We start from the raw sequence: 114,020 nt of genomic DNA, 5'->3' as shown, positions 1-114,020 counted from the left end.
AGCTCTTATCTATCGTGATAATACTGATGCACACGAATTGGCAACACTCCTTGAGCGCACAACTATTCCGTTCGTTATTAAATCAAATGTTAATGTGCTCGAAAATACACACATTCATACTCTCATTCAACTTTTTAATCTTATACATCATGTTACCGATAGTATGTTGTTGGGCGAGATACTCTTCGCGCCATTTTTAGAGATTCATTCTCTTGATGCATATAAAGCACTGACGTACGCAAGCATAAAACGCATTCCGCTTTCAACAGTTCTTTCGTCAAAAAAATATCTCACAGATGCTGGTATTGAAGAGAGTGCACACATACTCAATAGTTTTTCAAAGATACTTTCGTGGTCACAACGCGGACGGACACGTCCATTTATTGAGGTGTTTGATAGTGTGGTGCGTGAATCGAATTTTATTGCATCGGTTATTCGTGCGCCAGGATCTGCAGATACTTTGAAGGCCCTGGAGGTTTTGTTTCAGGAGGTTAAAACACTTTCGACAGGTGTTGGGATGTACAAACTTTCCGACTTTCTTGAACATATTGCTATTATGGAAGAGCACGGTAGTACGCTCAAAATGCTTCCTGATACAGGCCTTGTATCAGCGGTAACGCTCATGACGGCACATCGAGCAAAGGGGCTTGAGTTTGAACATGTCTATATCACAGACGTGGTTGATGGGCATTGGGGAAATCGTAAAAAACGCTCGTTGTTTACCGTCCCGTCACTTATTGAAACAAGTGATGATGATGAGCGACGGTTGTTGTACGTTGCTTTGACACGCGCAAAAAAGGAAGTGGTTCTCACATTTCCAAAAACAGACATGAGCGGCTCACCAAAAACTCCGTCGCAGTTTATTGAGGAGCTTGATGCGCGTGTTGTTGTGCGAGAAACAACAGACACCACGGCGCGTATTCTTCAGGATATTACAAAAAAACTTTCTTTTGCTGAACCGATTGCTGTAGGGCTCGATATTGCAGAAAAAGAATTTCTCAATCGGCTTTTTTCTGAGCAGGGATTTTCTGTTTCTGCGCTTAATAATTATCTTTCGTGTCCGTGGAAATATTTTTTTGTAAATCTTCTCCGTATTCCAACAGCTCCGAGTTCACCACAACGGTTTGGTACCATGCTCCACATGACACTTCGGTTGCTCGGTGAACGAGAAGCTTCAGGAAAGAAAGTGACACACATGTATCTACAAAAAAGTATTCACAAAGCTGCACTTCAAAGTGCGATTTCAGAACGCGAGGAAGAATTGTTTGTACATAAGGGGATGCATGTTATCGAAAAATTCTGGAATACTCATAAGCCAACACATCCACGGCTTTCATTGTGGGAACATTCCGTACGTGCCGTGCTTCCATTACCTCAAGCCCACCATGTCGAGCTACGGGGAGTTATTGATCGTGTGGATATGCACACAGGTGGGGATTCGGTCGTTTCTGTTGTTGATTACAAAACAGGCAAACCAAAAAGTCGAAATGAGATTGAGGGTAAAACAAAAAATAGTAACGGAGATTATTTTCGACAGCTTGTTTTTTATCGCCTCATTCTTTCTCTTGAGGGACTTTATACGGCACGTCAGGGGGCACTCATTTTTGTAGAACCTGATACAAAAGGTGTTTTCCGAAATGAACTATTTGAGCTTACCGATGCCCATGTTCAGGAACTTACGCAGACCATTGCACGAGTTGCCGAAGAGATTCGTGAACTTTCATTTTGGAACTCAACGTGTACGGAACGTAGCTGTCAGTACTGTACCCTCGGAAAAATGATTACACACAAAAAACACCCTGCATAACAGGGTGTTTTTGTTTTTAGGTAGGTTCTTCCGACTAGTTTGCGGGCGTTGTTGTTGCTTGTGTGCTTGTGCCAACCGAGAGAAGAAGTGTTTGTATTGTTTGCTTCATAACGTCAAACGATTCAGCTCCTCTAATAGGAAGTGCTGTTCCGTCGGGAGAGAGAATTACACTGAATGGTGTTCCCAATTTTCCGTTGGTTGCCTTAATGGCAGCGTCGACACTTTTTTGTACTTTCTCTGTGTATTTTCCACTTTCCAAACATGTGTTGAACGTAGCCATGTTGAGACCAAATTCTTGTGCAATTTTTGGAAGTTCTGCAGGATCGAGGTCGTTATTTGAAGGAGTTATTTCGTATACTTTGTCCAAATACTTCCAGAACATGGTGTTGCCACCTTGTTCCCCGGCACATTCAACTGCCTCAGCTTCTTTGAATGCCTTTGGGTGTAATTGTACGATTGGTGCATGTCGGTATACCCACGCTACTTGTCCAAGGGGGCCGTACGTATCCATGATGCGGTGCATTGTTTGTTGGAATGTCTTACAGAATGGGCACTCAGTATCTGAGTACTCTACGACAATAATTGGCGCATTTGGATTTCCAATAATGCGATCACTTGCAGTAACTGGTTCAACAACAACAGGATCTTCTGTTGGTGTTGCTGTTTTTGGTGTTTTATCACGAAACATGACAGCACCAGCTACAAGCGCACCGGCAACGACAACTGCTAGCGGGATGAGAAATTTGTTTTCTTGCATATAGTATAAATCTTCTAATTATTATGTCTGTAATACGGGAAAGTATACCTCATGAGATACTCGTTTACCACGTATGTGGTATGGCGAACCGTGTGGTGGCTAGAAACCAAGAGAATAGGTAAGTGCGTGATCACCACCCTTATCCCACTCGGATGTGTCAAGGGTAAGTTCTTTAAGATCTTGACCGTCACGATATTTTATTTTTTTATGTGCAACGATGTGTTCGTACAAATCCTTGGTTACTTTTACATCTTGAAGACAGTAGTCGCGAATTTCTTGTACCCTGCCTTCTTTCCACCACTGATATGCTTGAAGTCCATCTGCACTTTTTTTAAGTCCAAGTGTTGCACCTGCAACGTTGTTGAGTGACAGTCGTCTTCCGAGAGCATCTTTTATAGACGTCATGATATCAATACTTTTAAGTGCAGTGAGTTCTCCTGGAAAATATTTATTGAGAAGTGGAATATCAAAGTGGTCTGAGTTAAAACCAATGAGCACATCAGCTCGTTCGAGAAGCGCCCAAAGTGCTGGAAATTCTTCTTGAGCGTACGATGTGTACGTGTCTGTTTCGTAATCATATACACCAACAATTGAAATATCTAAAAGTGCTGGATCATTTTTTCCAACATCATCAAAAATGTTCCTTGTTTCTATATCAAAGACAACTTTTTTCATGGGTATTATATTTTAAAACCACAACGTCTTAAGGGTCCTACAATATCTCGATTTTGAACAAGTTCTTCTCGCCCAGTTTTAAGTTCTTTTAGAGTAAATTCATTACGCTCTTTTTCTTCTAAGCCCACAGCAACAACAAAAGGAATTTTCTTTTTGTTGGCGAGTGAAATTTGATCTCCAATTTTCTTTGTACCAAGATATACAGCAACACTAACACCTTGTTTTCTAAACTCATCAGCGAGTTCACTGGCTAGTTCAACACTCTCTTCATTTACTGGACAAATCAGAATATCTGTCTCTGAAATATGTGCTGGCAACAATTTGTGTGTCTCAAGAAAATCACGCATGGTGACATCGCCTAACCCGAAACCGACGGCAGGGACAACTTCATCACCAAACAATTCAAGTAATCTGTCATATCGTCCGCCACCAAAGATGGAGCGGTTATTTTCAGGGTTTGTATCAAAAACCTCAAATACCATTCCTGTGTAGTAATCAAAACCACGTGCTAAGAGTTCATCCAAAACAACGTTTCGTATTCCTCGCGACTCTAAGCGTGTTATAACCTCTGCTTTTTTTTGTGTTTCAAACACAAAAGGCACGTTGGAGAGCGTAGCCCACGCCTCCGCAAAAGTTTCTGAAGACATTTTTTGCTTCTTATCTATCAAACGTATTGCTTGAGGCAGAGACGACTGATCACGGAGCATGTGTAGAATTCTTTCTTGTAGTAAATCTCTGTGATTTATTCTAATTTGAAAATCTTCATCGTTTGCCCCAAACGCTTTCATAATGTGGTATGCAAGCGAAATAATTTCCACATCAGCATCAATACTATTTACGCCAAACATATCGGCGTTTAATTGCCAAAACTCGCGAACACGACCACGTTGTGGGCGCTCGTATCGAAAAAAGTTTTGTATTGAATACCAACGAAGTGGGAACGCAAGTTCTCGTTTTCGTGCGGCCACCATACGTGCCACACTCGGTGTCATTTCTGGACGAAGCGTTACACTTCGTTCGCCGCGGTCAGTAAATGTGTATGTTTGTTCGTTTACAATCTCATCACTTGTTTTTGAAGCATACAACTCTGTGGGCTCTAAAATCGATGCAGCATATTCTTCATACCCAAACTGCTCACTTACTTTGCGCCATACCCCAAAAATATATTTTTGTACCGCCATGTCTTCAGGATAAAAATCCCGAACACCCTTGTACGGCTCTGTAGAAACTTTTTTACTTTTCTCGGTCATGTGGTCGTATTGTATCACGAGCATGGCGACCTAGAGAAGTGAGTCGGGATCAACATTCACGGCGTATTGTGGAGGGAGCGCTTGTAGAGCTGTAACGAGTTTCGTGTCAGACCAAGACTCGCGTGGGAGTGTCAAAAGGAGATGTGCAAAAAATGAATTTCGAATTCTGGACACAAATGCAGGATACACAACAGGCGAGTAGTCTGCGAATCGTTCTTTGAGTGCGTTCAATTCTTTAAGAACAGTTTCTTTGTCTCCATGTCTTGAAATTTTTATGAATAGAGTAAATGGTGGATAGCCGAATTTTTTTCGAGAAGCTTCCTCGTATCGGTACATTCCCATTCCATCTCCTGCTTTTGCATATACTAGAGATGTGTATTCAGGAGTGCGTGTTTGAATATACAGTCGTTGCGAAACAAGTGAAGCAAGAGTTGTTACAAGATGGAACACGCGTTCGCCCATATGAAAATCAGGTAAAAAGGTGAGTGTGTCGAGGGACGCAACGATACCACTATGTGCAGATTTTGGACGTATGTGTGGAAGTGACATTTCTGTTCCCAATAAAATACCGGAGGAAGTTTTTTCCCACGCATCTACCACTTTTTGTGCACTTTGCGGAGTCGTTGTTGTGTCTCTACTTACCACAAATGTGAGTGCTGTAGGATGATGAGTCTTTAAGAAATCGAGAATACGTTCGATACCAACACCGTATGCTTCTAGTCGCCAACTCGAGCATACCGGACACACCGTTCGTGCATTTTTTGATTTTCCACAGCGGTTACATTTAAATGAACGGGATTCTTGAACATCTTTTAAGCCGTACAACACCATAGGCGCATCGCATGCGTCACATGAAAGGATGTGGCCACAATCTCTGCACACCGTGAATGGCGCAAACCCTTTTCGAACACAGAAAATAAAGAGACGGCGTTTTTCTTCTAGTGCGCCAGCAATTGCGAGGCGGGATTCTTTTGAGAAAAGTGGTAGTGGAGGGGCACTTTCTCCAGAACGCTGTGTGCGCATATCAACAATGTGTATGACGTTTGCACTTTCTTGCCGGAGAGATGGGCGGGCAACTTCTGAGAGTGTATGTTGATAGTATCGATAGAGTGTTTCAATTCGCAAGAAAGAATCTCCGAGTATTGCGTCGCACTTTTGATGCCGTGCGAATGATTCAATGCAGAATCGGTAATCAAGATATGGACGTTCGCGTTGTTTGTAATTGAGGGATGATTCATGTTCTACAACATAGAGTCCCATGTCGTGTCGTGGAAAAAAGGCAAGTGAAGGTGTGGTGATGACGAGGATCGAGTGTTGTGCTTCAAGTATACTTGTATAGGTCTCAAATATTTTTTTGGGAGTGAGCCGTCCGGTAAGTACAAAACATCTTCCCTCAATTCCTTTTATAAGATGTTGTCCTAAACGTTCCGCTTCAGCAATTGTTGGGCACACGATGCATACAGACAGTGCGTGTGCAAATGATTCTCGCGTTAATGCTTTGTATCTGCTAATACGAGAGTCGTCTGTATCTTCGAAAATTTTTACTTCAGGTGCTTCTGCGTGCGTTATGAGTGTTGTGGTACTTCGATTTGTTTCTCGAAGTGCTCGCACAAGTGGATGAGAAACAAGTGTTGAGAGAACCGTACCGAGTGTTGTTGCATGATGACGTGCAATGTCGGTGCAAGTTTCAATGTACTCTTTTGAAAAAGCAGTTTCTGATTCAACACTCACAATTTTTTTCATTGAAAAGTCTGCTCGACGAATAGATGCTTTTTCAAGGTGTGCACTTTTTGATTCAATAACGAGACCTACTATGCGCTGTGCACCAAAAGGAATAGTCACGAGTGTGCCACTTGAAAGTTCCCTTTGAAAATAATACGAAAGGGGTGCGAGGACAGATTTTGATGTGAATGGGACAACTGAGATGATGAACATACTGTACATGCTATGATACCACTGGTAACTCTTTGTGGGGTACTATATCTCTATGGCTGAAACACAAGATGTTTTTAATGTAACAGGGCTTAATGGCAAAAAAACGTTGTCTGGCCGTATAGCTGTTGCTGGAGCGAAAAACCATATTCTTCCACTATTGGCAAGTGCGGTACTTTTTAAAACGCCGGTATCTTTTTCTAATGTGCCAGATATAACCGATATTGAACACATGACAACATTGTTGACGCACGCTGGTGCGCGCGTTGTCCGAAATGGAGATATGGTTGTTGTTCATCCTGAAAAAATTACAAATGGTAGTTTTGATACGGACACTGCACACAAACTACGTGCATCAATTATTCTTACAGGCCCACTGTTGTCGCGTTTGGGAGCTATTTCATTTCCATCACCCGGAGGATGTGTTATTGGTAAGCGCCCCATCGATTTGTTTCTTGATGGATACACAAGCATGGGTGCACGCGTTGCAGATCATAATGGGGATTCATTTACCATAACAACAGAAAAAGGTCTCATTGGTACTGAAATATTTTTTAAGGTACAGAGTGTGACCGCTACAGAGACACTTCTCATGTCTGCGATTTTGGCGCACGGTACAACTTTTCTTAAGAATGTGGCTCTTGAACCTGAGGTGACAGAACTCGCACATTTTTTGAAATCATGTGGAGCTCGTATTGAAGGAATTGGTACCATGACACTCACGATTCGAGGAACAGGTGGAGAATTACTTTCATATACTGCATCAGAACCATATCGGGTGATTCCCGACAGGATTGAAGCGGGAAGTTACATGGTGCTTGGCGCGCTTTGCGCAGAGCGTTTGGAAATTACAAATTGTAATCCCGCACACCTCGAATTACCCATTCGTATTTTACAGAGCTGTGGTGTACCAATCGAAACAACTGATTCTACAATCCGTATTGTCAACAACACAAAAGAAAATAAAGAGTTTATTTGTAGTTCACTTCGTACGCACGAGTACCCAGGGTTTCCGACAGACCTGCAGGCACCATTCACTGTCTTCTTTACCCAAACAAACGGTGAAAGTATTGTTGAGGAAATGATATTTGAAGGGCGGTTGGGGTATACAAAAGATCTTGTGTATATGGGTGCCACAATCGATATTGCTCATCCGCACCGTGCGGTCGTGCGAGGCCCATGTAAGTTGACTGGTCGTGAGTTGTATACGCCAGACTTACGTGCTGGTTTGGCATACATTATTGCCGCGTGTGTTGCAAAGGGAACGTCGCGTGTTCATAATGTACACTTTATAGATCGTGGATACGAACAGTGCGAAGAAAAACTTCGTGCGATTGGTGTATCAATAGAACGGATGGCACAATAAAAAACATGGCATTCTTTTCAAAAAAAATTGGTATCGATTTAGGAACAACAAATGTGCTCGTATTTGTTCCTGGAAAAGGAATTGTACTCAATGAACCATCCGTTGTTGTTGTATCTCAAGATGACAACAGAATTCTTGCTATTGGTATTGATGCGAAAGAAATGATTGGCAAAACGCCAGACAATATTATTGCGTACCGACCGATGAAGGATGGAGTGATTGCTGACTACCGTGTGACTGAGGCGATGTTACGCTACTTCATCAACAAGGCATTAGGTAAATGGAATGTGTGGAAACCTGACGTTCTCATTTCAGTTCCTGCGGGAGTAACATCAACAGAACGACGTGCGGTGGTAGAAGCTGCAATACGTGCTGGGGCAAAGCAGGCATATGTTATCAAGGAACCGATTTTGGCAGCTATTGGTGCACAAATTCCTATTCAAGATCCTGAAGGACGTATGGTGGTTGATATTGGGGGAGGAACGACAGACGTTGCGGTTATTTCCCTAGGAGGAATTGTGACATGTGCATCAGTTAAGACGGCCGGCAATAAGCTTGATCAAGCAATTGTTGATTATATAAAGAAAAATTACAATCTTTCAATTGGAGAAAAAACAGCAGAGCGTATCAAAATAAAAATTGGTTCAGCGGTATCTGTTGAAGAAGAGTTGGCGTTACGTATTCGTGGGCGTGACGTTGTAACGGGATTGCCGCGTGAAATGGAAATTCGTACAAATGAAATTGTAAAATCAACACGACGAGAGTTGCGCGAAATGGTGAAAGCGATAAAAGATGTGTTTCAAGAAACACCACCGGAACTTTCCGCAGACATTATTGAAAAAGGTATTGTTATGACGGGTGGAACATCGCAACTACGTAATTTTCCCGAGCTCATTTATCGCACAACAGGTGTTCGGGCAATTGTTGCAGACGATGCGCTCTTGTGTGTTGCAAAGGGAACGGGTATTGCGCTCGAACATCTTGATACGTACAAGAAATCGATTATCGCTAAGAGATAAGCTCGAAATTCGAATAATGTTTAAAACTTTTGAAAATTTGAATTTTAAATTTGTTTCGTATTTCGAATTTAGTGCTTCGTATTTATGAATATATTCGACCATCACGCCTATCGTATACATGGGGATTCGGACGGTATTCGCTCGCGTGTGTATGCTCTTGTACATGACGCGCTATCTCAAAAAGAATCTGTGCAGGTGACGTATATTGAGGAGTCTGAAGATACGCTTAGTATTGATACTGTGCGAAAACTTCACGAACGATTACGTACTCGAGTTGCTCCTACCGAAAAGCGAATCGTGCTCATTCGTTTTTCGTTGGGTACACACGAAGCACAGAATGCACTTCTCAAGGTGTGCGAAGAACCTGGAGATAATACAATTTTGTTTTTGAGTACACCTTCGGCGTATGCACTTTTGCCAACACTTCACTCGCGAACACAGGAGATTGAACACGTGGCAAGTATGCAGAAAAGTAGTATTGATATAGGTGTGTTTGTTGCATCACCATACACGGAGCGGTTTGAAATGGTACAACCACTTATTGAAGAGAAAAATAAAGAACAGATGGTGCGTTTTATCAATGATTTGGAAGAGTACACGCTACAATCTCTGCCTGGTGCTAAAAAAATATCTTTTTTGCACACGCTCGAGCTGGTTCGCTCGTATGTCCTTGAGCGTGGGTGCTCCCCAAAACTACTCTTGGATCTTTGTGCTGTGTATATGCCACGTACCATGTAATATGAAGCATGTACCACGTATGACGCTTCAGGAAAAAAAGAAACGTGCTCGAGTAATTAATGCTCGACTCAAGAAACTATTTCCTAACGCGTCTATGGCGCTTTGGTACAGTACTCATTGGGAACTGTTGGTTGCCGTTATTCTTTCTGCGCAATGTACAGATAAAAAGGTAAACGAGGTCACAGAAAAACTTTTTAAGAAATATAAAACGCTGGATGACTATGTGCATGCAGACCCAAAAGAATTTGCACAGGATATCCATCAGACAGGATTTTTTAATGCTAAAACAAAAAATATTCTTGGTGCCGCACAAAAAATAACGAATGATTTTGGTGGAAAAATACCACGCACCATGGAAGAAATGCTCACCATTCCGGGTGTTGCACGTAAAACAGCAAATGTGGTTCTCGGGAATGCTTATGGAATTGTTGAAGGAATTGCAGTGGACACACACGTCAAACGTTTTGCTCAAAAGTTTGGTCTCACAACACACGCTGATCCAAAAAAGATTGAACAAGATTTAATGATACTTTTTCCTAAGAAAGAGTGGTTTGTTCTTACGTATCGTCTTATTGAATATGGTCGCCAAATCTGTCCTGGACGAGTACACGATTGCACGCAACATCCTATTTCAAAAGTATATCCCGATGTTGCAAAACGTTGGCCAAAAGCTCGCAAGTGAATGCTACAATGATATATATGTCTGGTTCTGAAATTTCAAAAATAGAACGTATGAGGGAGGTTTGTGACGCTTTGCTGCATTTTACACAGTCACCTTTGTATGAATATCGAACACACAACAATTATTTTCCTGTGATAGGAGAGGGAAGTCATGACGCACATATTATGTTTATTGGAGAGGCTCCTGGAAAAAACGAAGCGAAAACAGGTAAACCTTTTTGTGGAGCTGCAGGAAAAATTCTTGATGAACTCCTTGCACATATTGGACTCGATCGCTCGACGGTGTACGTTACCAATATTGTAAAAGATCGTCCGCCAGAAAATCGAGATCCAACACCGCAAGAAATAGAACTCTACGGTCCGTTTCTCGATAGACAAATTGAAATACTTCAACCAAAAGTTATTGCTACACTAGGACGCTTTTCCATGGCGTATGTAATGGGGCGTCTTGGTCTCCAAAATCAAATTGAGCCAATTAGCAAAGCGCATGGAAAAAGGTATACTGCGTCAGTGCCGTATGGGCCTGTGGACATTGTTCCTTTATATCACCCCGCATCGGCGCTTTATTCTCGAGCATTACTTCCAACCCATAAGACGGATATAGAAATTCTAAAAACATATTTATGAAGTATCACAAAAAAGTTCTTCCCAATGGTATGCGTACCATTGTCGCTCCAATGAAAGATAATCCAACGGTTACCGTTATGGTGCTTGTTGAGGCTGGCTCACGATATGAAGATAAGCGCATGAATGGTATTTCACACTTTCTTGAGCACATGTGTTTTAAAGGGACACCTAAGCGACCTCATTCAGGAGATATTTCGCACGAGCTGGATTCTATGGGTGCAGAAAGTAACGCATTTACGGGAGATGAAGTAACTGGCTACTGGGCAAAGGCACGCGCACATCAATTTGATCACATTCTTGAGATTGTGTCTGATTTGTATTTGAACCCACTTCTTCCAGAACATGACATTGCCACAGAACGAGGCGTCATCATTGAAGAACTTAATATGTATGAAGATCTTCCACAACGTATTGTGCACGACGTACTTGAAGAGTGTTTGTATAAAGGTCAGAGTGCAGGACGTCCTATTATCGGCTCAAAAGAAAATCTCATTCGCTTTACACGTCCTGATTTTATCAAGTACCGTACGACACACTATGTAGCTCCAAAGACAACGCTTGTTGTTGCGGGAAATGTATCAGTTGCTGATGCAGAGAAAAAAATCGCAAAGTACTTCTCGCATCTTCCAAAGGCGAAGTACGTTCAACGCGCCAAGACAAAAGAAAATCAGAAAACCCCTCAAATATTGATAAAACCTAAAAAAACAGACCAAACTCACTTTCTTCTTGGTTTCCGTTCATTTGATTTGTTTGACAAACGAAATCCTGCCGTTGAGGTACTTACAACGATTCTTGGTCGGGGTATGAGTTCGCGTCTTTTTAGAAAACTTCGCGATGAAATGGGTGTGTGTTATTACGTTCGTGCGGGAAGTCAAACATCAACAGATACAGGGGTATTTAAAATTGCATCTGGTGTTGATACAAAACGTTTTGAGGAAGTGTTGAGTGAAATCCTTGCTCAGGTTCGCCGACTCAAAAATGAGCTCGTTGAACCTACTGAGTTGGCAAAAGCAAAAGAAATGATTTTGGGTCATACACAAATGGGACTTGAATCATCTGATGATGTTGCTAATTGGTTTGGTGAACAAGAAATTCTCCATAAAAAGATTCAAACACCAGAAGAAGCGCTCAAAGAAATCTCCGAGGTCACGGCAAAAGATGTACAAAAAGTCGCACGAGAGATTTTCAAAAATGCCACACTTAATCTTGCGGCAGTTGGTCCTGTCAAAAAAACACCGAAATTAAATCGTATTCTCAATGTCTAACTATGCCTTCACACGATGTTCGTAAAAAATTTCTAGAATTCTTTGCCAAGCGCGGTCATGCAATTATTCCGTCTGCGTCACTTATTCCTGAAAATGATGCGTCTGTGCTGTTTACCACTGCTGGAATGCATCCGCTTGTTCCGTACTTGTTAGGCGAAAAACATCCTTTGGGCACACGTCTGGTGAATGTACAGAAATGTGTGCGCACTGGTGATATTGATGACGTGGGAGATAGCACGCACGCAACATTTTTTGAAATGATGGGGAACTGGTCACTCGGCGATTACTTTAAAAAAGAAGCAATTTCATGGAGTTTTGAACTCCTCACCTCAAAAGAGGAAGGATTTGGGCTCGACCCACAGCGCCTGTACGTTACCTGTTTTGAAGGGAATGATGATGCTCCCCGTGATGAAGAATCTGCAGAAATATGGCGTGACTTGTTTGCTCGACATGGTGTTTCTGGTGAACGAATCTACTTTATGCCTGCAAAAAATAACTGGTGGCAAGCTGGTCCAAATGGTCCGTGTGGTCCCGATACGGAAATGTTCTATGATCTTACAGGCACATTGGCATCCGGAATGACTAAAGAGGCATATCTTAAAGCAGACACGGAGCAAAAAATTGTAGAGATCTGGAATGATGTATTCATGGAGTATGTAAAGAAGGACGACACCGTTGTTGGTAAACTCGAACGTAAAAATATTGATACGGGTTCTGGATTTGAACGAATATGCGCAGTGTTGCAAGGAAAGGATAATATTTTTGATACGGATATTTTTGAAAAAGTGATGGCTGAAGCACGTGAGCTTTCACGTGTGCTCCGAAGTCAACGTATTATTTCTGATCACATACGAAGTGCGGTGTTTATGATCGGTGACGGTGTTCTTCCGTCAAACACAGATCGCGGATACGTTCTCCGCCGTCTCATTCGTCGTGCTGTGTTTAATACTGATACCAAAAAACTTTCACACGAAGCAATTGAGGCACTCGTGGAAGCTATTGTAGATACGTATGGTGATACCTATGAGGTGTTACCAGAGAAAAAAGATTCAATCATCGCCACTATTTTTAAGGAGAGTGAAAAATTTGCAGAAACATTAACTGATGGAACTCGAGAAATAGAAAAAGTTTTTCAAAGAATGAATAGCGAGGGAAATACACATCTTTCTGGGGCAGAGTGTGCTCGTTTATACCAATCGTATGGATTTCCTATAGAACTGACGCGGGAAGTAGCACAAGAACATAATTTTACTGTTGATACAGAAGGTTTTTTTGAAGAAATGAAAAAACACCAAGAGCTGTCCCGTGCAGGTAGTGAGCAAAAATTTAAGGGCGGACTTGCGGATGCGTCTCCTGAAGTAACTCGCCTTCATACAGCAACACACCTTCTCAATGCGGCTCTTCGTGAAGTGTTGGGAGCACATGTGAAGCAGCGAGGAAGCAACATCACATCAGAACGTCTCCGTTTTGATTTTGCACATCCTACAAAAATGACTGATGAGGAAAAGAAACGTGTTCAAGATATCGTTAATACGTATATCCAGAATCAGTTAGAAGTGAAACGTTTGGAAATGCCAAAGAGTGAAGCGGAAACACTTGGTGCGGAAATGGAATTTGGTGCAAAGTATCCAGATGTTGTTTCGGTGTATGTCGTACATGATGCGCAGGGAACTGTGGTGAGTCGAGAATTCTGTGGAGGTCCTCATGTGACAAATACACGCGAGCTCGGTCATTTCAAAATTGTAAAAGAAGAAGCGGTCGCTGCTGGTATACGACGTATCAAGGCAGTACTTTCGTAGTTCTGCACAGACACATGTGTGTTTTGTGAGGTTGAAGATGGTACACTATACACGTCATGTCCTTTGTATTTGGATCACAAAAACAAAAAGAACATAGTTTTCTTCTTTGTTGTATTGAAAGTGGTGCCGTTCATGTAGCTCTTGTTTTGGCGTACCCACAGAAAAAACCCTTTATTGCGTACAGTGTTTCAAAAGCGGTTCCATTTCAAGAAACACTTGATCATGCACGACTTTCTACAGTAACACTGCAGGCTCTTGTTGATGCGTGCACCGAAATTGTGGCAAAGGGTATTCCACTTGTTTCGTCTCGTCGAGTCCAACGTGGTCATATAGATCACATCTATTGCGTATACGGATCTCCATGGTTTATTTCACAAACACAAACACTCACAATTGAAAAAGATAGCCCGGTACTGGTAACACAAAAGATGTTGGCTGAATTACTCGCTCAGCATATATCATTTGACGCATTTCAAACAATACGCACCGATGAAACAGATTCTGTGTATCTATTAGAGCAGCACATCGTTGGAACGCACCTCAATGGCTATGCAATCGAAACACCTCTCGGAAAAGTGGGGAAGCATATTTCGTTTTCAGTGGTGTCTGGCGCACTTTCAAAAAAATTCCATTCGTACGTTGAAGAAAGTGTGTCTCGTTTTTTCTCACATACGCCTTGTACGCACCGATGTGCACCAACAATGGAATTTGTGGGTATACAAGATACGCTTGTTACAGAAAACTCCTTCCTTATTGTTGATATCTCTTCAGAAGTAACAGATGTGTCGTTTGTTCGAAATGGTGTATTGGTTGAAACGGCAACATTTCCGTATGGTACATCATCTGCAATGCGTTCATTTGCACAGTATGCAGGTATTCTTCCAGAAGAAGTGCTTGGTACGGTACGGTCGCTTCAGGCGGGTAAATTAGACGCTACTGTCGCCCAACGATATACTGAGGCGCAAGAAAAAACACAAAAAGAGTGGGCGACACACTGTGGAAACATTCTTTTTCAACTCGAACAAGAAGGAGGTATTCCTACGTCGGTGTTTATTCTCGGTGAATCAGTAGATTTTGTTTCTCTACAAACATTTTTTATGCCCACAGAGCGCATTGTGAGTTCGCACACAGGTTCACCACTGAGTAGTGTGGTGCTGACAAGCGATACGTTGAAGCCTTTTTACACTGCCAACGAGGACGTGACGTCGGTGCACCCGCTCCTCATCTTCTCAATGCTCTATGTGCATAAGTCTCTTGCTATGAGAGATGAGAAAAAAGGAGTACAATAGCAACACATTATTATAACGTAGTATCTACTCGTATGCAGGACTTTGTACCATCAGAAAAAAAATCAATTCGTAATATTTCTATTGAGCGCCCCCAAACGTTTTCATCTCGTCCAGAAGAAAGTGGTGATGCGTCGCCAGAAACTATTGGCGTAACACTTCCTCCACGAAATGCGTCTCCTCTTGTTTCAACAGGTCGAGGTTCAAAAAAATATCTAGTGTGGGGTGGTGTTGTTGCTGCCATTCTCGTTATCTTTTTTAGTTCAAGTGCACTTTTTGCGGGTGGAAAAGTGACGGTGCATCCAAAATCAGTACTTGTTAATCTCGACCACACTTTCACTGCGTCACTTGCTCCTGTAGCTGATGGTATTGGATTTGAAATGGTTACTCTTGATAAAGAAATGAGCAAAGAAGTTGCCGCAACTGGACAAGAGCGTGTTGAGCGCCCTGCATCGGGAACTATCATTGTGTACAACAATTTTGACGACCAAATACAAAAACTCATCACAAATACTCGATTTGAAACGCCAGATGGTCTTATTTACCGCATTAAAGAGTCAATTAATGTTCCTGGTAAGCACAAAAACGAAAAAGGGGATATGGTACCGGGAAGTGTAGAGGCTGAAGTGTTTGCAGATAGCGCGGGGGAGAAATACAACATCGGTCTTTCTGATTTCACTATTCCGGGATTTAAAGATAAAGACGCACCGCGATTTGCTGGTTTCTATGCCCGCTCAAAGACACCCATGACTGGTGGGTTTGCGGGAACGGTTAAAACAGCTTCTGCGGCTGATACAAAAGCAGCATACGATAGTTTGAATGCTGAGCTCAAGACAGCTCTTGAAAATGAAGTCCTCGGCGCAGTGCCTGAAGGATTTATTCCTGTCCCTTCAACAGTTCAAACAAGTTATCAAACGTTACCAAATGCAGATGGAGCAACGGATACGTCGGTTTCAGTTCGTGTAAAGGGAACTGCATCCTTGGTGGCCGTTGATGAAACAAAATTGGGAGCCATGGTTGCTCGCGTAATGGTTGCAGGATATGACGGAAGTGATGTGTACTTCAAGGATCCGAAGGCTCTTGTCATCGAACCAACAGCTTCATCAACAAAGTTCTCAACATTGTCAGATATTGAATTTAAGATTCAGGGTTCAACCAATTTGTTGTGGAAATTTGACGCAGAACAACTCGCAAGCGATATCGCAGGAAAGAGTCGATCGGCTGCAAGTGAGGTTATTGCTACGTACACAGGCATTGAAAATGCAGACTTGGTTATACGTCCTGTGTGGCGATTATCATTCCCGTCAAACCCAGAAAAAATTGACGTTCTCATCGCAACAGAATAGAGTATTGTCATGACACGTCAACCAGAAGGATCAGAAGTACTCCAAGGGACAGTCGTTGAGGCACTCGCGAATGCGCATTTTCGTGTCCAATTTGATAAGCCCTCAAGTAACCTTCCAGCTATCGAAGGTGAGGAAAAACCAATCGTTATATGCTATTTGGCTGGAAAAATGCGTCTCCACCGCATCAGAATCATCGTTGGGGACAAAGTTGAGCTTCTTGTTGATAGTTATGGCGGCAAACCACGTATTATTCGACGACTGTAGCCGTGGGGATAGGGAAGGTGTTGCGCCCTGAAAATGATTGTGTTATTCTGTTCGGGTCTTTCTGTTTTGGGCGAATGCGTCCTACGAAGACGTCTGGACTAGACGCCTTTTTGTATCTCTACAAAGAACGTCAAAAGAAAACAGTTTTTTATGAAAGTCAAGTCATCCATTAAAAAGCGTTGTATCAAATGTAAACTTGTCCGCCGCAACGGACATCTTCGTGTTGTGTGTGAAAATCCTCGACACAAACAGCGTCAAGGATAGCGTTTTTTGCTTCATTGTTTGAAACACATAACTAATTTAACGTTCAATTTCTAATATCATTTATGCGTATCGCTGGTATCACACTTCCTGATAAGAAACAGATGGAATTCGCACTCACTGCAGTGTACGGTATCGGTCGTGCGCGCGCGCTCAAGATTCTCGCGGTTGCCAAGGTTCCTGCAGATAAAAAGGCGGCAGATCTTACCGAAGCAGAAGAAAATACAATTCGAAAGGCACTCGAAGGATACGTGCTCGAGGGAGATTTAAAACGAGAAGTGTCTGGTAACATTAAGCGATTGAAAGATGCTGGTTCATACCGTGGTATGCGCCACAGTCGCCGTCTACCTGTTCGTGGTCAACGCACAAAAACAAATTCACGAACAGTTCGTGGAAACGTACGTAAGACTATGGGTTCAGGAAAACGTAAGGTTGAACTCAAGTAATCCATTTCAATATTTATATGGGTAAAAAACGCGTTGCAACAAAAGCAGGAGGAGCAGAAGGATCGGCACAAGGGGCTGCATCTAAACTTGCACGTAAGAAGCTCGACAAAGGTGTTGTGCACATTGAGGCAACGTACAACAATACAAAATTAACATTGACATCAATTGATGGAAAAGTGGTGACATGGTCATCAAGTGGTTCTCTCGGTTTCAAGGGAGCAAAGAAAGGAACGCCATTTGCTGCCGCAAAAGTTGGAGAACTTATCGGTGATCGCGCAAAGCTTATTGGTATTCGTGAAGTTGGTGTCATTGTGAAAGGAGTTGGTTCTGGACGAGAATCTGCTATCCGTTCATTTGTGGCAAAAAGCGGAGCATTGATTTCATTTATTCAAGACAAGACGCCAGTTCCATTCAATGGTCCACGTCCTAAAAAGCCTCGTCGTGTATAGTCTTTCCTTTATATGTTGAAACCAAAAAAATTTAAAATCGCACGTCGTCTCGGTCCTTCTGTGTATGAGCAAACTCAAACAGAGCGTTTTGCTCTTTCTGAAGCACGAAAGAAGAAGGCAATGGTGAAGGATAAACACCGCAAGAATATTTCAGCATTTAACATTGCCCTTAAAGAGAAACAGCGCGTTCGTTTTTATTACGGTATTTCAGAACGACAATTTTCACGTTACGTGAAAGAATCAATGGCGCTCAAAGGCAATCCTGTTGCACACCTTTTCGCACGACTCGAACAGCGCCTTGATAACGTTGTTGCACGTATTGGTCTTGCGCCAACACACCGCGCAGCTCGCCAGATGGTATCGCACGGTCACATCACTATTGGTGGAAAGAAAATGCGCGTACCATCCCACAGCGTATCTGAAGGAGAAGTTGTTTCAATTCGCGAAGGTAGTCAGGGATCAAGGTTGTTTGTACAAGAAGAGGGAAAGACTCCAACAGCAACGCTTCCAAATTGGATTTCATTTGATGAAAAAAAGAAGGAGTGGAAAATAGTCGGAGTTCCACATCTCGAATTAGTACAGTCGGGTTTTAATTTAAACGCGGTTATCGAGTTTTACTCTCGATAAACATTTAGTATTAACGATTGAGTTATGGACTACACAATACATTTGCCATCGCAACCAAAAGTTATCACCGAGAAAGGTAACGCCGGTATGTACCAAATTGACGGATTGTATCCGGGATATGGCCACACGCTTGGTAACTCTCTCCGCCGTATCATTTTGTCATCTATTCCAGGTGCTGCTATTACCGCAGTTAAAATTGATGGTGTTCCTCATGAATTTTCAACGATTGAGGGTGTGAAAGAAGATGTGGTTAACATTTTGCTTAACCTCAAACAAATTCGTTTTGAAATGACAACAGATGAGCCACAAATGGTCACATTGACCGCAAAGGGCCCAGCACACATTACTGCAAAAGATATTACCGTTCCTGGACAACTCACAGTACTCAACCCAGACGCATACATTTGCGAGCTTACAGGAAAAAACACACTTACGATTGAAATGCACGTTGAAAAAGGTCTCGGATACGTTCCAAAGGAAAACCTTCATCGTGACCGTGTTGAAATCGGTACCATCGTACTTGATGCAGCGTTCACACCTATTCGCCGAGCAACCTACGAAGTTGAAAACATGCGCGTTGGTGATCGAACAGATTTCAACCGCATCAAAATGTTTATTGAAACAGATGGTACAATTGCTCCACGTACGGTACTTGAACGATCAATCAGTACTATGATTCAACAGCTCCGTTCAATCGTTGGCTTCCAAGAAGAAAACTTTGAAGAAGCTGTGGTGCACGAAGTTAAAGGAGGCGAAACAACAGAAACATCGCAAGCAGAAAACGCAGATGAAGATGCAAAGGAATTCCTCAAAACACGTATTGAATCACTTGACCTTTCAACACGAACAGAGAATGCGCTTACGAGTGCAAACATCCGCACTGTAGGAGGTCTCGTACGAAAGAAAGAAGCTGATTTGTTAGAAGTTGAAGGTCTTGGAGACAAGGGATTGCAGGAAATTCGCCGAGCCCTTGCAAACTATGGTATTATCCTCCGACAGTAATTATTTTTTATGCGACACGGTAACGTACAACGAAAATTCGGACGAGAAAAAGACCAGCGACTAGCGCTTATGCGTTCTTTGGCGTCCTCTCTCATCGTGCATGGTTCAATGCAGACGACTCTTCCACGTGCGAAAGAAATTCGCCCATTTGTTGAAAAGCTCGTTACGAAGGCAAAGAATCCGACAGTTGCTGTACGTCGAGATCTCATTGCAACACTTGGTACGACAGATCATACCGTTACCGACAAGCTTATTGAACGAGCAAAAGCATACGTTGAGCGCGCTGGTGGCTACACACGCATCACCAAAGTTGAAACTCGTGCAAGCGACGCCGCACCACAAGGAGTAATCTCATTTGTATAATTCTATGAAAACGCTTGACGCACAAAACAAAAAAATGGGTCGCCTCGCTTCTGAAATTGCTCGCATTTTGCAGGGTAAAGACGCAGCTGACTACGCACGAAATACGTATCCAAAACATGAAGTGAAGGTTATCAACGTATCAAAGATGGATATTTCTGCTACAAAGTTGCGCACAAAGGATTACACACATCACACACAGTATCCAGGTGGATTTCGACGTCAAACACTCGAAAATCTTGTAACAAAGAAAGGATATGGTGAAGCACTTCGCAAAGCGGTCTACGGCATGCTTCCCGACAACAAACTTCGTGCCAAAATGTTAAAGCAGCTCACTCTTGAAGAATAATATGACTACTGAAACAAAAACAACAAAAAAGAAAGACGGACACTATATTGAGACCGTTGGACGTCGAAAAGAAGCGCAAGCACGCGTTCGTCTTATTCCAAATCAGAAGGGTTCTGTCACGGTAAACGATCGACCCTACAAAGAATTTTTCCCAGTTCCAGATCTATATCACTCTGTGACTGATCCGCTTACTCTCGTTGATATGAAAGAGTCGACCGTTACTGCAGTTGTGAAGGGTGGAGGTATTCGCGCACAAGCTGAGGCGATTCGACTTGGAATTGCTCGTGCGCTTGTTCTCTTCAACCCAGAATTTCGAGGTGTTCTCAAGGGGGCCGGATACCTCAAGCGTGATGCTCGTAAGGTAGAACGAAAGAAACCAGGACTTCGCAAGGCACGACGTGCTCCTCAGTGGAGTAAACGCTAGAGTACTAGCGTTTACTCAGGTGTTCGCTCTCTAGTGAACAGCAACCGTCCGTGTACTAACACCTACGTCTTTTCTATGACACACCACAAAAAAGATACTCCTGAGACAGAGCTTGATACAGAAGAAACCACCTTTGAAACCATTGAATCAGAGGGGGCTTCATCATTTCACGCAAAAGATATACAAACGCTCCGTGAAGAGCTTAAAGCGTGCCAGAAAGAGCGCCAAGAGTACCTTGAGGGTTGGCAGAGAGCAAAAGCAGACCTCATTAACTTCAAGAAAGAAACAGACGCCAACCGTCGCAAAATGGTGTCTCTTGCCACCGAAGACGTTATCACTGAGCTCATTCCGGCCTTGGACAGTTTTGATATGGCATTTCAAAACGTCGACGCATGGAACCAGGCACCAGAAAACTGGCGTCGTGGTGTTGAGTATATTTACAATCAACTCCTCTCAATTCTCACCAATCACGGCGTGACACAACTCAACCCTCTCGGTGAGCAGTTCAATCCGCACATGCACGATTCTGCAGAGACCGTTTCTGTTGACAGCGAAAAAGAGGAGGGTAAAATTCTCTCCGTCATACAAAAAGGGTACCAACTGCACGATAAACTTATTCGTGCACCAAAAGTCCGCGTTGGTCATTTTGAATAATTCATTATCAAGCAATTAAATTTACTACACACATATGGCAAAAGTACTTGGTATTGACCTAGGAACAACAAACAGCGCAATGGCAGTTATGGAAGGAGGTGAGCCTCGTATTGTTGAAAACAACGAAGGAGGACGCACCACACCATCTGTCGTAGCTATTTCAAAGACAGGCGAGCGACTCGCAGGTCTGATTGCACGTCGACAAGCTGTCACCAATCCTCGCAACACCATTTACGGCATCAAGCGTCTCATGGGACACCGTTTTGATGAAGATACCGTCAAGAAAGAAAAGACAGCGGTGCCATTTGAAATTGTACAAACAGAGGATGGAGGAGCGGGTGTCAAAATGAATGACAGCGTCTACCGTCCAGAAGAGGTGTCAGCAATGATTCTTTCAAAGCTCAAAGCTGATGCTGAAGCAAAGCTTGGTGAGACCATCACACAAGCAGTTATTACCGTTCCTGCATATTTCAACGACTCACAACGAAAGGCAACCAAAGACGCTGGTAAAATCGCAGGTCTTGAGGTATTGCGCATCATCAACGAACCAACGGCCGCAGCACTTGCCTACGGTTTGAATAAGAAAGCTAACGAAAAGATTGTCGTCTTCGACTTCGGAGGAGGAACATTTGATATTTCAGTACTCGAAGTAGGTGATGGCGTTGTGGAAGTAAAGGCAACAGGAGGAGACAGTCACCTCGGTGGACGCGACATCGACCAAAAAATTGTTCGCTACATCGTCGATGAGTTCAAGAAGGAAAGTGGTATTGATATTTCAAAGGACCCACTCGCACTCCAGCGTCTCGACGAAGCTGCAGAAAAGGCAAAACACGAGCTCTCAACAACCACAGACACTGAAATCAACATTCCTTTCATTACCTCAGACAGTTCAGGTCCTCGTCACCTCTTGCTCAAAATCACTCGTTCAAAACTTGAAGAAATTGCTCAAGAATTTGTTGATCGCGCTATCACCATTACCAAACAAGTGATGGGAGATTCTCCATTCAAAATTGCTGAAATTGATGAAGTCGTGCTCGTTGGAGGACAGACACGCATGCCAGCAATTCAAAACGCTGTTAAAGAGTTCTTTGGCAAGGAACCAAACCGAAACATCAACCCTGATGAAGTGGTGGCTGTTGGTGCAGCAATTCAAGCTGGAATCTTGCAAGGAGACGTTCGTGACGTGCTCTTGCTCGACGTGACACCACTCTCACTTGGTATTGAAACACTCGGTGGAGTTGCCACAAAATTGATTGATAAGAACACAACCATTCCCGCAAGTAAGTCACAGGTATTCTCAACAGCATCCGACAACCAAACATCTGTTGAAATTCACGTGGTGCAAGGTGAGCGACCAATGGCAACAGACAACCGCACACTCGGACGATTTATCTTGGACGGTATTCCACCATCACGCCGAGGTATGCCTCAAATTGAAGTATCTTTTGATATTGATGCAAACGGTATCTTCACAGTGAAGGCAAAGGACAAAACATCAGGCAAAGAGCAATCCATCAAAATTGAAGGAAGTGGAGCTCTCTCAGAAGACGATATCAAGCGCATGCAGGCAGACGCAGAGAAGCATGCTGACGAAGACAAGAAAAAGAAAGAGCTTGCAGACGCACGCAACAATGCTGATCACTTTATTGCACTCGCAGACAAGGCACTTGTAGATGCAGGTGACAAGGTTCCAGCCGATGTTGCAAGTGGTGTCCGAGTTAAAATAGACGCTCTCAAAAAGGCACTCGAAGGAACAGATATCGCTCTCATCACAGGAGTTACAACTGAGCTTTCAAATGAGATGCAAAAGATTGGTGAGGCAATGAGTAAGGCGCAACCTGAGCAAGGTGCACCTGCTGAAGGCGGTGCTGAAAAGAAAGAAGAACCTACAGACGTAAATTCAGAAGAAAGCAACGATAAATCGTAATGTCCAATGTCAAATATCCAATAGCAAAAAGTACATTCCTTTGTTATTTGAAATTTGATATTTGTTATTGTATTCATGAAGGTTCACTCTAAAGTTGGTTCAAAGAAAGGACGACCGACGTATCGTACGCCATCCACCTTTATTGCGCGCACTGTTGATACCGTATCTCGCACACGAATGCTAGGACTACGCCAGAAACGCCGTCAAAACCCATACTAAAAGAAAAACTCCGACCTCGGGATATACCCTTAGTCGGAATTCGCTGGGGGCCAGGCGCCCAGCCTGACGGCGGTTTTCAGCATTTCCTTCGTACAGTGAAACCAGAACTTCTCGAAACACTGTGGACACTCGATGATGAGCGCACCGACAACAATGTCGGGCCACACAGAAGGTGGTGCATCGAGCGTAAAGCCGACGACGTATGTCCAATACCCCTTAGGGAGTTGGGTCCCGTCTTGGGCCCACCCGCTCAACTCCCAAAGGCAGGATGGACATGCATCGCCGCCTGAGTGGCGAAAGCTTGGATTGAATACCTGTCCCCATGACCGATATGTTGGCATGCCATTTCTCCATTCTTCCTATGTTCAACCTGTTTCTATTATGTTATAATTGCCAACAAAGTCAATAACTGCAGTTTTGTGTCTCATATTACAATCTACACACTATGTCTAAAGACTACTACAACGTACTCGGGGTAGAACGAAACGCCTCACAGGACGAGATTAAAAAGGCGTTCCGCAAACTTGCCCACGAACACCACCCTGACAAAAAGGGAGGCAACGAAGCAAAGTTCAAAGAAATCAACGAAGCATACTCCGTGCTCTCCGATAGCACCAAGCGCATGCAGTACGATCAGTACGGCAGTGGCTTTGCAAACAATGCAGGAGGAGCACAAGGATTCTCTGGATTTGACGGCTTTGATTTCTCTCAGTTCACCCAAGGACAAGGTGGCGCGGGTAACTTTGAATTTGATATTGGAGATATTTTTGGCGACATCTTTGGTGCAGGAAGTATGCGCAACCGTGTTCGTCGAGGGCGAGACGTGTCCATTGATATAGAGCTCACCTTCAAAGAATCTATTTTTGGCACTGAAAGAAAGGTGCTCGTTACGAAGAACAACATTTGTAGTGTCTGCACAGGCACCGGAGGCGAACCAGGAAGTGAAAAAGACGTCTGCAAAACATGTGACGGCAAAGGGAAGCTTCACGAAACACGCACATCACTCTTCGGCACCTTCCAAACAACTACGACGTGTAGCACCTGCCACGGCAAAGGGGAGAAGTACAAAACACCATGTCACAAGTGTAAGGGAACAGGTATTGTGAAAGAGCAAGAAGAAGTACGCATTGCTGTGCCTGCAGGTATTGAAGATGGAGAAATGATTCGTCTCACAGGCCGAGGTGAAGCAATTCAAAACGGTTCTGCGGGCGATTTGTACGTCAAAATACACGTTGAGTCACACAAAGTATTCAGCAAACAGGGAAGTGATTTGCTCATGGATTTAAACATTAAGCTCACCGATGCGCTCACGGGTGTGGTACAGACCATTGAAACACTCGACGGCAGTATTGATGTCACCATTCCTGCAGGCGTAAAACCAAACCAAGTACTTCGCGTAAAAGGTAAAGGTGTACCCCATGGCGACAACAAACGAGGTTCACTACTCATTACGGTCCACTTCATCGTGCCGGAGAAGCTTTCAAAACATGCTAAGGAGCTCATTGAGGAATTGAAGAAGGAGGGGGTGTAATGTTGCCAATTTTTTGGATTTGCACCAAATCAGAGATATAATTAGTATGTTAAATAACTATGACCAAAGAGGAGATTTGTGCATATGCTGAAGATCTAGCTGCTAAGTATAATCCACTAGGATTATCGCCTTTTCCATATGAAAGAATTACTGGTGACAAAGGTGACTTGGAAATTGTTCTGGCTGAATTTGACCATGGAATTTCTGGTGCAATCATCTTTTTAACAACTGAAGAAAAGTTCAGGATTATCGTCAACAAAAACAAACCAGCAACAAGACAAAATTTCACCATAGCTCATGAAATAGGGCACTACTTTTTGCATAAAGATGAAATTAAAACCAATGATAATTTATTGGTAGATATTGGAGAAAACTCTTTGGACGGATCCAATGCGCTATTTCGCTTGGATGCAGCTGCAACTACAAAAATTGAAACTGAGGCAAATAACTTTGCGGCTGCATTAATAATGCCAACAAAATTGGTTCAAGATGCATGGACAACCCTCAAAGATGTAGAGGAGTGTGCAAAAATTTTTAATGTTTCTATCTCTGCAATGAGTATCAGACTGGAAAGGTTGAAATTAATATAATGTTATGGATAAAGATTTAAGACAAATAGTTTTTGACCTGAAAGATTTTGAGCCATTCCAAGGAGGTAAGCGAACAAAAATTAATGAGGATGTCCGGAAGAAAAAATTAGAGAATGACGCACTTGAACAAGATATTGCATTAAAAAGGCTAACACTGAGTGTCTTGTTTGGTTTTTTAGCACTTGAAACGGCAGCCGTATTTATCTTTTCATATTTTCAAGCAGTGTTTTTTAAAGGTTTTGCGTTAGAAGAGTGGAGCTTCAAATTGCTGGTAGCGGCAACCTTAAGTCAAATTACTTATATGATACAGGTTGCTGTAAAACACCTATTTCCAAGTAAATAGACAATCAACTTCCGAGTGGAAGTAGTAAAAAAAACCTTTTGTTGACAAAAATTATACCCTTTTCAAGGTATGTTTTTGCATGTGGTTCAAAAAGGGGTTAAATAGTGATATTGTTTAGAAACATATATGAACACAACACAACAAATCCTAAATAAAATCTTCAAAAATCCTGAACAAGACCTATTGATGTTTGATGATTTGTCCAAGATAGACATTTACGAAAAAGACGAGGGTAAGTTCTACATCAAAGCTATTTCAAAGCTGGATGAAGAGAAGCTTGTCTACAATGCCAAGACAGGAAAATGTGCACCTGAAGAAATCGTCCGACAACTCTATCTTGTAAAGCTCACAAAACACTACAAATACCCTAAAGACCTCATTGAACTTGAAAAGCACGTCAATTTTGGACGTGAGATAAAACGTGCTGACATTGTTGTGTACCGACCAGACGGCATTACCCCAAAAATCATTATTGAGGTAAAAGCTCCCAATGAAGAGAATGATGTTCAACAATTGAAGTCGTATCTCAATGCTGAAGGTGCTCCTGTAGGCGTTGCAGTAAACGGTAAGACACGCCTCATCCTCTATCGTCCCTACCCGAAGGATTTTGATGACACGCTGGATGACATCCCTGCTTCAGATGAAGAGGTTGAAGATGTGCTCGCAAAGCGTAAGACCCTGAAGGACCTACGAGAAGATGACTTGAAGGAAACAATCAAGACCCTTGAAGAGCTCGTGCTTGCAAACTCAGGAAACGACAGTTTTGACGAAATCTTCAAACTCATCTACGTCAAGCTTTATGATGAGAAGGAAGCGTTGAGCCGACCGAATGAAGAGCTACATTTCCGAAAGAGTCCGACAGGAAAACCTGAAGAAACAAAACGTATCATTGATGGACTCTTTGAAGAAGCAAAAGCAGAGTGGTCTGATGTTTTTGAAAAAAACACAGAAATAAAACTCAGTCCTGAGCATCTTTCTGTGTGCGTTGGCGAACTTCAAGATGTCCGCTTGTTCGGTGCAAATCTACGCATTATTGATGAAGCGTTTGAGTACCTACTCCCTGATGTAGCCAAAGGAAAGAAAGGTCAATACTTCACACCTCGTGTTGTGATTGATATGTGTGTGCAGATGCTCAACCCACAAAAGAAAGAGTATGTAATAGATACAGCGTGCGGTAGTGCAGGGTTTTTGGTCCACGCCATGCAGTACGTTTGGAAAAACCTACCTACCATGGAAGCACGCAAAGAATACGCAAGCAGGTATCTTTGGGGCATAGATTTTGACGAGAAATCAACCAAAATCAGCCGTGCCATTATGCTCATCGCAGGCGATGGTAAAAGCCACATCTTCAAGTCATCATCGCTTGACACACGAGAATGGTCCGACCGTTTCAAGAGCGAACTTTCAGACCTCAAACTGGTCCGTGAGTTTGCCGACTTTGAAACGAACCGACATAACCAAAGCACACTTCAACATCTCGGCTTTGACATACTTCTTGCCAACCCGCCTTTTGCAGGTGAAATCAAAGAGAAGCATCTCTTGGCTCAGTATGTGCTTGGAAAGAACGCTAAAGGCAAACTTCAAAACAAGGTTGAGCGACACCTGCTCTTCATTGAACGCAACCTTGATTTCGTAAAGGCAGGCGGTCGCTTGGCGGTTGTTTTACCTCAAGGCATCTTCAACAACACGAGCCAAGAATATGTGCGTAAACACATAATGCAGAAGGCACGCATCCTTGCGGTCGTAGGACTTCACGGAAACTCGTTCAAGCCACACACAGGAACAAAGACCTCAATCATCTTCTTGCAAAAATGGACCGAGGAAGAACTTGATAAGAGCGGTAGCCCGAAGGTAGCCGACTATCCGATTTTCTTTGCTACTCAAAAGCAATCCTTCAAAAACAACAGTGGCGATTATATTTTTGAGAAGGACAAAGAAGGTCAAATTGTGAAAGATGCAGACGGTAATCCTAAATATCTAAGCGACCTTGACGAAATAGCTGAAGCGTTTGTCGCTTGGGGTAAAGAGCAAGGTCTTGGCTTTCTGAAATAACCATGCAACCAAACTTACAAACAGCATCGTTTTCAATCATTAATCTAAGCAGGGCTCAGGCTGATAGGCGTTTGGATGCCGAGTATTACGACCCCGTCTATCTGAACAAGATTGAAACTCTCGTAAAGAAGAAAGCACGGACAATCAAAGGTGTTTACGATGTAAGGGTTTTCAGTGGACCGTTTGGGTCTTTCTTCAAGAGTGAGAGTTATCTTACCGAAGGATACCCCTTTGTTCGTATTTCAGACATCAAAGACATCTTTCTTGATAAAGAACAAATGGTATTTGTTAGCGATGACAATTTTACAAAACTCAAAAAGTACCAGCTTTCAGTTGGCGACATCGTTTTTTCAAAAATCGGCACCGTAGGTCGTCTAAGTATCATCACTAAGGAAATCGGAAAAGTTGCGATAAGCGAGAACAATATAGGTCTAGCGTTTTCTGCAAAGACCGATGAAATAGACAAGGCATACATCGCTTTCTTTTTGTTGTCAGATTTTGGACAGAAGCAAATCTTTCGTATGGCAAGTGGAAATGTTCAACTAAAGTTGAATGTTTCTGATATTGAGAGTGTGCTTATGCCAGAAGCTGCTGAGGGGCTAAAAAATAAGCTCCGAGATGCATTAGATACCCTACATACGAAGCTTCTTCTCTCAAAAGAAAGGTACGATGAGGCCGAGCAGATGCTTCTCAAAGAAATAAACCTTAAAGGATACAAAGGAACTGAAGAAGCAATCTCGGTCCGAAACTTCAGTGATTGTCTTGTAGATAACCGATTTGATGCCGAGTATTGGCAACCAAAATACGATGAGATAGTGAAAAAGGTGTCATCTATCCCACAAGAAAAACTTGGCGATATTGTGTCAATAAAGAAAGGTGTTGAAGTTGGAAGCGAAGCATACGCAGAAGAAGGAAAAGATTTTGTGCGTGTTTCCGATTTCACTATCTACGGCATTGAAGATGTTGAAAGAAAAATCTCAGAAGAACTTTACGAAGGGTTGAAGAATAACTACAAACCGAAGAAGGGCGACGTGTTGTTCACAAAAGACGGTACAATCGGCATCTCGTTTGCTCTCAGTGAGGACGTTGATGCGATTGTAAGCGGTGCATTTCTACGCCTCAAGCCGAAGGTAAAGATAAACAATAACTATCTTGCATTAGTCCTCAACTCTTTTTATTGCAAAGCCCAGATTGAACGTATGTCAGGTGGTGCAGTTATCGCCCATTTGAAGCCAGAAAGTGCTTTGCAAGTCAAAATCCCGATGTTGTCAGAAAAGAAGCAAGAAGAACTTGCAGACAAAGTACTGGAAGCTTTGCGACTACGAAAAGAAGCAAAGAACCTACTTAAAAAGGCAAAGCGAGCCGTTGAAATCTTTGTTGAAAAAGACGAGCAGTCTGCCCTCAAATACTTGTCCTAGGGGGAAATGTGGTCAGGCATCTTTTCTATAGTTTCAAAAACCACCCATTGGGTGGTTTTTGATAAGCGAGGTGTGCTTTTCATGCCCCATTGGAGAGTGGCTACAACTCAATCAATTCTCCTTCTCCTCAAGTACTCACTAAACCAGCACGTTTGCTCAGTGACCTACTTTTTTTTGGTTTTATCCACAACCACCCCATTTGGAACCGCTTTCTTTATGGCTGCGAGAGATACCTTGACTGCCTGGTCACTTTTCAGTGTCTCGCTCGTCAAAAGTTTTTCACCGTTTCCACCCACAACACTAATCACCCTTTGATTGTTTTTTGAAGGTTTGATGATAATTTTTGGTCTACCCATATAACTTTCTATGTTCAATAGCTTTTTAGTGAGTCGACGACCCTCTGCTATATACCTATATTATACTCCTTTTCTTTTGTGAAAATGCTAAAATATTCATATGGAAGAAACTGCAGAAAAGACATTAAAAATAATAAAAAAATATCGAGCTCCAACAAAAGAGGCGAAAGATTTGAAGGAAGCCCTCGAAAAGCATGGAGTAAGGGTTTTAGTTGAACCCTATGACGGTCACAAACACATTGACCTTGGAATCCCTGACGCAAAAATAAACGTTGAAGTTGACGGAATCCAACACCTTACAAACCCCCATCAAATCTTGAAGGATCTGGGCAGAGGGTATTTCTCTCACAAAAAAGGTTACAATACCATGCACATTCCAAATGAAATGATACGCCTACACTTAAAAGAAATCTCTGAGGCGTTGGCAGAAGCATCAAAAATAAAAGAAAAGAAACTCCACATTCATGTAGATTAAAAAACGGCACGGTCAAACACCTTTTTATGTTTGTTAGGGATTAAAAATTAGATTCAAAAAATACTTTTTTGTCCTTAAACCATTGCGGTATCAAGGTGTGGAGTTCTTTTGGAAGTAGAGGTGTTCCTGATACATCTTTTTGCTCTACCCAATGAAACTCAATGTGGTCTTCTTGCGAAACAACATCAGTCTTCGAAAGTGTTGCCAAAAATATCATATTGAATTCGTGGTGAACCTCTTCGTCAATGGTAAATGTATTTTCTAAAACCCCGATTAGTTCTTGGACTACTCCTGAAACACCAAGTTCTTCATTCATTTCTCTCGTAAGGGCGTCTGATACACCTTCTCCAAATTCTACATGTCCACCCGGTAAAAAGTAGTGACCTCTTTTCTTGTTTTCACAAAGTAACATTTTATCTTTGTCGATAATAACCGCCCGAGCAATAAGCTCTATTTGATTATTTTTCATATGCGATTAAGAGTACTCCTACCCTCATACTCCTCAAAGTGGACAACAAAAATGGCATAGCCAGAGGCTTTTTAAGCGTTGTTATTTATGGTATCGTATAGCCACAACTAAATAGTTGTATGAAGAGACGGCGAGAGAATTGGCTCTATGACCCGTCAGCAACCTGCAAAAGCAAGGTGCTCCGTCCAACCGACAGTGGAAGCTGTCAGGAAAGATATGTTTGCGCCTCGTCCCCGCAAAAAATCTTTCCTCTTATTAGAGGAATTTTTTTATGAAAAAACTTATTGCACTTATTTCCACACAAGGGAAATCAAAGGAACAAATTGTTGAAGAAATGACCGGGCACTTAGTTGATAAAGGAGTGTTAGAAAAACCAACCCTTTCCATGCAAACAGCAGAAGCGGTGACACTCGCGCATCCTGACAAAGTGTGCGACCAAATATCAGACGCCATTTTAGACGCATGTCTTGAACAAGACCCTCATGCACGTGTTGCCGTTGAAACAGTTGGCGGACATGGGCTCATTACCGTTACAGGAGAAGTAACCACAACCGCACACGTTAACTTCCGCAAAATAGCGCAGGATGTGTACCGCGACTGCGGATATGACACACCTATTGGTATCACGGTGAACATTGTGGCGCAGAGTCCTGAAATTGGTCGGGGTGTTGACCATGACGGCGCAGGTGATCAAGGAATCATGGTGGGCTACGCAACCGCTGAAACACCCGAACTCATGCCGTTGCCTGTCGTGCTCTCACGAACATTAGTGCGTGCGATGGGGAAGCATGATGGCAAAGCACAAGTGACTGTTGAAAATGGGAAAGTCTCGTGCGTCCTCACGTCCTTGTGCGAGAGCGGAGATATGAGTGACGTGGTGCTTGAAGAAGTTGTGGCGCAAGAAGTAACGCCGTTTCTACCCGAGGGAAAAACAATTGAGGACGTCTGGATGCGCAATCCAAACGGCGCGTGGACCATCGGCGGATTTGATGCCGACACAGGACTCACAGGACGCAAAATTGCTGTGGATACCTACGGACCTTCTATTCCTGTGGGTGGTGGAGCGTTCTCAGGAAAAGATGCAACAAAAGTAGACCGGAGTGGAGCATACATTGCACGCAAAATTGCCTGTGACTATCTGCGAGAGCGTGGTGCGCAGGAAGTATTTGTGCACATTGCGTATGCGATAGGAGTTGCTGAACCTTTGATGGCAGTTGCGATGATTGACGGCGTGCAAGAAAAAATTACTGGATACGATTTGCGACCTCGTGCGATTATTGAGGCACTTGATTTGAGGAAGCCCCAATTCCGCGAGACAGCCAAGTACGGCCACTTCGGCAATAACTTTCTGTGGGATAGATAAGTGTGCAAATGGTATACTTAATGCTTTAGAAGTAAATACATTTTGCTAAATCGGCCTCACGGCATGATTGTACTCAATCACATATGAAACCAAATCCTGTTGTACATTTTGAATTACCCGCAGAAGACCGAGAGCGTATGCGCTCCTTTTATGAGAAAACGTTCGGTTGGCAAACACACCAACTCGGAGCTGAGATGGGGGATTACATCACCGTTACCACAACGGAGACTGATGAGAACCGCATGGTCAAAACGCCAGGCACCATCAATGGTGGCTTCTATCAAAAGCACGTCGTTGAACCTGAAGCACAACATCCCTCAGTCGTTATAGCAGTTCCCAATATTGAAGAGGGTATGGAGCGTGTGAAAGCAAACGGTGGAGTAATTCACGGATTTCCAGTCGACATTCCCGGCGTTGGAAAATTTGTTGCGTTTACCGACACCGAAGGCAACCGCCTCAGCATCCTCCAACCCAACGAGAGGGTGTAGAGAGAACAGGATTGACAAAACATAAATAAACGGTTATTATTTTTTCCAGACATACCTCCATATCGTGGTGATGTGGAGACGCACAAGAGAGGAGAGCAGGAAAGATGGAATCGACAGTGTGGAACCGCAGTGGTGGAGACACGATGACGCGCGGCGCGTTCTACTTCGTTCTCGGCGCCATCTTGGCGTGGGGGTTTACCTTCACGACCTTGATCGCCAAGACGACGGCTGGATGGACGCCGAACATCGTCACCCTACTCCTCGTCGGTCTGGGGATTCCGATCGTCGGGATTTTCATGTCGGCGAAGAGCGACAACCCGCTCATCTCGTTCGTCGGGTTCAACCTCGTGGTCGGCGGTATCTCCGCCATCATCGGGCCACTGCTCGCGATGTACACCAAGTTACATCCGGGTCTGGTGGAACGAGCGGCGACGATGACCGGATTGGTGACCATCGTGATGGCCATCACCGGCTTGTTGTTTCCGAACTTCTACCGCTCCATCGGCGGCGCGTTGTTCGGGGCACTGCTAGCCCTGGTGGTCGTGTCGTTCGCTCGAATCTTCATCCCTGCGATTCAGGGCGTCGGCATCATCGACTACATCAGCGCCGGCATCTTCTCGCTCTACATCGGCTACGACATGTACCGAGCAAGCGAGATTCCGGCAACACTCGACAACGCCGTCGACGTCGCGGTGTCGCTCTACCTCGACATCATCAACTTGTTCCTCGACCTGCTGCGCATCATGAGCGAAGCCGACGACTAAGCAACACCACAACGTCGGTAACTGCTCTCAAGGGACGCCAAACACTTCGGTGTGCGGCGCCCCTTTTCAATTCCTGAAGAGATACTAAAATAAATCTTCGGCAACAACTTTCTGTGGGATAGGTAGACAAGCAAAATACAATGCCCGCCGGTGAGATGCCGGCGGGCGAGAGTGGGTTGGAAGAACGGACGGGGACGGACTAGTTGGCGGCTTTCAAATATAAAGTGAAACGGCCAGCCATCAGAGACGGCTGGCCGAAACGTTACAACACGAGCGGGAATGAATTGCTACGCCTCCTTAGAGGCTGCGACCCGAGCAAAACGCATAAGGCACTCGGACAGTGCCTCGAAGAGCGGATTGGTTTGCTCCATCCCACGCTCGATGATCTTATCGAGCGTGGGAGTACACGATTCCTCTTCGAAAGAATCATCTTGAGAAAGGAAATCAAATCTTTCTGCTGCCAATTCCTCTTCCGTGGGAGGGAAGAGACGTTCTTCTTCCTCGAGGTGCATATAAAACTCAACATCGGCGAAGTGTTCCCCCATAGCCCTGAGGAGATTCTCCATCTGATTGGAATCAAGGCCATGGTGGTTTCCAACTTGTCTTATAAGGCCCCTTGTGGTTGAATCCATATGATTTCTCCTTTGTTGACAAGAACGGTTCTTTTATAAATATACTTTGAATATATACTTTTGTCAAAAATGATAAAAAATTCTTGAGGTCACACTTTTTTCTATTAAAAACCTACTTCTGACGCATTCGGACACCAAAACCTCAGCACAGTTGCTGGGGCTCTTTACATTTTTGAAATTAAAAACTTTTCCTACAAAAAGTGCTAGAATGAGGTCACGTAACAATCTAATTTTGTTACATCGGCCTCACGGCATGATTGTGCTCAATCACATGAAACTCTTACTAACTTCAGGTGGATTTACAAACAAAACGATTATTGACACTCTACGTAAACTCGTCGGGAAAGATTTTATTGACGCAACACTGGCCTTTATACCAACCGCTGCAAATGTTGAAGAAGGAGATAAAGAGTGGCTCATCAGTGACTTGGCAAAATGCACAGAACTTGGTTTTAAGGAAGTTGATATTGTAGATATCGCAGCCGTGTCAAAAGAAGTCTGGCTTCCACGATTGCAACACGCCGACGTGTTGTTGTTTGGTGGAGGTAATACCTCGTACTTGATGGCTCAAATAAAAAAATCTGGCTTAATTGAAGCTCTACCTGAATTATTAAAGAGCCGTGTATATGTAGGTATCAGTGCCGGTAGCATGGTTACTTCTCCGAATCTACTAGAGAAAGAAATGCAACGACTCTACAATGAACCTATTCTTGATGGTGCAAGTAATGAAGGTCTTGGGTTCGTTGATTTTCTTGTGGTGCCACATATGAACTCTCCTTACTTTCCAAGAGCATCTGAATTGATAGACGAGGTAGCACAAGGTGTTGATGTACCTCTGTATGCGCTTGATGATCAGTCAGCGGTGCAAGTTGTTGGCGACAACGTAGAAGTTGTTACCCAGGGAATATGGAAAAGGTTTAACTAAAATCAGGTGAATAAAGACACACAACACAACGCAGGTCAGTACGACGAACACGCGCTTGAGTGGGAAGATGCACTCAAAACAAACGTCGCACATAAATACATGGAAAAACCTGCCATGGAAGCACTCCTTCCAGCAGATCTCTCGGGCATGTCGGTGCTGTGTATTGGTGTTGGAAGTGGGGAGGAAATAGACGAAATACAGAAAAGGGGAGCGGCAAAGATTGTGGGTATTGATATCTCGGAGCAGTTACTTGCATCCGCTCGTGCAAAATTTCCTCAAGTAGAGTTTTTCATATTGGACATGATTGATATTGGCACCTCGTTTGAGAAAGAATCTTTTAATGTTGTATATTCAAGCCTCGCATTTCACTACGCATCTGATTGGGATGTACTCCTTGCAGGTATTCACACCGTCCTAAAACCACAGGGAATGCTTGTGTTTTCAACCCACCACCCGGCATACTGGGGTACGAAAGAGTCTGCAGGTGATCCTGTAACAAACACGCGTGGAGTAACACTCACGAAACACACGGCGATGCTAGGAAACATCAAGATTGTCTACTACAACCACCCGAATGAAGAATCCATTATTGAAAGTGTAGAACATGCTCATTTCAAAAATATTTCGTATCACGTTCCAAAAGTTGTTGAACTCTCTGAGGACCACAGAAGAAACATGGGCGCTGATGAGCTTCAAAAATATGAGACGTTGAAAGAGAAAAGTGTTACGCGAGATCTTTTTCTTGTTGTCCGTGCTGAAAAATAAAAAGAAACTACAACCCCGATGAAATACCCACTAGAAAAATTCTACATATACTTCTCTCCATACACTGCTCACGCACTTGAGATTGAGGGTGTGGTTTATCCAACACTTGAACACGCATACCAATGTATGCGATACACGGACTCACAGATCATTGAAGAAATTCGTACAGCGCACAGTCCAGTACAAGCATGGCAAGTATCGTCAAAGTATAAACATCTTCAAATTCCAGAATTTAAAAGTGAAGAACATAAGCTCCACATCATGGAGAAGCTCATGCGCTTGAAAGCGGAGCAACACGAAGAAATACGGCAGGCACTTCTTGACTCTGGAGAACTACAGATTGTGAAGCACATCGTTACCTATCCACCTGGAGATGGTTTTTGGGATGATGGGGAAGATGGGAAGGGTTTAAATCACATTGGGCGACTCTGGATGGAAATCAGAAAAGGGTTGAAAAATAGTACTTGACAAATGTTTTAAGTTTGCTATAATAGTCAACAGAACATAGACAGGAATTGTTCCTGTCCGGTGTCTCAGACAACCCGCTCCACAAGGAGATCGAGAAATGAAGAGAATCGCGTTGTTGTTCGCCCTCTGTCTGCTGACCATCGTCGGCGCCTCGTGGGCGGACACGCCCACGTTCATCGACGAGTCCACCTACCCGACCTTCAACCACCCATTGACGGCCGCCGAGCAGGCCCACCTGGGCCTCTCCGCCAAGATCCTGAGGGAGCCCTTGGAGGTCCTCAACCGCGTCGGCCCGTCGAGCTACAAGTTCGCTCGGCTCGAGCCGGGCGACGTGGTCCTCGTCGATCGCGACGGGACCCCTCGCTACAAAGCGAGTTGTGGGAACCGGATCGAGGCGCTGCCGATCAAGGTGACCGTCATCGCTCCGACGCAGCCGGCACCGCCGATCGCAAAGGCGCTTCCGGCAGCAAGCTTCGGTGACAGCCTCTGGTCGTTCATCACGACCAAGGGCAAGATCATCCTCGCCCTGCTGCTACTGCTTCTGGCCGCAGCGCTCGTCGCTGGAATCACCTACCTCGGGGCACTCTCGGGTGGCCGGCGGAGGACTTCACCGCCCGCTCCCGCACCGGCACCGCGCGTGACGCCTCTGGTGTCGCCCGCTCCCGGAACGGTTTCTCCGGCTCCGACGATCACCCCACCTCTGACACCCTCCGCGCACCCGCTGTTTCTCTGGACCATCCGAAACGGGAGCGTGGAGTGGGACACTGCCCTCGTGGCGAGTACCATCGAGAGCGGTGTGGGGGCTGACGGCGCCACCACCCTGGAGGTCCGCCTCACGGCGCGACCCCCGGCGACCACTCCGTAACCCTGTACGCGCGTCCGACGCATTCGGACATCCGAGTCCCAGCACAGTTGCTGGGGCTCTTTACATTTTTGAAATTAAAAACTTTTCTTACAAAAAGTGCTAGAATGAGGTCACGTAATAATCTAATTTTGTTACATCGGCCTCACGGCATGATTGTACTCAATCACATATGAATCCAACCTACACCTGGTACTCAACGTTAATCAAACCATCATGGGCGCCACCGAGTTGGCTCTTTGGCCCAGCGTGGACTTTTTTGTACGCAATTATTGCAGTTACGTTCAGTACCGTATTCTACAAAGCATTCACTAAACAACTTCCTTGGATGATTGCGCTACCATTCGCACTCAATCTTGTTTTTAATTTTGCATTTACACCACTCCAGTTTGGTCTAAGGAACAACCTTCTCGCGGCAGTGGACGTGCTGCTTGTGCTCGCAACATTGATTTGGGCACTATGGTCACTCTGGCACGCTTCAGCAGATTTACGCTGGATTGTGTACGCGAATATTCCATATCTTCTCTGGGTTTCTTTCGCGACAACATTACAACTAACCATAACGTACCTAAATTCCGCCGCGTAACAATTGATGATACACGGCGCGATTTCACTAAATCGTATGCAAACACTCCTAGCCTATCTTGCAACACTGTTACCACTCACTGCACTTGATGCACTCTGGATTCTTGTGTTGGCAAAAAAGTTTTATGCAGAACACATGGGATTTCTTTTTAGCAAATCAATCAACCTCATTCCGGTCGCGTTCTTTTATCCTCTCTATGCACTTGGTGTACTCCTACTCGCAGTTATGCCGGCTATTTCATCTGCATCCTGGATTGAAGCACTCTGGCGAGGGGCACTCTTGGGACTCGTCGCATACGGTGCATACGATCTCACCAATCATGCAACTATTGCTGGATGGCCTACGTCTATGACACTCATTGATATGGGGTGGGGAGTACTAGTTACTGCACTCACAAGCGTTATTGCATACTTCATACTTACTGCACTTAAATAATTTTTGATTATGTTGGATGCTATTGGATTATTTATCTTTATTTCGGGCTTCATCGTGGGGCTGGGGGCAGTTACCGTTATTGATATTCATGGGTTTTTAGGAAGAAAATCGTCATATTGGACAGAGGCTACCACACGCACACACAAAGTCACCAAACCTCTTATTTGGCTTGGTATCACCCTCGCAATCATAGGAGGAGTTATTTTCTATCGAAATGAGTCATTTACTGGTATTCCTCTCTACCATGCACTTATTGCGTGCGTGCTCATAGTGAACGGTATTTTTCTATCGTTTTACGTCAGCCCGTTTTTACTCGCACGCGAACGCGAAGGACGGCAGACAGAACTCTTACCAACATCTCTTCAAAATAAAATTATTGTTGGTTTGATACTTTCCGACATCGGCTGGTGGGGAGGACTCGCTCTTCTTGTTTGGTATATCGTACAAAGGTTATAAAATACAAAAATACGATTTCGCCGCGTAACACGCTTTACCAACTTTAATTTTGGAATTACGCCACGTAACAATCAACAGTACGTGGCGCGATTCTGCAGAATCGCATGCGCGTTTGGGACATACATCCACAACATTTATGCAGAAAACATTTGCTCGCCGAACATCGCGAGCTTCATGGTCTATGGAACATTCTCACAAAACACAAAGGGAAGGGTGGGTACGCACATCATCCAGAAACACTGCGTTGGGTAGGAAAGAAAAAGGCGCTCTACACACGCCATGAAGCGTTGGTAAAAGAATTCTCTCGCCGAGGATACCAACACCACACACCACTTGATAAACGATTAGCAACTGGTTCTGGTAGTCAAAAAGTGTTCATCAACACTATCAAAGAACAGAGGATAATTCTCAAAGAAAAACCATGTGACTGTTTGTTGCATGTATAAAAAAGGTCCGCGATGCGTAATCGTGGACCCGAGTGGTTCAAGCAACTGATAGCAGCGTTCGGAGGAACGCTCTGTCTCCCAGATTGGGTGGTATTTCACATCGACTCAATTCGACCCGGAGATCGAATGTCGCAGTCTCCCACCTATTCTACGCATCTTGGGATAGCTATCAGTACGCCCAGAGAAACAAATTTACTCACTCCGAGGTTTCTCCCGAGGGGTTCGAACCCTCGATTTCGCCAGACGTTGCCTGAACCGGAGAAGATACTACCCGTTACTTAAAACATTGTCAATAAACGCGTACCAGGCTTTTAGACTCAACGTATTCAATAGATTTATGTTGATAGTAAGTGTATAGTTTGCGTAGAGTCCTAATGTTCTTTTTTGAGAGGGGGGATGCATGAAGAAGCAACCGAATGGCACTGGCGTTGCCCGAGAGATTCATCTTTTTAATTTCAAGAGAGGTCGTCAATTTGGTATTTTCCGTAATGGAAACCTTATGACTCTTGGTTCGTGGTGGGCACTACGGATTCGTTTTGACGACAAAAATAGTATCGTCCACTGTTGTTTTTGGAGAAACTGCATGGAACTCGGGGACGTACGCCTCACTGGTGAAAAGCTCCGATGTGCAGTTCAAGAATGGGTGACATTCAGCGAATTCATTCAGGACATCAACACCGCCTAGAAAACGCCACCTTCGCCCCGTCTAACGCACCACCGTGCGTTGGCGGGGCTTTTTGTATGCTACATATAGTAGAAAAGTCAATTGACCAAAAAAGTACGTTTTGGTAAGGTACATGCGGACGAGACGAGGGCGAAGGGGGTCCATTAGGTGGAAAAACCCTGCGCAGGGCGCTAGGTCGCTATATCGTGAGGAGGGAGCTCCCACGACAAAATAAGAGAGCGACAGATCATGATTGCGTCGATCAAGAGCACAGCAGGTACAGGTGCCTGTGTGTGGCTTACGTAATCCTCTGGCACGGTTCAAGGGGTCGTACCGGGAAGTATAGTTCGATAAATCGACCGCATCGGCCGTAACTACGGGCACACCACCACCGCGATTGTGTCCCAACGGTCCTTAGTACCGACCCCAAGCCCTCGTCTCGTCCAACTTTCTCAGATGTTCTTTTCGCAACTCGAGCCCACCATTTCCATGGCGGGCTTTTTACGTTCCGTATGGTATTATTTTTGTACTGGTCCCGTTAGAGATTCCACAGTTTTGGATTCGAATGGGAAACAGGGCAACGAATATATCTAGTTTTGTTTTAAAAATCTAACCGATACGGAAATGTATTCCATTTCCTATCTCTAATGGGATGACCAAAGACGAAGGCTCTAACGTGATGGAAAAGATAGTATCGCTGTGCAAACGGCGCGGCTTTATCTTCCAAGGTTCCGAAATTTACGGCGGTCTTGCAGGAACATTTGATTACGGACCTTTAGGTGTAGAGCTCAAAAACAACATCAAAGCACTCTGGTGGAAACGATTTATTCATGACCGAAATGATATGTACGGTGTGGATGCTGCTATTTTAATGAATCCAAAAGTGTGGGTAGCGTCTGGACACGTGTCTGGATTTTCAGACCCACTCGTTGCGTGTACAAAGTGTAAACACCGATTTCGTGCTGATCAGCTTGATGACGCAAAGAAATGTCCCGACTGTGGGGGAGCACTTGGTGATGTGAAGCAATTTAACATGATGTTTAAGACAGCCATTGGTGCTGATGACGACTCTTCATCTGATGTATATCTTCGTCCTGAAACTGCTGGAGGAATGTTTGTAAACTTCAAGAACGTGATGGACTCCCTGCATCCTAAGTTGCCGTTTGGATTGGGACAAATTGGAAAAGCATTCCGCAATGAAATTGCTCCGCGCGACTTTTTGTTCCGTGTGCGTGAATTTGAGCAAATGGAAGTGGAGTACTTTGTTGCACCTGAGTATTGGGAAGCAGCATTTGAAGATTGGAGAAAGCAGATGCTTGCATGGACCGCTGAAATCGGACTCAAAAGTGAACATGTCCACGAACACGAAATCGCTCCTGAAGATCTTGCATTCTATTCAAAACGCACCATTGACTTTGAATTTGACTATCCATTTGGTCAGAAAGAACTTTACGGACTTGCATACCGCACCGACTACGACCTCGGAGCTCACGCTGAACACTCGAGTGTTGATTTGAGTTATTTTGATGAGGAAGCAAAAAAACGCTTTATTCCACATGTTATTGAACCTTCTCTTGGCGTTGATAGAACTGTTCTTGCCGTCTTGTGTGATGCATACCGAGAGGAACCTGTTGAAGATGATGTTCGAGTGGTGTTGGGTCTACCAGCAGCAATTGCGCCCTACCAAGTGGCTGTATTGCCTTTAATGAAGAAAGATGGGTTGTCTGAAAAAGCACAAGAAATATACAAAGAACTCTCCAAGAGTGCACGCGTGTTGTACGACGAATCCGGTTCAATAGGAAAGCGCTACCGCCGACAAGATGAGATTGGAACACCTGTGTGTGTTACTGTTGATCACCAAACACTTGAAGATGGAACACTTACCATTCGTGATCGCGATACTATGAAACAAGAGCGCGTATCCGCGGGTGACTTACTTTCTCACATTTCTATAAGCTAATAAAGCTAACCAGCTAATCAACTAACAAGCTATTCTATGTTTGGTATCGGTTCAACAAAAGAAAAGAAAGTTGCACTCTCTGGTGTAAAACCAACAGGACGACCACATATCGGAAACTATTTTGGCGCGATGAAGCAATTTGTTGAACTGCAAGAAACACATGAGAATTATATTTTTGTTGCCAACTATCACGCACTCATTGGCGTACAGGATGCACAAACGCTCGCACAAGATACGCGTGATGTGATTATTGATTACTTGGCAATTGGCATTGATCCAGAGAAAACAACACTCTTCATTCAATCAGATATTCCAGAAGTAACTGAGCTGACGTGGATTTTTAATACACTGGTCACTGTTCCATATTTGCAACGCGCTCACGCATACAAAGATGCAGTCGCAAAAGGAAAGGAAGCGACAGTGGGACTTTTTGATTACCCGGTTCTTATGGCGGCAGATATTTTGCTTCCTAATGCAGATGTTGTACCTGTTGGCGCAGACCAAAAACAGCACGTGGAGTATGCCCGTGACATCGCACAGAAGTTTAACCTTACCTTTGGTGAGACGTTTACTGTTCCTGAGCCTCTTATTTTGAAAGAGCAGGGAATTGTACTTGGTACTGACGGACAAAAGATGAGCAAAAGCTACAACAATACCATTCCACTCTTTGCGACACGCGAAGAAATCATAAAGGCAGTTATGTCTATCGTGACAAATTCGGGAGGAGAATTTCCACAGAACCTTTTTGCAATTCATACACTTTTTAAACCAGAAGCCGAACTCAAACCTTTCTACGAAGCGAATATATCTAGCTTTAAGACACTTAAGGAAACATTAATCGAAGACCTTGACGCATTTATTGCCCCTCTTCGAGAGAAACGAGCAACAATTGCAAGCGATACTAAGTTGGTAAACCGCGTTATTTCTGAGGGACGAGATAAAATCCGTCCCCACGCACAAGAAAAAATGAAAGAAATCCGCGAAAAGGTAGGGATTTTGTAATTGTATGTCTTTTGAATCTGTACCCACACATTCCACCGAAACAGAACAGTTTGCAGAAAAACGCCAAGAACTTCACGAGAATCTTGGTATTGTTTTTTGTACAGAACAAAAAGACGGAACCCACACGCGTCTTTTAGACCACATTCATCTTGCTGAAACCCTCGGGCTTCCTTCTGTGCAATTTGATTTTAGAAAAAGAAGCGAAGAAGAAATTATAGAAGCGTGTGATACACTTCGTGCGTTCCGTGAGGCACATCCAGATGTTGATATTTCAATTCACGGAGAAACGCCCAAGATAGATCCTGAAACCCTTGAGATACAAAACAAAAAACATATGAGCACTACTCTTGAGTATGCCTCAGAACTTGGAATCGAGTCGTATACGATGCACCCACTGGCACTCCGCGACCAACTATGGAAAGAATTATCCGCCGAAGCACAACACGCACTACTAACGCACTATGCTTCTTTGTGTGCACAAAGTTTTACAAATCACGTCACTGAAAATACTCCTTCATGTTCAATTGCGATTGAAAATATGCCGAAAAAAGGTGCCGAGGGAGCGTGGGGACAAACTCCTGAAGATATACACACGCTCGTACAGTATATTTCCGAATACTGTATGGCAAATGGTGTTACCACCGAAACTGTTGAAGATCATATCGGAATTACACTAGATATAAACCACGCTCTTCACGATGTTGATCCTGCAGACTGGGAAGCTGAACTTACTTCCTGGTTTAAAATATTTGGAACACGGATTCGAGTTATTCATTTGTATGCACCATCACACTACGGAGAGACGTTGAATACAAAATATCAACTCGTACTTGACCTCGCAGCAAGATACAGCCCAGACGCACATGTATTTTTAGAAAGTAAACAAGATACTGAAAAAACAGCAGAAGTTTATTCATCAATGCACGCAGCATATTAATATAAGGTACACACTCTATGTATACACATCTTTATAAAGATGCGTTGGGTTGGGGTTTTCTTTTGTGGCTTTTTAGGTACGTTGCAGGAATAATTTTATTTTTTATGGTTCCACCTTCTCTGAAGAAAACGTCTCCGCTGGGCCTGACCAAGTCAACCGACTCAGCCAAGACGAAGTCATCGCGGCGCCGTTTCTATTTAGTCTATTGAAATCGGGACTAACAATGCTAAATTTTTGCTCTTTGTTACATCGTTCCGGAGTACTTGACAGAATATATTAGACATGCTAGCATTCCAAACGGACGTCAATCTCGACGGTCCTTGTCACAGGGAGAGACTCACCATGACGAAGTCCAACGCGGGGCACAAGCCGGAAGTCCCGGCTACCAAGAACATCGATCCGCGCTATCCGATCCACAAGTGCGGGATGGAGTGGGACTTCCAGGCCAACGGGCTCGACAAGCACGCGGCCGCCGAGCAGGCCCTCGGTCACTCGGCTCTGATCGTTCGGGCGCAGTTGGCAGGCCAACCGATCCCCGTCCACGCCCGTCCCGGCGTGCAGCTGCTCGCCGTCTCGATCGCCAACCACGTGATCGCCGACGGCGCCCAGCGGCTCGCCACCTACATCGGCCTGGACCTCGATCGCATCAAGAAGACCGCGGCCAGCGACCACATCTCCTCCTGCTAGCGACACCGGTCGGCAGAGGACAACTCCGGAGGGGCTCGGTGACGAGCCCCTCCTTTCCTTTTAGAAAAAAGGGGGGAGAGAGATGTTTTTTGTAGATCGGACGGACGCCGCAGCAAAGCTGAGCGCTGAAGTCCTGCAGGACCTTCCGAACGTTTCGAGTTTCGTCGCCGTTGGTCTGGCACGAGGAGGAGTACCTATCGCGGCGCGCATCGCTACCGACGCAGGTATCTCTCTCAACGCACTCGTCGTCGACGATATGGGAGACGGAAAATCCTTCCAATTGATCGTGACTCCGTTCGGTGAGGGTGTGTTGGTTGAGATGGAGAACCTGCAGCCCTTGCGGCTGATGTACATTCAAAACGTCTCGACACTCAAGATACCCGGGGCAAACCAGCTCCTGGAGAAAGCACATCAGCGTCAGCATCTCTACAACGGCGAGTCGTTTGAGGTCGGGGAGAAGGTTCTGCTCTGTGACGATGGGATCGTCAGCGGCAGGACGGCTCTGGCCGCTTCACTCATGCTGCGACGTCGTTTCGGTGTGAAGGAGATTGTTCTCGCTGTTCCAGTGATTCCGCGGGATCTCAAGTCCTCGGATATCATGGTCGACGAGATCATCTTCTGGCGCCAATCGACCCTCTCATCAGCACCCGCGACGGGAATGTTCTACGATTCGTTCGGGGATGTTCCAGACGCCATCGTGTCGCAGCTCGTTCGAGACGCAAGGTCGTAGATTTCGGTTTACTTGCAGATTGCAGTTTTTAGTCGCCACAGCTAACCACAGTACTGCGAAACCGTTATGGTTTCGACCGCCGGCCTTGAGAAAGGTCCGGCGGTTTTACATTTTTTAGGTTACTTTATCCTCTTTGGAAATGGGCACAAAACCTATATACTTGAACACATATGAAAAACCGTATTTACATACAAGACCTCGAAAAACATATTGACAGTAGTATTACGATTGCAGGTTGGGTTTCCGTACGACGCGACCATGGAAAGCTTATTTTTATTGATGTTCGTGATGAGACCGGGAAGGTGTAGGTGGTTTTTTTCTTGGATTGTCTTCAAGTCTAAGGCGGACCGCAACAGAATTAATAAAGAGGTGATGAAGGGCATGGAAGAATACCAGAAGAAACACCCAGAAAAGAAGAACGACATGCCATTTGATATGAAAAAGATGGCGTACGGAGGTTTTAAGATTATTGTAAGCGAATAACATATATAACTAATGAAAAAAGCAAAAGTAGCATTTTGGATTTCAACGACAATAATCTTCCTTTTTGAAGGAGTTATGCCAGCATTAACATCTCAATCGCAAATGTCGATTGACGGCATCACACACCTCGGCTATCCGATTTATTTCATAACACTTTTGACCGTCTTCAAAGTTCTCGGTTCTCTCGCACTCATGATTCCAAAAGTACCAGCTCGTGTAAAAGAGTGGGCATACGCAGGGTTTGGTTTTGATTTTATATTCGCAGGACTCAGTATTATTGCCGTTGATGGATTTGGTGCGCCAGTACTTTTTCCACTCATTGCGCTAGGTGTCCTCGCAATTTCGTACACAAACTATCACAAACTCCAACAGTCAGTATGATAGTATCTTCTGTCCGAGAATGTATATATGACACAAACCAAGGAGGAGAACAAAATCATGCAGACAGCACGAAATCTCATGGGAACGGTCATCCGTTCCTGTAAGTTTGCGTGGGGCTTCAAGCCCGGGTACGCAGTACTCATTCTTGTACTGACAACCATCACCAACGTATTGCCACTGGCACAGGCAAAAATCACAGGTTCTATCATTGATGCAGTTGCGGGTTCAATTTCCCGTGGACTTGTCATTCCTGTGTTCTTGGTCATGTTGTACGCGAGCTCATGGGCGTTGTCACGTCTTGCAGGTGCATTCCTGACCTACTTCGACAAGAGATGGTTCGTGGAGGCACAGCAAGGTATCGATCTCAAAATCATGCGTAAGCGTGCCGAGATTGACATCGCCCACTACGAGAATGCTGAGTTTCAAAATCTGATAACGCGAGCATTCGACCGAGGAAACTATCCGATCGTCAATGTTGCTGACCAACAATTCGGCAACGTATCACTGCTCATCGGTATTCTTGTTTCAGCCGGACTCGCTGTTCGCTACCCGATCATCTTCGTCGTCGTGCTTGTTGGTCTCATGCCAACACTATATGTTCAGATGCGCTATGGTAACAAGCAGTGGTTCATTTGGTCTGAGAATAGTCCACGACAGAAGTTATACGGGAGTATTCGCAATCATCTTCAAGGAAGAAAGCCTGTCATTCAAACAAAGCTCCTTCAAGGTGCCGAGCATCTCATCGAGCGCGCAAAATCAATTATTGAGGCGTTCAAACGCGAACAAATTGGAGTTGACCGAACACGTCTGTGGACAAGTGTCCTTGCGGCACTCGTTGGTGCCTGTGGTATCGGCTACGCATTCTTTCTCGTTGTCAAAATGGTTGCTGGAGGAAACGCAGGTATTGGTGACATTGTCTTCATGACGAGTGTTCTCGGACAGTTTGCCGGTATGATTACAAGCCTCTTTGGCAATATCGCACAACAGTACGAACAAACACTCTACGCACACGACATCTTCACCGTACTTGATACAAAACCCGTGATTATTGAGGCTCCACATCCAACACACCTTTCACTCACGACTCCTCCTCGTATTGAATTTCGAGACGTATCGTTCCGATACCAGGACAGTGACGTGTGGGTGCTCAGACACGTTAACCTCACCATTGAACCAGGCGAACGTATGGCGCTCGTTGGTGAAAATGGTGCAGGGAAGACAACACTCCTGAAGTTGTTGGCTCGTATCTACGACCCGACGGAAGGAGTAATTCTCATCAATGACGTGCCACTCACAAAGATCGGTCTTCACGAGTGGGGTTCATACCTTTCAATTCTTCTCCAAGAGTACTTCATTCACAATTTTTCTGTGACTGAAGCGATTGCAATGGGGCGTTCTGATGCAAAAATTTCACCCGAACGAGCTCGGATTGTATCAGAACTCGCTGGAGCACACTCATTCATCGAAGAATTCCCAGAAAAGTATGACGCCCAAATTGGAGTCGAGTATGAACACGGTGTTGAGTTGTCACACGGACAACAACAACGCCTCGCAATCGCACGTACCCTCTACCGCAACGGTCTCGTCATCATTCTCGACGAACCAACTGCGTCAGTGGACGCCATCGCGGAAGAAAAATTCTTCAGTCAGATTGAAACAGCTGTCGAAGGTAGTACGCTCTTTCTCGTTTCGCATCGATTCAATACCGTACGTGGGGCAGACCGCATCGCCGTCTTCCGTCAGGGTGAGCTTGTTGAGATTGGCCCGCACGCAAAGCTTGTAGCTGCAAACGGCTACTATGCACAGATGTGGGAGAGTCAGGCGCGTTCATATCTCGATGCAAAAAATGCGTGAGATTATTTTATAGCTGATTTGCACATCAAATTCACTTTTTAGCTTTTTTATATGTGCGTTTTGATAGACACAATAGATGCCTTGGTATACCAGCACTTTTAAAAAGAAGATAGTTGACATAATGTATAAAATGGTGTAAAAATATTCACAGAAATCCAGCTATTGTGGCTGGATTCGTCGTTCTTCAAAAAAACAACAGAAGAAAGGAAGACCATCATGAGAGACAGACTTTTGCTTTCCATCATTCTCGCCCTTGTTGCATTCGTCACTCCAATCTGGGGCGACGAGCCGCCGGCCGAGCTCAGAGAGCTCGCGTACGGGGTACGCGTCCTCGATGAGAACGCCAGCGCCGGCATCATCACCGAATCACAGGCGAGGCAGGGAATCGACCGATATCTCGCCCAGGCGAAGCAGATTACCGGACGGGACGTGAAGCTCATGGAGCTGAACGTCCTCTTGTCGACGCCGTCCCCGGCGCCAACAGTGCATCTGACGAGGCTGCAGAAGTTTGCAGGTTTCGTCACCTTCGTGAACATCGCGTGGCTCGTGGCGATCATCATCGGCGTCCTCTCGCTACTCTATCTGTTGCGCGATCTCATCACATGGCTGGTGAAGCGGTTTCTCGATATTCCGATGTTGGTGTACGAGGTAGCTTGCTACCTGGGTTCACTCGGACTCATCGCATTCGCGGCCACACTCGGAAGCGGCACCGCTTCGTACGTCGCGCTGACAGGATGCCTCCTCCTTGGTGGTGCGGTGGCTTTTACCGCAACAAGGCGTAACTGGAATTCTGAAGAGGGTATCGCTTTCTTTCTGTTTCTCATGTGGGGCTTGGTCGCGATGATTTTCACGAGTTCGCTCGTGGGGTTCTTCGCGGTCATTGCACTCATGGCGTCCTTGGGTTTCTCTGGGGCAGTCATTCCCATGGGGTACGTCCTTGGATTCAAAGACGAAGACTCGTTGGGTCGGGCAACTGGCGCAAGCCTCGTCATCTTGACGGGATTCGTCTTCCTGCGAGTGTTTGGGAACAGTGTCCCGTACCTTTCGGTGTTCGAGTCCGGAGCCCTCTTTATGGGAAGCTTCATCGGCTTCCTGGGTCTCCTCATCGCATCTTCTCGATACTACCGAAATGGTGAAGGGTATGTTGCACAACAGCTCATCACCATCGTCGGTGGGGTACTCGCACTGTTCGTCGGATCCACATGGAGCATCCCCGAGCTCCAAAAGATAGGGGGGACGTTCTTCGCCCTCTACCTACTGGAGAAATTCACCGACATTCCCATGAAACACGCGCGTACGTACGCTACGGTGGGGCTGATTCTCTCAGCCCTCATCTACGGGTTCTGCATGATGGTCAAGCAGAACCCGGACGCGTGGCGACCCTACCTGCTCTTCTAAGTCACGGTACTGAGGAACTACCGTGATTCTGACCGCCGGCCTTGAGAAAGGTCCGGCGGTTTTACATTTTTTAGGTTACTTTATCCTCTTTGGAAATGGGCACAAAACCTATATACTTGAACACATATGAAAAACCGTATTTACATACAAGACCTCGAAAAACATATTGACAGTAGTATTACGATTGCAGGTTGGGTTTCCGTACGACGCGACCATGGAAAGCTTATTTTTATTGATGTTCGTGATGAGACCGGGAAGGTGCAGGTGGTTGTAACGCCTAAAAATGCCGAGGCACTCGCTGTCGCAAACACTCTTAGGTCTGAATGGGTTATCACACTTACAGGACTCATCAAAAAACGTCCTGATAATCTTGTCAATGAAGGTGAACAAAACGGTGCACTCGAGTGTGTCGCTGAATCAATTACCGTTCTTGCAGAAGCAACGACTCCTCCGTTTGATTTGACACAAGACACCATGGGACTCAATGAGGAAACGCGACTAGCATACCGATATGTAGACCTCCGCTCTGCCCGCATGCAAAAAAATATTCGCATCCGAAGTGAGTTTGTGCAGAAGTGTCGTGAATACTTGTTTAAGCAGGGATTTGTTGAAATCGAAACACCACTCCTCACACAATCAACACCAGAAGGTTCTCGTGACTTCTTAGTACCATCTCGTCACGCCCCAGGAAACTTTTATGCATTGCCACAATCACCACAACAGTACAAGCAACTCTTAATGACTTCTGGTTTTGAAAAGTATTTTCAACTTGCACGATGTGTGCGTGATGAAGACCTTCGTGCCGACCGTGGATATGAACACACACAACTCGACTTTGAAATGTCATTCGTCACACGTGACGAAGTCATGGATACCATCGAAGGTATGATTACCTTTGTCATGGAAAGTTTGGGTAAGACCATCAAACAAAAACCATTTCCACGTATCACCTATGCAGAAGCCATGAAAACGTATGGTGCAGATAAGTTTGATATGCGCACACCAGAAGAAAAAGAGAAGGGGATTCTTGCGTACGCCTGGGTAACTGACTTTCCATTCTTTGAAAAAACCGACGACGGCAAATGGACATTTACCCACAACCCTTTTTCAATGCCACGAGAAGATCACCTCGAATCACACATGAAGGGTGAAAACATTGAAAACATTGTCACACAGCAGTATGACCTCGTCTGTAACGGATTTGAAACAGGAGGGGGAAGTATTCGTGCACACCGACCAGAAATTCTTGAGGCAACGTACAAAATCATGGGGTACACACCTGAGCAAATTAAAGACAGTGTAGGCCACATGCTTGAGGCTTTTTCACACGGAGTTCCTCCACACGGTGGTATTGGATTGGGTATTGAACGCGGTGTCATGATTGCCACAGGTGAATCCTACCTGCGCGAAGTGCAGGCGTTTCCTATGACAGGAAAAGGAAAGACCGCCGTCATGCATGCTCCGGGACCAATTGATCCAATTGTTTTGAGAGATCTTGGATTGTCCGTTTTAAAGAAAAAAGAGTAGGGTACATCATGAGTGAGTTTCATATAAAAACACCAGTGTTCGAGGGACCACTCGAACTACTTCTGTCTCTTATTGAAAAGAGAAAGGTTTTTATTAGTGACATCTCCCTTGCCGATGTTGCTGATGAATACATGGCGTTTGTGAAGCAGTTAGATCAGTTTCCGATTAAAGATGCTGCACAATTTGTTCTCATTGCTTCAACGTTGGTACTCATTAAATCAAAATCGTTATTGCCAGAATTTACACTCACACAGGAAGAGCAAGCTGACATACACGACCTTGAAGAGCGCCTCCGCGTCTATCAACGTGTACAACATCTTTCAAAAGAAATTGGTTTGCGCTTCGGTACACATATACTGTTTCCTCGAGCACAAACGTCACTGTATCGAGAGGCGGTGTTTGCACCACACGCATCAATTACCACCACAACACTCATTGATGCACTTCATAACGTTATTGCGCGTCTTCCTAAAAAAGAAGTGCTCAAAAAAGTTGTCGTTGAGAAAATTATGAGTTTGGAAGAAATGATGAGCCACCTTTCGGAGCGTATTACTCAAGCACTCAAAATGCGTTTTAGCGATGTGCGAAAATCACATGTTCGTGGCGATGCTACAGACCGAGAGGTTCGGGTTAATACCATTGTTAGCTTTCTCGCCATGTTAGAATTAGTAAAGCAAGGAGTTCTTGCTGTACGTCAGCATCAAACATTTTCTGATATTGAAATGGAAACTGAAACTGTGACGACACCTTCATACGCACACCTATGAATCCCGCTAGAGATTACTCACGTATGTTTGTGCACAAAATTCAAGGAAAATTGGTATATTATTCATACGCACACGACGGTGTGATAATTTTTGAAACGCACCGCGTTTCTAATCTCTAACGGGATGAACGAACACTCTACACAACTTGAATCACTTCTGTTCTTTAAAGGCGAGCCTCTTTCCATTTCGGAAATTGCACGTTTACTCAGTATTTCAGAAGACGAAGTAAAAACTGCAGGGCAAGAACTCCGCGAGCACCTTGCACGTGAAAAACGCGGTGTCCGACTCATGGAAAATGGAGATTCTTTCATGTTGGCAACTGCACCTGAAATGGCACCACGCATTGAACAACTTATTAAAGACGAGCTCGAAAAAGATCTTGGAAAAGCAGGACTTGAGACACTTGCCATCGTTTTGTATTACGGTCCCGTGACACGTGCTCGTGTGGATCACATCCGTGGAGTTAATTCGTCATTCATTGTACGACAGCTGGCCATCCGAGGACTTATTGAGCGTGTTGAAAACCCAAGTGATCAACGCAGTTATCTGTACAAACCAACATTCGAATTACTTTCATACCTCGGTGTAACAAGCGTTTCTGAACTACCAGAATTTACCCATGCGACAGAGACATTAGAGGCCTTTAGTGCTCCGCACGAAGAAGAAACGCATGAGTAATGAGACCTCACAATATGATTCCTTTGTACGCATAACCCCACTTCTTGTTGGAGGGCTTATTGTTGTGTGTTGCACAATTCTTATTGCAACAGTTATATTTTCAAAAAAAACACTGAGTAGCACGCCGACACCTGCGGTACCCGCACCGTACGTATCATCTGCGTTTGATGAACTCCATCTCGAAGCACACGCGGTATACGTATACGATGCAAAAACAGAATCTGCGCTCTTTGAACAGAACGCCTACGAACCACGCCCACTAGCATCCATTACAAAATTACTCTCAGTGGTCGTCGCTCAAAACGAATTTCTCCCTGGAACAATTATTACTATTTCACCAGAGGCACTGGCTACTGACGGCGATTCTGGACTTTTTGTTGGGGAACGATGGGTACTACGAGATCTTTTGCGCTATATTCTTACAGTGTCATCAAATGATGGCGCGTCAGCGCTTGCTGATGTGTACGATCAACACCACACAACAACCTTTGTTGGAGCAATGAACGAATATTCAAAAACAGTCGGCCTATCTTCTTTTTCTTTCACGAATGCCACCGGACTTGATACACCTACTACTGGTAGAGCTGCGAACTTTGGATCAGCACGCGATGTGGCACTCTTATTTGCACACACACTAACTGCTATTCCTGACATTCTTGACGCAACGCGCACAGAAGAGGGAAGTATTGCATCTCTCGATAAGGTACATCCTGTATCGAACACAAATACCATGATTGATTCAATTTCAAACGCCGTTGGTTCAAAAACTGGTTTTACTGATGCTGCGGGAGGGAATCTTGTGCTTTCGTTTGATGTTGGTATTGGACACCCTATTATTATTACCGTGCTTGGATCAAGTCGAGAAGGACGTTTTACTGATGTACAAAAACTTGTGAACGCAACCCGAGCATATTACAAAGAAAAAGAGTAGGATATACTCAAACCTATGGAAATACTCAATGCTATAAAAATTATTGGTCCAACAACATTCTCATTTTTTATTGGGATACTCATTACACCAATTGTTACTCACTACCTCTACTCAAAAAGTATTTGGAAAAAACGGTCAGGGAATACACACGGCCTTGGTGACAACAAAGGAACCCCTATATTTAATGAGCTTCATAAAGAACGTGAGGTAAAAACACCTCGTATGGGCGGGCTTGTTATAGTACTTTCCGTCTTTATAACTATTGGAATTTTTTGGCTTCTCTCATATCTCGATAGTGGAGGCCCTTCGGGAAAAATAGATTTTCTCTCACGCACTCAAACGTGGCTTCCTCTTGCTGGATTTCTTATTGGTTCCATTGTTGGTTTTATAGAAGACCTCGTTGTTGTTTCAACATCACCACGTTTTCCTGACGGACTTCCGTTTCAGTATCGCGTACTACCTATTCTTGTTTTCGGAGCTTTTGCTGCATGGTGGTTTTACGCAAAACTAGGTATGTCAGAAGTATTTGTTCCATTTTATGGCCATATTGATCTAGGTATCTGGTTTATTCCATTCTTCCTCGTTGTGCTACTTGCCGTGCTCGCCAGCGGCGTTATCGATGGTATTGATGGACTATCTGGTGGAGTTTTGGCAACCGTATTCTCTGCGCTTGGTATTATTGCAGCATTTCATAGTCAAATAGACCTTTCAGCATTCTCATTTGTTATTGTCGGTGGCTTACTCGCATTCCTTTGGTTTAACATACCACCTGCACGATTTTATATGACTGAAGTTGGCTTCATGCCTCTCGCGGTCGCGCTCACTATCATTGCGTTCCTTACAGATACTGTCCTCTTACTTCCCATTATCGCTTGTATACAATTTGTCACGGTCACAACAAACATTATGCAGGTGGCATCAAAAAAATTCCGTGGAAAGAAAATTTTTCTCGTTGCCCCCATTCATCACCACTTTGAAGCTATTGGGTGGCCTCCATACAAGGTAGTGATGCGCTACTGGGTCATTTCAATTATCTGTGCAACCATCGGCGTTCTCTTGGCCCTCCTGGGATAAAGACGTCGGGATACTCCTTTATGCACAACGATAGAGAGAGGTCGGTGCTATACTAAACACCATGCAACGTACCGTTGATACATTTTTTCTTTTTGTTACAAGCGTTCTCGTTGTTGCTGGGATATTTATTTTTATTTCTGCATCAACAGGACTTCTTGCACGACCGGAAAGTATTGATGTTTCATCTCAAATCATTACCCAGCTTATATCTTTGGGTATTGGTGTACTTCTAGCATGTATTACGATCAAAATACCAATCACATTTTGGAATAAGTACGCATTTTATTTTTTTCTAGTAACTTTCTTTTCAACATTTCTTGTGTTTGCGCCATTTATCGGCTCAGAGCACGGAGGGGCACATCGCTGGATAAATCTTGGCTTCATATCAATACAACCCGCGGAATTTTTAAAGTTTGGCTTTATCCTTTATTTTGCTGCGTGGTGCGCAGCTGCTCGAAAACGTATACACACCATCACGTATGGGCCACTCGCGCTTGTTGTTTTCCTATCTATTGTTGGTAGCGCACTAATCTTTCAACCTGATTACGGAACACTCATCATTATTGGCGTTACTGGTTTTTCAATGCTCGTTTTTGCAGGAGCACAGTGGAAACACCTGCTTTCTCTTGTCGTAATTGGCAGCGTGTGTGCAACACTTATCGTTTTTTTTGTTCCATATATTGGAGATCGAGTAGACACATTTCTTAATCCAGATAAAGATCCACTCGGCGCCGGATACCAGATTAACCAATCACTTATTGCGATAGGCTCGGGTCAAATCACCGGAAGAGGTTTTGGGCAAAGCGTACAAAAATTTAGTTTTCTTCCTGAACCAATGGGAGACTCTGTGTTTGCAGTATTTGCTGAAGAGTGGGGATTTATTGGAGGAATTGTTCTCATTGCTTTATTCATTGCATTTTTAAATTTTGGTTATCGCATTGCCATACGCGCCGAAACAACATTCTCACGACTTATTGTATTAGGTTTCGTAACCGCAATCGTCACACAATCTTTCATCAATATCGGATCCATGCTTGGCGTATTTCCACTGACAGGAGATCCACTGGTGTTTGTCAGCAAAGGTGGAACATCGCTCTTTATGACACTTGCCGAAATTGGAATTATCCTTGCGATATCAAAACACGCAAAAGAAGCTTCCCCAGCAAAAAAGTAGTAACAGAACGCGGTATTTCTGATATACTAAAAGGTACTGCTCTGGTATACGGGCATTCTTGATATATATGCGCATTATTCTTACAGGTGGGGGTTCGGGTGGACATTTTTATCCCATGATTGCTGTTGCTCAGCAAATTCACGAGATTGCTAAACGCGATCACCTCATTGAACCTGAACTTATTTACATGGCAACGGAAGCTTACGACCCCGACGCCCTTCTCGAAAATAATATCGAATTTAAACACATCACTGCAGGAAAACAGCGACGATATGCTTCGTTTAAAAATGTTCTCGACGTGTTCAAAATAGGGTGGGGGATGGTAAAGGCAGTTGTTAAAGTGTTTATTTCATTTCCAGATGTCATATTCAGCAAAGGTGGATACCCGAGCGTACCCGTTGTATTTGCTGCGCGACTTTTTCGTATTCCATTAGTTATTCACGAATCTGATTCGGTACCAGGTCGGGCAAATGCGTGGGCGGCAACGTATGCACACCGTATTGCCATTTCATACCCTGACTCAGCACAGTACTTTGAGTCAATCACTGCAAAACGAAAGAAAAAACCGGGCATTGCACTCACGGGAAATCCAATTCGTCATGAGCTACAAAGTGTTGCGAGTGCTGGCGCACATGAATTTTTGAAACTTGAACAAAGTATACCAACCATTCTTGTTTTGGGCGGTTCCCAAGGAGCTCAGGCTATAAATGAAACACTTATTGAAGCACTACCACAACTCGTTGAAAAATATCAAATCCTTCATCAAACAGGAAAAGAGTTGTACGACATAACACGCGGTACCTCAGCTCTTATTCTTGAAGGAAACCCTCTCAAGGAACGCTATCACGCATTTCCATTTCTTAACGTTGTTGCCATGCGTATGTCTGCAGGTGCAGCTGATCTTGTTATTTCTCGGGCTGGATCGGGTTCTATTTTTGAAATTGCCGCATGGGGTAAGCCATCAATTCTTATTCCTATCCCAACACTTGTCAGTCATGATCAAGAAAAAAATGCCTTTGCCTATGCTCGTACAGGTTCAGCAATCGTTATCGAACAAGCAAATCTCACGCCAAATTTGTTAGTATCAGAAATCGATCGACTTATCAGTGCGCCTGACGAAATGACGCATATGGCACAAAAGGCTGCAGCATTTGCACGGCCGGACGCTGCTGAAAAAATTGCACGAGAAGTTCTCGATGTAGCCCTCGAACATGAAGAATAATTCCTCACAAAACGTCGTTGTTCGCTTTGCACCTTCACCAACAGGATTTCTTCATATTGGTGGCGTGCGCGGTGCACTTTTCAATTTTTTATTTGCACGTAAACATGGTGGCACCTACGCGCTACGCATTGAAGACACCGACAAAGAACGTAGTCGTGAAGAGTGGACCACAGGCCTTATCGAGGATCTCGCATGGCTCGGTCTACATCATGATGTGTTTGCAAAACAATCCGAACGAACCGAACTCTACAAAACGTCCTTGCAAAAACTTATTGACTCTGGTCATGCGTATATTTCAAAAGAAACCCCAACTGAACCAGGGCAACGTGACGAAGTAATTCGTTTTAAAAATCCAAAGAGTATTGTTACCTTTGAAGATATGATTCGAGGAACAGTGTCAGTTGATACTACGGATCTTGGTGATTTTGTCATAGCTCGAAGTATTGACGAGCCTGTGTACCACTTTGCGGTTGTTGTTGATGACGGCGACATGCACATCACCCACGTTATTCGCGGCGAAGAACATCTTTCAAACACACCACGACAGATTCTTATTCAAGAAGCTCTCGGTCTCACGAGACCTGTGTACGCACACCTACCACTTGTTCTAGCAACAGATAAATCAAAACTATCAAAGCGCAAGCATGGAGAAACGGTTTCGCTCACATACTACCGAAGTCGCGGCTACCTTCCTGAAGCACTTTTAAACTTCGTTGTTTTCATGGGATGGAATCCTGGTACCGACCAAGAATTTTTTACACTTGATGAAATGATTCAAGCGTTTGATATTTCAAAAGTACAGAAAGGTGGGGCCGTGTTCAATGTTGAAAAATTAAACTGGATTAATAGACACTACATCCGCCAAATGACTTCTGAGGAACAGCTTGCGCACATCGCAGCTTTTGCACCACACGGAACAAATTTGGATATACTCGCAAAAATACAACCCATCATTATTGATCGTATACAAACATTTGGTGACGTAACACATCTTTTTGAAAGCGGGGAAGTAAGCTACTTTTTTTCATTGCCGGTATACGACACGACGAAGCTTCTTTGGAAAACTGACCCGAAAGAAACTACCCAACAACACTTAACGTGGATTCACAACACACTAGAATCTCTTCCAGACACTTCTTTTACACTGGAGGGCCTCAAGGAAGCTGTCTGGCCCTACGCAGAAGCAAACGGAAAGGGGAGCGTGCTCTGGCCGTTTCGATTTGCCCTCTCGGGAGTTGAAAAATCACCTGACCCTTTTACACTTGCTGCAACCCTAGGAAAACAAGAAACACTTACTCGTGTTACTAATGCTCTCACACGTCTTACATGATGCACAAACCTCTCACAGTTCTGGGAGTATGTACGTTCGTTCTTGTAGGGTATGTATTTTTTGTATCTCCAGTACGTGCGGCGGTCTCTCTTGATGATTTACAAAGTAAAATACAAGAAAAAACTGAACAGATTAACCAAATTGAAAAAGATATTGCACGATATGAAAAAGAGTTGCAAACCGTAGGAGGTGAACGGAAAACACTTGAAAGCGCAATCGCACAACTCAATATTACACGACAGAAATTATTGAGTGATATAACACTGACACAAAAGAAAATTGAACAAACAGGCTATTCTATTGAACAACTCGCTTCAGCAATTCAAGAACAAGAGCAAAAAATACAAAAAAATAATAGCGTTATAGGAACTGCACTCCAAACGATGCAGGAATCAGACAACGAGTCTCTTGTTGAAATTATCCTCGGTACAAATTCGCTTACTGACATGTGGACTGAATTTGACCAACTTGAGCAAATTCAAATCACATTACGCGATGAATTAGAGCAACTCCGCGCACTCAAAGCTGATTTATCTGACAAAAAAGAACTCGAGCAAAAAGAGCACGACTCGTTAAGTGCGTACAAATCAAAACTCGACGGTCAAAAGAAAGTTATTGAAGTAAACAAGCAACAAAAGGACCAGCTACTTAGTACCACAAAAAACAAAGAAACTGAGTATCAAAAACTCTTGGAAGAAAAACGTTTAGCGGCACAAAAATTTGAAAGTGAATTACAAGATTACGAAGCACAACTCCAGTACGCACAAGATCCTTCAAAACTTCCACAAAAGGGAAGTAGTGTCCTTGCGTGGCCTGTAGAGATACCGGTCATCACACAAGGCTTCGGATTGACAAGCTTTGCAAAAAGTGGTGCTTATGGATACAAGGACGGACAACCAAATCCTCACCGAGGAATCGATTTTAAAGCATCCGTAGGAACACCGCTTCTTGCGACGGCCGCAGGAACGGTCCGCGACGCCGTTAATATGGATGCAGTTCCAGGGTGTTATTCGTACGGAAGATGGGTTCTTATTGATCACGACAATGGACTTTCAACATTGTATGCACACATGTCAGTTATGAGCGTCTCTGCTGGTGATACGGTAAAAACTGGCCAGATTATTGGATACGCAGGAGCAAGCGGCTACGCAACTGGACCGCATTTACACTTTAGTGTATTCGATAGAAACGCTGTTAAAATTTCGCCATTTTCATGGAGTGTTGGATGTAAGAACACCAAAGTTCCATTTGCACCGTACGAAGCATACTTAAACCCATTCGAGTATCTTCCAAAAATATAACCACGTCCATATAACGCAATTAAATACATTATAAGACCCTCGTATACACAGAGACGAGCAAAGTACTGTTGAATGGATTCTATTGGAGCTAGTATGTAATCAAGGTTATACTTAAAAGACATTATAAAATCATTATCAATAACCATGTTCTCACACCACACAAAACATCAATCAGGATTTATTAAAATAATCCTCATTATTGTCATCGCACTTATTGTCCTTGGATACTTTGGACTCAATATAGGAGACATCCTTGCGTCACCAATTGTTAAACAAAACCTTTCTTGGTTTTGGAATTTCTTGACAACTATATGGTCAACATACTTGAGTGGGCCAGCGACATGGCTTTGGAATCATTTAATAAAAATTTTGTGGGATATGTTTTTACAGGGTGTAGGAAACCTTAAGACAACTGGAGGACAATTACCAATAACACCTCCACAAATTGGCAATTAAAGGACGTTTGCTAGAGCTTGTTTTAACACCTTTATTTCTAGATATATAGGTCGGAAAAGATATATTGTGCGACATATACAATCTTAAAACCCCAGCCAATAAAGGCATCCCCTCGAGGGTTCATTGACAGTTTCCTGCTTTTGTATACCCGGCCAATTGTGCGTCAACTTCAGTTCTAAACCATACTTTATTTTCTTCTTTTATTTGCCCTGCCCCAGCACACCACGGAAAGTGATACTTTGTTCCATTCTTTGAAACAACAACTCCCCCTTCCCTGTTTACTATAGACACCTCTGTTTTTTGTGGTTTTATTTTTTTCTCTACTGAATTTTGTACAGAGGTAGCGTTAGAAGAGGTAGCCAATATAAACGCTTCAGAACGCGGTATATCAATTGTCAGGGGGCACTCGGACCGCATACCAGTAACAATCCTACCCATATAAAACGACGATACACCAACAAAAGCCACCGTCACAAAGGTCACCATACCGCCCAAACACAACCGTGCCAAACGCTTGTTTTTTTGAATATAATACGGTATAGTATTGAGCACTTCATTAAATAACATAGAGCGTATATGGCACATAGAAAAGCTGGAGGAACAGCAAAAAACCTACGAGACTCAAAGCCAAAATTCCTTGGTGTGAAAATTGGTGACGGACAAGGTGCAAAACCAGGCGCTATTATTGTACGCCAACGAGGTACCCGCATTCTTCCTGGTAAGAATGTCGACATGGGAAAGGATCATACTCTTTTTGCAATTACAGAAGGTGTGGTTAAATTTCGCATGAAACGAGCCGTACGATTTGACGGTACATCTACACGAAAGAAGATTGTAGACGTTCTAGCTAAATAAAAGATAAAGTAAAAGGAGAGACCAAGTGTCTCTCCTTTTACTTTTCTGACTCCTCGGCTCGGAAATAAAAATATATATTTGTATCAAAAAACACCCGCTCGGGTGTTTTTTGATACGCGACGCATTTAAATAATTTTATTTTTTCGCAGGAGCTTGAATAGATACAATAAGTGTTGCTTGTGCTTTACCTGATTGCAAAGAAACCTCGTTGTCTCCCGCAGTCTTAATCGGCTCTTTCACCATGAGGCACTCTTTTGGAATTGATATACCAAGCTGTGCGCGAATTTCATCAAGGATACGTTCTGGATGTAATGAACCAAATAAATGACCCTTCGCATTCACTTTTTCTGTGAGCGTAATCTTCGCACCGTTTAAAGCCATGATGTCACGCTCAAGAGCCTCATCATGCGCTCGGTGTTGTGCTCCTATAGTTGCCTTCTGTGTTTCAACTGCTTTTCGTGCAGATGCAGTCGCGGCACGGGCTAATCCTTTAGGAATGAGAAAGTTAATCGCATATCCTTCGGAAACATGCACAATATCCAACTTTTTACCCACTTTTGCCACATCTTTAAGTAAAATAATTTCCATATACACCAAGCATACTACAAAAAGAACCCTCTGCAACCACACGGTTACACAGGGCCTGAAGGTAACAAAAAACGCTATACCTATGGAGTTTTTTTGAGGAGAATACCGACTGCAGAATCCATTTGAGGATCTTTTCCTGCCTGACTATCTTCAAATGTCATAGGAACAACCACATCAGGGGTCAATCCATTTTTTGAAATAGAAGTACCATTTGGTGTTGTCCATTCCCCAACAGTCAACTTGAGAGAAGCGCCTCCCGCAAGAGGAATGAGTTCCTGTACAGAACCCTTTCCAAATGTTTTTTGCCCTACAAGCTTCGCGATATTATGTTCTTGAAATGCCCCAGCAAGAATTTCAGAAGCGGATGCAGAACCACCATCAACAAGTACCACCATATCAAACGGCTTCTTCAAAAGAGCATACCCAGCACTTCGGTACACATGCTCTTCCCTTCCCTGATCAAATTTTTCACGAACAACAATTGCTCCTTCTGGTAAAAAGTAACTAGCAATATCAACGGCCGCATCAAGAAACCCTCCTGGATTTCCACGCACATCAAGAATCAGTTTAGTACTCTGTGATGCCGTAAATGCCTCGAACGCTTCTCGCATTTTTACAGAAGATTTTGCATCGAAGTTATACAGGGAAATAACAAAAATACCATCGTCACGAAGTTTAGTATCAAGTGTGGGAATAGAAATATTTTCACGCATCACCTTCACAATAATAAATTCAGGGTTCCCCTCGCGCGCCAACGTGAGTTGTACTTGTGTTCCAATCTTGCCACGAATTTGCTTAACAGCTTCATCGAGAGACATATTCGCCGTTGAGGTTGCGCCTATCTCTACAACCGTATCACCTGCACGAATACCCGCACGTTCAGCAGGAGAACCTTTGAGCGGTGCAATGACTGTAATAACACCCTCTTTCTCGCCTACTTCCATTCCCACACCACCAAAACTTCCAAGAATCATATCTTGAAACATCTGTGCGTCTTCTGGTGGAAAGAAAATACTATGTGGATCACCTAGAGAATCGACGAGACCGCCGATTGCTCCCCACACCTTTTCCTGCGAAACACTTGATGATGCAGCAAAGTATTTATCATTGATAAGATTCCACACTGACCAGAATTGATTGAAATCAGCAGAAACAGTTTGTGGTTTTTCAACATTTTTTACATCCGTCACCAACGAAACAGGGATAACGCTATCCTTACCAACAAAAAAACCAACTCCGAAAAGAGCGAGTGCACATATAAAGAGCGTAATCTTGTGAACACGAATCATAGCAAGTATTATTACATGCGGTAGAATGTATATGCAAGAAACATGACACTCACAACACACACGCATAAAAAACTTACATGGATTGATGTTGTCTCCCCAACAAGAGACGATGTTGCAACTTTGATTGAGCACTACCACATCCCAGCACTCGTGGGAGCCGAGCTTCTCGTCAGTACGCGCCGATCGCACAGTGATATGTACGACTCGTGCGCCTATATCGTATTGCACTTTCCAAAAAAAGAACACAATGACAACGGAAAATCGCTCCACGAAATTGATTTCATTATTATGCCCGACGTGCTCATTACCGCACGATACACAAGCGATACCTCACTCCAAGAATTTAAAGAATTATTTGATACCAACAACGCCACTGCAACATCTCTCTCCGAAATACGCGACGTCGGCTCTCTCGTACACACCATGATAGAAAAATTGTACTTATCATTTGAGTACGATTTAGAACGCATTGGAAAATCACTCGAACGTATCGAAGAAAAAATATTTGCAGATCAAGAAAAAAAAGTAGTGCACTCACTCTCGCTTCTTGGACGCGAGCTCGCCGATTTTAAAAAGGCCCTCGGATACCATGAAGAAGCATTCGAAGAAATTGCCACGTCAGGTCAAACACTCTTAGGTGAATCATTTAATCGCCACATACGCAGTAGCATTGGTGATTACCGACGTATCCGTCACCAACTTGAAGGCGAAGAATCTTTTTTCAACGAACTACGCGAAACAAACAACTCACTCTTGAGTATTAAACAAAACGAAGTTATCAAAACACTTACCGTCATGGCATTTATTACCTTTCCACTCACACTTGTTGCTGGTATTTTCGGTATGAACACAATACACGCGCCGTTTGTGGGAAGTACGTATGATTTCTGGATTATTATTGTGCTTATGGCCATCCTATCGATTTCCATGTACAGTTTCTTCAAACACAAACGCTGGCTCTAATATGCTTACCTTCTACAACACACTTTCACGAACAAAAGAACCGTTTGAACCGCTTGTTGCGCCACATGTGGGCATGTACAACTGTGGCCCAACCGTGTACGACCGTGTACACATTGGCAACCTCCGTGCGTATGTGTTTGCAGATACGCTTCGTCGTGTACTCACCACAAATGGATTCGACGTACTCCAAGTGATGAACATTACGGATGTTGGTCACCTCACCTCCGATGCAGACTCTGGAGAAGACAAAATGAGTAAAGGCTTAAAACGAGAAGGTCTTCCTATGACGCTCGTTGGTATGCGTGAACTTGCAGAACGATACACAAAAGTATTTGAAGAAGATTTGGCCTCTCTTAATATTCTGCACCCACAAGAATTACCACGAGCGACAGATAACATTCCTGAACAAATCGATATCATCAAACGTCTCGAAGAAAAAGGATTCACGTACATCATTCCTGGCGATGGTGTCTACTTTGATACAGAAAAAGATGCACACTATGGACGACTTGGCGGACTCACTCCACTCTCAGATGTTCGTGCGGATGCAGAAGAGTCTCACAAACACGGTCCCCGTGACTTTGCGTTATGGAAATTCAACACCGAGCTTGGTTGGGAAAGCCCGTGGGGAAAAGGATTTCCTGGGTGGCACATTGAGTGTTCAGCTATGAGCATGAAGTATCTCGGTGAGACATTTGATATTCACACAGGTGGTATTGATCATATTCCTGTGCACCACAACAATGAAATCGCACAGTCAGAGAATGCGACAGGAAAAGTATTTGCACGATACTGGTTGCACAATGCGTTTCTCAATATTGATAATGAAAAGATTTCTAAATCGCTTGGTAATGTACTCGTTCTCTCAACACTACAAGAGAAAGGTGTGACTCCCCTTGCCTACCGCTACTGGTTACTCACAGGACACTACCGAAGTGAAATGAACTTCACTATGGAAGCGCTCCTTGCAGGACAAAATGCATACCTCAAATTAGTTGAACGTATTCGTGAGCTAGATGAAGAAGGAGGCACCGTCAACGATGAGTACTACAAACGATTCATGGACGCAGTAAATGACGATTTAGGAACCCCTCAGGCAGTTGCTGTGTTGTGGGAGCTTCTCAAAGATGAAGCTGTATCCCCTGCTGACAAAAAAGTAACCGCACTCGCATTTGATACCGTTCTTGGACTCAAGTTAGATAGCGTTGAGGCAGTGGCTGTCTCAAATGACATTCAATCACTCCTTGACGCACGACAAGCAGCGCGCGAAGCAAAAGATTGGACTACATCTGATAACCTACGTGCTGATATTGAAAAATTAGGATTTGATGTTAAAGACACGCCTGACGGCCAGAAAATCATTCCAAAAAACTCCTAATGCATAAAAACGGCTCTATAGAGCCGTTTTTTTGACTCACTTGTCCACAGTGTAGACACAGGTACTCCCCTCTTTTGTATGTAAAGGCGATTGTTTTCGTATGCTACTATGCAGATATTCATGGCAACTCACCCTCAAACAAAACCAGTTCGCACACCACCATCAGATGTGGAGACAGAGAAAGCACTTCTCGGTTCTATTTTGTTGCGTCCTGAAGCAGTGCACGACGTCATTGATATTCTCTCAGCAGAATCATTTTATGCACGCAAACACGGAATTATTTTTTCCGCGATGTTCGACATCTACAAAAAAGGAGAACCGATTGATCTTGTTTCACTCTCCTCTCGACTCAAAGAACTCAAAGAAATAGAGACGGTTGGTGGCATGAGCTACCTCACTGGCTTGGTGGACACGGTGCCCTCATCCATGAACGCAAAGCACTACGCTGAAATTGTGCAAAAGAAGTACACGATGCGCCAGTTGATTGAAGCCGCCTACCACATCACCGAACTCGGCTTTGCCGAAGAAGAAGAGTTGGAAGAGTTACTTGATAAAGCGGAGAAGCAAATCTACAACATCACGTCTGCCCCAGGAACAAAGAAATTTATTCCCATCAGTGACGTGCTCGCCGATGCGTTTGAACGCTTGGACAAATTGCAAAAATCTTCAGGAACACTCCGCGGTGTGCCAACAGGTTTTCCAGAGTTGGACAACAAAATCGCAGGACTTCAAAAAGCAGACCTCGTCATTCTCGCCGCACGACCTTCCATGGGAAAGACGTCCCTCGCATTGGACATTGCACGCCACTCCTCTATTCGCTACGGCAAATCCGTTGGTATCTTCTCTCTTGAAATGAGTGCACAGCAATTAGTAGACCGCATGCTTGCATCAGAGGCACAAGTGGATGCGTGGCGTTTGCGCACAGGAAAACTTTCCACCGACGACGAATTTGAACGCATTAGTGATGCCACAAACAAACTCTCGCAAGCAAAAATATTCATCGACGACCAGGCGGGCAACAACATTTTGAAAATGCGCTCTGTTGCCCGCCGTCTCAAGAGTGAGCAAGGTCTCGACCTCATCATTGTAGACTACCTCCAGCTCATGGTTCCATCAGGTAAAAACCGCCAGCAAGACAACATGGTGCAACAAGTGACCGAAATTTCCCGCTCACTGAAACAGCTTGCCCGCGAGCTCGACGTGCCTGTCGTTGCCCTCTCACAGCTTTCACGTGCCATTGAACAGCGCCGTGGACGACCACAACTCTCCGACCTTCGTGACTCTGGTTCTATTGAACAGGACGCTGACTTGGTTATGTTTATTCACAGTGAAGACCGCTACAAAGAAGCTGGTGAGCGCTCAAACATTGTGGAACTCATCATCGCCAAGCACCGTAACGGTCCAACGGGTGTGCTCGAACTCTACTTTGACGACAAGAAAGCCACCTTCCGTTCACTTGAACGCCACGGTGTTGAGCAATTCGACGCTTCCGCTCAAGGAACAAGTGCGGAGTTTTAGAAACAAAAACATGACAGAAATTTTTGAATCAATAAAAAAGATGGTCGAGCAGAGATTTTCAAGCCCATTTTATGGGACACTTCTAATATCTTCCATAATCATCCATTGGAAATTTATGGTTGCTCTTTTCTTTCTAAGTGAGGAAAAAATCTGGGAATCTAAAGGACTTTTAAAAACAGAATATCTTCAGAATCTTTTATTAGATCCTACACATCCTATAATAAGCGTCTGCCTTTGGGCGCTACCTTTCTTATTAACATTTTTAGTAATTTGGACATTTCCTGAATTGTTTCTTATAAAAGCACACAGAAAAAATGAGGAGTATGAGTCAAAAAAAACTATCATAAGTATTCTAGAAAAAAGGAAGATTGAGGAAGAAAAAACTGCACTCGAAGAACAGCGCGCAAAAAAAATTGAGGTGGTTGCAAAAACAACTAAGCAAGAAAAACAAATAAAAAAAAGCAATCCCATGGTCGCTTGGTTGGATGAACTAAAAAAATTCTCTTATAACCCCGAAAATATTGAGGCACTCAAAAAAGCAAACCAAATTATTTATCAATATGGCGGTAAATACTCGACAAGCCCATCTCATCCGTACGATGAATACTTAAATCCTAATTACTTCTCAAAACTTGACGTTATAGGACTTATACGAAAAGATAAAGTGGGCGGACAGCTGACAATTGATTTCAGTGAAAAAGGTAAGTTTTTTGTAATGGAATTGCAAAACAAAGGGGTACTTTAACGATGTGCGAAATAAAAAATGTGGACAATGGAGTCAGGCACTTTTTTATATAATACAAAAATAATCAGAACATGGGTGATATTCCACAAATAATTAAAGACGTTGGATTTGATTTTGATTGGAGTGAACCAAAGGTGTGGGCTCTTGATGTCCCTGTTGAAGAAATACCTACCAGCGAACTTACATGGCACTTCGATATTCCATTCCTTTGGGAAAACGGCGTCTATAATCTTACGCCCCAGGAAGTCCTGACCAATCCTGACGCGCACAAAGAAGAGTACGAGCGCACCATGAACGCAGACCTCATACATCCAATAGACATTATGGAGAATAAAGGCCGTTGGCTAATCTTAGACGGACTACACCGCCTCATGAAAGCGTCAATTCTAAAAATGGAGAAAGTAAATGTTCGCAAAGTTCCCCGTTCTCATATTCCTGATATCCTCGAATAATTTGTCAGTTGACTTTTTTGTGATTTTATAGTATCATCCTCTCCAGAAAATACGTACCTACAGGCCATCGGCCGAGGAGGTTCAACATGGAGCGCCTCTTTACTGAGAGAGAGTTCATGTCAGCGAAACGGATGAACCTCGTTTTCGGGTTCATCCTCGGATGCATCATCGTCTTCAGCCTTTTCATGCTCATCGGGGACACGTCTGGTTCCAAGTCCGCCGACGCCGAAGAGGCGCGAACCGCGACAGAGCGCAAGGTGCACGAAGAGCAGATGCTGGAGCTGCTCAAAACCGTCGAGCTTCCCGCCACCTGCATCACCGATTACAATGAGATTTTCTGGGTCGTGGATCGCTACGAGCACAACCCGTCGTTCACAGAGGTACTCATCGAGTGGTCCGACGGCCAGCGCGAACACCGCGACATTCGAACACTCGCACCCATAGCGCAAATGGTCGCGGGCAAGCGAGAGCGCGGTATGGTCCAGATCATCCTGGACGAGTGGTGGATGCGCCGCACGATGCAGGTCAACCGAACTGCGCCAATTTCGCTCCCAACCCCGCAGTAGCACCTGCCCCCGCCCCGTCACATGGAACCGTCCCGTTCCCAGACGAGGCGGTTTCTTTTTGTAAAATTTAATTAAGACAACTGAATATTTTCAGAAATTCCCCGGCAACCATTCTCTAATTCGCGCGAATAGTGGAGTAGATTCAAAAATAAAAATAAGAAAACCGCCTGATGAAAGCGCGGTTTTCCGTGTTTGTCAGACGGTATAGTTCAGCTCGTTCTGGGTCATCGTGTTGATTCTAGAACTCGACCACCTCCACGAAGTCGGCGGTTCCCTGCTCCCACCTTGGGTTGAAGCGCGGGTCGCTGAAGGTGGCTCGATACCTCGTCGAGTCGATCTCGTCGTGACCCCGAAACACCTCGGTCCTCTGGTCCATCGCGACGAGGCACTCGACCTCGCCGAAACGGAGCTTGAACGCCAGGTCGTAGGCGTTCTCCGCATCTGGAATGATTCCCATTCCCCGAATCGTGTTGCCGAGCAGGGCCGCGTTGTAACCATCGCAGCCTGCGACAACCTTGAGCACCACCACCCCGTTCTTCACGACACTTACCACCCCTTGAGTCGCCATTGTCTCGGCCTCCTGAGTCGAAGTTGTTCTTTCGTTCGGTTCCGTAAAAAGTATAAGTCATAAATCGTCCCACGTCAAGTTACCCCAAAGAGCCCTAAAAATCTGCTAAAATAGTCACATGCATACAATCCAGAAACTAGCTGAATACTTTCAAAAGTTCCAAAAAACCATTCTCTAATTCGCGCGAATAGTGGAGTAGATTCAAAAAATAAAAATAAGAAAACCGCCAGACAAAGCGCGGTTTTCCGTGTCTGTCAGGCGGCAGAGATTGAATGCCCACTACCGAAGGTGTTTGCTCGCCTTGGCAAGCACCCGACCTCGGGCGTCTTCCGCGAGCACTGTAAGGGTGGCGCTCCGCAACCTCCAACCATCCTTGAGTCGAACGAGCATCCTCTCGTCGACTCTCGTGAAAAGACTCACTGGAAGGATTGTGTCTTTTCCGTCCGTAATCGTCTTGTACGTGTCCGGGTCGTAGAAATCTCCGGTGACGTTGCATCGGGTTGTGAACTCCCCGTGTGTCGTCTTCGTCCAGGTGATCTCCGATGAGGCACACGTGGTCACAACAGAATCGAGTCCTCCGTCCTGGTAATAAGTGGCTTCCAGAGCGTTTGCAAGTGAGGCGGCCGCGTCCAACGCTTCTGCGGCCACAAACCTCTCCAGCTGCTCCGCCTTTTTGTGATGCTTGTAGACAGTGAGAAGGGCCTGGAAAACCAACGCTACCGTCAAGACGATAAGCACACCTCGGAACAGTTTCATGATTTTTCTCCAAAAGTTCATACGCCAAGTAGCGTATGTTGTGTTCTATCTGTTTTTTAGCAAAAATAATTTGTTTTGTCAAGTTACCCCAAATAGCCCTAAAAATCTGCTAAAATAGTCGCATGCATACAATTCAGAAACTAACTGAATACTTTCAAAAGCTCCAAAAAACCATTCTCTAATTCGCGCGAATAGTGGAGTAGATTCAAAAAATAAAAATAAGAAAACCGCCTGATGAAAGCGCGGTCTCCCGTGTTTCATCAGGCGGTGGCTACAACTGGTCGAAACTGAACTCGAATTCCAAGACGTTGGTAGGCCTTCGCCCAACGTCCACTCGAACCAATCCACGGTCCGAGTTGTGATGATTTGACCACCACAACCTCTCCTTCGAGAGATACTTCGGCGTCACTGGCAGGATGCCTCCGAAAGAAGTCTGCGAGACCCTCTGGACTAAGTCCAGAGCGACCAAACCAGTGATAATGGTGACCACCGCCGTGGGTCTTTCTGTTTTGAATCAAGACCCAACTCGGCACATCTGGAACTCGCATCGGGTTGTCAATCCCGACCAAGAACTTTCCGTCCTGTGCCGCGTGGTAGAGAGCGGCACAAGGGTGATCCAGCGGGGCGGTGAGAAAGCTTGTTCCCGACCGGAACTTCTCCTTGCACGGTTCATCAGACCCTCTGACACACCCGTGCTCGCTCCGAATGAGTTCTCCGCACCCTTTGCAGAACGCGAAGAGATTACCACCTTCTGTGATAACTGGTCCATCCGACGACACTTCAACTACTAGAAGGAGAACCCCGTCCTCTCCCCCGAAAGTGCCGTAGTACTCGACACTCTTGGCTCCCTTGCCAAGTAAGATTTCAATCTCATTCAGCGGCTCATGCCGCAGAAAGTTGATGGGCTCTTTTCTGAGTCCGTCAACAAGAAAGGCGTACTTCCCTTTCTTCACTTCAATTTTTTTCCTTTGCATAGTATCTCCTTTTTTCTTTCGGTTATCTCAACGCTCTCTTCAAATCACAAACACTGAGATAACCGAAAGAATTTTCTCAAAGAACAAACCATTTCGTCCTTTTGGACTCATCGGGTAGAACACACATTCTACGATGGGAGAGGTTTTGTTGACGGAGTCCTCTCAAACTCCCACGTTGCTACTTGTCGTAGACCAAGTAGCGGTAGACTGCCGCCGCGGCGGCAGAATCCCAGAGCGGATTGTGGGTTCCTCCGACGATGTCGGTACCCACTCCCACCTGAAGACCTCGCTCGTCCGCGAACTTGTCCACCGAGGTGGGGTCCGCACCAGCGGCCTGCAGGTTTCCGCTGACGTCGTAGAGCGGGTACGGCCCCTCCCAGTCGCCGATAAGGCCGCGATCGTGGAGATCACGAAGAATCTTCGCCTCCACGATGTACCCCATGTGCACGACGACGTCGGCTCCGTCCTTGTTCGCCTTGTAGAAGTCGGCGAACGAGGCGAGAAGCGAGTCGTAGTCCTCATGGGTCACCGGGATTCCCTGCACCTGGGGCAGAGTGTTCTCCCGGCTCCACGAGTCGGTCACCGCCGAGTCCGGCAGACGGCCGACGAATCGGGCAATTTCAACGCCGTTCTCGTCGTAGACGAGGGCGCCGATCGCCCACGCCTGTCCCCAGAGTCCGTTGGTCTCGGCGTCAAATGAGAAAATCTTCTTCACGATTTTTCTCCTTCGGTTTTGACCAACCATTACGGCTGATCTGGTGATGAGCTTCTGTTAGATATTATACTATATATTATTACCACTTGTCAAGTTACCCCAAATAGCCCTAAAAATCTGCTAAAATAGTCGCATGTCTCAAACAAAAAAACTAAAAATCGTTGTGTTCGTTCCTGAATCACACGCCGATGTTGTTCGTGATGCTGTAGGTAAAGCAGGCGCAGGAAAAATTGGCAACTATTCATTCTGTACCTTTTCATCAAAAGGAACCGGACGATTTCTACCTGAAGACGGAGCGCGTCCAGCAATAGGTGAAGTTGGTACATTAGAATCTGTACCAGAAGAACGAATTGAATTTGTCTGCGAAAGAGAGAAAATGCTTGATATTATTTCGGCGATGAAATCAGTACACCCATACGAAGAAGTTGCCTTCGACGTCTATCCACTTGAAAATTTATGAATGCAATCCAAAAACTAGTTGAATACTATTAGAGAAAGGCCCGCTTCGTGTTAAACGAAGCGGGCCTTATGTGTGCGAACCGCTACGATTCATACACCAGATCGTCGGCATCTATGCGCCATGGGTATGGTTTAAGTACTGCAGCAATACGACGTTGAAACCCTGGAGCTAGTATCTCGAAAAATCCGTACCGCTCCGGAAATTCAAATGGAATGAGGAGAAACTCTCCCTTGGAAAACGGCGATTGCTCGCCGAGGAGAAACTTCCCCTCCCCCACCTCACAAGCAATGTTGTACTTCTTTTCTACCTCGAGCTCGGCAACTGACTTTGAAAAGTTGGGGTACTTCTGGACGCGTCGAAGGAGATTTTTCATCTCGATATCAAACGCGCCCCTCGGAATGTACCGAAAGAAATCTTCCATAACTTCTCTATTTGGCTGTTGTCGACCTTGGAGCACTTCTTCCTCCCAGTTGATAAGAATACCACTTTCGCGCACTGCCTCATTTTGGGAAACGAGGGCACTGATGAGATTGATATACTCGACGACCAATGCATCAGACACCCGCCCCTCGTCCACAAACGCCTTGTTGAATGTGAACCACCAGTTGACTCGAAAGCCATTACTGGTGAAAACATCAATAATGCGCGGAATTGCCTCAAGGATCATCTTCTTCTCGGAAGGAAGGGGTGAAAGTCGACCTCCTTGTTGTATTTTCCGAGTTTCGAGATCTTTCGACAGACACCACTGGGTGAGTACGTCTACCGGCTTTCCGTCTCGAGCACACTGCTCGAGAAGTTCATCGACCCATTCGTCAATCCTCTTGTTGTTGGGTCGAATACGCCGAGCCTCATCTCGAAGAAATGCCATGACCTTTCTCGTCTGTGGTAGGGACATTTTGCTTTCCTTTCGACCTTTGAGCTGAGACCGCACGTTCTGTGCGAGTCTTGAAAGAACAATTCTAAATGTTCGCATCTTATTACCAATGCGATTTCTGAGCGTATTTTTTTGTTTTTTACTTTTATAGCTCATAGGGTGTCTGACGGGACTTGAACCCGCAACCACTTCTGCCACAGAGAAGCGCTCTACCAATTGAGCTACAGACACCATGTGTACGGAGAGATTATCTCTCCGTACAGGTTGTTAGTGCGGACCTGCTCCGCCAAAAGAACGACGGGTTCGTGTGAAGCCCATGCGTTTCTCCTTTCATAAACGCAAAAAACTCCCATTCCCTGTGCACCGTCATATACGACGATACAAAAGGAACGAGAGTCTTTAGATATGACTACCCGCGGTTCCATCCTCTTTCCCGAACTCCTTATGCAGGATATCCGGACACTTAATTTACAGATTCACGATGTGTGACCACCGTCTAGCTTGTGCCCTACTTCTTTGCTGGGCTTTTTCACTAACCGCTCCAGTGACGTGTTCAAAAATCTCTTCAGGGTTCGGCTCACACTATCCCGAACTCGCTCAAACCATACTAAGACTTCCTACTATTCCACTGTATAAACGCGTTTGAAATGTAATCTACAAACATTATATACCGCACATTTTTTCTGTCAAGAAACACATAGTGGATCAAAATTTGTTAAACTGTACAAGATGAACGCGATACAAAAACTAGCTGAATACTTTCAAAAATTTCCAGGCATCGGACCACGACAAGCAAAACGCTTCGTGCACTTTCTCCTTACCCAAGACAAGGCATTTGTGAAAAGTTTGTCTGAGCGTATTGAAGAACTCCAAGCGTCTATTTCACGCTGTGCGCAGTGCCACCGCTTCTTTGATGCAGATGGCTACGCCGAGGTCTGTGATATCTGTTCATCTCCAAACCGGGACACACACCTACTCATGGTGGTTGAAAAAGATGCCGATCTAGACGCCATTGAAAAAACACACGCATACAACGGTCACTACTTTGTCATTGGAGGAACCGTTCCCCTTCTTGAATCAACACCATCAAATCTTAAAACAGACGAGCTCACGAAGTACGTGCAAAAAAATATCAAAAACCTCAAAGAAATCATTATCGCCACAGGAGCACATCCTGAGGGTGAAATGACCGCGGACCACGTGAAGTCACTTCTCTTACCTATCACCACTGAAAACGGTATTACTATCTCCATGCTCGGACGCGGACTCTCCACAGGAACTGAACTTGAATATTCCGATGCCGACACCATTAAAAGCGCGTTTACTAATAGACGCTAATACAACAAATATTCGTCGCGCCTTAATTGACACTTGCGCGACGTGATTTTGTGAAATCATATGCGTATTGAGAAAAAAAATTTGGCCAAAATATTTTGATGAAGTAGCGAGTGGTAGAAAATCTTTCGAGCTACGTCTCAATGATTTTGAAATAAACGAAGGCGACACATTGGTATTGCGAGAGTGGAATCCAGAGACAAAGGAGTACACGGGACGAACAATAGAAAAACAAGTTGGGTTTGTTGGTAACTGGACACTGAATGACCTCACCAAATTTTGGCCCAAAAAAACTATTGAAGAAAAAGGTTTGAAAATTATATCCCTAAAGGACTGAGACTATTCTCCTATTCGCGCGAATTAGTCCATAACAAAAATGTACCGATATATCGGTACATTTTTAAATTTCTTGATTAAAGTACTAAATAAAAAATCTCCTCGATGTTGGGGAGATTTTTTATACTTTCTTGATGGTTACCTTTGAGAATGGCTGGCGGTGTCCGCGCTTCTTGTAGTATCGGCTCTTTGCCTTGTATTTAATAACCTCAATCTTTTTACCACGTCCTTGTGCATCGAGTGTTGCTTCGATTTTTGCACCTACAATGTAGGGAGCACCGAGGGTTGTTGTAGAACCATCGTCCATGAGCACAACCTTATCAAAAACAACCTTCTCACCTGCCTCGATAGGAAGTTTTTCGGTTACTATTGACTTGTCGTCAGAAACGAGGTATTGCTTTCCGCCTGTTTCAATTACTGCAAATGTCATAGGGACTTAGTATACACGTTCTATAGGCGATGACAAGTCCCCACAGTGCCTTTAAGAGGCACTTTTATATAAGATATCTATCTTTGACGCAAGAATAAAATCATTTACCGAAAGACCACCAATCGCATGTGTCCAAAGGGTTAATTCAACAATGTTATAAAAAATAGCAATATCGGGGTGGTGCCCTTCTTTTTCAGCAATAGGCATAATCGCATTCACAAATGCCACTGATTCAGGGAATGTCTTGAACTCAAATTTTTTGTAAAGTCGCCCCTCTTTGAGCGACCACGTGGAGATAAGTAGAAGATTTTTTGTAATTCCCTCTTCGCTCATTGGTGACATACCACCTTCACACGGCACGCAATGTTGTTGTGATAATTCCATATACCCTATTAACGTATTGGCGAGTTTGCCCTACACGCAGTTAATTCTGGTGTTTGTGTCCATCCACACTCGCCGTCAGTTTGCACTTCACATTGTGCACTTTTATAACATGCATACCATGGTTCATATTCGCACGCCGTAACAATCTCGCTTGCTTTAGTGGCATCGACACATACCACGCTACTACATCCAGCTGGCACACATTGTTTAACTACTTTTGGAATTTCTGGAGGTGGCAGTGACTTGGTATTGTTATTTGAATCTACAGCGGGTGAATCATTTGTTTTTTCTACGGTTGTAGTTGCGTTATCAAAAACATCAATCTTTTTTTGATCTGTTTCATTATGTGTTGCTTGTGAATAAAACAGTGTTGAAGCAATGACGACGAGAAACACAATGAGCCAGCCAAGTGTTGTAAAAAACAATATGAGTGCTTCACGTTTCATTCCCTCCAGATACAAAAGAATTGGCTTTCCTAACACAAGTCCTCCGGTTATAGATGCAGAAACAACAAAAAGCAAAAGCATGAAAACAGGGAGAGCAAAACCAGCCACATTATCAATTCCTTGAGTATTAAATCCAAGCCATGCAATACCAGACACGTAGATACATACTCCGCCCGCATTCATAAAACTTTTTAGGATGTAGTCGAATGTTTTCATATATACATAATTGTAACACTTTACTGGGACACCGAGATTATTTTTGCGGTTTCGGAGGATTTTTGGATAGTGAGAATGTCGCCTATTGTAAGTGGATATGATTCTTCCTGATTATCCGCATAACAAAACGCAGGCCCGCGGGTAATTTCAATAGACACAATGCTATCTTCTTTCAGAACAATATGGTCTGTTTGCTCGGTGCTATTGTTGAACGCAAGACCAATTCCTGTTTCAAAAATACTGTCAGTGATTGAACGGTAGTAACCAGTTGAGCCAAGTGGGGTTGCACACACCGTACCATCACCGATGACTTCATCATACAAAGCATTTCCATTCACACGCGGAATGTACCGAATAGCATGTCGCGGGTTTTCGTTGTGCACCACAATATCGTTGAGCGCTTCCGCGTGCCTCTCCCCGATTGAAAAACGCAATTTCATGTGCTCGGTTACTGTGCACTTTCCTGAAAAGAATTTGTCCAAAATCTCTTCATTGGGAATTTTAGGACCAAGCTTTGCAATTTTGCTATTTTTCAAAAAAAGTTTTGGAACCGCAGGATACTGGTGTTCAGCAATCATCAACGTCCCATCTCCACCAAACAAAATAACCACATCAGGGTTTTCAGTAACAACTTCACACACGCGCGCGTATGGTGCTAAAAGTTGTTCTAACCGAGCGGTATCTGCTGTGACAAATGCAATTTTCATTGGTGTGTATTATTCCTTAATGTGAGTAAACCATTTTTCTTCAAAGCGTCAGATAGATCAATGTTCTCCTGTTCAGCAAAAAGAAGCAAGTACCCAAACACGTCCGCAATTTTCTCTCTAAGCATTTCTTGTATTTCTTCCTCGGTTTTCCCTTTTTGTCTACCCCTCTTTGTAAGCATGAGGTAGACCTGCACACATTCTCCCCACTCATCGGTCAACTTAAACGGTGCATAATCTCTGTCCATCATGTACATCTGGAAAATCTTTCCGGTACTGTCCCATAACTTTTTTACTTAGTCGGTAAACATAAAAATACTGGCATAAAAATATTTTTAATTTTAAATACTAATTTTACACCCTCTGTCGGGATGCCGAGCTTTGACTGTGCACAGTCAAAGAGTCGGAGCGCGACGGCGCGAGACGGGGTCGCAAAAATTTTCAGCAGAAAATTATTTGTGACTCAGAACTCGGTCTACGTCTCTTTCAGAGCCACGGAAGTGCCCCACACTTCCGGTGTCTTATTCTTCTTTTACGCCATCTGTCGGGCCGCCGAGAATCGAACTCGGTCTACGTGCTCCCGAAGCACGCGTACTACCGGTATACTACGGCCCGACAGAGAAAATAATTTTGAGGAACAATCTATCCCAAACCACGCACGATTGAGTACAATAGTACAACCACATTACAAATCTACTAATGTACCTACTGGGTACTATCGGTATACTACTCCACATCCTTCTTGTTTTGAAGATATTTTATGATATCATTTTCTTCGCTGAAGGCATGCCCAGTATCTTCAATTACTCGATACGGGCCCGTAGCTTAGTTGGTAGAGCGCCTCATTTGCAATGAGGAGGTCACCGGTTCGAATCCGGTCGGGTCCACAAAGTAAAAACCTTCTTGAATCTAGGTTTTTTATTTTATGGAAGTCGCAGGCGCGCCATTGGTCTGAGCGCCGACCCAGTAGGTCAATGTGCTCATTGAGACGGGCGATCAAAAGATCGTGCCGGGGTAGGCTTCAAGAACACTTAGGATTTTACGAACGAAGTGAAGTAAAATACTTAGTGATTCGTGACCACAAAAACAAACTCCAATGAACCTTAACCTAGAAATTCTATTCACCCTTAACGGGATTCTTGGCACATCCCCCCTCATCGATGGAATAGTACTTTTTTTTGCACAATATTACGTTTTTCTCATCATACTCATTGCTGGTGTTGTGTGGTATCGCGACATTTACACAGGATCACTTCTGACATTTTGGAAAAATACGAAAGCACTCATTGCAAGTGTTCTTGGTGCCGAACTTCTTACAGAATTCATTCGCTTCATATACGAAAGCCCGCGACCTCTGCACACACTCAATATTCCCTACTTGTTTGATAAAACATCAAACTCTTTTCCGTCCGGTCACACTATGTTTGTTTTTTCACTTGCAACTGCAATGTACTTTTTTGGTAATAAAAAACTTGCATGGATGTTGTATGCATCAGGACTACTCATAGGCATCGCTCGTATTACTGCTGGCATACACTACCCAAGCGATATTCTTGGTGGTATTGTCCTAGGAATCTTGACTGGATACTGCGCCCACTACCTCTTTGGACCAAAAAAGATCGCCACATAAAAAGATTGACAGTACGTAATCTGAGATGTATTTTACATTTCAGATAAAACCAATTTCCACAACAAAAAGGAGTGGCTGATGTCCAAAAAGATCCGTTGTCTTTGGGAACAAGAGCTCAAGGAGCTCGGATGGGACAGATGCCTGTTCGACCGCCTCAAGTTTCACAGAACTCTTACAGTTGACTCAGTGGTACAGTGCACGGGCCGAAGTCCCCAGACAGTGTATCAACACTTTAAGCGACTTGTGGACTCTGGGAACGCGAGGTGGTATTTCAAGTACCGGTACATAAAAGGTGGGCTGATTCGAGAAGCAATCAAGCTCCCTGAGCAATAACCGGTGACACAGCACAGGCCCTTTTCCGTTGTACGGAAAAGGGCCTTAGTTTTTTAATCCTCTTGGTTCTATTTTTTCAAAGAAAGAGAAACGATGTGATCTAAATAATGTGAAAGTGGAACCCCCACTTCAGCAAGAGAACGCCCGAGCGCAGAATCATCGCCAAATGCCGGCGCTGTTTTTGTTTCAAGAACGTATACACCTCGCGGAGACACAACGCAATCAGAGAGTGAATAGTGACGTGCGCCCAGTGCATTGTGTGCGGTACGCGCCATATGTTGTACTTCTTCCTTTTCTTCCCGAGAAAGCTGAGCATTTTCATCTGACGTGTGTACAGGGAAAGCCGTGTGTTGTTTTTCACCACGAAAATCATCCGTAACCAAACACGAGACTCTCTTTCCAGGAATGTGCATTTCTATGAGCGTCGTGCCGTGTTTTTGCTGTGCGTGCGCAATAGCATCGGTAAGTTCAGCAAGTGTGTACACAATCTCATTGTTTCGCGAGCCAGACACAACGGGGTGCACTGTTGTTGGATGCGGAAATGTTCGAAAAATTTCACGAATATCTTTTTCGTTGTGTACACTACCATCAAATATCGTGTGCAGTGGTGTCCGAAGAGCGTTCTGTGTGTATATTTCTTTGGAACGAAGTTTGTGTTGAGCGATACTTGTCGCGAGTGAGCCCGATCCGGTAAATGGAATATGAAAACGCTCGAGCGTTCTAATGACACCTTCATTGTTTCCATCAAGCGCATTAAAAATAACATCGAAACGTCGGACCGCTTGTTCTGGCAAAAGAGGAAATCCTTCCACGTGCCACACGCCATTTGTATCTATAAAAATATCGTGGGGTTCGTATTTTTCCTGAGACAGCGTGTTCAACACCACCTTCCCTGTTTCAAGAGAATTTTGGTATCCACTACCTCCTCCACCACGTACAACACCAACGCGTATTTTGGTCATGTCTTTAGTATATCAAAAAATTCGATTCTTTTTTGCTCTATGTCGACTAAGCGCAAAGCGGTGTGCCTCGTTATTGACAAGAAGAATCTCTTTTTCATTACCTAGTATATCTTTTTGATTTCCTAGAAGTTTTTCAGGTCTGTGATGTTCATTTTTAGTGACGGCAACAATAGGAATCTGAAAGCCAAATGTTTTTAAAATCTTTTCAGCTGCATTCTTTTGAGCAATACCACCGTCCACAACAATAAGCTTGGGTAGATGCCACTCCATGTGTTGCAAACGGCGTTCAAGAATCTCAGAAAGACCAGCAATATCTCCCTGTTGTTTCGTTTTAATAGAAAAGGTTCGATACTCTCTTTTGTTTGGTTCCCCATTTTCTATAACAGTCATTACACCAACACGTGCAGTTTCGGAAATATGCGCCACATCATATGCCTCTATTCTTTTTTGAGCTTTGAACTTTGAACTTTGAACTTCAGGCCGTATCAACGCTACATCTTGAATATGTTGCAAGGCATACAAACGTCTCTTTATTTCGCTAGCCTGTTCAAATTTGCGGGCACGGGCATACTGCTTCATTTCTCTGGTAAGAGTAGTGAGAAGTTGTTTTTTCTTACCTTCAAAAAAGAGCACAATATGTCGGATTGTTTTTTTATACTCCAGCACACTTATTTCTTGTGATCGTGGAGAAAGTCCGAGTTCTTCGTACAAACGAGATGCACGTCTTCGATCCGAAGCCAATGGTGCATCATTTTTTCCTCGAAATGGAAATATTTTACGAATAATCTGTAATGCTTCCTTTAGTTGTGTACCATGAGGAAATGGGCCGAATGAATGACGAATGTGGAATGTAGTATGTGGAATGTTGGAGAGTTCTCGTTCACGAAGAGTAAAAACACGCGGAAAATCTTCTTTGGTAATAACAACGTAGTTAAAACTCGTATCGCTCTTCTCTTTTGCGTTATACTTTGGTTGATGTTTTTTAATCAGCACCGCCTCAAGAATGAGTGCCTCAAGGACGGAGGGTGTTTCTTCAAACCGGACACGCGTTGCTTCATCAAGCATTTTTACGATACGCCGGCCACGCGTTTCTATAATATCCGAGGAAAAATAGCTACGTACACGATTTTTAAGCGATGTTGCCTTGCCAATATAGAGGATATCTTTACCTTTACAAAAAAGGTACACGCCAGGAGCATCGGGGAGAGTGTGTATATCTTTTAGATGTAACGCCATTATAGGATTATACTATAAGGTAGACGAACGACGAGCAAGGAGAATATATGAGTGCCGAAGATACACCGCACAGCCGAGTGCCAAGGCCGACACGCGTCATTGTTGGAATTTCATCTTTCGACATCGAAACCCCGTGTCCACCACCCCCACTTCCTGATGTAGGAGCTAACGGTCATCCCTCGGATTCTGCCCTGCGGCATCACGACATCGACAGTGATGGCGCCGATCTAGACTTCGAATCTTAACTTCTCTTGTGTTCAAAACTGGCCAGATAGCACATCTGGCTTTTTGTATGCACTCCACTAGCGTAATTCGGCCTCTAACTTTTCTTTCTTTTCTTTTTTTGTACGTATATCAGCATCCAGTTGTTTAAGTCGTCGTTCACGATCTCGCAATTTTGTATCCGCAGTACGCACCGCTTGTTCAGCCATTCTCTTTGTACGTTCGTTTTCTTGCGTATCTCTTTTTTGCTTCTGTCCGCGCGTTGTAAATAAACGCAATTTTCTCATAACATCTTGAATACTTCTTTCAACAGCACCGAGCACCGTTTGTATCTGTTCAGATTCTTGTTGTATTTTTTTCTCTTGCTGCGCTGATAAACCTCCAACCACCTCTTCTTTGTGTGCATCTTTTTGTACGGTACTCAATTCCAATTCAATCTTTTTCTTTTCTGCTTCTTCACGAGTACATGTCGCCTTTTCTTCACGCAGACGCGCCTCATCAGCAGCAATAATTTTTTTGAGTGTTTCCATATCCTTTTCTAACTTGACAAGCTCACGCTTTAGCTCGCCTTCTTTCCCTGCATTTTTTTGGATATGAGAAATAGTCGGCTTAGCACGCTGGCGTGTTACGTGCTCTTGTGCCATTTTTTTGAGTGTTGCAGTGAGTGTTTCTTTTTTCTTTGTGAGTTCGGCCAACTCGCTTTCAAGTTTTTGCTGTGTACGACTTATATCAAGCGTTTCCGTCTTTGCCTGTGCTTGGTGAGTTACGGTACTTTCAACCGTTCTTTTTTCTTCCGCCTCTTGACGTTTAATTGAATCTTCTTCGAGCACTAGTGACGCTCGTTCTTGCTCTGCACGTTTTATTTCTTGGTTTAAACGCGAAAGTTCTAATTGGACAATTTGCGCATGCTGTTGTTTCCGCCTTTCTTCTTGTGCCTTGATAAGTCGCTGTGCACTTGCCGTTTCTTCAAGCGCTTTCCGACGAAGGTCCTCTTTTCCTTTAGTGTCATCAAAATTGGACATATATGATCAACTAGGTACTAGAAACTAGTAATGGACAACAAACATACTGCATAGTATTAGAATTATTCTTTTGACGATACATGTGTTGCCTGTTTACGTAACACTTTGCGCAAATAGCGTCCTGTGTGCGTGCCTGATTCAGCAACTTCTTCTGGAGTTCCGAACGCTACAACTTTTCCTCCTTCTGTTCCACCTTCAGGACCAATATCTATAATGTAATCCGCACTCTTCACAATGTCCATGTTGTGCTCAATGAGAATAACCGAGTTTCCTTTTGTGGTAAGCATCTGAAGTATTTCAATAAGTTTTCGTACGTCCTCATAATGAAGTCCGATGGTCGGCTCATCAAGAAGGTAGAGTGTTTTTTGCACATGCGTGCGATAGAGTTCAGAAGAAATTTTAACGCGCTGTGACTCTCCTCCTGAGAGTGTTGTTGCTGATTGGCCAAGTTGTAAGTACCCAAGACCAACTTCATTAAGTGTGTGGAGTCGGTCATAAATGGCAGGAATATCGTTAAAAAAAGCGAGTGCTTCTTCTACAGTCATCGAAAGCACCTCGTGAATATTTTTATCTCGATACTCAACTTCAAGTGTTTCGCGCATAAAACGCTTACCGCCACACACATCACACTCAACATACACTGTTGGGAGAAAGTGCATTTCAACAGCAATTTCACCTTTTCCTTCACATGCTTCACATCGGCCACCTTTTACGTTGAATGAAAATCGACTCGCCTTCCAACCACGAGCGCGTGCTTCAGGTGTTGCTGCAAACATGTCACGAATATGTGAAAAGGCTCCCGTGTACGTTGCCGGATTACTTCGTGAAGTGCGACCAATCGGTGACTGATCAATCATGATTGTTCGAGACACGTATTCAGTTCCCGTAATAGAACCGCAGTTGAATGTTTGCGCAGTTCGATACTTTCGCTCCAAACGCGCCTGAAGATTTTTGTACAAAATCTCATACATAAACGAAGATTTTCCGGAACCAGACACTCCTGTTACCACAACAAATTTTCCGAGAGGAATATCAACATTCATATTTTTTATGTTGAAAATAGTTCCACCACGAATTTTGATAACGCCCTTGTCCGCAGTACGACGTATGTCAGGAAGTGGAATATATTTTTCACCACGCAGGTACGCAAGGGTGAGCGACTTCCCTTTTACCGGAGGCTCTTTGGCCGTTAACAATTCTTCCAAATCACCAGCAACCACAATCTTCCCTCCGTGCACCCCAGCGCCCGGTCCAATATCAACAATGTAATCAGATGAGAAAATGGTGTCTTCGTCATGTTCAACCACAATAATCGTATTACCGAGATCGCGAAGATTTTGAAGTGTTTTAATGAGACGATCGTTGTCACGCGAGTGGAGTCCAATCGTTGGTTCGTCAAGAACATAGAGTGCCCCCACAAGTCCCGAACCTAGTTGTGACGCAAGACGAATACGTTGTGCTTCACCTCCTGAAAGTGTGTTGGCGCGACGATCAAGTGTAAGGTACCCAATACCTACATCTTGCATAAATTTAAGTCGATCAATAATCTCACGAACAACAACATTTGAAATTTCTTTTTCTTTTTCAGTAAGAGATAGAACGCGGAAAAATACATGAGCATCATCAACAGACAACGCAGTTGCTTCAACGATATTTTTTCCATTAAGACGTACATGGAGTGCCTCAGGACGAAGACGTGCTCCGTTACACACCAGACATGCGTCCTTCACAAAAAAATCTTGTGTTCCAAGTCCATTACACTCCGCACAGGCGCCGTACGGACTATTGAAAGAAAATAATCGTGGTTCAATTTCTGGATACGAATAGCCGTCATTTGGACACGAAAACTTTGATGACATCAATACACCAATATCGTTGCTTCCTTTTTTAGCAAACTCATCAATACCTGAAAACACCACACGAACAAGTCCTTGTGCTTCATGGAGCGAGCGCTCCAGCGACTCACGCAAACGCTCGAGTGCAGTGTCATGTGATTCAACGAAATCAACGAGTGGAATACGGTCAATGAGAATATCGATATCGTGTTTTTTATTTTTTTCAAGAATAATTTGTTCTCGTAGTTTTTTGCGAACACCATCCACAAGTACTTCGGTATATCCCCGATTGAGAAAATCGTAGAGTTGTTGGTAGTACTCACCTTTTCGTCCACGCACAATTGGTGAAAAAATTTCAAGTGCAGGACCCGTTTGGGCATCGGCAATTGCTTCAGAGAGGTTTTTCTGTCCACGTTTTTTTACACTCGCAGACGCAACGTCTACTTTTTCAAGAATAAAGTTTTGAATCTCTTCGTTTGTCAACCGCTTAATTGGCTCACCACACACCAAACAGTGCGGAATACCAATACGTGCATATAAAATACGGAGATAATCGTAAATTTCAGTAATCGTTGCAACGGTTGAACGCGGATTGTTTGAGCGAGATTTTTGGTCAATTGAAATTGCGGGAGAAAGCCCAACAATTTCATCCACATCCGGCTTTGGCATTTGACTGATGAACTGTCGCGCATACGCAGACAATGACTCAACATATCGGCGCTGTCCTTCTGCAAAGATGGTATCGAACGCCAAAGAAGATTTTCCTGAACCTGACAAACCAGTAAACACAACCATTTTGTTACGTGGCATTTCAACCGTCACATTCTTAAGATTGTGTGTTCGGGCACCCCTCACTATTATTTTGTCACTGTCTGGTTTTTTCATACCTATTTTGGACTTTTAGCCCTTTCCATCACCTGCCTCTCTCCACACCACGGACAGTGCCATTCTTTTTTGCCAAGTGGCGCATCACCGATTGACCACCATTTATTACACGCTCCACATCGAAAATGTGAAAGACGCTCTACTGAACGAAAACCTGACTGTTGTGTGTTCTTTTTCATATATGTAGTAATGCCCCCTGTTTTTTATAGAGGGATACGTGGGCAGTATACCAGACAACAGACAACTTATAAACACGAACTACCATCAAAACATGCAATCTTCCCCATCAACCTATACACAGATGTGGAAAATGCTCTTTAAAAATATTCAGGCACATGTGCTAAACTATTCTCTATGGAAACACTTATCCACGCAGATATTTTTTTCTTTATTACAAGTATTTTTGTTGTTCTTCTGACTATTGCGTTTGGAATATCGATGTACTACATCATTCCCGTACTAAGAGATGTACGCCACCTCTCTGAAATAGCGCGAAAAGAAGGTGATAAACTCGCTGGTGATATCAATGAACTGCGCGGTGCGGTAAAAGAAGAAGGTACAAAAATAAAAACAATTTTTGATTACTTTCTTGGATTATTTATCAAGAGACAAAAAAATATTAAAAGAAAACCAGTGAATGTCCAAAAAACAAAAGACACTAACTGATAACCACAAAGTTTATCGCGATCTCAGCCACGTAACAATCGACGCTACGTAATATGATTTCGCAAAATCACACATGAAAAAAACAACAACTAACAAAGTAGCCGTTGGAACAGGTATCGCCGCACTCGCAGCCGCAGCAGCTGGAACATACTTTTTCTATGCATCGAAGGATGCCAAAAAGAACCGCGCTGTAGTTAAGGCGTGGTCTGTAAAAGCAAAAAAGGACGTTGTAGCAGAACTTAAACAGGCTTCTGCAATAAGCGAGAAAGGATACCACACAACAATTAAAGAAGTCGCGGAGCGCTACAAAAAACTCCAGAAGCTTGATCCAAAAGATGTACAAGCATTTGTTACAGAACTTAAAGGTCACTGGAAAAATATTTCAAAAGAATTGAAAGTTGCTACAAAAAAACCAGTAGCAAAAAAGAAACCAGCAAAAAAAACTACCAAGAAATAATAACAAAAAAACACCCGCACGGGTGTTTTTTTGTTATCCCATGTAACGAATCACTGGCTCATACGGTATACTACTCGTATGAAACTCGTTACTACAATCGTACAGCCTGTACGTGCAACTTCATTGTGGTTGTGCGCCATCATTATTATTCTTTTTTCCACACCACTCCTTACTCTTGCCGCTGACTCTCTCCAAGTATCTGGATGGATTCCATACTGGGCTGTATCAAGCGGCACCAAAGACGCTCGTAAACACCTCTCTGACTTATCTACCATCTTTCCATTCAACTATTCAGTGAAAAGTGACGGTACGCTTATTGACCTTGGAAAAATTCAAAAAAGCGCATGGAAAAATCTTTTTTCGTCCGCCCACAAAAAAGATATACACATACTTCCAACAGTAATGTGGAGCAATACATCCGCTATCTACACCACGTTGAGCACTCCCGAGTTACGAACCAAACACATCAAAGCCATTACCACAATGGTGCAAAAACAGAAGTTCGATGGTGTTGATATCGATTATGAAGGAAAAAGTGCTGAGACGTTTGAAGCATTTGGACTATTTCTTAAAGAACTCAAGAATAAACTCGGAAAAAATAAAATTCTCTCATGCACTATTGAAGCACGCACGCCGCCAGAATCACTCTACAAAACAATTCCAACTGACCTGCGGTATGCAAATGACTACACCGCAATCGCGACATACTGTGATCGTGTAAATATAATGACCTACGATCAACAACGCGCGGATCTTACACTCAACAACACACATTCCGGCGAAGCGTACATTCCCGTATCAGACCCAGCATGGGTACGTAAGGTGATAGAATTCACACTACAAAGTATTCCTAAAGAAAAAATATCTCTTGGCATTTCAACGTACGGACATGAGTACGAAGTAATTGTGCATTCCGACACATATCAAGAATACGGAAAAACTGGCGCATTCAATCCATCCTACGGAATAAAAACAGCAAAACAGTACAAGGTTACACCAATACGCGGAAACGCCGGAGAATTGAGTTTTACGTTCTTCCCTATCACAACAGCACCACAATTTACTTACAACACAACAATCCCACACGATACCCCAGATGCACTGAAAGTTTCTGCGCAATCATTTGCGTACACACACGCAACAGGATTACCATCAGTGTTCTACTATGCAACGTGGAATGACGCAGAGGCCATCGCACAAAAAGTGGATCTCGCTCGAGAATATGGTCTTGCGGGTGTCGCCATCTTCAAGATTGATGGGAACGAAGATCAGAAGATGTGGGACATCTTTGAGTAACTAGTCGCACCATGTTTCCACTACCCAAAAAATACAGGTCTATCCGTCGTGCATTACGTATTAAACGTTCCAAAAGTGGTTTAGGATTATTCACCGATGCACCTATTGAGCGCAAGGGTTTTATTATTGAATACACAGGAAGAATTGTTGATGCAAAAACCGCTGACACAATAAACGGAAAATATTTGTTTGAAACAAACTCGCGCCGGTTTATTGATGGAAGTTCACGCACAAATACCGCACGCTATATTAATCACTCATGCAAACCAAATTGTGAAGTAGATATTAGACGTGGGCGTGTGTATATCTTTGCAAAAAGAAAAATTGAAATTGGAGAAGAGCTCTCCTACGACTACCAGCAAGAATATTTTGACGAACACATCAAACCATACGGTTGCCGTTGTGCCACAGCAAAACACCGATAGAGATTTTATTGTACCAACCCTGTACAGCGCCAATTAATTTCGGCTGTTTTTGTTTCTTCACCCACCACACACGCTGGATTGCATCCTTCACGTGTTGCATTGAGATTTGCGTCAAACCACCACGTCTTTGTACCTTCGTTATACATTCCGGCACTCAACGCCTCACCACCCTTAATACATGAGCGTTCGGCAATAGTGCGAGCATCTGATTCTGATATATGTGGGCGTACTTCCTGTAGTACACCATCAACAACCTTAAAATACATACTCACACCAACAGATGGTATCACTGAAAACGGCTCTCCCAAAGCACGTTCTGCAAAGTTAACAATAATCATTCCATTTCTAAATTCCGTACTTTGAGGTGCTATACGATCACCGAGAAACACTGCATTCGTTCCGCTTCCTTTTCCTTCGTCACCAATCAAGGCAGCAACATAAAAAAATGTGCCACTTCCGCCAGTTTCTTGTGTCAAAAGAAACGCTGTATCATTTTTTCCATCACCGTTAAAATCACCAACAACATCGTTACCAAAATATCGCGTGATACTTTTTGATACTGAACCTGGAGCAACCTCCACTTCAGATATACCGTTGTGAAGCGTAATTGTGTGCCCCTCTATCGCATATGTTCCATCTTTTGAGTTTATTTGTCCACCATTCTGAAGATAGATGTCGTCATTTGTAAAATTAAATCTATATATTCCCGCACCAACGATACAAAATCCAAGTACAACAACCATTATACAAATCCAAATGAGTATTTTTTTCATATTGATATATTGGTTACACGAATACATACTGCGCACTATACCACCGACTCCAAAACGACATCTTCAGGCAATTCACCATCGCTCAATTCACGCCTCTTGATGTACAACACAACAAATGCAAATGCTACGCACAGTGCACCAAACATAAAAGGGAGTGTACTACTTTTTTCATACAACGCTCCTGAGAGAAACGGCCCAATAACCATACTGAGCGATGCAATGGAGGACATAATACCAAGCACTTCCCCACGCTGAAGCGGTGGCGTTTTGCCAACCACCTGACTTGTCATAACCCCCCGCAAAATAGATTGCCCAACGGTCGTCAAGAGTATCGCGGCACAAAACACAAAGAAGACCGGTATCCCCATCAGCACAAATCCAACCGCAAATACTGCGAGCGTGCCCAGCTCAAGTGCGGGCCGTTTAAAATATTTCAACCACACATGCTTCATTGCAACACCTTGATTTAACGCGATGATAATACCTATAGCGCCAAAAATGAAACCCCCTGTTAATTCAGTGAAGTGAAACACATCTCGGAGGTAGAGTGAGAAAATGGCTTGGTAACTTGCAATAGCTAAACCAAACAGAAACCAGGCAAGGTAGTTACTTCTGAGCGCACCGTTGTGAATTGCACGTGAGAGTGGTGTAAATGGATTAATACTTATTGGTGCCGCACTTCGTACATGATGTGTTTCGGGCAAGATAAAGAGTGCGAGGATTCCGTTGAAGAGTGCAAGGGCACCCACACACCAAAACGGAACAGTGTGTCCAATACTACCCAGCACTCCTCCAAGAAACGGTCCGAGAATAAAACCAATACCAAACACAGCACCAATGAGCCCCATGTTTGCCGTGCGTTCTTTTTCATCTCGCGCGATATCAGACAAATAACTTTGTGCGATAGGAAAATTACCAGCCATTACCCCATCAATAATTCGCCCCAAAAACAAAAATATAAGATTTGTTGCCCCTGCAAATACAAACCACCCAATCGCCGTACTAAAAATACTCATAATGAGCATCGGCCGACGACCAATTCTATCTGAAAGCGCACCGATAACAGGCGCACTCAAAAATGAAAAAAGTGCGTACATAGCAAACAGTGACGTCATGATAATCGCTGAATTCGTGAATGTTGCAACGTAAAACGGCAAAATAGGAATTACTATCCCCAATCCGATAACATCAATAAAAACAGTTAACAGAATGAGAATTTTTGTCTTTTGCATATACACAGTATACACGCATATACCAAGGACAACACATTATTCTATATGCTCTCTATGTGTAGATTTCTTTTTTTAATATTTTCGTGTAGTATCTATGGTCCTATACATAAAAATAAAAGCTATGCGTACAAAAATAATTGCAACCATCGGTCCAAAATCAGAAAGTTTTGAAATGATTAAAGCATTTGCAGAAGCAGGTGTTTCTATTTTCCGTATGAACTTTTCTCATTGTACGTATGACGAATATCGTGAACGTCGAAGAAACATTCAACGTGCAAGTAAAGAACTTGGCATACCTCTAGCGGTCATGCAAGACCTTCAAGGTCCTCGTATACGCGTCGGAACTCTTCCAAAAGAAGGACGTATGCTCCGCACGGGTGAAATGGTCACGTTTTCAACCGCAGAAGAAACAGACGAGTGCATTATTCATATTGATGAACCCTACCTTCACGCAGACATTAGTGTTGGTGATCCCATATTGCTCGCCAACGGAGAAATGGAGCTTGTGGTACGAAGTATTGATGAAAGACGAATCACCTGCGAAGTTGTTCGAGAAGGAGTTCTCTTTTCCCGCAAAGGCGTCAATGTGCCGCACACCAAACTAACCATGTCAGGACTTACCGACAAAGATTACAAAGATGTCGCGTTTGCCCTTCAAGAAGGTGTTGAGTATGTCGCTATTTCATTTGTGCAGAGTGCAAAAGACGTACAGATGCTCCGTGAAGTGGTACATACACAAGCAAAGATTATTTCAAAAATAGAAACGCACCTCGCACTCAAAGACATTGATGCAATTATTTCGGCATCAGATGCAATCATGATTGCGCGCGGAGATCTTGGAATTGAGATGCCTATCGAACAAGTTCCCTTTGTACAAAAAAATCTTATTCGACATGCAATCTGGCACAACAAAGCAAGTATTACCGCAACACAAATGCTTTTCTCGATGGTGACGCATTCGCACCCAACACGCGCTGAAGTATCTGATATTGCCCAAGCAGTATGGGACGGGACCGACGCTGTTATGCTTTCGGACGAAACGGCGTCAGGCGAGTATCCTCTTGAAGCTGTACAGACAATGGTGCGTGTCGTTGAAGAAGCCGAGCGTTCACATTTTGATCGCAAAAATCTTTTGTAAAAAACCACTTTTATATTCCTTGCAGTCATTAAAAATTAGGACCTACAGTTCGATCCCTACTCCATAAGAACACCAACTTTAATATAGAAAAGAGCCGCACCAGTTTGTTGCCAGTGCGGCTCGGAATTGCTTTGGTTGCGTGTCTACACGACTTCCAGTTCCGAAGGGTCATAACAACCCTCGGTTCCGTCATCGTGTCGAACGTCGTAGCACAGACCGTGGGAATCGTGATGAATGACCACGGTCCCTCGAACACCCCATTTGCGCTTTTCCCAAGCCTCGTCGCTCCACTCCTTGCGGAGCCTCATGTTTGGCTGGGTGGTTCTCACCTTCGTGCCAGCCGAGATCGGCGAGTATTCGAACTTCGCGATCATAATAAGCTCCTCTTCTTTCATTACGCTTCACAGAAGCGTGCCGTAGAAACATTCCACGATGTAAGTATCATATAAATATAATCCATATATGTCAAATTACTGACACTAGGAGGTGACTTAACTGTTTCTTGCTCCCTCTAATGGACGAGTTCAGAACCCTTAACTGGATTCAGATACAAAGAGATATTGAGTTTTCTCAGATTTTTGAGATGTTTCCAATGGTGGCACTTCAGAACTAAAATCAGCGGTCTATTTGTACGGCAAGAGTTCTTGAATATCCATCATCTAAGGAGGGCTTTGGCACTATTTTTTGGCTATTCCATATCATTTCGGACAAACCTTGGTACACACAGGAACGTGGCTAACGTTTTACTTCAAATACTAATTCCGATACAATGAAAAGATATGAGACTGGGTTCATTCGAATCAGGAAGCCAAAAACCACTTGGTGTGGGAGATGAGAAAGAAACCTTTGTTAACCCTACAAACACAAAGGAGGTTATTTCTGTTATAAAAGGAAAAGAGAAAAAAGACACACCGAACAAACTCAAGGGTACTTTTTACCTAACAAAAATAGTTCACCTACTCCTTCCCCAACACGTGCCAGATATATATCAGGCAGGAGAATCTATTGATGGCCAACAAACATTTGACCGAGAACGTGTTGCGCACACACCAGGACACGCGTTATTACAAAAAGAACGTCTTCTCGGTATCGACTCGGAGGAAGCAGGAAAAAAAATGATCCAGGAAATGGGGACGGAGATGTCCGAGGTCGCTTTAGAACTTGAAAGTATCGGGCTCGGTTTTAATATTGACGAAAATGTTGGTAACTATACTAGAAGTGAACAGGGGGATGTGAACTACCTTGAGATCTTTGCACCATGGGAACCGAAGCCCGGACAACCAGATGAGCTCGAACTTCTTTTTGACAAAGAAGCACTTCTAGAAGCCATTGGGCGAGTGCGCGACGAAAAAATACGAGGTGTGTGCAAAACGCATTTTGAAAGATTGCTCACTTTATTTGAAGAAGAAAAAAAGGCACACAAGGAGATGTACCGTGCGCGTTTGAGAGACACTGAGCCAGAAATCAAAAACCCAGAAATCAAAAACATTGAAACGTTGTTCACTACCTTTGAAACAAACCACAATTTGGAACTTCTTCTTGCTATTCAAACTGAAAAAGAAGCAATGGAAAGTTCGGAAAGGTCTGCGGCAAAAAAGGATCTCTCATTGATTTTGTCTCAACTAAAAACTCTTGGTACTGGAACAACTATTACAACGGAACAATTGCTTGAGCTGCACAAAAAATATGACACATTGTCTCGCGCAGTCGGAATCATCAACTCTGGTCGTTTAAATCATTAGCAATACCTTTGAATACTTTTGGGAAATGGGGTCAGGCATCTTTTAAAGGTTAAGTGCGTAGGTCTTTGTTGTTGGGCTGGTTGTCCGCATCGTTGAAATATTCGAGTATTTAAAAACGAGCCCCTACCTGTAGCTGTAGTTGACCCACAGCAGATTGCCGTCTCTCCATCACGAATGACTCTGATGCGGGTATAGCCCCAGTAGAAGGGACTTCCAACCCTCGAACCTTCTTTACGGCGAATGGGGTCTTTGTAGCTGTATAAATCCTATCTCTGGTAGAACAATCTGATTGATTCTGCCAGGTCGTGTATGAGGTCCATTTCTAATGCTTCCTCGGGTGTCACCCAACGATAGTCCGAATGTTCATGTGGGCTGATCGTTACAGTCGGTCGGTCGTTTAGTTTTGTTGCAAACATGTGCCATTCAATATCAAAATCACCGTCTCGAACGTACAACGAATCGTAATACTCAACCGATTCACCAGGAAGTGCCAGTCCAGTTTCTTCCTGCGTCTCACGAAGTACTGCTTGTAGAGTATTTTCGCCTATATCCATTTTGCCGGCAGGAAGACCCCATTTGCAACCGCTTGCTTTGTGAGGGTGCCGGCACAAGAGTAAAAAATTTCCGTCATGTTCAATAAAACATCCAACGATATCGAATCGTTTATTGAAGTCACTTGGTTTTTTTTCGACATCATGGTATTTCTATTATCCCAAGAAATCCCATGTAATACCATTTGCTCCTCGGGTAGGGATCGAACCTACGACCATCGCCTTAACAGGGCGCCGCTCTACCGCTGAGCTACCGAGGAATATTGCTACATGTATTCTTTCCTCGAGGCTCATGTCATGAGCTACTACAACAAACGAGGAGTAACACGAAAGCTTGCTTTCATGTTATCCGAGCGCCGTCGGAGGAAGGCCGGCGTTAGCCGGACTTACCGAGGAATGTGCGGTGTACAATAATGTACACCTGGGTAACAGTATACGCATTTTTCTATCCTATGCCAATACCTCTTTTAAATTTTTTCTGATACACTTACCAAAGAATAATTAAGAAAGAGAGGTGTGTATGAGCGACACAGGTGAGACCTTTGTTCTCGGACACAAACAAACCATAGTCGGCAACTTTTACGAACGACTCGCGCATAACATATTTGGTGGAAATCTGACACAAGACACAAACGGAGACGTCTGTCTGTGGCGGTCAGAAACATCAATCGAAGTGAAAGCCTCGGGGTTTCGTAGCCCATATGGATTCCGACTCTCTGTGGACCAAATCGAAAAGTACGCAAGATTAAACAGTTTCCCATTTAGGCGAATCTGGTACGCTTTGTTTTCGTATGAAAATCGTCGGCAAACACGCGATGGTAAACGACAAACAGAGCTTGCAGCACACTCAGAAGAAGTGGCTGTCCAACGTTTCCTTGCGGAACACACGTTATGGTGCCTCTTGGTCGATTTCTCCGTTGTGAAGGACTGGCGAGAAACGAGACCTCTTTCGAAAAAAAGTATCCTCGGACACCTTGGAATGGAAACCATTGACCTGCCGTGCAAAACGTTTGCACCAATTTTTGGTGAACATCCAATTGCAGGATTCCGAGTACTTAACTTCGCGCCGAGCATACTCGGAACACTCTCTGGAAAAATAACCGTCGCGATGGAACTTGATCTTTTCACCACTCAAGAAGTGCGGTTCCCCGTTATGATGGTTCTTCCTCACGAAGAAATCTCTCAGGTTCAGAGAAATCTTCAACGGAGAGGGTTTCGTCTACGGCGTAATGCCATCTTGTGACCACCACAGAGCAACTTCTGTGGTGGTATTGTATACCCTACGGTGTCTCTTAATAAAAAATATTTTGAACATATACTATGAACATGAGACACCTCGCTCGCTTTCCTCTTATTTTCCTCCTCGCCTTTTTTCTCAACCTTATGTGGGAATACGCACACTCTGTGTTGTATGTGCACTATCAAGGTGGAGCCATAACAGACTCCATTCTTTTGCACGCAGCACTTTTTGACGCAACCTTCATCACACTCATCGCACTTCCCTCTCTTTTTTTCTCACGATTAAAATGGAGGCTCGTACTTCCAACACTTGTTGCATTTATGTTTGCAATCGCACTTGAACTATATGCACTCAACACAGGACGCTGGGCATATACAAAAGCTATGCCCCTTCTTCCGTTCATACATGTCGGTCTCACGCCTTCAATCCAACTTACACTACTTACATTCATTATTCTTTATATCGTACTCCCAAAAGAAAAGGGGCTAATTGCCTAAAGCGTTTTTCAGTGATAGAATACTCAAACCTTTATCAGGGGGATAGAGGTATTTATTATTAAACAAGCCTAATATGAGGAATGCCGTCGCATGACGGGTCACCATGGGGCTTACTCCCCTTTTTTGTTTGCAACGACACATGGAAGTGAATTACGTACACGTAATTCCACACTAAGACGTTGCACAACATTAGACATATTATGACAACACGCACGCACACATCACCAGATGATGGGGATGTTAAAGACAAGAAGGCAGACCACATGATGAATGAATTTCTCATTCAGACAAAAAACCCACCAGTCGTGGGAGATATTGTTGAAGGACACGTTATCGCATTGCACAAATCATCTGTCTTTGTCGATATTGCACCATTTGGTACTGGAATTATTTTCGGACGCGAATTCAATAACGCACGAGACATTATCAAAAACATTTCAATTGGAAATGAAGTAACCGCAACCGTTGTTGATATTAACAACGCTGACGGGTATTTTGAATTATCTCTCCGCGAGGCGCGTCAAGCACTCATCTGGAGCGAGGCAGAAAAGGCTGTCCGAGAAAAAATTTCATTTGTGCTTCCTATTAAGGAAGCAAACAAAGGTGGTCTTATTCTTGAATGGCAAGGAATTGCTGGATTTCTCCCTGCATCACAACTCTCAACAGACAACTACCCTCGTGTTGAAGGTGGCGATAAGGACCGCATCTTTGATGAATTGCAAAAACTTGTTGGTCAAACACTCCAAGTAACACTTATTACCGCAGATCCAAAAGAAGGAAAACTTATCTTCTCAGAAAAAGGCACTGACCAAAAAGAAAAACAAGTACTTGTTTCTAAGTATGCCGTTGGCGACGATGTTGAAGGTGAAATTACAGGCATTGTTGACTTCGGAGTCTTTATAAAAGTTGAAGATGGACTTGAAGGTCTTGCACACATTTCTGAACTCGATTGGGGTCTCGTTGATAACCCACGAAAAATATTTACTGTCGGAGAAAAAGTTCGCGCACGTATTATTGAAGTGAAGGATGGAAAAATTTCCCTTTCAGTCAAAGCACTCAAAGAAAATCCGTGGGGGGCGGCCGCAAAGAAATTTGCAAAAGATGACATTGTTCAAGCTGTCATCATTAAGTACAACAAACACGGTGCACTCGCATCTATCGAAGAAGGTGTTGCTGGTTTGGTCCACGTTTCAGAGTTTGAATCAATCGAAAAACTACGCGAAACATTAGAGCTTGGTAAATCATACGCGTTCAAAATCAATCTTTTTGATCCAAAAGATCAACGTATGACACTCTCCTACACAGGAGCAAATGCAAAATAATTAGTAGTACAAAGAACGAACGCCATCTCATCCGAGATGGCGTTTTGTTTTGTCGCACCTATACAAGGAACGGTTCTTGAACACACCCCAAAAAAATTAGCGCTTTGTCCATACCCCCAGGGTGTTCACAGGGATTGAATGGAACAGCGCGGGCCACAAGAAAAGCCTTACATATGGCACACTCAATCCAAATCATTCCCCATTGACCATCTTCCATAGAGACTGGAGTAAACTGTTTATCTCCGTTATGAAAACAAAGTTCTTGCGTATCACTCACACCCAACCCTCCCATGAGTTGTAAACGCGCACATGAACATAATCTAAAAATGACTGTACGCCACAAAAAAACTTCATGCAACAATTTAGTTGTACACATTCATCGCATGTGCACGTCCTTCAAGCACAATACTCTCCAACGCTTCTATTATTTTTTTTGTTACTTTCTTGAGCGCGAGTGCGTCATCTTTCACCACTTTTCCTAAAATAAATTTTATTACTTTTTCCTCACCCTGCGGTTTACGCAATTTTCCTGTCGGTGTTGTCGGAGTTACCCCAACGCGAATACGAATAAACGCGCGTGTCTTTAATTGTTTCATAACCGAATCAATACCACGGTGTCCTCCCGATCCCCTATCGAATGAAATCTTGAATGATCCTAGCGGAATATCTAAATCATCGTGCACAACAACCACATACTCAGGTCGTATTTTACGAACCTTCGCCATATACGCCACGGCGAGGCCTGATTTATTCATAAACGTTTCTGGAAGCACACACTCAACAATGTTGGATGTTATTTTTCCTTTTGCAATCAATGCGGTGGCTTTTGATTCTTTTTCAAACGCATTAAAATCCATTTTTTCTGCAAACGCCGTCACAACATCACGTCCAACATTATGTCGCGTGTGTTCGTACTCATCTCCGGGGTTACCTAAACCAACAATAAGATATTTCATACACATACCATGGTAGATTGTTACCTTCAGACAGTCAACTTTTTTAAAGAAAAAAGAAAAGATACGCCACAACACGAAACAAAATCTTGCGTCAAGGAGAACACGCGTATACAATTGTCTCGAAATGCTAGATCCAAACGAAAAAAATATTACTTCGGAAAAAAATTCTCCTGAAAAAAATGAAACGAGCGCGCACTCTTGGATTGCACGTAGTTTTTCATCAGAAATTATTCGTTTTGTGTTTATTGCCGTTTTTGTTGTGCTTCCTATTCGAATTTTTATTGCTCAACCATTCATTGTGAGCGGTTCATCCATGGATCCAACATTTAAAAATGGTGAGTACCTCATTGTTGATGAAATATCATACCGATTTGAAGACCCACAACGCGGAGATGTTGTCATCTTTAAGTATCCGTTGGACACATCAAAATATTTTATTAAGCGCATCATCGGACTTCCAGGAGAACACCTTACCATTACTGGAAATACTATCGCTGTAACAAGTACTAAAAATCCAGAGGTGCTTCGTTTAGACGAAGCGTTTCTCTCACATCAAACATTTGGCAATGTGGATATTGTTCTCGGAAAAGATGAATACTTTGTCATGGGAGATAATCGTCCCGCAAGTTCCGATTCGCGCATTTGGGGACCACTTAAAAAAGAATTTATTACAGGTCGTGCGCTTGTTCGCCTCCTCCCTATCAAACGCACATCTCTCTTCCCTGGCTCACACACCTATCTTGAAACCAACACGACAACCACTTCAACACAGTAACCATGTCACACACATATCAACAACAACGGGACACTGCATCAAGTAAACCATTGTGGTATGGATATACAGGCAATTTAAAAAAAGCAATTGATGTTGCTGATTTTTACGGGTTCAGGCTCACCAGCCCACTGACTATCGAAAAAGAAGACCGCGCACATGAAAAGAGGCACCACTGTCCAGCCCAACACGTTGCCGCGCTACGTTCATTTATTACTGACGAAGTACACCGCGGAGGAACGGTTCGACGTGCACACACCCGTAAAGTGCCCTACAAAAAAGATATCGAGTTGCGTCTTGAGATTATTGGTGACCGAGAAAGTTCAGCCGAAGGATTACTCTTTCAAACAGCACAGTCAATTCTTGCTGAGTACGGTCACAAAAATATTACTGCATCAATCAACAGTATTGGCGCGCGAGAATCAGTTGCACTCTTTACCCAAGCACTCGCCAACTACTTCAGACCACGTCTTGGTGATCTTGAAACACCCTGTCGAGAAGCATTTAAAGAAAATACGTTTGCACCAATGCGCTGCTCTCATCCAAAATGCATAGATGTACGCGCAGACGCACCACAGTCACTCAATTATTTATCTGAACCAAGCCGACGACACTTTAAAGAAGTACTTGAATATCTAGAATCACTCGGTATTGCATATACCGTTGACCCAACACACGTTGGTTCCGAACATTACTCTTCACGGACTATTTTTTCTTTTTCAGATGCATTTAATGACTCACCAATAGACACACCTCTTGTCTTCGGAGAACGATACGATCACCTCGCAAAAAAACTTGGCATGCGTAAAAGTATTCCCGCACTACAGGCAACATTCTTTTTTAACACCGAATCACCCCATGAAAAAATAACCCTTCTCAAACGCGCACCGCGCGAGGCGTCAGTGTATCTCATTCAGGTTGGATTACAGGCAAAAATCCGCACGTTGATTGTTGGAGAAGATCTTCGCAGGGCACACATTCGTGTCACGACAACACTCCACAAAAATAGCGTCTGCGAACAGATGGACGAGGCCCGAGAACTAGGAGTTCCCTTTGTGGTCATTATTGGCCAACGAGAAGTATGCGAGGGAACCGCACTGGTACGCCACATTATGACCAACCAACAAGAAACAGTTCCTCTCGCACAGCTCTCTCTCTACCTCAAGGACCGCGTCCGCCGAGCGTAAAAGCTCCTTGCGCAGCTTTTTTTAGCATGGTAGAATGCTCTCTCATGAAAGCAAATGTAAACATCGTCAAAACAGAGCGCGAAAACAACATGAGCCTGCTTCGTCGTTTCCGTCAAAAAGTGAACGAGTGGGGAGGACTCCGCAAGCTTCGCACTATTCGATACCACAAACGGGATCTTTCAAGTTACGTTACAAAAAAGAACCGTCTTCGTGCCATCGAGAAGAAGGTTGAACGTGAACGACTTTTCAAACTTGGTCACGTTGACCACGCGTAACAGGCACCATGGCAACGCACTGTACGACAACACTTAAAAGCACCGCCCCTCTTTCAATACAGAAAGAGGGTCGTGTTTTTGCCCGTGTTGCGGAAGACGTCCTTGGATTATCCTATGAACTAACAATTGTTTTTATTGGGGACACTTTTTCAAAACGACTCAATACAACATACCGAGATAAGCACAAAAGCACGAATGTTCTCGCATTTCCCCTTTCAAAAACCTCTGGAGAGCTCTATATCAACATTCCTTGTGCTCGAAGAGAAGCGGCCCGTTTTGAATCTACCATTCTAGAGCACGTCCATTTTTTGTTTATACACGGACTTCTGCACCTCAAAGGATACGATCATAGTCCTACCATGGAGCATCTTGAACAGCAGTACATGAAAAAATATTTCTAACGTCTTCATCTCAACCGAAACTACTATAGTTTCGGTTTTATGTTTTTACACGCGCGCCACATGTGTGTATTTTCCACTATTAACTTGTCTTGAGTGTACACAACGGGATATACTATGTGTACAGAGAATTATGAGTAGAACTATTTCCACAGGTCTTGCTATTGGGACAACGACTGTTCGCGTCGTTGTTTCAGAATATGTAAAAACAGATCGTGGTCCGCTACGTCGTGTTATTGGTATAGGGTTTTCAGAATCATCAGGATTACGTCACGGATACGTCGTCGACCAAGAACAGGTGACCAAAAGTGTTGCCCGGGCACTCTCTCAAGCCCAGCGCGCAGCGCGTGTACAAATTCAAAATGTTATTTTGTCAGTTGGTGGAACAGGCCTCGAATCATTCACCACAGTCGGTTCAACAAGCATTGCCCGTGCTGATTCAGAAATCACCGATCTTGATGTTTCGCGGGTACTTTCAGCAAGTCAAGAAATGCTTCCTGAGGTTGCACGAATGAATCGAAAAATAATTGAAACTATTCCCCTGTCATACAAAATCGATGGCAAAGAAGCACTCGGTCGTGTTGTTGGTATGCGCGGTTTGAAACTCGAAGTAAAGACGCTCTTCATAACCATCTTAGAGCAACACTTGTCCGATATAATCGAAGCTGTTGAAAGTGCAGGTGTTGAAGTTCGTGAGTTCGTCGCGTCACCGGTTGCATCAGCTATCGCCACACTCACCAAAGCACAACGAATTGCTGGAGTGGTACTCGTTGATATTGGCTCAGAAACAGTATCTCTCGTTGTGTATGAAAACGACACCCCTCTTTCACTCAAAGTATTTCCTCGAGGTGGTAACGACATTACGAACGACATTGCACTCGGATTACGCATCTCCATTGAAGAGGCTGAGCGCGTGAAGATGGGAACGGGCATGTCTGTACAATACCCAAAGAAAAAAATTGATGAAATTGTAAACGCGCGTCTTAAAGATATTTTTGATTTAGTACAAACACATTTGAAAAAAATGGGAAAAGACGGTTTACTCCCTGCAGGTATTGTACTCGCGGGAGGTGGTGCTCAAATTCCATCAATTGCCGACATCGCAAAAAATGTTCTCGGACTTCCCTCGCGACTCGGAACCATTGAAACAAACAGCACCGCACACGGGCAAGTATATGACCCCTCGTGGACGGTTGCATATGGCCTTTCCATCTTTGGACTTTCTCCAGATATAACAAAACGTTCTCACTCCTCACTCGCAGGACAGAACTTTAAGCTCCTAAAAAATAGCGGATCTCGAATTGGTGAGCTCATCAAAAAATTTCTTCCCTAATCAACTCGAGGTGTTGCAATTAGAGAATATATACAACATTCGTCAACTATTTTTCACCTCGAAGTGCATATAGCCAAGGACGATTCTATCTGATACGATGGCTATATTACAGGGGTAGTAATAGGCCCGCAGAGACAATCTCAGGCCAGTTTCTTTCTTAATATTTATGGCTACCAAAATTGAACCAGTCGTGGAAGCATTCGCTCGAATCAAAGTCGTCGGTGTCGGCGGATCGGGTCTCAATGCTGTTAACCACATGATTAACGAAAAAGTTCGTGGTGTTGAATTCATCTCTATCAACACAGACGCGCAAGACCTTCACCACAGCAACGCAAAGAAAAAAATCCACATTGGAAAAAATCTCACAAAAGGACTCGGTGCAGGAATGGATCCAAGTGTTGGACGACGTGCCGCAGAAGAAACAAAAGAAGAAATACAAGAGGCACTCAAAGGCGCAGACATGGTGTTTGTTGCCGGAGGACTTGGAGGTGGAACTGGTTCAGGAGCATCTCCTGTTGTTGCACAAGTAGCCCGCGAACTCGGAGCGCTTGTTATTGGTGTTGTGACCAAACCATTCAGTTTTGAAGGATTGCAACGTCAACGTATCGCTCAGCAAGCAATTGAAGAGCTCAAGAAAGAAGTTGACTCAATTATCGTGATTCCAAACGATCGTCTCTTTAATGTTATTCAAAAAGACACGACACTCAAAAATGCATTCTCTATGTGTGACGAGGTGTTGCGTCAGGCGGTTGAAGGTATTGCCGACCTTATCACGATGCCAGGTATTGTGAACTTGGACTTCGCCGATATTCGCGCCGTCTTACAAAACACTGGTTCAGCCCTCATGGGAATTGGGCTCGGCACAGGTGAACGTCGTGCAGTTGAAGCCGCTCAACAAGCTATCAATTCTCCTCTTCTCGATGTATCAGTTACTGGGGCAAAGGGCGTGCTCTTTACGATTGCCGGTAGTGATGACCTCACTATGATGGAAGTACATGATGCAGCAAAGGTTATTACCGAAAATGTTGATAAGGAAGCAAAAATTATCTTTGGTGCCGTTAAAGATGAGCGTCTCAAGAAAAACGAGATCAAAGTCACTGTCATTGCATCTGGTTTCCCTGAAGGTAACGGCGTATCGCCATCTCTGTTCACAGGAGCTGTACGAAAAGAAAAGGAGGAATCGGGTAGTATTTTTAACTCATTCACAAAAACAACCCCTGTAGAATTGAAGAGTAAAGAAAAGAAAAACGAGATTGAAGAACTCAAGGAGGAAGTTTTTGTTGAGGAACCAAAAGCAGTTATTGAAAAAAACGACCTCAAACCAAAAGCAGAAATAGACGAAGAAGATGATTGGGGTGCTATTCCCGCATTCTTGCGACGCAAAAAATAGAAACTAGCTTATAGCTTTGTTAGCTTACTAGCTTCAGTAGCTTGTTAGCCTGTAATTTAGATTTATTTGAACACAGACGGAGTATCTTATATACATGGAACCACTCCATTCGTATAAGGATTTAGTCGTGTGGCAAAAAGCAATCTCACTTGCCGTTGCAACATACGCACTGACCAATACTTTTCCACGAAACGAACTATACAGTCTAACGTCTCAAATACGGCGTTCGGCTGTTTCTATTGCCTCAAACATTGCCGAGGGTCGTTATCGCGGAACACGAAAAGATTTTCTTCAGTTTTTACGAATAGCGTATGCGTCTGGAGCAGAACTTGAAACCCAACTCTCTATTGCTCAAAAGGTCACAACTATACCAAATGAAAAATATACTGAGGTGAATTCGTTGTTGAATGAGGCAATGTGCATGCTCAATGTTATAATACGGCGGTTAAACAAACCCGCTTCCCAGTGAAGCTATAAGCTAGCAACCTATAACCTAATAAACTATGGCGTACGACGTAATCATCATCGGAGCAGGACCTGGCGGAGCAGCTGCCGCTGTCTATGCAGCCCGCAAACAACTTAAAACACTTCTACTCTGTAAAGAATTCGGTGGACAAAGTATTGTCTCAGAAGATATCCAAAACTGGATAGGTACACCTTCCATTTCAGGAGCTGATCTTGCAGCATCTTTTAAGAATCATGTCGCGCAACACTCTGACTTTGTAACCGTACGCGAAGGTGTGTGGGTACAAAGTGTTGAACACAAAGAAGGTGTATTTACCGTCATCACAGACAAAGAGACATTCACAGGACGCTCCGTGTTGATTACAAGCGGTTCCACACGACGCAAACTTACTGTGCCTGGTGCTGACACATTTGAAAACAAAGGACTCACCTACTGCGCATCATGTGATGGCCCACTCTTTTCTGGACAAGATGTCGCCGTAGTTGGCGGAGGAAATGCAGGATTTGAAAGTGCCGCACAACTGCTCACCTACTGTAAAAGTGTCACCATCTTACAACACGGAGACCGCTACAAAGCGGACGAAGTAACTGTTGCAAAAGTACTCGCACATCCAAACGTCATAGGAATTCTGAACACTGAAGTTGTTGAGGTGAAGGGAGAGAAATTCGTTACAGGAATAGTATACGAGGACACAACAACACACGAAAAGCATGAGCTTCCTGTCACAGGTATTTTTGTTGAAATAGGCCTCATGCCAAGCACCTCCTTTGTTGGTTCTCTTGTTGATGTGGACGACTACAAACGTATAAAAATTGATCCTTGGACACAACGAACATCGGCACTTGGTATCTGGGCCGCAGGAGATTGTTCAAACATCAAATACCACCAAAACAACATCGCTGCGGGCGATGCGGTTCGCGCAATAGAAGATTTATATCTCTATCTGAAGACGGGAAAATAAGTGCATAAAAGAACAACCCCCAGCATTACTGGGGGTTGATGGTATACGGAGGACACAGAAGAACAAACCTTGAGTTTCGACCACGAATAGTATGATAAATTAGCTTGCACAGAAGCCAGAATGGAAACTGGGGACGACTATTGTACAATTCTTCCCCTCGTCTCTGAAGCTCTTCTACAGTAAGTGCCACTGTATTCATTACTACCTCCTTAGGGTATATCTGTAGCAATACTACACTAGCCCTACAAAAGAGTAAACGAAACGTGGTGCGCCCTGTAGGAATCGGACCTACGGCCTTTACAATGTCAATGTAACGCTCTACCCCTGAGCTAAGGGCGCGAATACAGGCATTGTACGTCAAGTAAAACCCCTTTTCAACGCTTGGAAAAACGGTACAATGCGGATATGAAAGCTTTAAAAGTGTTTATTGCAATTGGCGCATTTGTTGGTTTGGCCGTGGTAGCGGTTTCTTTTGCGTCGCACAGCACTGTCACCACCGCCATTGCCTCTGGAGTTGCCTCTCTATTTAGAAATAAGGAGCCAATCACACTCACCTTTGCTGGAGATATCATGTTGGACCGCTACATTAGAGAAATGAATGCGGACAGCGGATACCAAAACATACTCAAAAATATCTCACCCCTTTTAGACCAGAGTGATTTTGTTGTAGCAAACCTTGAGGGTCCTGTGACTGCATATCCTTCGTACAGTAGTGGTACATTGCCGGCAGAACCAAATAATTTCGTCTTCACGTTCTCACCCAGTGCTGTTCAAACACTCAGCAACGCTGGTGTTGATGCGGTTTCTCTTGGGAATAATCACATTCTTAATTTTGGTACCGACGGTTTGGAGCAAACAAAAAAATATCTACAGGAAGCAGATTTAAAATATTTTGGAGAACCATACACCAATAGCATACTCACACAGGATATCAACGGAATATCTGTGGGATTTGTTGCTTTTAATGAGTTCTTCCCTTTTAACGAAGAGGAGTTGGTTCAAAGTATAGAAAACCTATCACGTACTGTTGATTTTGTTGTTGTGTACACTCATTGGGGGTCCGAATATGAAACAACAGCTAACGCATTCCAACAGCAACTCGCCCATCGCTTTATTGATGCCGGAGCTGACACGGTTATTGGTTCACACCCACATGTTATTCAAAATAAGGAACTATATAAAGGTAAAACAATTTACTATTCGCTCGGTAATTTTATTTTTGATCAATATTGGAAAAGCACTGTTCGGTGTGGAGCCCTCGTCACACTCACCATAACTCCACCAAACATGTCATATACCACTGATGAGTCATTTACATGGCTTGAAAAAGACGGCTCCACCGCAACAAGCACCTGTGGAGCGTTTTAATACACACTCGATTAGCACTATGTTGTAGTTTCGTTCCAAAAACCACTCTCAAAAAAACGTTGTACCAATTTTCTTTCTGGAGTATGTAGTATTGTTTCAGATGACATCAGTGAGGTAATGAAATATTGCACATACTCCTCTGTAGTTGTATTCCCAAAAAGCGCTTTTAACATAACAAGAAAGTATTCAAACTTATTTCCACCACCCATCGTAAGAGCTACTCTTTTTTCGAGTTCCGATACTCCGTGTTGTGCAACATCATTTTGTAATTTTTTCATTTCCTCTACGTACTTCTGACTTTTCACCATTTGACCATATACACCATTCCACTGTCTTTTGTCTTGTAGGCGTTTCTGTTCCACTTCAGCGTGTTCGTTCATGGTAAGTGGCTTCCACATACGAATACCAGCGGTATCATCTAAACCACCCTCTTCGGGATGACCCCCTGAACGACCAAAGTCAATAAGAAATACTCTCCCATCTGTTCCAATCATAACGTTTCGCTTATGTAAATCATTGTGGTAAAAACCTTTTTTATGTAACACAGCCAATGTATTTTCAATACGAGTAAGGACTTCTGGAGATAACACAAAACCAGATTGTCGAAGATGTTTTATAAGTTTTTGTTCATTCCGAGCAAACGTAATTGAACGAGCAGATTGTTCTTCTTCCGGAGTCTTTCCCTCAAGATTCGGGCGCTCAAACCCAAGAATGCGCCCCACCTCTGCCTCTTTTTCATCAAATGTCATATCTCCGTAATCGACCTCATCCAATCCATCATGCTTGAGTACGTGCTCATACATAACCGTTCCAAGGTCTTTACCATCAACATATTCCATTAACAAAAGTTCCGCTTCCCGCCCCAACTTTGCATCATAACTATTTAAAAGTTGTTGAGCGCGTTCTGTGAGGTTTTGATGTGTAGTGGACGAAATAGTAGGTACACAACATAGCCCCGCATCATATCCTCCCGCCTCTTGAAGAACGGCAAACGCGCGAGCATGTAAATCATATTCCTCTCGAGCCTTACCACGCTGGTATATTTTTAATATTTTCACAGCATGGGAATCTATATCGTTTTCAGATAACATTCCCGAATGTACAAGTGTTTCAACTTCAGGAGGATCCATTTCTTCCGGAAAAAGACGAAACACAACTCCATCTTTTCCTGAGCCAATAATTTTTGAACCCTCTATAAGGTGCTCAAAAACGACTCCTTCAAACCCCTCTGTGTTTGGACCATCTTCCTGTGAACTAAGATCTTTTTTTTGTTCAAAACCCATATAAACATAGTATACATGGACCACGCTAAAGCAAAAACATGCCCTCTAGTGCGTGTTTTTAAAACCTCACTCATATTATGTGACCTTATCGGGATTCACCTCTCGGCTCGCCGTCGCTCGCCTCGGGTTAGGCCCTGACTCGCTGTTTTTGAAAGCTTTCACAAACATGCTCCGTCATTCGAATCCCGACGCAGACAAAACAGTTTGTCTGCTATTTCGGTCACTCAGACATAAAACAAAAACGCCCGGTTGGGGCATTTTTGTTTTGTGTTGTGACCTTATCGGGATTCGAACCCGAGTTTTCACCGTGAAAGGGTGACGTCCTAACCAGGCTAGACGATAAGGCCGACGAGCAGAAATATAGCATTTTTTTGAAAAAATGGCAAAATACACCTACTTCCATAGAAGACCGAGATGGAGACGTGGCTGAGTGGTTGAAAAGCTCCTGTGGAGGTTTTCATCCGAGCGAAGTGAGGTGGACAAGCACTCAGCCTTGTCGGAATGAAATGGAGACGTGGCTGAGTGGATGAAAAGCTCCTGTGGAGGTTTTCATCCGAGCGAAGTGAGGTGGACAAGCACTCAGCCTTGTTGGAATGAAATGGAGACGTGGCTGAGTGGTTGAAGGCACCGGTTTCGAAAACCGGCATCTGGGAAACCGGATCGGAGGTTCGAATCCTCCCGTCTCCGCCAAATCGTGATAGCACGAGATGCTTAGTTTTTAAGTATTTTTAATAGGTTTAAAATCAACCCATTTGAGACGCTAGAACTTTGCGCGCAAGATAACAACAAAAAGAGCAACATAATTTGTTGCTCTTTTTGTTGTTGCGTTTAACTGAAGTTAATGAGGAAATTATACATCCCCATACCACAAACCCCTCTCAATGGAGTTCCTGCTACAGGTGTACCAATATCTATAGTTTCTTCTCCTGTCTGAGAAAGAATTTTTTGATAGTTTAATGATTTAATAACCAAAGAAGCAGAGCAGTCGTAAGTACCATTAGTTTTCACTATTAGTTTTGTAGGGATACCTGCTTTTGCGGTAGAAACCTTTGGAGAGTATCCTGCTTTAGCATCTATGGTTATGTATTGTATACCATCTCTTATTTCGCTGTTTTGGACTCCTGTAGCAGTTTCTGAGCCCCCCTTTGAAGATCCACCCAAAACAACGATTCCTATACCTATAAGAAGTGCGCTAATAATAATGATTGAGACAGTTTTATTCATATGATAATTATATATTAAACAAAGGGCTAATAATACCGATACCTGCAAGACCAGCAAGTAAAGCAAAGATTCCAAGGCCGATCACTACGACACCTGCTGATTTAAAGAACAATGGAGCGTGTTTTGAATGAGCAAATGATACTGAACTAAAAGACAATAGTGCGAGCATTGGAAGTGTACCGAGGGCGAATGCAAGCATTAATCCCATGCCAGAAATAAATGACCCACTTGAAAGTGCGGCGACTTGCATTGATTGAGTAAATCCACATGGAAGGAAGAATGTACCTATACCAATAAGGATCGGCGCAATAGTCGCGTGTTCTACTTTTCTAAAATACGCAAATAAATTACTTGGTAGTGTTAATTTGCTCTTTTTGAAAACTCCAACAAGATTTAAACCGAGGAGAATCATTACTGTTGAAGCAATTAGTCCAAGTATTGCGGAGAACATAAAGTTTATTCCAATTGCTTTACCAATAAGACCAAGCAATCCTCCAAGTAAAGCAAATCCAAGCACTCTACCTAGGTGAAATAGGATAAATGGTTTTTTTGCAGACTTACCATCATCTTGCATAACCTTAGCTGAAAGTGACAGAACAAGTCCTCCTACGATTGCAAGGCAACTTGAGACTGAAGCTATGAGTCCAATAATAAAACTTGTTGCGGGTGTAGTTTTGCCACCGATACCAAGATTTAAAATACCTGATTTTTGAAGAATAAAGAATAATACCAAGAACACTAAGCCAATTGGTATTGCTTTCCAAATAATGTCATCAGACTGTTTTTCTTTAATAATCTTATCAACAGAAAGAGTGTAGCCGTGTGATTTAATCTTTTCAGTAAGCAGTGAGGCTAACTCTTCTGGGCTACTATTGCTATCAGTATCAATATGAACAATTTCTTTTTTTAGATTTACATGAACACCTTTGACCATATCTTGATTACCAAGAATATCCTCAATTAATATTTTGCATGACGCACAATGAGTTCCAGAAACATGTAATGTGTAATTTTTCATAATATTTTGGTTATGTTTATAATTTATAATCCTGCAGTAAATTGATATGAACTTGGAATAGTACTTGGAGATTCTTTCTCTGTTCCGTAAGTAATGACAATTTCTTGATGTGTCTCAAGCGGAAGCTGTCTTGGGTCACCTATGTATTGTTTACCATTAACAAAAACTTTTAATAAGTTATCTTCTGTAACCACATATCCCCCAATTGATTTTTGAGTAAACTGTACTCCCCAAATATCAAAGAACTGACCCAATGTAAATGTTTGAATTCTCGGTGACTCAACATGAATAACTCCTGTTTTGTCATGAGTATGAATGTCAGAGATAAAACCGACCGACTGATTAACTCCAATACTTGATGGCACAGGTATTAATTTACCATTTACAAAAATATCAAGATGTTGATGTAAATGTAGAGCAGACCCTTCTGAAGAAAGTGCTGGTAAATGAACTGCATTTAAGCGAGCACGGAGGTTTACAGTTTCAGCTTCCCACGGGGCAGTTCCTGTTTGTATGCCAGGGAGTAATTCAGGATTATCCAATACTGTGACTGTTCTTTTTGCGTGATGGTAGCTCCATAGAGATAATCCGAGTATCACAATCAGTATCCCTGTAATCCACACTTTATTTGAAATTTTATTTTTAGGCTGTTTTTTCATAAATTATTTTTCAACTGTAAACTGAAGCATCATTCCTGATTCAAGATGTTCTGAAATGTGACAATGTGCCATCCATGTACCAACATTCGAAGGATCAAGAATAATATCAACCGTTTCTCCTGATTTAACAAGAACAGTATCTTTCCATGCAAGATTTGTTTGTTGTATACCATTACGGCTAACTACAAGAAATCGCTGTCCATGAAAATGAATAGGGTGTTGCATTGGGTGCATGGAATTTGGATCATTAAAAATCCTAATTTTAACAGGTTGATCCTTCTTAAATGTCCAATTAATATCTTTGTTCTCTTTTCCAGTATTTTGCTCTTTAATCTTCCATTTGATGGAATCAGTATTAGTCACGGCACTCATCATTTGATTCGAATCGTCCCATTCAATACCGTCAGGGCTAGACCCCATCATTGACCCGCCCATTGAAGATCCATCGGACATCATATGATTTCCGTGACCCATACCTTGCATTCCCATCATATTTCCTGCCATATCAAGAGTAAGGGTAATATTTTTATCTGGAGTATTATTGAAATAACTTCTAAATGGATCAATGCTTTTTATTGTTGCTATATTTGATTGAAGAATATTAAATTCTTTTTCATATGAGACATTTATTTTCTCCTCACTAGCTGAAATAGTTCCGAGTGAGTAGGTTTTACTAGGGGTCTGATTCTGTATTTCGTAAGTACCTGCTTTCGGTATAAGTACATCTACAATTGCTCGTTCAGATGGACCGAGAACTACACTGTTTACAAATGACGCCTTTTCATAAGCACCACTATCACTGCCTACTAATTTTAGTTTTAAACCATTTATTGCAAAATTATAGGGTCGAGCGTTTGCTGAGTTAACAACATACATTCTTACAACCTCACCAGAGATTGCTTTGAGTATGTAATTATCATCTCCATTTACGAGCATAATATTGCCATAATGTCCCATGAGTGTGTGACTTGTTTTATTTTTGTTTAAAGTAATACTTCCATTTTCAAATGGAATATCTGAAAGAAATAATGGAATCTCTCTGTTTACCGCAGGGAAATATGCGGGATCGGTCGGTGTTACAATAAAAGCTCCGTAAAGTCCCAAACCTTGCCCATATACTTCTTGAACATGGGGATGGTACCAATATATACCAGCATCAGGGAATTTTAATTTATAGGAAAATGATTCACCGGGTTTCATTTCTTTTTGCACCATTTGCGATCCATCATATGCGTTATCCATTCGCACACCATGAGAATGAAGTAATTGTGGAATATCTGTGTTGTTTTTGAAATTTATTGTTACCTCTGATCCTTGTGCTACTCGAATAGTTGGCCCAGGGATTGACTCATTATATGCAAGCATTTTTTGATTTGTGCCATTAATACTTCTTGTTATATACGAAGCAGTCAAATCAAATGTATCTCCATTTTTTAAATCAACAAATGAACTTTCTATTGCTGTTTTCCCTGAGTCGTTTTGTGTAACATTATTTTTAATTAATGATGTATTTTTACTAAAACTAAATAGAGCTATAACTACAACGATTACTAGTGCCAAGATTATATAAGGTGTTTTATTTTTCATATAATTATAGTTTCTTAGCCTTAATTCGTAATGAGTTCGATACTACAGAAACACTTGAGAATGCCATAGCAAGTCCTGCAAACGCTGGATTTAATAACCAACCAAATACTGGATAGAAGAGTCCTGCAGCAAGAGGAATACCTACAACATTAAAGATAAATGCCCAAAAAAGATTCTGTTTGATACCTCGCATTGTCATCTTCGACAGCTTTATTGCTTGTGCAATTTTGGAAACATCACCACCTAAAAGTGTGATACCTGCTGATTCAATGGCGACGTCTGTCCCTGTCCCCATAGCGATACCGACATCAGCCTGTACAAGAGCAGGGGCATCATTTATACCATCTCCAACCATAGCGACAATTGCACCGCCATCTTGTAGTTCTTTTATTTTTCCTGCCTTTTCTTGAGGTATAACTTCAGCAATAACTGCGTCAATACCTGCGAGTTTCGCTATATAGCTTGCTGCTAAATAGTTATCTCCTGTGAGCATTATTACTTTAATATTTCTTGCATGGAGTTTTGCAACCGCTTCTTTTGATTCTTTTTTTAAAGTATCTGAAAGTGCAATAAGTCCAATCTGTTTTTTATCAACTTCTATAATAACAACTGTTTTACCTTGCTCTTGTAGTTCTTTGATATTACCTGTAATAGAGACATCTTTTGATGGTTTATGAATTGCTATGTGTTTATTGCCAATCATACCTTCGACTCCAACACCTTCGAGTGCTTGGAAATTTGTAACGGTTTCAAGAGATATTTTTTGTTCGTTTGCCTTAATAACAACAGCATCTGCGAGAGGGTGCTCAGAAAGTTTTTCTACGCTCGCACTTACACGAAGGATATCTGCTTCTGCCCATGTTGTATCAAGAGAGATAATATCAGTTACTTCAGGTTTTCCTTTAGTTATTGTTCCTGTCTTATCGAGAACAACAGTATCTACATGACTGAGCTTCTCTAGTGCTTCTGCGTTTCGAATAAGGATCCCGTGTTCTGCACCTTTTCCAACACCAACAATAATGGCTGTAGGTGTTGCAAGTCCTAATGCACACGGACATGCAATAACAAGAACTCCTACAAACGAAAGAATCCCATAAGAAAGAGCTGTTGAGAAACCGAGCGCTGATGTACCCACAGTAAGCCAAAGGAGTAGAGTGAGTACCGCTATGCCAAGTACGATTGGCACAAACACGCTAGAAATTTTATCAGCCATTGCTTGTATCGGGGCTTTTGATCCTTGTGCATCTTCAACCATTTTTATGATTTGAGCGAGTACAGTATCAGATCCAATTTTTGTCGCTTTGAATTTGAAATTACCTTGTTTATTAATTGTTGCACCAACAACAAAGTCTCCAGTCTTTTTATCAACAGGAATTGGCTCACCTGTAATCATTGATTCATCGATAGATGAATATCCTTCGACAATAACTCCATCTACAGGGATTTTTGATCCTGGCTTCACGATAATGATGTCACCGATTTGTACTTCGTGCACAGGTACTTCCACCTCAACACCATTACGCCATAGTAAGGCGGTTTTTGCTTGAAGGCCTAGAAGTTTTTCTATTGCTTCACCAGTACGAAGTTTTGAGCGTGCTTCGAGATATTTACCTAACATCACGAAACCAATTACTACTATAGTCACATCAAAATAAGTGGTTTCAGGAAGTTTCAAGGCCACCCTCATCAAAGGGAAGAGTGTAATACTGATACTGTAAAGGTATGCAACAAGCGTTCCAATACCAATAAGAGTATCCATATTAGCGACACGATATTTAGCAAATTTTACTACTCCTTGTAGAAAGGGTTGCCCAATCCAAAACAATACAACACTCGCAAGCACCATAGAGATGGTGTTGAAGATAGACATCGGTAATGGAAGATTTGGAATTGATGTAAATAATTTCGCACCGATATCCCACATCATTAAGATAAAAACAAGAAGAGCAATCGGTAACACAAACTGTGTTTTTGTCTTCATAGTAAGAAGCTCTTTCAACTTTTCATCTTTTGATTCATTGATACCTGTATGCATACTGTGATCTTCCATAGTATGAGAACTAGTTTCATCAACAAATGTGTATCCTAATTTTTCAATCTCATTATTCATTTGATGTACAGAAACAATTGTGTCATCAAATGAAACATTTGCTTTTTCAGTCGCAAAATTAACATTAACAGCATCTACACCTCCAAGTTTAGAAACCTTGTTGGTGATAATAGTTGCACAACTTGCACAATGCATCCCTTTAATTTTTAGTGTTTTATTTGTCATATAGGGATTTTATATTAGATGTTATACCACTGTGTTCTCCAGTCTTTGAAGATCTTAAGTGTTGTTGTAAGGAATGTATCAACCGCATCCGCATTATTTAAAATTTCAGTTCTACTTGATTTTGTCTTTATTTCTTTTGTCATGAGCAATCCTGCTTCATGGTGTGCGATAAGTGCATTAAGAAAGCGAAGATCAAATTTCTCATCATACGTTCCAATGTTAGAAACAATTGGGTCTTTTACTTGTTTTGTATCTCCATACCAATCTTTTTTCCATGTGTATAGCTCAGCAATTGATTTTGGCTCATCCCGCAAAATCATCGCAGAGAGATCCTTCATTTCTTGTCGCTGTGTCTGTGTACTTGCTTGTGTAGCCAAAAGCATTGCTCCTCTATGATGAGCAATCATCGCATCAATATAACGAAGATCAAGTGTTCGATCTGGACGACCAAAATCCATAGTTGTTTTGTCGTACATATTCACTTTATAGTCAGCAGTACTGGCATACCCAGCAACCCACCCCAAAACACTTGTTACTACCATAAGAGAAATTGCTAATGTTGTTGAAATTTTAGACATAATTTTTTATATAAATTTAATAATAAAACACTAAAAATCTACTGCATGTTGTAGATTTTTAACAATTCTTTGATTGAACCTTCCTTGTCGGTCTTTAACCTTTCAGCAAGACAAGACTCTAAGTGACCCTTTAGTAATTCTTTTCGTGCGCTATGTAAAAGACCTACGACACTATCGATCTGCTGAATAATTTCAGGGCAGTATCGTCCATCGTCGACCATCTCAGGAATCTTAGCTACACTTCCTATTGCCATATTAATAACTTTGCGAGCTTTTGTATTCGGCTCACCGTGCTTGTGAACATGATTGTGTGTTTGTTTGACCATATACCCTATAGTATAGGGTATATGGTTTTGGAAGTCAACTACTTAATTTCTCCATTACACTACCAAGGTGATTTTCTTCTCTTTCAGTATTAACCTGCTCCTCAAATGTCCAATCAGTTCATGCTTCTCCAGTGGAGTACCCTCCTCTAAGTACATACTTGGCATATTCTCTAATATTCACGGCATCTTCGTTGATTGAATACTTTGGCGTTCTTTTGGTTGCAAGTCTTTGCTGTCAGTTAAATCGCTTGATCTCTTCTTCAAGTTTTGTTCGCATACCTAGTTAATTAATCCTTACTTTGTCTATGACTGTTAGTTTTGATGACCCATTTAGTTATGTACTAAGTGCGACCCACAAACCTACATGTTGCAGAAAAAAGAACGACAATTGTCGTTCTTTTTTCTAACTATATTTTCCTAACAACTACTGCACGTCCC

Annotated in this window: 128 protein-coding genes, 7 tRNA genes and 1 riboswitch (2 of these 136 cut by a window edge); of the genes, 91 read left to right on the top strand and 44 right to left on the bottom strand. The window is 43.4% G+C overall.

Annotated features, from left to right (window positions below; translation table 11 throughout):
• Positions 1-1,807 carry the 3' portion of an ATP-dependent helicase gene (locus IPJ70_00975; protein ID QQR82672.1) on the top strand. Its footprint begins 1,133 nt before the window's first position, so 1,807 of the gene's 2,940 nt are visible here — the last part of the coding sequence; its start codon lies off the left edge, out of view; it ends in the stop codon at positions 1,805-1,807.
• 34 nt (positions 1,808-1,841) lie between these two features.
• On the opposite strand, the gene IPJ70_00970 is transcribed toward IPJ70_00975, so the two are convergent.
• The 4 genes from IPJ70_00970 to IPJ70_00955 all read right to left on the bottom strand — a co-directional run bounded on the left by IPJ70_00970 (position 1,842) and on the right by IPJ70_00955 (position 6,424).
• Entirely contained in the window at positions 1,842-2,564 is a 723-nt protein-coding gene (locus IPJ70_00970; protein ID QQR82671.1) for a thioredoxin domain-containing protein, read from the bottom strand.
• Between the two features lie 99 nt (positions 2,565-2,663).
• Complete coding sequence (locus IPJ70_00965; protein QQR82670.1) at positions 2,664-3,239, bottom strand: ribonuclease H-like domain-containing protein; 576 nt, start codon at positions 3,237-3,239, stop codon at positions 2,664-2,666.
• Positions 3,240-3,244: 5 nt separating this feature from the next.
• A complete protein-coding gene (hisS, locus tag IPJ70_00960; protein ID QQR82669.1) occupies positions 3,245-4,513 on the bottom strand; it encodes a histidine--tRNA ligase in 1,269 nt (422 codons plus the stop codon).
• A gap of 6 nt (positions 4,514-4,519) precedes the next feature.
• Entirely contained in the window at positions 4,520-6,424 is a 1,905-nt protein-coding gene (locus IPJ70_00955) for a hypothetical protein (protein ID QQR82668.1), read from the bottom strand.
• Between the two features lie 52 nt (positions 6,425-6,476).
• Here IPJ70_00955 and murA point away from each other — a divergent pair, with 52 nt between their 5' ends.
• The 26 genes from murA to IPJ70_00825 all read left to right on the top strand — a co-directional run bounded on the left by murA (position 6,477) and on the right by IPJ70_00825 (position 29,464).
• Positions 6,477-7,787, top strand: a complete 1,311-nt coding sequence (murA, locus tag IPJ70_00950; GenBank protein ID QQR82667.1) for a UDP-N-acetylglucosamine 1-carboxyvinyltransferase — start codon at positions 6,477-6,479, stop codon at positions 7,785-7,787.
• A 5-nt stretch (positions 7,788-7,792) separates the two neighbouring features.
• Complete coding sequence (locus tag IPJ70_00945) at positions 7,793-8,806, top strand: rod shape-determining protein (GenBank protein QQR82666.1); 1,014 nt, start codon at positions 7,793-7,795, stop codon at positions 8,804-8,806.
• 84 nt (positions 8,807-8,890) lie between these two features.
• A complete protein-coding gene (locus tag IPJ70_00940) occupies positions 8,891-9,544 on the top strand; it encodes a hypothetical protein (protein ID QQR82665.1) in 654 nt (217 codons plus the stop codon).
• Between the two features lies 1 nt (position 9,545).
• Positions 9,546-10,226, top strand: a complete 681-nt coding sequence (gene nth / locus IPJ70_00935; protein QQR82664.1) for an endonuclease III — start codon at positions 9,546-9,548, stop codon at positions 10,224-10,226.
• Between the two features lie 17 nt (positions 10,227-10,243).
• Positions 10,244-10,852, top strand: coding sequence for a uracil-DNA glycosylase (locus IPJ70_00930; protein ID QQR82663.1), 609 nt, complete (start codon positions 10,244-10,246; stop codon positions 10,850-10,852).
• Positions 10,849-12,117 (top strand): insulinase family protein, encoded by a 1,269-nt coding sequence (locus IPJ70_00925; GenBank protein ID QQR82662.1) that lies wholly within the window; start codon positions 10,849-10,851, stop codon positions 12,115-12,117. The genes IPJ70_00930 and IPJ70_00925 overlap by 4 nt, the downstream gene beginning before the upstream one ends.
• A 2-nt stretch (positions 12,118-12,119) precedes the next feature.
• Positions 12,120-13,916 (top strand): alanine--tRNA ligase, encoded by a 1,797-nt coding sequence (locus IPJ70_00920; GenBank protein ID QQR82661.1) that lies wholly within the window; start codon positions 12,120-12,122, stop codon positions 13,914-13,916.
• Between the two features lie 56 nt (positions 13,917-13,972).
• Positions 13,973-15,205 (top strand): hypothetical protein, encoded by a 1,233-nt coding sequence (locus IPJ70_00915; GenBank protein QQR82660.1) that lies wholly within the window; start codon positions 13,973-13,975, stop codon positions 15,203-15,205.
• 32 nt (positions 15,206-15,237) lie between these two features.
• On the top strand, positions 15,238-16,548 hold the full coding sequence (locus tag IPJ70_00910; protein QQR82659.1) for a hypothetical protein: 1,311 nt from the start codon (positions 15,238-15,240) through the stop codon (positions 16,546-16,548).
• 9 nt (positions 16,549-16,557) lie between these two features.
• Positions 16,558-16,812 carry a translation initiation factor IF-1 gene (gene infA / locus IPJ70_00905; protein ID QQR82658.1) on the top strand — a complete coding sequence of 85 codons (255 nt, stop codon included), beginning with the start codon at positions 16,558-16,560 and terminating at the stop codon, positions 16,810-16,812.
• A 150-nt stretch (positions 16,813-16,962) separates the two neighbouring features.
• On the top strand, positions 16,963-17,076 hold the full coding sequence (gene rpmJ / locus IPJ70_00900) for a 50S ribosomal protein L36 (GenBank protein QQR82657.1): 114 nt from the start codon (positions 16,963-16,965) through the stop codon (positions 17,074-17,076).
• A 62-nt stretch (positions 17,077-17,138) separates the two neighbouring features.
• Complete coding sequence (rpsM, locus tag IPJ70_00895) at positions 17,139-17,519, top strand: 30S ribosomal protein S13 (GenBank protein QQR82656.1); 381 nt, start codon at positions 17,139-17,141, stop codon at positions 17,517-17,519.
• Positions 17,520-17,536: 17 nt separating this feature from the next.
• Entirely contained in the window at positions 17,537-17,968 is a 432-nt protein-coding gene (gene rpsK, locus IPJ70_00890) for a 30S ribosomal protein S11 (protein ID QQR82655.1), read from the top strand.
• Positions 17,969-17,980: 12 nt separating this feature from the next.
• Positions 17,981-18,595 carry a 30S ribosomal protein S4 gene (rpsD, locus tag IPJ70_00885; protein ID QQR82654.1) on the top strand — a complete coding sequence of 205 codons (615 nt, stop codon included), beginning with the start codon at positions 17,981-17,983 and terminating at the stop codon, positions 18,593-18,595.
• Between the two features lie 24 nt (positions 18,596-18,619).
• Entirely contained in the window at positions 18,620-19,597 is a 978-nt protein-coding gene (locus IPJ70_00880) for a DNA-directed RNA polymerase subunit alpha (protein QQR82653.1), read from the top strand.
• Positions 19,598-19,606: 9 nt separating this feature from the next.
• Positions 19,607-19,960 carry a 50S ribosomal protein L17 gene (gene rplQ / locus IPJ70_00875; GenBank protein QQR82652.1) on the top strand — a complete coding sequence of 118 codons (354 nt, stop codon included), beginning with the start codon at positions 19,607-19,609 and terminating at the stop codon, positions 19,958-19,960.
• Between the two features lie 4 nt (positions 19,961-19,964).
• Complete coding sequence (gene rplM / locus IPJ70_00870; GenBank protein QQR82651.1) at positions 19,965-20,306, top strand: 50S ribosomal protein L13; 342 nt, start codon at positions 19,965-19,967, stop codon at positions 20,304-20,306.
• Position 20,307: 1 nt separating this feature from the next.
• Positions 20,308-20,730 (top strand): 30S ribosomal protein S9, encoded by a 423-nt coding sequence (gene rpsI / locus IPJ70_00865; protein QQR82650.1) that lies wholly within the window; start codon positions 20,308-20,310, stop codon positions 20,728-20,730.
• A gap of 75 nt (positions 20,731-20,805) precedes the next feature.
• On the top strand, positions 20,806-21,384 hold the full coding sequence (locus tag IPJ70_00860; protein ID QQR82649.1) for a nucleotide exchange factor GrpE: 579 nt from the start codon (positions 20,806-20,808) through the stop codon (positions 21,382-21,384).
• 34 nt (positions 21,385-21,418) lie between these two features.
• Entirely contained in the window at positions 21,419-23,311 is a 1,893-nt protein-coding gene (gene dnaK / locus IPJ70_00855) for a molecular chaperone DnaK (GenBank protein QQR82648.1), read from the top strand.
• Between the two features lie 75 nt (positions 23,312-23,386).
• Positions 23,387-23,530 carry a hypothetical protein gene (locus IPJ70_00850; GenBank protein QQR82647.1) on the top strand — a complete coding sequence of 48 codons (144 nt, stop codon included), beginning with the start codon at positions 23,387-23,389 and terminating at the stop codon, positions 23,528-23,530.
• A 445-nt stretch (positions 23,531-23,975) separates the two neighbouring features.
• Positions 23,976-25,061: a molecular chaperone DnaJ gene (gene dnaJ, locus IPJ70_00845; protein ID QQR82646.1), complete on the top strand. Its 1,086-nt coding sequence runs from the start codon at positions 23,976-23,978 to the stop codon at positions 25,059-25,061.
• Positions 25,062-25,120: 59 nt separating this feature from the next.
• Positions 25,121-25,651 carry an ImmA/IrrE family metallo-endopeptidase gene (locus IPJ70_00840; GenBank protein QQR82645.1) on the top strand — a complete coding sequence of 177 codons (531 nt, stop codon included), beginning with the start codon at positions 25,121-25,123 and terminating at the stop codon, positions 25,649-25,651.
• Positions 25,652-25,655: 4 nt separating this feature from the next.
• Positions 25,656-25,994 (top strand): hypothetical protein, encoded by a 339-nt coding sequence (locus IPJ70_00835; protein ID QQR82644.1) that lies wholly within the window; start codon positions 25,656-25,658, stop codon positions 25,992-25,994.
• A 126-nt stretch (positions 25,995-26,120) separates the two neighbouring features.
• Positions 26,121-28,046: an N-6 DNA methylase gene (locus IPJ70_00830; protein ID QQR82643.1), complete on the top strand. Its 1,926-nt coding sequence runs from the start codon at positions 26,121-26,123 to the stop codon at positions 28,044-28,046.
• Between the two features lie 2 nt (positions 28,047-28,048).
• Complete coding sequence (locus IPJ70_00825) at positions 28,049-29,464, top strand: restriction endonuclease subunit S (protein QQR82642.1); 1,416 nt, start codon at positions 28,049-28,051, stop codon at positions 29,462-29,464.
• Positions 29,465-29,628: 164 nt separating this feature from the next.
• Here the strand turns inward: IPJ70_00825 and IPJ70_00820 are convergent, their stop codons facing one another.
• Positions 29,629-29,820: a hypothetical protein gene (locus IPJ70_00820; protein ID QQR82641.1), complete on the bottom strand. Its 192-nt coding sequence runs from the start codon at positions 29,818-29,820 to the stop codon at positions 29,629-29,631.
• A gap of 100 nt (positions 29,821-29,920) precedes the next feature.
• On the opposite strand from IPJ70_00820, the gene IPJ70_00815 reads away from it, so the two are divergent.
• Positions 29,921-30,295 carry a hypothetical protein gene (locus tag IPJ70_00815; GenBank protein QQR82640.1) on the top strand — a complete coding sequence of 125 codons (375 nt, stop codon included), beginning with the start codon at positions 29,921-29,923 and terminating at the stop codon, positions 30,293-30,295.
• A gap of 40 nt (positions 30,296-30,335) precedes the next feature.
• Here the strand turns inward: IPJ70_00815 and IPJ70_00810 are convergent, their stop codons facing one another.
• Positions 30,336-30,764, bottom strand: coding sequence for an NUDIX domain-containing protein (locus IPJ70_00810; GenBank protein ID QQR82639.1), 429 nt, complete (start codon positions 30,762-30,764; stop codon positions 30,336-30,338).
• Positions 30,765-30,878: 114 nt separating this feature from the next.
• Positions 30,879-30,985, top strand: a riboswitch (SAM riboswitch).
• Positions 30,986-31,149: 164 nt separating this feature from the next.
• On the opposite strand from IPJ70_00810, the gene IPJ70_00805 reads away from it, so the two are divergent.
• The 3 genes from IPJ70_00805 to IPJ70_00795 all read left to right on the top strand — a co-directional run bounded on the left by IPJ70_00805 (position 31,150) and on the right by IPJ70_00795 (position 33,379).
• Positions 31,150-32,127: a methionine adenosyltransferase domain-containing protein gene (locus IPJ70_00805; protein ID QQR82911.1), complete on the top strand. Its 978-nt coding sequence runs from the start codon at positions 31,150-31,152 to the stop codon at positions 32,125-32,127.
• An 83-nt stretch (positions 32,128-32,210) separates the two neighbouring features.
• Entirely contained in the window at positions 32,211-32,615 is a 405-nt protein-coding gene (locus IPJ70_00800; protein QQR82638.1) for a VOC family protein, read from the top strand.
• Positions 32,616-32,719: 104 nt separating this feature from the next.
• Positions 32,720-33,379: a US12 family protein gene (locus IPJ70_00795; GenBank protein ID QQR82637.1), complete on the top strand. Its 660-nt coding sequence runs from the start codon at positions 32,720-32,722 to the stop codon at positions 33,377-33,379.
• A 287-nt stretch (positions 33,380-33,666) separates the two neighbouring features.
• Here the strand turns inward: IPJ70_00795 and IPJ70_00790 are convergent, their stop codons facing one another.
• Positions 33,667-33,945 carry a hypothetical protein gene (locus tag IPJ70_00790; protein QQR82636.1) on the bottom strand — a complete coding sequence of 93 codons (279 nt, stop codon included), beginning with the start codon at positions 33,943-33,945 and terminating at the stop codon, positions 33,667-33,669.
• Between the two features lie 337 nt (positions 33,946-34,282).
• Between IPJ70_00790 and IPJ70_00785 the strand changes: the two genes are divergently transcribed.
• The 29 genes from IPJ70_00785 (at position 34,283) to IPJ70_00645 (ending at position 59,510) form a co-directional block, all read left to right on the top strand.
• Complete coding sequence (locus IPJ70_00785) at positions 34,283-34,936, top strand: Type 1 glutamine amidotransferase-like domain-containing protein (GenBank protein ID QQR82635.1); 654 nt, start codon at positions 34,283-34,285, stop codon at positions 34,934-34,936.
• A 6-nt stretch (positions 34,937-34,942) separates the two neighbouring features.
• The gene (locus IPJ70_00780; GenBank protein QQR82634.1) at positions 34,943-35,701 is read left to right on the top strand and encodes a class I SAM-dependent methyltransferase; all 759 of its coding nucleotides are present in this window, start codon (positions 34,943-34,945) and stop codon (positions 35,699-35,701) included.
• 18 nt (positions 35,702-35,719) lie between these two features.
• The gene (locus IPJ70_00775; protein QQR82633.1) at positions 35,720-36,169 is read left to right on the top strand and encodes an NADAR family protein; all 450 of its coding nucleotides are present in this window, start codon (positions 35,720-35,722) and stop codon (positions 36,167-36,169) included.
• 97 nt (positions 36,170-36,266) lie between these two features.
• Positions 36,267-37,034 carry a hypothetical protein gene (locus tag IPJ70_00770; GenBank protein ID QQR82632.1) on the top strand — a complete coding sequence of 256 codons (768 nt, stop codon included), beginning with the start codon at positions 36,267-36,269 and terminating at the stop codon, positions 37,032-37,034.
• 169 nt (positions 37,035-37,203) lie between these two features.
• Positions 37,204-37,617 carry a tryptophan-rich sensory protein gene (locus IPJ70_00765; GenBank protein QQR82631.1) on the top strand — a complete coding sequence of 138 codons (414 nt, stop codon included), beginning with the start codon at positions 37,204-37,206 and terminating at the stop codon, positions 37,615-37,617.
• A 36-nt stretch (positions 37,618-37,653) separates the two neighbouring features.
• Positions 37,654-38,052 carry a DUF2177 family protein gene (locus tag IPJ70_00760; GenBank protein QQR82630.1) on the top strand — a complete coding sequence of 133 codons (399 nt, stop codon included), beginning with the start codon at positions 37,654-37,656 and terminating at the stop codon, positions 38,050-38,052.
• A 9-nt stretch (positions 38,053-38,061) separates the two neighbouring features.
• A complete protein-coding gene (locus IPJ70_00755; GenBank protein ID QQR82629.1) occupies positions 38,062-38,508 on the top strand; it encodes a hypothetical protein in 447 nt (148 codons plus the stop codon).
• A 104-nt stretch (positions 38,509-38,612) separates the two neighbouring features.
• Positions 38,613-38,954 carry a pyrimidine dimer DNA glycosylase gene (locus tag IPJ70_00750; GenBank protein ID QQR82628.1) on the top strand — a complete coding sequence of 114 codons (342 nt, stop codon included), beginning with the start codon at positions 38,613-38,615 and terminating at the stop codon, positions 38,952-38,954.
• Between the two features lie 400 nt (positions 38,955-39,354).
• Positions 39,355-39,639: a hypothetical protein gene (locus tag IPJ70_00745; GenBank protein QQR82627.1), complete on the top strand. Its 285-nt coding sequence runs from the start codon at positions 39,355-39,357 to the stop codon at positions 39,637-39,639.
• A 658-nt stretch (positions 39,640-40,297) separates the two neighbouring features.
• The gene (locus IPJ70_00740) at positions 40,298-41,578 is read left to right on the top strand and encodes a glycine--tRNA ligase (GenBank protein QQR82910.1); all 1,281 of its coding nucleotides are present in this window, start codon (positions 40,298-40,300) and stop codon (positions 41,576-41,578) included.
• Between the two features lie 36 nt (positions 41,579-41,614).
• Positions 41,615-42,580 carry a tryptophan--tRNA ligase gene (gene trpS, locus IPJ70_00735; protein QQR82626.1) on the top strand — a complete coding sequence of 322 codons (966 nt, stop codon included), beginning with the start codon at positions 41,615-41,617 and terminating at the stop codon, positions 42,578-42,580.
• A 4-nt stretch (positions 42,581-42,584) separates the two neighbouring features.
• The gene (locus tag IPJ70_00730) at positions 42,585-43,517 is read left to right on the top strand and encodes a TIM barrel protein (GenBank protein ID QQR82625.1); all 933 of its coding nucleotides are present in this window, start codon (positions 42,585-42,587) and stop codon (positions 43,515-43,517) included.
• 342 nt (positions 43,518-43,859) lie between these two features.
• Complete coding sequence (locus tag IPJ70_00725) at positions 43,860-44,204, top strand: hypothetical protein (protein QQR82624.1); 345 nt, start codon at positions 43,860-43,862, stop codon at positions 44,202-44,204.
• An 82-nt stretch (positions 44,205-44,286) separates the two neighbouring features.
• Positions 44,287-44,934 (top strand): hypothetical protein, encoded by a 648-nt coding sequence (locus IPJ70_00720; protein ID QQR82623.1) that lies wholly within the window; start codon positions 44,287-44,289, stop codon positions 44,932-44,934.
• A gap of 170 nt (positions 44,935-45,104) precedes the next feature.
• Complete coding sequence (locus tag IPJ70_00715) at positions 45,105-45,242, top strand: hypothetical protein (GenBank protein ID QQR82622.1); 138 nt, start codon at positions 45,105-45,107, stop codon at positions 45,240-45,242.
• Positions 45,193-45,417 (top strand): DUF1428 family protein, encoded by a 225-nt coding sequence (locus IPJ70_00710; GenBank protein ID QQR82621.1) that lies wholly within the window; start codon positions 45,193-45,195, stop codon positions 45,415-45,417. Before IPJ70_00715 ends, IPJ70_00710 begins: the two co-directional genes overlap by 50 nt.
• Before the next feature lie 12 nt (positions 45,418-45,429).
• A complete protein-coding gene (locus tag IPJ70_00705) occupies positions 45,430-45,798 on the top strand; it encodes a DoxX family protein (protein ID QQR82620.1) in 369 nt (122 codons plus the stop codon).
• Between the two features lie 27 nt (positions 45,799-45,825).
• Positions 45,826-47,652, top strand: coding sequence for an ABC transporter ATP-binding protein (locus tag IPJ70_00700; GenBank protein QQR82619.1), 1,827 nt, complete (start codon positions 45,826-45,828; stop codon positions 47,650-47,652).
• Between the two features lie 216 nt (positions 47,653-47,868).
• A complete protein-coding gene (locus IPJ70_00695) occupies positions 47,869-49,050 on the top strand; it encodes a hypothetical protein (GenBank protein QQR82618.1) in 1,182 nt (393 codons plus the stop codon).
• Between the two features lie 126 nt (positions 49,051-49,176).
• A complete protein-coding gene (locus tag IPJ70_00690; protein QQR82617.1) occupies positions 49,177-50,577 on the top strand; it encodes an aspartate--tRNA ligase in 1,401 nt (466 codons plus the stop codon).
• A gap of 8 nt (positions 50,578-50,585) precedes the next feature.
• On the top strand, positions 50,586-51,344 hold the full coding sequence (locus tag IPJ70_00685) for a segregation/condensation protein A (protein ID QQR82616.1): 759 nt from the start codon (positions 50,586-50,588) through the stop codon (positions 51,342-51,344).
• 123 nt (positions 51,345-51,467) lie between these two features.
• The gene (scpB, locus tag IPJ70_00680; protein ID QQR82615.1) at positions 51,468-52,022 is read left to right on the top strand and encodes an SMC-Scp complex subunit ScpB; all 555 of its coding nucleotides are present in this window, start codon (positions 51,468-51,470) and stop codon (positions 52,020-52,022) included.
• Positions 52,015-52,953 carry a D-alanyl-D-alanine carboxypeptidase gene (locus IPJ70_00675; protein QQR82614.1) on the top strand — a complete coding sequence of 313 codons (939 nt, stop codon included), beginning with the start codon at positions 52,015-52,017 and terminating at the stop codon, positions 52,951-52,953. Before scpB ends, IPJ70_00675 begins: the two co-directional genes overlap by 8 nt.
• A 15-nt stretch (positions 52,954-52,968) precedes the next feature.
• Positions 52,969-54,027, top strand: coding sequence for a hypothetical protein (locus tag IPJ70_00670; GenBank protein ID QQR82613.1), 1,059 nt, complete (start codon positions 52,969-52,971; stop codon positions 54,025-54,027).
• A gap of 61 nt (positions 54,028-54,088) precedes the next feature.
• Entirely contained in the window at positions 54,089-55,201 is a 1,113-nt protein-coding gene (locus IPJ70_00665) for a cell division protein FtsW (GenBank protein QQR82612.1), read from the top strand.
• Between the two features lie 67 nt (positions 55,202-55,268).
• Positions 55,269-56,423, top strand: a complete 1,155-nt coding sequence (murG, locus tag IPJ70_00660) for an undecaprenyldiphospho-muramoylpentapeptide beta-N-acetylglucosaminyltransferase (protein QQR82611.1) — start codon at positions 55,269-55,271, stop codon at positions 56,421-56,423.
• Positions 56,413-57,753, top strand: a complete 1,341-nt coding sequence (locus tag IPJ70_00655) for a glutamate--tRNA ligase (GenBank protein QQR82610.1) — start codon at positions 56,413-56,415, stop codon at positions 57,751-57,753. Before murG ends, IPJ70_00655 begins: the two co-directional genes overlap by 11 nt.
• Positions 57,750-59,054, top strand: a complete 1,305-nt coding sequence (locus IPJ70_00650; protein QQR82609.1) for a peptidoglycan DD-metalloendopeptidase family protein — start codon at positions 57,750-57,752, stop codon at positions 59,052-59,054. The genes IPJ70_00655 and IPJ70_00650 overlap by 4 nt, the downstream gene beginning before the upstream one ends.
• A gap of 144 nt (positions 59,055-59,198) precedes the next feature.
• The gene (locus tag IPJ70_00645) at positions 59,199-59,510 is read left to right on the top strand and encodes a hypothetical protein (protein ID QQR82608.1); all 312 of its coding nucleotides are present in this window, start codon (positions 59,199-59,201) and stop codon (positions 59,508-59,510) included.
• A 120-nt stretch (positions 59,511-59,630) separates the two neighbouring features.
• Here IPJ70_00645 and IPJ70_00640 read toward each other — a convergent pair whose 3' ends face one another.
• The gene (locus tag IPJ70_00640; GenBank protein ID QQR82607.1) at positions 59,631-60,077 is read right to left on the bottom strand and encodes a hypothetical protein; all 447 of its coding nucleotides are present in this window, start codon (positions 60,075-60,077) and stop codon (positions 59,631-59,633) included.
• Between the two features lie 9 nt (positions 60,078-60,086).
• Here IPJ70_00640 and rpmA point away from each other — a divergent pair, with 9 nt between their 5' ends.
• Complete coding sequence (gene rpmA / locus IPJ70_00635) at positions 60,087-60,365, top strand: 50S ribosomal protein L27 (GenBank protein QQR82606.1); 279 nt, start codon at positions 60,087-60,089, stop codon at positions 60,363-60,365.
• Between the two features lie 135 nt (positions 60,366-60,500).
• Here the strand turns inward: rpmA and rplI are convergent, their stop codons facing one another.
• Entirely contained in the window at positions 60,501-60,953 is a 453-nt protein-coding gene (rplI, locus tag IPJ70_00630; GenBank protein ID QQR82605.1) for a 50S ribosomal protein L9, read from the bottom strand.
• Between the two features lie 80 nt (positions 60,954-61,033).
• On the bottom strand, positions 61,034-62,242 hold the full coding sequence (locus IPJ70_00625; GenBank protein ID QQR82604.1) for a S41 family peptidase: 1,209 nt from the start codon (positions 62,240-62,242) through the stop codon (positions 61,034-61,036).
• Between the two features lie 42 nt (positions 62,243-62,284).
• Between IPJ70_00625 and IPJ70_00620 the strand changes: the two genes are divergently transcribed.
• The 6 genes from IPJ70_00620 (at position 62,285) to IPJ70_00595 (ending at position 67,864) form a co-directional block, all read left to right on the top strand.
• Positions 62,285-63,205: a magnesium transporter CorA family protein gene (locus IPJ70_00620; GenBank protein QQR82603.1), complete on the top strand. Its 921-nt coding sequence runs from the start codon at positions 62,285-62,287 to the stop codon at positions 63,203-63,205.
• Between the two features lies 1 nt (position 63,206).
• On the top strand, positions 63,207-64,583 hold the full coding sequence (locus IPJ70_00615) for a cysteine--tRNA ligase (GenBank protein ID QQR82602.1): 1,377 nt from the start codon (positions 63,207-63,209) through the stop codon (positions 64,581-64,583).
• A 120-nt stretch (positions 64,584-64,703) separates the two neighbouring features.
• Entirely contained in the window at positions 64,704-66,101 is a 1,398-nt protein-coding gene (gene dnaB / locus IPJ70_00610) for a replicative DNA helicase (GenBank protein ID QQR82601.1), read from the top strand.
• A 10-nt stretch (positions 66,102-66,111) separates the two neighbouring features.
• Entirely contained in the window at positions 66,112-66,846 is a 735-nt protein-coding gene (locus IPJ70_00605; GenBank protein QQR82600.1) for a hypothetical protein, read from the top strand.
• A 71-nt stretch (positions 66,847-66,917) separates the two neighbouring features.
• Positions 66,918-67,298 (top strand): ParB N-terminal domain-containing protein, encoded by a 381-nt coding sequence (locus tag IPJ70_00600; protein QQR82599.1) that lies wholly within the window; start codon positions 66,918-66,920, stop codon positions 67,296-67,298.
• A 116-nt stretch (positions 67,299-67,414) separates the two neighbouring features.
• Positions 67,415-67,864: a hypothetical protein gene (locus IPJ70_00595; GenBank protein QQR82598.1), complete on the top strand. Its 450-nt coding sequence runs from the start codon at positions 67,415-67,417 to the stop codon at positions 67,862-67,864.
• 238 nt (positions 67,865-68,102) lie between these two features.
• Here IPJ70_00595 and IPJ70_00590 read toward each other — a convergent pair whose 3' ends face one another.
• From IPJ70_00590 to IPJ70_00575, 4 genes are all read right to left on the bottom strand, one after another.
• Positions 68,103-68,432, bottom strand: a complete 330-nt coding sequence (locus IPJ70_00590) for a hypothetical protein (protein ID QQR82597.1) — start codon at positions 68,430-68,432, stop codon at positions 68,103-68,105.
• A 279-nt stretch (positions 68,433-68,711) separates the two neighbouring features.
• The gene (locus tag IPJ70_00585; GenBank protein QQR82596.1) at positions 68,712-69,209 is read right to left on the bottom strand and encodes a hypothetical protein; all 498 of its coding nucleotides are present in this window, start codon (positions 69,207-69,209) and stop codon (positions 68,712-68,714) included.
• A gap of 239 nt (positions 69,210-69,448) precedes the next feature.
• Positions 69,449-70,162: a hypothetical protein gene (locus IPJ70_00580; protein ID QQR82595.1), complete on the bottom strand. Its 714-nt coding sequence runs from the start codon at positions 70,160-70,162 to the stop codon at positions 69,449-69,451.
• Between the two features lie 178 nt (positions 70,163-70,340).
• Entirely contained in the window at positions 70,341-70,877 is a 537-nt protein-coding gene (locus IPJ70_00575; protein QQR82594.1) for a hypothetical protein, read from the bottom strand.
• 133 nt (positions 70,878-71,010) lie between these two features.
• Here IPJ70_00575 and IPJ70_00570 point away from each other — a divergent pair, with 133 nt between their 5' ends.
• Complete coding sequence (locus IPJ70_00570) at positions 71,011-71,337, top strand: YqfO family protein (protein QQR82593.1); 327 nt, start codon at positions 71,011-71,013, stop codon at positions 71,335-71,337.
• Positions 71,338-71,419: 82 nt separating this feature from the next.
• On the opposite strand, the gene IPJ70_00565 is transcribed toward IPJ70_00570, so the two are convergent.
• Positions 71,420-72,205 (bottom strand): hypothetical protein, encoded by a 786-nt coding sequence (locus IPJ70_00565; protein QQR82592.1) that lies wholly within the window; start codon positions 72,203-72,205, stop codon positions 71,420-71,422.
• Positions 72,206-72,369: 164 nt separating this feature from the next.
• A tRNA-His gene (locus tag IPJ70_00560) sits at positions 72,370-72,442 on the bottom strand.
• A gap of 498 nt (positions 72,443-72,940) precedes the next feature.
• Here IPJ70_00560 and recR point away from each other — a divergent pair.
• Complete coding sequence (recR, locus tag IPJ70_00555; GenBank protein QQR82591.1) at positions 72,941-73,549, top strand: recombination protein RecR; 609 nt, start codon at positions 72,941-72,943, stop codon at positions 73,547-73,549.
• A 55-nt stretch (positions 73,550-73,604) separates the two neighbouring features.
• A complete protein-coding gene (locus IPJ70_00550; GenBank protein ID QQR82909.1) occupies positions 73,605-73,883 on the top strand; it encodes a DUF3850 domain-containing protein in 279 nt (92 codons plus the stop codon).
• 120 nt (positions 73,884-74,003) lie between these two features.
• On the opposite strand, the gene rplU is transcribed toward IPJ70_00550, so the two are convergent.
• The 6 genes from rplU to IPJ70_00520 form a co-directional block, all read right to left on the bottom strand.
• A complete protein-coding gene (gene rplU / locus IPJ70_00545; protein QQR82590.1) occupies positions 74,004-74,312 on the bottom strand; it encodes a 50S ribosomal protein L21 in 309 nt (102 codons plus the stop codon).
• A 51-nt stretch (positions 74,313-74,363) separates the two neighbouring features.
• Positions 74,364-74,696: a 4a-hydroxytetrahydrobiopterin dehydratase gene (locus IPJ70_00540; GenBank protein QQR82589.1), complete on the bottom strand. Its 333-nt coding sequence runs from the start codon at positions 74,694-74,696 to the stop codon at positions 74,364-74,366.
• A gap of 8 nt (positions 74,697-74,704) precedes the next feature.
• Positions 74,705-75,358 (bottom strand): hypothetical protein, encoded by a 654-nt coding sequence (locus IPJ70_00535; protein ID QQR82588.1) that lies wholly within the window; start codon positions 75,356-75,358, stop codon positions 74,705-74,707.
• Positions 75,359-75,378: 20 nt separating this feature from the next.
• Positions 75,379-76,065, bottom strand: a complete 687-nt coding sequence (locus IPJ70_00530; GenBank protein ID QQR82587.1) for an NAD(+)/NADH kinase — start codon at positions 76,063-76,065, stop codon at positions 75,379-75,381.
• The gene (locus tag IPJ70_00525) at positions 76,062-76,313 is read right to left on the bottom strand and encodes a pyrophosphatase (protein QQR82586.1); all 252 of its coding nucleotides are present in this window, start codon (positions 76,311-76,313) and stop codon (positions 76,062-76,064) included. The genes IPJ70_00530 and IPJ70_00525 overlap by 4 nt, the downstream gene beginning before the upstream one ends.
• Positions 76,314-76,606: 293 nt before the next feature.
• Positions 76,607-76,677: transfer RNA gene (locus IPJ70_00520), tRNA-Pro, on the bottom strand.
• Between the two features lie 199 nt (positions 76,678-76,876).
• Between IPJ70_00520 and IPJ70_00515 the strand changes: the two genes are divergently transcribed.
• Both IPJ70_00515 and IPJ70_00510 read left to right on the top strand, forming a co-directional pair.
• Positions 76,877-76,949 (top strand) — tRNA-Ala (locus tag IPJ70_00515).
• Between the two features lie 209 nt (positions 76,950-77,158).
• Positions 77,159-77,692 carry a phosphatase PAP2 family protein gene (locus tag IPJ70_00510; protein ID QQR82585.1) on the top strand — a complete coding sequence of 178 codons (534 nt, stop codon included), beginning with the start codon at positions 77,159-77,161 and terminating at the stop codon, positions 77,690-77,692.
• A 401-nt stretch (positions 77,693-78,093) separates the two neighbouring features.
• On the opposite strand, the gene IPJ70_00505 is transcribed toward IPJ70_00510, so the two are convergent.
• From IPJ70_00505 to IPJ70_00485, 5 genes are all read right to left on the bottom strand, one after another.
• The gene (locus IPJ70_00505) at positions 78,094-78,987 is read right to left on the bottom strand and encodes a hypothetical protein (GenBank protein QQR82584.1); all 894 of its coding nucleotides are present in this window, start codon (positions 78,985-78,987) and stop codon (positions 78,094-78,096) included.
• A 12-nt stretch (positions 78,988-78,999) separates the two neighbouring features.
• On the bottom strand, positions 79,000-80,223 hold the full coding sequence (locus tag IPJ70_00500; GenBank protein QQR82583.1) for a GIY-YIG nuclease family protein: 1,224 nt from the start codon (positions 80,221-80,223) through the stop codon (positions 79,000-79,002).
• Between the two features lie 302 nt (positions 80,224-80,525).
• Positions 80,526-81,467, bottom strand: a complete 942-nt coding sequence (locus IPJ70_00495) for a hypothetical protein (protein ID QQR82582.1) — start codon at positions 81,465-81,467, stop codon at positions 80,526-80,528.
• A 62-nt stretch (positions 81,468-81,529) separates the two neighbouring features.
• Positions 81,530-84,187: an excinuclease ABC subunit UvrA gene (uvrA, locus tag IPJ70_00490; GenBank protein ID QQR82581.1), complete on the bottom strand. Its 2,658-nt coding sequence runs from the start codon at positions 84,185-84,187 to the stop codon at positions 81,530-81,532.
• A 2-nt stretch (positions 84,188-84,189) separates the two neighbouring features.
• Positions 84,190-84,366 (bottom strand): hypothetical protein, encoded by a 177-nt coding sequence (locus tag IPJ70_00485; protein QQR82580.1) that lies wholly within the window; start codon positions 84,364-84,366, stop codon positions 84,190-84,192.
• Between the two features lie 175 nt (positions 84,367-84,541).
• Here IPJ70_00485 and IPJ70_00480 point away from each other — a divergent pair, with 175 nt between their 5' ends.
• From IPJ70_00480 to IPJ70_00465, 4 genes are all read left to right on the top strand, one after another.
• Positions 84,542-84,853, top strand: coding sequence for a hypothetical protein (locus IPJ70_00480; GenBank protein ID QQR82579.1), 312 nt, complete (start codon positions 84,542-84,544; stop codon positions 84,851-84,853).
• Positions 84,854-84,926: 73 nt separating this feature from the next.
• The gene (locus tag IPJ70_00475) at positions 84,927-85,310 is read left to right on the top strand and encodes a hypothetical protein (protein QQR82578.1); all 384 of its coding nucleotides are present in this window, start codon (positions 84,927-84,929) and stop codon (positions 85,308-85,310) included.
• Between the two features lie 78 nt (positions 85,311-85,388).
• Complete coding sequence (locus IPJ70_00470; GenBank protein QQR82577.1) at positions 85,389-86,606, top strand: hypothetical protein; 1,218 nt, start codon at positions 85,389-85,391, stop codon at positions 86,604-86,606.
• 11 nt (positions 86,607-86,617) lie between these two features.
• Positions 86,618-87,031, top strand: a complete 414-nt coding sequence (locus IPJ70_00465) for an SET domain-containing protein-lysine N-methyltransferase (GenBank protein QQR82576.1) — start codon at positions 86,618-86,620, stop codon at positions 87,029-87,031.
• Positions 87,032-87,036: 5 nt separating this feature from the next.
• On the opposite strand, the gene IPJ70_00460 is transcribed toward IPJ70_00465, so the two are convergent.
• Positions 87,037-87,804, bottom strand: a complete 768-nt coding sequence (locus IPJ70_00460) for a hypothetical protein (GenBank protein QQR82575.1) — start codon at positions 87,802-87,804, stop codon at positions 87,037-87,039.
• A gap of 35 nt (positions 87,805-87,839) precedes the next feature.
• Positions 87,840-89,036 carry an MFS transporter gene (locus IPJ70_00455; protein ID QQR82574.1) on the bottom strand — a complete coding sequence of 399 codons (1,197 nt, stop codon included), beginning with the start codon at positions 89,034-89,036 and terminating at the stop codon, positions 87,840-87,842.
• Positions 89,037-89,157: 121 nt separating this feature from the next.
• On the opposite strand from IPJ70_00455, the gene pyk reads away from it, so the two are divergent.
• Positions 89,158-90,174, top strand: coding sequence for a pyruvate kinase (gene pyk, locus IPJ70_00450; protein QQR82573.1), 1,017 nt, complete (start codon positions 89,158-89,160; stop codon positions 90,172-90,174).
• A 143-nt stretch (positions 90,175-90,317) separates the two neighbouring features.
• Here pyk and IPJ70_00445 read toward each other — a convergent pair whose 3' ends face one another.
• On the bottom strand, positions 90,318-90,569 hold the full coding sequence (locus IPJ70_00445; protein ID QQR82572.1) for a hypothetical protein: 252 nt from the start codon (positions 90,567-90,569) through the stop codon (positions 90,318-90,320).
• Between the two features lie 384 nt (positions 90,570-90,953).
• On the opposite strand from IPJ70_00445, the gene IPJ70_00440 reads away from it, so the two are divergent.
• Positions 90,954-91,916 carry a hypothetical protein gene (locus IPJ70_00440; GenBank protein QQR82571.1) on the top strand — a complete coding sequence of 321 codons (963 nt, stop codon included), beginning with the start codon at positions 90,954-90,956 and terminating at the stop codon, positions 91,914-91,916.
• 266 nt (positions 91,917-92,182) lie between these two features.
• Here IPJ70_00440 and IPJ70_00435 read toward each other — a convergent pair whose 3' ends face one another.
• Both IPJ70_00435 and IPJ70_00430 read right to left on the bottom strand, forming a co-directional pair.
• Positions 92,183-92,569 (bottom strand): NUDIX hydrolase, encoded by a 387-nt coding sequence (locus IPJ70_00435; GenBank protein QQR82908.1) that lies wholly within the window; start codon positions 92,567-92,569, stop codon positions 92,183-92,185.
• Between the two features lie 86 nt (positions 92,570-92,655).
• A tRNA-Asn gene (locus IPJ70_00430) sits at positions 92,656-92,727 on the bottom strand.
• A gap of 260 nt (positions 92,728-92,987) precedes the next feature.
• Between IPJ70_00430 and IPJ70_00425 the strand changes: the two genes are divergently transcribed.
• The 3 genes from IPJ70_00425 to IPJ70_00415 all read left to right on the top strand — a co-directional run bounded on the left by IPJ70_00425 (position 92,988) and on the right by IPJ70_00415 (position 95,526).
• A complete protein-coding gene (locus IPJ70_00425; GenBank protein QQR82570.1) occupies positions 92,988-93,710 on the top strand; it encodes a hypothetical protein in 723 nt (240 codons plus the stop codon).
• Positions 93,711-93,787: 77 nt separating this feature from the next.
• Positions 93,788-94,204, top strand: coding sequence for a hypothetical protein (locus IPJ70_00420; protein ID QQR82569.1), 417 nt, complete (start codon positions 93,788-93,790; stop codon positions 94,202-94,204).
• Positions 94,205-94,404: 200 nt separating this feature from the next.
• Positions 94,405-95,526: a S1 RNA-binding domain-containing protein gene (locus tag IPJ70_00415; GenBank protein ID QQR82568.1), complete on the top strand. Its 1,122-nt coding sequence runs from the start codon at positions 94,405-94,407 to the stop codon at positions 95,524-95,526.
• 362 nt (positions 95,527-95,888) lie between these two features.
• Here IPJ70_00415 and IPJ70_00410 read toward each other — a convergent pair whose 3' ends face one another.
• Positions 95,889-96,482: an aminoacyl-tRNA hydrolase gene (locus IPJ70_00410; protein QQR82567.1), complete on the bottom strand. Its 594-nt coding sequence runs from the start codon at positions 96,480-96,482 to the stop codon at positions 95,889-95,891.
• Positions 96,483-96,606: 124 nt separating this feature from the next.
• Here IPJ70_00410 and lepB point away from each other — a divergent pair, with 124 nt between their 5' ends.
• The 8 genes from lepB to IPJ70_00370 all read left to right on the top strand — a co-directional run bounded on the left by lepB (position 96,607) and on the right by IPJ70_00370 (position 103,264).
• Complete coding sequence (gene lepB / locus IPJ70_00405; protein QQR82566.1) at positions 96,607-97,257, top strand: signal peptidase I; 651 nt, start codon at positions 96,607-96,609, stop codon at positions 97,255-97,257.
• Between the two features lie 2 nt (positions 97,258-97,259).
• Positions 97,260-98,441 (top strand): hypothetical protein, encoded by a 1,182-nt coding sequence (locus IPJ70_00400; GenBank protein QQR82565.1) that lies wholly within the window; start codon positions 97,260-97,262, stop codon positions 98,439-98,441.
• A gap of 44 nt (positions 98,442-98,485) precedes the next feature.
• Positions 98,486-98,716, top strand: coding sequence for a hypothetical protein (locus tag IPJ70_00395; GenBank protein ID QQR82564.1), 231 nt, complete (start codon positions 98,486-98,488; stop codon positions 98,714-98,716).
• Between the two features lie 8 nt (positions 98,717-98,724).
• Entirely contained in the window at positions 98,725-99,117 is a 393-nt protein-coding gene (gene ybeY / locus IPJ70_00390) for an rRNA maturation RNase YbeY (GenBank protein QQR82563.1), read from the top strand.
• 130 nt (positions 99,118-99,247) lie between these two features.
• Entirely contained in the window at positions 99,248-100,447 is a 1,200-nt protein-coding gene (gene ftsA / locus IPJ70_00385; GenBank protein ID QQR82562.1) for a cell division protein FtsA, read from the top strand.
• A 166-nt stretch (positions 100,448-100,613) separates the two neighbouring features.
• Positions 100,614-101,837 carry a cell division protein FtsZ gene (gene ftsZ / locus IPJ70_00380; GenBank protein ID QQR82561.1) on the top strand — a complete coding sequence of 408 codons (1,224 nt, stop codon included), beginning with the start codon at positions 100,614-100,616 and terminating at the stop codon, positions 101,835-101,837.
• A 94-nt stretch (positions 101,838-101,931) separates the two neighbouring features.
• Positions 101,932-102,306, top strand: a complete 375-nt coding sequence (locus IPJ70_00375; protein ID QQR82560.1) for a four helix bundle protein — start codon at positions 101,932-101,934, stop codon at positions 102,304-102,306.
• Between the two features lie 34 nt (positions 102,307-102,340).
• Complete coding sequence (locus IPJ70_00370; GenBank protein ID QQR82559.1) at positions 102,341-103,264, top strand: FAD-dependent oxidoreductase; 924 nt, start codon at positions 102,341-102,343, stop codon at positions 103,262-103,264.
• A gap of 264 nt (positions 103,265-103,528) precedes the next feature.
• Here IPJ70_00370 and IPJ70_00365 read toward each other — a convergent pair.
• Positions 103,529-103,603, bottom strand: a tRNA-Val gene (locus tag IPJ70_00365).
• Positions 103,604-103,669: 66 nt separating this feature from the next.
• On the opposite strand from IPJ70_00365, the gene IPJ70_00360 reads away from it, so the two are divergent.
• Positions 103,670-104,632: a CapA family protein gene (locus IPJ70_00360; protein ID QQR82558.1), complete on the top strand. Its 963-nt coding sequence runs from the start codon at positions 103,670-103,672 to the stop codon at positions 104,630-104,632.
• Between the two features lie 17 nt (positions 104,633-104,649).
• On the opposite strand, the gene IPJ70_00355 is transcribed toward IPJ70_00360, so the two are convergent.
• Together IPJ70_00355 and IPJ70_00350 are read right to left on the bottom strand one after the other, a co-directional pair.
• Positions 104,650-105,915 carry an aminoglycoside phosphotransferase family protein gene (locus IPJ70_00355; GenBank protein QQR82557.1) on the bottom strand — a complete coding sequence of 422 codons (1,266 nt, stop codon included), beginning with the start codon at positions 105,913-105,915 and terminating at the stop codon, positions 104,650-104,652.
• A gap of 273 nt (positions 105,916-106,188) precedes the next feature.
• A tRNA-Glu gene (locus tag IPJ70_00350) sits at positions 106,189-106,262 on the bottom strand.
• A gap of 253 nt (positions 106,263-106,515) precedes the next feature.
• Between IPJ70_00350 and IPJ70_00345 the strand changes: the two genes are divergently transcribed.
• Positions 106,516-106,605: transfer RNA gene (locus IPJ70_00345), tRNA-Ser, on the top strand.
• Positions 106,606-106,743: 138 nt separating this feature from the next.
• On the opposite strand, the gene IPJ70_00340 is transcribed toward IPJ70_00345, so the two are convergent.
• From IPJ70_00340 to IPJ70_00305, 8 genes are all read right to left on the bottom strand, one after another.
• The gene (locus IPJ70_00340; protein ID QQR82556.1) at positions 106,744-107,139 is read right to left on the bottom strand and encodes a cupredoxin domain-containing protein; all 396 of its coding nucleotides are present in this window, start codon (positions 107,137-107,139) and stop codon (positions 106,744-106,746) included.
• A gap of 7 nt (positions 107,140-107,146) precedes the next feature.
• A complete protein-coding gene (locus IPJ70_00335) occupies positions 107,147-108,157 on the bottom strand; it encodes a sulfite exporter TauE/SafE family protein (GenBank protein QQR82555.1) in 1,011 nt (336 codons plus the stop codon).
• A 23-nt stretch (positions 108,158-108,180) separates the two neighbouring features.
• Positions 108,181-108,756, bottom strand: coding sequence for a hypothetical protein (locus tag IPJ70_00330; protein ID QQR82554.1), 576 nt, complete (start codon positions 108,754-108,756; stop codon positions 108,181-108,183).
• Positions 108,757-108,819: 63 nt separating this feature from the next.
• A complete protein-coding gene (locus IPJ70_00325; GenBank protein QQR82553.1) occupies positions 108,820-110,403 on the bottom strand; it encodes a multicopper oxidase family protein in 1,584 nt (527 codons plus the stop codon).
• 4 nt (positions 110,404-110,407) lie between these two features.
• On the bottom strand, positions 110,408-112,678 hold the full coding sequence (gene cadA / locus IPJ70_00320) for a cadmium-translocating P-type ATPase (protein ID QQR82552.1): 2,271 nt from the start codon (positions 112,676-112,678) through the stop codon (positions 110,408-110,410).
• A gap of 14 nt (positions 112,679-112,692) precedes the next feature.
• Positions 112,693-113,256, bottom strand: coding sequence for a DUF305 domain-containing protein (locus IPJ70_00315; GenBank protein ID QQR82551.1), 564 nt, complete (start codon positions 113,254-113,256; stop codon positions 112,693-112,695).
• Positions 113,257-113,294: 38 nt separating this feature from the next.
• A complete protein-coding gene (locus tag IPJ70_00310; protein QQR82550.1) occupies positions 113,295-113,582 on the bottom strand; it encodes a metal-sensing transcriptional repressor in 288 nt (95 codons plus the stop codon).
• A 417-nt stretch (positions 113,583-113,999) separates the two neighbouring features.
• Positions 114,000-114,020: the final stretch of a cation-translocating P-type ATPase gene (locus tag IPJ70_00305; protein QQR82549.1), read on the bottom strand. 1,914 nt of this gene lie beyond the right edge of the window; the window shows 21 of its 1,935 coding nt (coding positions 1,915-1,935); its start codon lies off the right edge, out of view; the stop codon is at positions 114,000-114,002.

This window comes from Candidatus Campbellbacteria bacterium (assembly GCA_016699465.1).
Classification (GTDB): domain Bacteria; phylum Patescibacteriota; class Minisyncoccia; order Phycocordibacterales; family EsbW-18; genus EsbW-18.
Note: the sequence above shows the minus strand (reverse complement) of the source record. Positions and strands in the feature narration are given on the sequence as shown.

What these genes read in the sequence shown, in the direction of transcription:
- IPJ70_00970 (QQR82671.1), bottom strand. Translation starts at nt 2,564, where the DNA reads ATGCAAGAAAACAAATTTCTCATCCCGCTAGCAGTTGTCGTTGCCGGT.
- IPJ70_00965 (QQR82670.1), bottom strand. Translation starts at nt 3,239, where the DNA reads ATGAAAAAAGTTGTCTTTGATATAGAAACAAGGAACATTTTTGATGAT.
- hisS (QQR82669.1), bottom strand. Translation starts at nt 4,513, where the DNA reads ATGCTCGTGATACAATACGACCACATGACCGAGAAAAGTAAAAAAGTT.
- IPJ70_00955 (QQR82668.1), bottom strand. Translation starts at nt 6,424, where the DNA reads ATGTTCATCATCTCAGTTGTCCCATTCACATCAAAATCTGTCCTCGCA.
- murA (QQR82667.1), top strand. Translation starts at nt 6,477, where the DNA reads ATGGCTGAAACACAAGATGTTTTTAATGTAACAGGGCTTAATGGCAAA.
- IPJ70_00945 (QQR82666.1), top strand. Translation starts at nt 7,793, where the DNA reads ATGGCATTCTTTTCAAAAAAAATTGGTATCGATTTAGGAACAACAAAT.
- IPJ70_00940 (QQR82665.1), top strand. Translation starts at nt 8,891, where the DNA reads ATGAATATATTCGACCATCACGCCTATCGTATACATGGGGATTCGGAC.
- nth (QQR82664.1), top strand. Translation starts at nt 9,546, where the DNA reads ATGAAGCATGTACCACGTATGACGCTTCAGGAAAAAAAGAAACGTGCT.
- IPJ70_00930 (QQR82663.1), top strand. Translation starts at nt 10,244, where the DNA reads ATGTCTGGTTCTGAAATTTCAAAAATAGAACGTATGAGGGAGGTTTGT.
- IPJ70_00925 (QQR82662.1), top strand. Translation starts at nt 10,849, where the DNA reads ATGAAGTATCACAAAAAAGTTCTTCCCAATGGTATGCGTACCATTGTC.
- IPJ70_00920 (QQR82661.1), top strand. Translation starts at nt 12,120, where the DNA reads ATGCCTTCACACGATGTTCGTAAAAAATTTCTAGAATTCTTTGCCAAG.
- IPJ70_00915 (QQR82660.1), top strand. Translation starts at nt 13,973, where the DNA reads ATGTCCTTTGTATTTGGATCACAAAAACAAAAAGAACATAGTTTTCTT.
- IPJ70_00910 (QQR82659.1), top strand. Translation starts at nt 15,238, where the DNA reads ATGCAGGACTTTGTACCATCAGAAAAAAAATCAATTCGTAATATTTCT.
- infA (QQR82658.1), top strand. Translation starts at nt 16,558, where the DNA reads ATGACACGTCAACCAGAAGGATCAGAAGTACTCCAAGGGACAGTCGTT.
- rpmJ (QQR82657.1), top strand. Translation starts at nt 16,963, where the DNA reads ATGAAAGTCAAGTCATCCATTAAAAAGCGTTGTATCAAATGTAAACTT.
- rpsM (QQR82656.1), top strand. Translation starts at nt 17,139, where the DNA reads ATGCGTATCGCTGGTATCACACTTCCTGATAAGAAACAGATGGAATTC.
- rpsK (QQR82655.1), top strand. Translation starts at nt 17,537, where the DNA reads ATGGGTAAAAAACGCGTTGCAACAAAAGCAGGAGGAGCAGAAGGATCG.
- rpsD (QQR82654.1), top strand. Translation starts at nt 17,981, where the DNA reads ATGTTGAAACCAAAAAAATTTAAAATCGCACGTCGTCTCGGTCCTTCT.
- IPJ70_00880 (QQR82653.1), top strand. Translation starts at nt 18,620, where the DNA reads ATGGACTACACAATACATTTGCCATCGCAACCAAAAGTTATCACCGAG.
- rplQ (QQR82652.1), top strand. Translation starts at nt 19,607, where the DNA reads ATGCGACACGGTAACGTACAACGAAAATTCGGACGAGAAAAAGACCAG.
- rplM (QQR82651.1), top strand. Translation starts at nt 19,965, where the DNA reads ATGAAAACGCTTGACGCACAAAACAAAAAAATGGGTCGCCTCGCTTCT.
- rpsI (QQR82650.1), top strand. Translation starts at nt 20,308, where the DNA reads ATGACTACTGAAACAAAAACAACAAAAAAGAAAGACGGACACTATATT.
- IPJ70_00860 (QQR82649.1), top strand. Translation starts at nt 20,806, where the DNA reads ATGACACACCACAAAAAAGATACTCCTGAGACAGAGCTTGATACAGAA.
- dnaK (QQR82648.1), top strand. Translation starts at nt 21,419, where the DNA reads ATGGCAAAAGTACTTGGTATTGACCTAGGAACAACAAACAGCGCAATG.
- IPJ70_00850 (QQR82647.1), top strand. Translation starts at nt 23,387, where the DNA reads ATGAAGGTTCACTCTAAAGTTGGTTCAAAGAAAGGACGACCGACGTAT.
- dnaJ (QQR82646.1), top strand. Translation starts at nt 23,976, where the DNA reads ATGTCTAAAGACTACTACAACGTACTCGGGGTAGAACGAAACGCCTCA.
- IPJ70_00840 (QQR82645.1), top strand. Translation starts at nt 25,121, where the DNA reads ATGACCAAAGAGGAGATTTGTGCATATGCTGAAGATCTAGCTGCTAAG.
- IPJ70_00835 (QQR82644.1), top strand. Translation starts at nt 25,656, where the DNA reads ATGGATAAAGATTTAAGACAAATAGTTTTTGACCTGAAAGATTTTGAG.
- IPJ70_00830 (QQR82643.1), top strand. Translation starts at nt 26,121, where the DNA reads ATGAACACAACACAACAAATCCTAAATAAAATCTTCAAAAATCCTGAA.
- IPJ70_00825 (QQR82642.1), top strand. Translation starts at nt 28,049, where the DNA reads ATGCAACCAAACTTACAAACAGCATCGTTTTCAATCATTAATCTAAGC.
- IPJ70_00820 (QQR82641.1), bottom strand. Translation starts at nt 29,820, where the DNA reads ATGGGTAGACCAAAAATTATCATCAAACCTTCAAAAAACAATCAAAGG.
- IPJ70_00815 (QQR82640.1), top strand. Translation starts at nt 29,921, where the DNA reads ATGGAAGAAACTGCAGAAAAGACATTAAAAATAATAAAAAAATATCGA.
- IPJ70_00810 (QQR82639.1), bottom strand. Translation starts at nt 30,764, where the DNA reads ATGAAAAATAATCAAATAGAGCTTATTGCTCGGGCGGTTATTATCGAC.
- IPJ70_00805 (QQR82911.1), top strand. Translation starts at nt 31,150, where the DNA reads ATGCAAACAGCAGAAGCGGTGACACTCGCGCATCCTGACAAAGTGTGC.
- IPJ70_00800 (QQR82638.1), top strand. Translation starts at nt 32,211, where the DNA reads ATGAAACCAAATCCTGTTGTACATTTTGAATTACCCGCAGAAGACCGA.
- IPJ70_00795 (QQR82637.1), top strand. Translation starts at nt 32,720, where the DNA reads ATGGAATCGACAGTGTGGAACCGCAGTGGTGGAGACACGATGACGCGC.
- IPJ70_00790 (QQR82636.1), bottom strand. Translation starts at nt 33,945, where the DNA reads ATGGAGAATCTCCTCAGGGCTATGGGGGAACACTTCGCCGATGTTGAG.
- IPJ70_00785 (QQR82635.1), top strand. Translation starts at nt 34,283, where the DNA reads ATGAAACTCTTACTAACTTCAGGTGGATTTACAAACAAAACGATTATT.
- IPJ70_00775 (QQR82633.1), top strand. Translation starts at nt 35,720, where the DNA reads ATGAAATACCCACTAGAAAAATTCTACATATACTTCTCTCCATACACT.
- IPJ70_00770 (QQR82632.1), top strand. Translation starts at nt 36,267, where the DNA reads ATGAAGAGAATCGCGTTGTTGTTCGCCCTCTGTCTGCTGACCATCGTC.
- IPJ70_00765 (QQR82631.1), top strand. Translation starts at nt 37,204, where the DNA reads ATGAATCCAACCTACACCTGGTACTCAACGTTAATCAAACCATCATGG.
- IPJ70_00760 (QQR82630.1), top strand. Translation starts at nt 37,654, where the DNA reads ATGCAAACACTCCTAGCCTATCTTGCAACACTGTTACCACTCACTGCA.
- IPJ70_00755 (QQR82629.1), top strand. Translation starts at nt 38,062, where the DNA reads ATGTTGGATGCTATTGGATTATTTATCTTTATTTCGGGCTTCATCGTG.
- IPJ70_00750 (QQR82628.1), top strand. Translation starts at nt 38,613, where the DNA reads ATGCGCGTTTGGGACATACATCCACAACATTTATGCAGAAAACATTTG.
- IPJ70_00745 (QQR82627.1), top strand. Translation starts at nt 39,355, where the DNA reads ATGAAGAAGCAACCGAATGGCACTGGCGTTGCCCGAGAGATTCATCTT.
- IPJ70_00740 (QQR82910.1), top strand. Translation starts at nt 40,298, where the DNA reads ATGGAAAAGATAGTATCGCTGTGCAAACGGCGCGGCTTTATCTTCCAA.
- trpS (QQR82626.1), top strand. Translation starts at nt 41,615, where the DNA reads ATGTTTGGTATCGGTTCAACAAAAGAAAAGAAAGTTGCACTCTCTGGT.
- IPJ70_00730 (QQR82625.1), top strand. Translation starts at nt 42,585, where the DNA reads ATGTCTTTTGAATCTGTACCCACACATTCCACCGAAACAGAACAGTTT.
- IPJ70_00725 (QQR82624.1), top strand. Translation starts at nt 43,860, where the DNA reads ATGACGAAGTCCAACGCGGGGCACAAGCCGGAAGTCCCGGCTACCAAG.
- IPJ70_00720 (QQR82623.1), top strand. Translation starts at nt 44,287, where the DNA reads ATGTTTTTTGTAGATCGGACGGACGCCGCAGCAAAGCTGAGCGCTGAA.
- IPJ70_00715 (QQR82622.1), top strand. Translation starts at nt 45,105, where the DNA reads ATGAAAAACCGTATTTACATACAAGACCTCGAAAAACATATTGACAGT.
- IPJ70_00710 (QQR82621.1), top strand. Translation starts at nt 45,193, where the DNA reads ATGGAAAGCTTATTTTTATTGATGTTCGTGATGAGACCGGGAAGGTGT.
- IPJ70_00705 (QQR82620.1), top strand. Translation starts at nt 45,430, where the DNA reads ATGAAAAAAGCAAAAGTAGCATTTTGGATTTCAACGACAATAATCTTC.
- IPJ70_00700 (QQR82619.1), top strand. Translation starts at nt 45,826, where the DNA reads ATGACACAAACCAAGGAGGAGAACAAAATCATGCAGACAGCACGAAAT.
- IPJ70_00695 (QQR82618.1), top strand. Translation starts at nt 47,869, where the DNA reads ATGAGAGACAGACTTTTGCTTTCCATCATTCTCGCCCTTGTTGCATTC.
- IPJ70_00690 (QQR82617.1), top strand. Translation starts at nt 49,177, where the DNA reads ATGAAAAACCGTATTTACATACAAGACCTCGAAAAACATATTGACAGT.
- IPJ70_00685 (QQR82616.1), top strand. Translation starts at nt 50,586, where the DNA reads ATGAGTGAGTTTCATATAAAAACACCAGTGTTCGAGGGACCACTCGAA.
- scpB (QQR82615.1), top strand. Translation starts at nt 51,468, where the DNA reads ATGAACGAACACTCTACACAACTTGAATCACTTCTGTTCTTTAAAGGC.
- IPJ70_00675 (QQR82614.1), top strand. Translation starts at nt 52,015, where the DNA reads ATGAGTAATGAGACCTCACAATATGATTCCTTTGTACGCATAACCCCA.
- IPJ70_00670 (QQR82613.1), top strand. Translation starts at nt 52,969, where the DNA reads ATGGAAATACTCAATGCTATAAAAATTATTGGTCCAACAACATTCTCA.
- IPJ70_00665 (QQR82612.1), top strand. Translation starts at nt 54,089, where the DNA reads ATGCAACGTACCGTTGATACATTTTTTCTTTTTGTTACAAGCGTTCTC.
- murG (QQR82611.1), top strand. Translation starts at nt 55,269, where the DNA reads ATGCGCATTATTCTTACAGGTGGGGGTTCGGGTGGACATTTTTATCCC.
- IPJ70_00655 (QQR82610.1), top strand. Translation starts at nt 56,413, where the DNA reads ATGAAGAATAATTCCTCACAAAACGTCGTTGTTCGCTTTGCACCTTCA.
- IPJ70_00650 (QQR82609.1), top strand. Translation starts at nt 57,750, where the DNA reads ATGATGCACAAACCTCTCACAGTTCTGGGAGTATGTACGTTCGTTCTT.
- IPJ70_00645 (QQR82608.1), top strand. Translation starts at nt 59,199, where the DNA reads ATGTTCTCACACCACACAAAACATCAATCAGGATTTATTAAAATAATC.
- IPJ70_00640 (QQR82607.1), bottom strand. Translation starts at nt 60,077, where the DNA reads ATGTTATTTAATGAAGTGCTCAATACTATACCGTATTATATTCAAAAA.
- rpmA (QQR82606.1), top strand. Translation starts at nt 60,087, where the DNA reads ATGGCACATAGAAAAGCTGGAGGAACAGCAAAAAACCTACGAGACTCA.
- rplI (QQR82605.1), bottom strand. Translation starts at nt 60,953, where the DNA reads ATGGAAATTATTTTACTTAAAGATGTGGCAAAAGTGGGTAAAAAGTTG.
- IPJ70_00625 (QQR82604.1), bottom strand. Translation starts at nt 62,242, where the DNA reads ATGATTCGTGTTCACAAGATTACGCTCTTTATATGTGCACTCGCTCTT.
- IPJ70_00620 (QQR82603.1), top strand. Translation starts at nt 62,285, where the DNA reads ATGACACTCACAACACACACGCATAAAAAACTTACATGGATTGATGTT.
- IPJ70_00615 (QQR82602.1), top strand. Translation starts at nt 63,207, where the DNA reads ATGCTTACCTTCTACAACACACTTTCACGAACAAAAGAACCGTTTGAA.
- dnaB (QQR82601.1), top strand. Translation starts at nt 64,704, where the DNA reads ATGGCAACTCACCCTCAAACAAAACCAGTTCGCACACCACCATCAGAT.
- IPJ70_00605 (QQR82600.1), top strand. Translation starts at nt 66,112, where the DNA reads ATGACAGAAATTTTTGAATCAATAAAAAAGATGGTCGAGCAGAGATTT.
- IPJ70_00600 (QQR82599.1), top strand. Translation starts at nt 66,918, where the DNA reads ATGGGTGATATTCCACAAATAATTAAAGACGTTGGATTTGATTTTGAT.
- IPJ70_00595 (QQR82598.1), top strand. Translation starts at nt 67,415, where the DNA reads ATGTCAGCGAAACGGATGAACCTCGTTTTCGGGTTCATCCTCGGATGC.
- IPJ70_00590 (QQR82597.1), bottom strand. Translation starts at nt 68,432, where the DNA reads ATGGCGACTCAAGGGGTGGTAAGTGTCGTGAAGAACGGGGTGGTGGTG.
- IPJ70_00585 (QQR82596.1), bottom strand. Translation starts at nt 69,209, where the DNA reads ATGAACTTTTGGAGAAAAATCATGAAACTGTTCCGAGGTGTGCTTATC.
- IPJ70_00580 (QQR82595.1), bottom strand. Translation starts at nt 70,162, where the DNA reads ATGCAAAGGAAAAAAATTGAAGTGAAGAAAGGGAAGTACGCCTTTCTT.
- IPJ70_00570 (QQR82593.1), top strand. Translation starts at nt 71,011, where the DNA reads ATGTCTCAAACAAAAAAACTAAAAATCGTTGTGTTCGTTCCTGAATCA.
- IPJ70_00565 (QQR82592.1), bottom strand. Translation starts at nt 72,205, where the DNA reads ATGGCATTTCTTCGAGATGAGGCTCGGCGTATTCGACCCAACAACAAG.
- recR (QQR82591.1), top strand. Translation starts at nt 72,941, where the DNA reads ATGAACGCGATACAAAAACTAGCTGAATACTTTCAAAAATTTCCAGGC.
- rplU (QQR82590.1), bottom strand. Translation starts at nt 74,312, where the DNA reads ATGACATTTGCAGTAATTGAAACAGGCGGAAAGCAATACCTCGTTTCT.
- IPJ70_00540 (QQR82589.1), bottom strand. Translation starts at nt 74,696, where the DNA reads ATGGAATTATCACAACAACATTGCGTGCCGTGTGAAGGTGGTATGTCA.
- IPJ70_00535 (QQR82588.1), bottom strand. Translation starts at nt 75,358, where the DNA reads ATGAAAACATTCGACTACATCCTAAAAAGTTTTATGAATGCGGGCGGA.
- IPJ70_00530 (QQR82587.1), bottom strand. Translation starts at nt 76,065, where the DNA reads ATGAAAATTGCATTTGTCACAGCAGATACCGCTCGGTTAGAACAACTT.
- IPJ70_00525 (QQR82586.1), bottom strand. Translation starts at nt 76,313, where the DNA reads ATGATGGACAGAGATTATGCACCGTTTAAGTTGACCGATGAGTGGGGA.
- IPJ70_00510 (QQR82585.1), top strand. Translation starts at nt 77,159, where the DNA reads ATGAACCTTAACCTAGAAATTCTATTCACCCTTAACGGGATTCTTGGC.
- IPJ70_00505 (QQR82584.1), bottom strand. Translation starts at nt 78,987, where the DNA reads ATGACCAAAATACGCGTTGGTGTTGTACGTGGTGGAGGAGGTAGTGGA.
- IPJ70_00500 (QQR82583.1), bottom strand. Translation starts at nt 80,223, where the DNA reads ATGGCGTTACATCTAAAAGATATACACACTCTCCCCGATGCTCCTGGC.
- IPJ70_00495 (QQR82582.1), bottom strand. Translation starts at nt 81,467, where the DNA reads ATGTCCAATTTTGATGACACTAAAGGAAAAGAGGACCTTCGTCGGAAA.
- uvrA (QQR82581.1), bottom strand. Translation starts at nt 84,187, where the DNA reads ATGAAAAAACCAGACAGTGACAAAATAATAGTGAGGGGTGCCCGAACA.
- IPJ70_00485 (QQR82580.1), bottom strand. Translation starts at nt 84,366, where the DNA reads ATGAAAAAGAACACACAACAGTCAGGTTTTCGTTCAGTAGAGCGTCTT.
- IPJ70_00480 (QQR82579.1), top strand. Translation starts at nt 84,542, where the DNA reads ATGGAAACACTTATCCACGCAGATATTTTTTTCTTTATTACAAGTATT.
- IPJ70_00475 (QQR82578.1), top strand. Translation starts at nt 84,927, where the DNA reads ATGAAAAAAACAACAACTAACAAAGTAGCCGTTGGAACAGGTATCGCC.
- IPJ70_00470 (QQR82577.1), top strand. Translation starts at nt 85,389, where the DNA reads ATGAAACTCGTTACTACAATCGTACAGCCTGTACGTGCAACTTCATTG.
- IPJ70_00465 (QQR82576.1), top strand. Translation starts at nt 86,618, where the DNA reads ATGTTTCCACTACCCAAAAAATACAGGTCTATCCGTCGTGCATTACGT.
- IPJ70_00460 (QQR82575.1), bottom strand. Translation starts at nt 87,804, where the DNA reads ATGAAAAAAATACTCATTTGGATTTGTATAATGGTTGTTGTACTTGGA.
- IPJ70_00455 (QQR82574.1), bottom strand. Translation starts at nt 89,036, where the DNA reads ATGCAAAAGACAAAAATTCTCATTCTGTTAACTGTTTTTATTGATGTT.
- pyk (QQR82573.1), top strand. Translation starts at nt 89,158, where the DNA reads ATGCGTACAAAAATAATTGCAACCATCGGTCCAAAATCAGAAAGTTTT.
- IPJ70_00445 (QQR82572.1), bottom strand. Translation starts at nt 90,569, where the DNA reads ATGAAAGAAGAGGAGCTTATTATGATCGCGAAGTTCGAATACTCGCCG.
- IPJ70_00440 (QQR82571.1), top strand. Translation starts at nt 90,954, where the DNA reads ATGAGACTGGGTTCATTCGAATCAGGAAGCCAAAAACCACTTGGTGTG.
- IPJ70_00425 (QQR82570.1), top strand. Translation starts at nt 92,988, where the DNA reads ATGAGCGACACAGGTGAGACCTTTGTTCTCGGACACAAACAAACCATA.
- IPJ70_00420 (QQR82569.1), top strand. Translation starts at nt 93,788, where the DNA reads ATGAACATGAGACACCTCGCTCGCTTTCCTCTTATTTTCCTCCTCGCC.
- IPJ70_00415 (QQR82568.1), top strand. Translation starts at nt 94,405, where the DNA reads ATGACAACACGCACGCACACATCACCAGATGATGGGGATGTTAAAGAC.
- IPJ70_00410 (QQR82567.1), bottom strand. Translation starts at nt 96,482, where the DNA reads ATGAAATATCTTATTGTTGGTTTAGGTAACCCCGGAGATGAGTACGAA.
- lepB (QQR82566.1), top strand. Translation starts at nt 96,607, where the DNA reads ATGCTAGATCCAAACGAAAAAAATATTACTTCGGAAAAAAATTCTCCT.
- IPJ70_00400 (QQR82565.1), top strand. Translation starts at nt 97,260, where the DNA reads ATGTCACACACATATCAACAACAACGGGACACTGCATCAAGTAAACCA.
- IPJ70_00395 (QQR82564.1), top strand. Translation starts at nt 98,486, where the DNA reads ATGAAAGCAAATGTAAACATCGTCAAAACAGAGCGCGAAAACAACATG.
- ybeY (QQR82563.1), top strand. Translation starts at nt 98,725, where the DNA reads ATGGCAACGCACTGTACGACAACACTTAAAAGCACCGCCCCTCTTTCA.
- ftsA (QQR82562.1), top strand. Translation starts at nt 99,248, where the DNA reads ATGAGTAGAACTATTTCCACAGGTCTTGCTATTGGGACAACGACTGTT.
- ftsZ (QQR82561.1), top strand. Translation starts at nt 100,614, where the DNA reads ATGGCTACCAAAATTGAACCAGTCGTGGAAGCATTCGCTCGAATCAAA.
- IPJ70_00375 (QQR82560.1), top strand. Translation starts at nt 101,932, where the DNA reads ATGGAACCACTCCATTCGTATAAGGATTTAGTCGTGTGGCAAAAAGCA.
- IPJ70_00370 (QQR82559.1), top strand. Translation starts at nt 102,341, where the DNA reads ATGGCGTACGACGTAATCATCATCGGAGCAGGACCTGGCGGAGCAGCT.
- IPJ70_00360 (QQR82558.1), top strand. Translation starts at nt 103,670, where the DNA reads ATGAAAGCTTTAAAAGTGTTTATTGCAATTGGCGCATTTGTTGGTTTG.
- IPJ70_00355 (QQR82557.1), bottom strand. Translation starts at nt 105,915, where the DNA reads ATGGGTTTTGAACAAAAAAAAGATCTTAGTTCACAGGAAGATGGTCCA.
- IPJ70_00340 (QQR82556.1), bottom strand. Translation starts at nt 107,139, where the DNA reads ATGAATAAAACTGTCTCAATCATTATTATTAGCGCACTTCTTATAGGT.
- IPJ70_00335 (QQR82555.1), bottom strand. Translation starts at nt 108,157, where the DNA reads ATGAAAAATTACACATTACATGTTTCTGGAACTCATTGTGCGTCATGC.
- IPJ70_00325 (QQR82553.1), bottom strand. Translation starts at nt 110,403, where the DNA reads ATGAAAAATAAAACACCTTATATAATCTTGGCACTAGTAATCGTTGTA.
- cadA (QQR82552.1), bottom strand. Translation starts at nt 112,678, where the DNA reads ATGACAAATAAAACACTAAAAATTAAAGGGATGCATTGTGCAAGTTGT.
- IPJ70_00315 (QQR82551.1), bottom strand. Translation starts at nt 113,256, where the DNA reads ATGTCTAAAATTTCAACAACATTAGCAATTTCTCTTATGGTAGTAACA.
- IPJ70_00310 (QQR82550.1), bottom strand. Translation starts at nt 113,582, where the DNA reads ATGGTCAAACAAACACACAATCATGTTCACAAGCACGGTGAGCCGAAT.